This is a genomic window from Lacrimispora xylanisolvens (assembly GCF_002934545.1).
GTDB classification, from domain to species: domain Bacteria; phylum Bacillota; class Clostridia; order Lachnospirales; family Lachnospiraceae; genus Lacrimispora; species Lacrimispora xylanisolvens.
On record NZ_PTJA01000003.1, the window covers coordinates 1 to 115,343 of the forward strand.

The window sequence follows — 115,343 nt, forward strand, 5'->3', positions numbered from 1 at the left end:
GGAGAATCCCCAGAGATGTCCTTACCACTATACTTATAAAAAAGAATAAGTCTGAAAGCAATTTTTCTTGCTTACAAACTTATTATACGAGGAGAGCAGGATATGGAAAGAGTATATAAAACCATGAGAAATGCAGGTGCATTAAATATTGTTGTTGGAATTATAGTGACAGCCATCGGACTTGCTGCCGGTATCATTTCAATCGTAAACGGAGCAATCTTAATGAAAAGAAAATCTGAAATTACATTTTAACCGTTATCACAAGAGCGGAGGCTGTCAGAATCCATAAAATTCTGGCAGCTCTCTCCTTTTGGAATAAAGATGGAGCTGTTATGATTAAAAATGCGACGAAACGGCAGAAATTTGGTTGGGTGATTTTTATAATTTACCTGATCTTTTTGGCGTATTTTCTGTTTTTCTCCGATTATTTTGGAAGAGGCGGCCATATACGGGAGGAATACGCATATAACCTGATTCCGCTGAAGGAAATTAAGAGATTTATTGTTTACCGCCATGTGGTGGGGTTTAAATCTTTCCTTTTAAATGTGGTTGGGAATATAGTCTGTTTCATGCCTTTTGGATTTTTTCTGCCGGTGATCAGCCGCAGGAGCCGCCGCTTTTTCAATACAACACTGCTCAGTTTTTTATTCAGTCTCTGTATCGAAACCACCCAGCTTATTTTCAAGGTGGGAAGTTTTGATGTGGATGATATGATTTTAAACTCCCTGGGAGGAATGATTGGATATATTTTTTATAAAATAGTACAGCACATAAGAGTAAGGAGGATGAGGCGTGTCAAAGCAGAAAAGAGTATCCTACATTAGAAAACCGTATGCTAAAAATAGTTTTCTGGCGTTGGGACTGGCTTTAGGAGCACTGGTTTTAGGGATACTTGGAATATCCAGTGCTGCAATTACTGCAGGACAGGCGCAGTTAAACGTTGCGGCTGTCTGCTTTTGCAGCATGTTAATTTCTATCTTTTCCCTGTTTTATGGTGTTCTTTCTTTCTTTGAAAAGGAAAAAAAATACATACTGTCTAAGATCGGAATTGGCATCAGTGTTTTGCTGATTATTTTTTGGATAGTTCTTCTTATTATTGGAATGAAGGGGTAAAAAAATGGATAGTAGAAAAATGTTTGAACAGGAAAATGAAGGAATTATGGAACGGTTTCAATTGTCTATGGAGCGGATCAGTCAGATCTCTTACGAGAAGACCGTGTCACAGCCGTTTCATGATTATTTTACAAGGACAGCCTCATTTATATGCCTGATGGGGGAATACCTCGACTTTATAGAAGAGGGAAAGCTTAATACTGCTTCCTTAAAAGAACTGAAAGAATGGAACCAGAAATTTTATGAGGACATTCTTCCTGACGCTTATGAAACCAGTTATGCCAATCCAGCTTATGCAGTGGAAAAACTGGGAGACGGATTCGGTCAGCTCCTTTGCTACCTTTATAAAGAAATCAGAGGGGATATTGTTTTTATTCATGAAAACAGACTGACTGATATCACGATTTTAAATGAGGCATTGATAGAAATCTATAACATGTTTGAAGAGGGAGTGCCGGAGGTGGCCTCTGTAAAGGAGGTTATTTACTGGTTTGTCAGTGATTATACGGACCATACAGTGACTTTCCGTGTAAGAGAGGGCTTAGATCCTTCCCTTACCTTTGCAACTGATATTATTCGGGGCAGTGATTTAACGGATCTTCGCTATCTCTACCGCTTTGGGGAATATATTACGGATTCCGAGCTTAAAGTTGCAGATTATCTCAATTCCCTTCCGGAGGAGAAGGTTCGTCTGATGGCGGATACTTATACGGAAGGTTACAGAAAAGGCTTTGAGGTAATGGGCAGAGATTTATCCAAAAAGAAAGCAGTCCAGATCCGCTATGAGCTTGGCTTTGAACGCATGGTAAAATATGCCATAGAGAATTTCGAAAAACTGGGGCTTAAGGTGATTTTATGCCGTGCTGCAGTCTGGGCAGTGAATACCAATGTTGGACGGAAAGCAGGCTATTATAGTACATCACCAAACCGTCAGTATGATTATGATCACCGTTATGATGATGCGATCTATGTCAATAAAGCCTTTAAAGACCGAAAAGCTTCTGTACTGAAAGTTGCATACGAGACATACAAAGATCTGGCTGCCGCATTTGCAGGACCTGCAGTGATTCAGACGTTTGGAAAAGAAGGCTTCCAGCCGGTTAATAAACCGGAAGCCAACCACCTTGATCCCAAACAGGAGAAGCTTTCTGTGGAGATGGCCAGTGAAACAGCCAGAATATTAAATGAGTATGTACCCGGTGATGAGATCAGCTTTACCATCATCGCATTTCCCGTTCCGGAAATCGGTGATAATTTTGAAGATATATTTAATGAGACCATTGCCATCAATACCCTGGATTATGAAAAGTACAAAGGACTGCAGCAAACCATAATCGATGCACTGGATGAAGCAGACTATGTGGAAATTACAGGAAAAGGGAATAATAAAACCCGTCTGACAGTGGCACTCCATCATTTAAAAGACAGGGATAAAGAAACGAATTTTGAAAACTGTGTGGCCGATGTGAATATTCCCCTCGGCGAAGTATTTACTTCACCCAGACTGGCTGGAACAAGCGGTGTATTAGAAGTCAGCACGGTATACATTACTGATTTCCAGTTTAAGGATCTGGTTATGACATTTGAAGACGGCATGATCAAAGACTATTCCTGCAGTAATTTTGAAGATCCAAAGGAAGGGAAGGAACTGATCAGACAGGTGATTTTAAAGAACCATGACACTCTGCCCATGGGTGAGTTTGCCATCGGAACCAATACCACTGCTTATGCTATGGCAAGAAAGTTTGATATTCTTGATAAGCTTCCTATTTTAATTGTGGAGAAGATGGGACCACATTTTGCAGTTGGTGATACGTGCTACAGCTGGGCGGAAGACAGCAAGCTGTATAATCCCAATGGCAAGGAGATTATAGCCAAGGAAAATGAGGTTTCAGCACTGAGAAAAGAAGATGCATCCAAGGCATATTTTAACTGTCATACAGACATCACCATCCCTTACGCGGAACTGGATAAGATTGAAACGGTTTGTGGAGATGGTAAACGAACTTTGATAATTGAAGATGGAAAATTTATATTAAAAGGTACGGAAGAATTGAATCTGCCATTTTCCGGGCTGTAGGCTTTCATAATTGAAAACTTAGAGATTGCCATTAAGATATATTTATAATTGCCGATAATACACTATCGGTGTGAGGACTTTACAAAAGAGATAGTTGGAGGATACCAGATGAAGAATTTAAAGATTGGCAAAAGAATTGCAGTCTCTTTTGGAATTATTTTTATTTTGTTTTTAATTGTATCAGGCACCTCGTTATACAGTCTGATCGTTAATAATTCCAGGTTTGTAGAATTTTACAACAACGGTCATGAGGTATCGATGCTGACGGTTGAGATGAGACGCAATGTTGAGTCAGCAGCGAAGAATGTGGGCTATGCAACCATGATTTCAGATTTAATAAAAAAAGGTAACTATATTGACCAGTCTGAGGCAGATTTTAATGAATTAAAACAAAATCTTCAACAGCTGAAAGACAAATACAAGGGTGACAAAGCCCTGGTTGAAGATATTGAAAAGGCCCTCAGCGAAGCAGAGCCTTCCAAAGAAGAAGTCTTCACCCTGGCAAAAGACAACAGAACCAGGCAGGCAACAGAGGTTTTCTTTGAATCACTGGAACCGCGTTTTGACCAGATTCAGGCTGATCTGATCCAGATCAGTGATTCTGCCAAACAGAGTGCTGACAGTGATTATAAAAGATCCCAGTCTGATATGACCGGTACTGAAGTGATTGTTATCCTGCTTCAGATTATTGGAGCGGCAGCCACCATCATTCTTGCAGCTGCCATGACAAGAAGCATTGTTGCTCCTGTGAAACAGATTGAAAAAGCAGCGGCAGAGATGTCAAAAGGCAGTCTCCATGTTGATTTGAATTATCAGTCAAAGGATGAACTTGGCGGCCTTGGCAACAGTATGCGTTCCACCATATTAAATATTGGCAGTATCATCGATGATATAATCTACATCCTTGGATCCATGGCAGCTGGAGATTTTACAGTTGTTTCAAAGAACCACGAGCAGTATGTTCTGGATTATGAACCAATATTACTGGCAATCAGGAATATCAGGGATAATTTAAGCGATGCCTTTACCCGGATTAATGAATCCGCTGACTTAGTTGCAGGCGGTTCTGAGCAGGTATCATCCGGAGCTCAGGCTCTGTCCCAGGGAGCTACGGAACAGGCCTCATCCATTCAGGAACTGGCAGCAACCATTAATGATATCTCCAATCAGATTAATAAGAATGCCGAGAACGCCAAAGAGGCACGGTTAAAATCAGAAGAAGCCAGTCTTAATGTAACAAAGAGCAATCAGAAGATGATGGAAATGAATCAGGCCATGACTGAGATTAACACCAAATCCAGTGAGATCGGCAAGATCATTAAAACCATTGAGGACATTGCATTCCAGACCAATATTCTGGCATTAAATGCGGCAGTAGAAGCTGCAAGAGCAGGAGAGGCAGGAAAAGGCTTTGCTGTGGTAGCAGACGAAGTCCGCAACCTTGCAAGCAAGTCAGGAGAAGCTGCTAAAAATACTACCATTCTCATTGAAGAAAGTCTGCAGGCAGTGGAGAATGGAAACAGAATCACTGCTGAAACAGCAAAGGCCATGCAGGAGGTTGTTGAAGGAAGCCGCCGCATTAATATGATTATAGAAGAAATAGCAGCCGCTTCGGACAAACAGGCTGCCGCTGTTAATCAGGTTACACTGGGAATCGATCAGATTTCCAGTGTGGTTCAGACCACTTCTGCTACAGCAGAACAGAGTGCGGCTGCCAGTGAAGAATTATCCGGACAGGCACAGATTATGAAAAGCCTGATTCAGCAATTCAAGGTACATGGCAGCACAGCGGAGAAGAGCAGCCTGCCTTTAAACACGGAAAAGAAAGAAGCAGAGGCTGATTTTATTCCGGTTTATCAGGAAGAAGAGCTGGAGCCGGTTGTCATTGACCCGGTATACTTTGAAGACTCCTCTTCATTTAAGAACAGCAAATATTAAATACAGAACAGGTGTGAAAAGCAGGAGGATGTCAGATCCTTCCGGTTTTCACGCCTGTTTTTTTTGTTACCGGGTATACTTAAAATTATAAAGAAAAATATTGACGAGTCAGAGAAAAGCTAGTATTATAATTAATAAGTGCAAATTAATTAATAAGCATATAATATTAGGTAAACTTATTAATAACATTACTCTTAATAATGATTACACACGATTGGAAGAGAAAGAGGAGAAATTACTATGGCAAATGTATCTATTGTTATGGGAAGTGATTCAGATATGCCTGTTATGGCGCAGGCTGCAGAGGTTCTTGAAAAACTGGGAGTAGAATTCGAAATGACTGTTATTTCTGCGCACAGAGAACCGGATATATTTTTTGAATATGCGAAAACAGCAGAAGCCAGAGGCATCAAAGTGATCATCGCCGGAGCAGGTAAAGCAGCTCACCTTCCTGGAATGTGTGCCGCATTATTTCCTATGCCTGTCATTGGTATTCCTATGAAGACTTCAGATCTTGGGGGAGTGGATTCCCTGTATTCCATTGTACAGATGCCTTCCGGCATTCCGGTAGCCACAGTAGCTATTAACGGAGGTACCAATGCTGGAATTCTGGCTGCAAAGATATTAGCTGCAGGAGATGCTAAGCTTTTGGCAAGGCTGAAGGATTATTCTGAGAATCTGAAGAATGATGTAGTGAAAAAAGCAGAGAAACTGGATAAGATCGGATATCAGGAATACTTGTCCCAGATGAAATAAAGGAAGAAAAAGCGGAGGAAAAAGAGATGGATTATAAGAATGCCGGAGTTGATATTGAAGCTGGTTACAAATCGGTTGAATTAATGAAAAAGCATGTACAGGAAACCATGAGACCAGAGGTACTTGGCGGACTTGGCGGATTTTCAGGAGCGTTTTCCATGTCAGCATTCAAAGATATGGAGAAGCCAACCCTGGTGTCCGGAACCGACGGAGTAGGAACTAAGCTGAAGATAGCATTTCTTATGGATCAACATAATACCGTTGGTATTGACTGTGTAGCCATGTGCGTCAATGATATTGCCTGTGCAGGCGGCGAACCTCTGTTTTTTCTTGACTATATTGCCTGCGGAAAGAATTATCCGGAAAAGATAGCTGAGATCGTCAGCGGTGTGGCAGAAGGCTGCAAGCAGGCAGGAGCCGCACTGATTGGAGGAGAAACTGCAGAGATGCCTGGTTTTTATCCTGAGGATGAATATGATCTTGCAGGTTTTGCAGTAGGAGTGGTTGATGAAAAAAATCTGATTACCGGCAAATCCATCGAAGCAGATGATGTGTTAATCGGTATTGCCTCCTCCGGTGTCCACAGCAATGGCTTTTCCCTTGTCCGCAAGGTTTTTGATGTAACAAAAGAGAATTTAAATGTTTATTATGAAGAGCTTGGTAAAACCCTTGGCGAATGCTTAATTGTGCCCACCAAGATTTATGTGAAAGCATTAAAAAGCGTAAAAGAGAGCGGTGTGACCATTAAAGGCTGCAGCCATATTACCGGAGGCGGATTTTACGAGAATATACCCCGTATGCTTCCAGATGGAATCTGTGCTGAAGTGGAAAAAGACAGCTATGAAGTGCCCGCAATCTTTAAGCTTATGGAAGCGAAAGGTGAGATAGCAGAAGAGATCATGTACAATACCTTTAACATGGGAATTGGTATGGTGCTGGCGGTGGATCCTGCTGATCAGGATAAAGCAATGGAGGCAATCAAAGCTGCAGGAGAAACCCCTTATGTAATCGGCTGTACAAAAGCCGGTGAGAAGGGTGTGGTCTTATGCTAAGAGTCGGCGTTCTGGTATCCGGCGGGGGAACCAATCTTCAGGCGGTTCTTAATGCCATTGACAGCGGGGAGATTAAAAACGCGGAAGTCAAAGTAGTCATCAGCAATAACAAAAGTGCCTACGCATTAGAACGTGCAAGGAATCATGGAATCGATGCTCTTTGCATTTCCCCTAAGGAGTTTGAAAACAGAACGCAGTTTCATAATGAACTATTATTGAAAATTGATGAGTATCGTCTTGATTTAATCGTACTAGCCGGTTTTCTGGTTACCATTCCTGAAGCGATGATTCAGAAATACAGAAACCGCATTATCAATATTCATCCTTCCCTGATCCCTTCTTTTTGCGGAACCGGCTATTTTGGGCTGAAGGTTCATGAAGCAGCATTGGCCAGAGGTGTGAAGATTACAGGTGCTACTGTCCATTATGTTGATGAGGGAACGGATACAGGTCCCATACTTCTGCAAAAGGCAGTGGAGGTAAAGGAAGGTGATACGCCGGAAGAACTTCAGAAAAGAGTCATGGAAGAAGCGGAGTGGGTCATTCTTCCCCAGGCGATTGCACTGATTGCAAAGGAACAGGAGGAAAAAGCATGAAGGTTCTGATCATTGGAGGCGGGGGCAGAGAGCATGCCATTGCATGGAAGGTCGCCCAGAGTCCTAAGGTTCAAAAGCTGTACTGCGCTCCGGGAAATGCCGGAATTGCTGAAATTGCAGAATGCGTTGACATCGGAGTGATGGATTTTGACAGTCAGGTGGAATTTGCCAGAAGCAAAGAGATTGACCTGGTAATTGTCGGACCCGATGATCCTCTTGTGGCAGGTGCTGCTGATGCATTTATAAACGCAGGAATCCGGGTATTTGGTCCGGAGAAAAAGGCTGCCTGTCTGGAAGGCTCCAAGTCTTTTTCTAAGGATCTGATGAAAAAATACGGAATCCCCACGGCTGCTTACGAAACCTTTGATTCAGCAGAGGATGCACTTGTTTATCTGGAAACTGCCAAAATGCCGGTTGTTTTAAAGGCAGATGGTCTGGCTCTTGGTAAAGGCGTATTAATCTGCAATTCATTAGAAGAGGCAAAGGACGGTGTCAGAACCCTGATGCTGGATAAGCAGTTCGGTTCTGCCGGTGACCGGATTGTAGTGGAAGAATTCATGGTTGGCCGGGAAGTGTCCGTACTTTCTTTTGTAGATGGCAAAAACATAAAGATAATGACTTCTGCCCAGGATCATAAACGGGCTCAGGACGGAGATCAAGGCCTTAACACAGGCGGAATGGGAACATTTTCTCCCAGTCCCTTCTATACTGAGGAGATAGATGCATTCTGCAAAAAATACATCTATCAGGCAACAGTGGATGCAATGTTGTCTGAGAACAGGGAATTTAAGGGAATTATCTTTTTTGGTTTAATGCTGACAAACCAGGGTCCTAAGGTTTTAGAGTATAATGCAAGATTTGGTGATCCGGAAACGCAGGTCGTACTTCCGAGAATGAAAAATGACATTATAGAGGTGTTTGAGGCCTGCATCGATGGAACACTAAATGACATTGACTTACAATTTGAAGATAATGCAGCGGTCTGTGTGGTTCTGGCTTCTGATGGATATCCGGAGCATTATGAAAAAGGGTTTCCAATCAAAGGGCTGGAGCGTTTTAAAGGACAGAATGGATACTATGCATTCCATGCAGGAAGCAAGTTTGATAAAGAGCAAATTCCCGTTACTAACGGTGGAAGAGTTCTTGGTGTGACAGCTCTTGGAGATAATTTAAAAGAAGCAAGAGCCAACGCTTATGAAGCCGTTAAATGGGTGGATTTTGAAAATAAATTTATGAGACATGATATTGGTAAGGCAATTGATGAAGCGTAGAGCCGCCTGATGTCAGCGGGTTTTCTGCATAAAAAAACGTTGACACGACAGAATTTTCATGATATTGTATCTCTACAGTAGGACTTTGTTCTTTTAAAGTGTTTTTCTACATCACTATCTGATGACGGCATAGGATAAGACTGGATTTACACAGTTTCATAGTACCGGAAGACATATAAAACGGGTTGCATAAAGGTGTAACTGAGCCGATATCCAGGTTACGGGTATCGGCTTTTCCCATAATGCCTGATAAAGGGAGGCTGATCGGCAGGAGTAATAAAAATAAAGTTGATGTTTAAAGGTAGAGGGTATGTCAAAATTTGACAAAATATGCTGGACGAGTAATATGACGAAAAATGTCTAAAATAAACTATGTAATACTAATGTTTGGGGTTTTTAAAAACTACATAGTTTGTACCAGTGCGGTCTTCGGTACAAACTTCAGGTGCATAATTATGCACAGGAATGGAGGAAAATATGCTAGAATGTTTACGTAAATTAAATTTACCGGAGTATGTACAGGATATTTTAAATCAGTCACAAGGTGTGGTCATTCCAAAATCAAGAAATGAACTGTTAACTCTTGCTATGGGCGGCGATGAGAATGTTACATTTGATGTTGATTATGAAGTGGAAGGCAAGGGAAGAGTGTTAGAGGCGACTGCAACCAGATGTAAAAATGGTATTGTAGTGAATTATATGGAAGATTACATGCGCAGACGTGATCCAAATTCCATGCTGATTGCAGATAAGAATCCTACGGATAAGCCAAGATATGAAGATGTTTATCACAAAGATTTCGAAATTCTCAGAATGGATACCTTTGACTGGCTGAAAAATCAGGAACTGATATTTTTCCCATTTAAATCCGGCGGTCTGGAGTATGGTTATGATTCTGTTTTAGTAGCTCCGGCCAACGCAGGATTTTTCGCAGCAGGCCTTGCGGATCTCCAGGGATTTTTAAACATAGACGAAATCACATATGATTTTAAACCGAGAGCTGTTGTTTTTCTCGCACCGCCATTCCGTCATACACATTTTAATGGAAAACAGGTAGTGGTTCATAACCGTCTTCAGGGAATACATGAGGTATATGCCTATAATCTTTATCCAGGTCCAAGTGCCAAAAAAGGTATTTATGGCGTGCTTTTAGACATTGGTGAGGAAGAAGGCTGGGTAACAGCACATGCATCCGCAGTAAAGGTTATCACTCCTTACGACAATGAAATCGTGATTATGCATGAAGGTGCTTCCGGCGGCGGAAAAAGTGAAATGCTGGAAGATATCCATAAAGAGATGGATGGAAGAGTTGTATTAGGAAAAAATACGGTGACAGGAGAAAAGTATTTCTTAAATCTCTCAGAGACCTGCGATTTGATTCCTGTAACAGATGATATGGCACTGTGCCACCCCAAGATGCAGCAGGGCAGTAAGAAACTGGTTGTAAAGGATGCAGAGTCTTCCTGGTTCTTAAGAGTGGATAATATTAAGCGTTACGGAGCTTCTCCCCAGTATGAAAGAATATTCATTCAGCCGGAAGAACCGTTAATCTTTTTAAACCTTCAGGGAGTACCGGAAGCAACCTGTCTGCCATGGGAGCATACCATGGACAGCACTGGAAAACCATGCCCCAATCCTCGGGTAATTCTGCCAAGAAAGCTGGTTCCAAATTCCATTGATGAGCCGGTTGAGGTTGATGTGAGAAGCTTTGGAGTCAGAACACCTGCCTGTACAAAGGCAAATCCGTCATATGGAATTATGGGTATTATGCATATCCTTCCTCCAGCTCTTGCATGGCTGTGGCGTCTGGTAGCACCAAGAGGTTACAACAACCCAAGTATTATTGACTCCCAGGGAATGACCAGCGAAGGAGTGGGCTCCTACTGGCCATTTGCAACAGGTAAGATGGTAACACAGGCAAACCTTCTTCTGGATCAGATATTACAGTCTACCAACACCCGCTATGTTCTGATTCCCAATCAGCATATCGGAGCGTATGAAGTGAGCTTTATGCCTGAGTGGATCTCCAGAGAATATATTGCACGCCGCGGAAGCGCGAAGTTCAAGCCAGAACATCTGGTAGAAGCCCGCTGTCCTCTGTTAGGATTTGGTCTTGATTCATTAAAGATTGATGGACAATATATCAGAAGAGCATTCTTAAGACCGGAGACACAGCAGGAAGTGGGAATCGAAGGCTATGATGCAGGTGCTGAAATCTTAACTGAGTTCTTCAGACAGGAACTGGTTAAATACAATACAGATGACTTAAATCCATTAGGAAAGCAGATTATTGAGATGTTCATGAAGGGTGCAACAGTTCAGGATTATCTTGAAATTATGCCTATGAGATATTAAAAAAGATACGCAGCTCTTAAGATGGGGTTCATCCATAGAGCTGCGTTTTTTGTCATTTATTATTTCTTTCGTACCTGATTCTGCCAGGACACTTTTCCGGATTAATCCGCCACATACAGATTTTGCAGTGAAGACAGGCTCCTGTATCTTTTCCGTTTCTGGCATCATTTGCCCAGTTGGGATTAACCAGAGTCCCCCGTCCGATATCAACCATATCGACGCCGGTTGCAGTTAATATTTCATCGGCCTGCTCTGGGGAAATGATTTCTCCCACGGTGAAAACCGGTACAGAGACCTGTTTCCTGATCTCCTGTGCACCGTAAATTAAGTCCGTGAACGGGTAGCTATCCGGCTTAAATGGGTCTGAAAGCTGCATAAATCCAAAAGAGATGTTGAGAAAATCAATCCCTTCTGCCTGGAAAATCAGGGCATGATCAATCCCGTCTGCCAGTGTTGGCTCGAACGCACCCAGCCGCATTCCCACGACAAAAGAATCGGGTGTTCGTTTTCGGATCTCTCTGATTATTTCCAGAGCAAACAGCGCCGGATTATTCCCATATTCATCATTTCGCACGTTCACCCGGCTGTTTAAGAACTGACTGATTAAATAGTTGTGGCATCCATGAAGCTCCACTCCATCATAACCTGCCTTATATGCCCGTTCTGCAGCATCTGCAAATGAGTTCTGAATCCGGTGCAATTCCAAACCTGTGAGTGCTCTGGATTTTTTCATGGTTCCCTTCACCATACACTGGATGTCACTGGGGCAGACGGTTTCTTCCATAAAGCCGAAGACGCCGCCGTGATGAATCTGTACGAAGATGGGTGTCCCTGTTTCATGAACCGCATTTGTAATTCTTTTAAGTCCTTCGATCTGCCCGTCTTCCCAGATTCCAATCTGTGAATCACAGAGTCTCCCATCCTTTTCCACACAGGTCGCCTCCTGAATGATGAGTCCTGGTCCGCCCTGGGCAATTTTACGGTAATGCTCCACCTGAATATCAGTTACATAGCCTGTGTCATCGGTACGGTTGTAGATTACCATGGGAGGTACGGCGATTCTGTTTTTTACCTCCAGATTACGAATCTTCATTGAATTAAATAATTTGTTCATTGATGATCTCCTTTTTATAATTATGATTATATCCATTGTCAGTCAGAAAGTAAAGAAGGGCAATGAGCGGCATGGCCATTCCTATGAGAGAAGCACCTGACCAGCTTGCATATGCATAAGCCCAGCCGCCCAGAAAAGAGCCAAGCGCTCCTCCGGTGAAGAAAACTGCCATAAATATGCCATTCATTCTTCCACGGGTCTGATCCCCCAGTTCGTAAATTGCCTTTTGGCTCACTACCAGATTTCCCGATACGGCCATATCAAGAAGAAGGGCAGCTGCCAGAAAGACCATAAGGGAGATTCGGGTGGGAGATAAGATCCCGTGGGTGAGCAGGAATGCCGCCGATGCAGTGAAAAAAGCCAGGAGAGTAAGCGGTTTTGTATACCCTTTGTCAGCCAGCTTTCCGGCAACAGGGGATACCGCTGCTCCTCCCACACCAGCCAGAGAAAATAATGCAATCCCGGTCTGGGTCAGGTGATAATGTTCTTCCAGCCACATAGGAGCCACAGTCCAGAAAAGACTGAAAGAGCAAAAGAGGCAGGCCTGATACACCGCCCTGCGCTTTAGTACAGGTGTGTGAATGAATAGCGGTAACAAAGAAGCGATCAGACTGCGGTATGACTGATTCTTTAAGGGACTGCGGGGAGGAAGCAGATACACCAGTAAAACTGCAATGACTGCCATAATACCGGCAGATAAAAGAAATACGCTTCGCCAGCCGGTAAATTGGGCAAGCAGGCTGGAAAAGGGACGTGCTGCCATAATACCAAGTAAAAGTCCACTCATAACATTGCCCACCATACGTCCCTGCTCCTTCGCGGGAACCAGCGAAGCGGAGTAAGGAACTAATATCTGTGCAGATACAGAACCAATACCGGTCAGGCAGGCTGCAAAAAGAAACAGGCCGGCATGGTGCGTGAGAGCACTAATGATCAGACCGCAGGCAGCCGTCATCAGGCCTAAGCCGGTTAAAAGCCGGTTTTCTGCCATATCGCTGAACGGTACGATAAAAAGAAGTCCAATTACGTACCCCAGCTGAGTCATGGTGACAATCAGCCCTGTCATTGATCTGGGCATGGAAAGGGAATTGCCGATCAGTCCGGCAAGAGGCTGAGCGTAATATAAATTTGCGGCAATCAGACCGCAGGAGGCAGCCAGAAGGAATACCAGCCACAGAGGAGATTGATTTTTGTTCATTTTATTTTCTTTCATAAAGAAACCTCATTTCTCTTGAATTATATAAACTGTACGTATCGTTTAGTAATTAAATCTTAATCCTATTCTATACAAATGTCAATCGATTTCCCTTGAAAAAAATAAACGAAAGATATATAATAAACGAAACGTTCATTATATAAAATTGCTAATTGAAAGGACAATAACCCAATATGGCAGGCAAGGGAAGACCGCGCAGTGAATCAACAGAGAAAGCAATCCTTAATTCCGCCCACACGCTGGTGGCAGACCATGGATTTCAGGCTGTTACAATAGAAGGGATCGCTAAGCATGCAGGTGTGAGCAAAGCAACGATTTATAAATGGTGGCCGAATAAGGCGGCTGTAGTGGCAGACAGCTTTTTCAAAACTTTAAAGGAGCAGTATCCTGTACCGGATACCGGTTCGGTAATAGAAGATCTGGTAATACAGATCAGCAACCTTTCTACGTTCCTGGCATCGGATGAAGGAAGGATTATAAGAGAATTGATTGCAGAAGGCCAGTCCGACTCTGATGTAGCAGAGGCTTACCAGTCCAGATATTTTTCTCCTCGCAGAGAAGTTTCCAGAACGATTCTGGAACGTGGAGTTGAGCGGGGGGAGATGAAGAGCGGGCTGAATCTGGAATTGTGTGTGGAAATGATTTATGCCCCGTTGTTTTACCGGCTTTTAATTACCGGAGAGGGGATTGATGAAGCATTTTTAAGAAATGTGGTTTCCTGTGTACTGAAAGGGCTTGGGGCGCTTTGAACTCCTTAACGGAAACATTACCCTATTGGGAAAGGTTTTTGCCTGGGAAATGTGAGGCTGGAGAGACAGAACGATTAAAATGCAGAAAATATGGACATGTGGTTCCCAAGATAATAAGGCATTGACATTGCCCTAGAGGGAAACGCTTATAATTAACTGGTAAAGTTTATATTTGCATGGATCGAGGTGGTATTAAATGGGAAATGAATATGGAGCTTCCTCAGAACAGGGAGAGCAGATCCGTATCGTTCAGGAAACAGTGGCAGGAAGAGAAATTACTCTGGCCCATATTATCGGAGGACCGCTGCCAGTGGTATATCGTAAGCTGGGTTTAAATCCGGAAATTGATTACCGTTCCTCTGCTATCGGAATTATGAATATGACTCCTCCGGAGTCGGCAGTCATAGCATCTGATATTGCGGTAAAGAGCGGAAATATTGATCTTGGATTTGCCGACCGGTTCAGCGGTACACTGATTATAACCGGTGAGATCGCAGAGGTTCAGGCTGCGATTACGGAGATCGTACAGTATTTTCATGATGAACTTGGGTATGTGACCTGTCAGATTACAAAGCGGTGATAAGATGAAAAAATTGTTTTTATGCGGAAGAAGCGAAGCAGGCAAGACTTCTCTGACCCAGGCATTAAAGGGAGAGCCGGTGGTTTATCATAAGACCCAGTACGTCAATCACTGGGATGTTACCATTGATACACCGGGAGAATACGTGGAAAATAAGAATATATCCATGCAGGCTCTCTGCTGTTTTTCCTATGAGTCAGATGTCATTGGCCTGCTGTGCGGGGCAGATGAGCCCTTTAATCTCTTTCCGCCGGGGATTATCAATGCCTGCAACCGGCCTATGATTGGAATCATAACCAAAATAGATGCTCCCGGTGCCAAGGTTGCCATGGTACGGCAGTGGCTGGAGGAAGCTGGTTGTGAACGGATTTTCCCGGTCAGCAGTATCACCGGGGAAGGCATTGCCTTGTTAAAGGAATATTTAGGGGAAGAGAAAAAAGGATAAACCCAGAAAGGGTGTGTTTAAATGACAGAAAAGCGGCCTGATCAGGAGGCATTACAGCAGATTTTAGGAAAAACACACAGACATGGGGGAAATGAGCAGATGCGTGTGGTGAAAGTCTCCGTTTCCGGGAAAGAAATATCAATGGCCCATGTCATCGGAGTTTCCGAACCTTCTGTATATAAGAATCTGGGCCTGGACATAGGTACCCATGCAGGAGAGGACTTTAAGGGAATGTCAATCGGCACCATACATATGTCCCCTCCCGAATCCACAGTTATTGCAGCAGATATCGCGGTTAAAGCCGGGTACGTGGAACTGGGATTTCTGGACCGGTTCAGCGGTACCCTGATTTTGACTGGTCCTTTGGAGGAAGTGAAAACTGCTGTGTTTGAGATTATGAAATATTTTCGTGAAGAGTTACAGTATAAGGCTTGTCCGGTTACAGTGAGATAGTATAAAAGCGGTTCTGCATGGAGTAATGATGCAGAGTCGCTTTTTACTGTTAAAATCACTCCACAAAAACCGCTAGCCCATCCGCCCGGATTAAATCCTTTAATTCTTCCAGATAATTTCGGGCGAATATACTTAAGTGTATCTTTGGATTCTCAATCCAGCCGATTCTCATACATTCCGAGGTAATAAGAGGAACGGCAATAATATTATCTCCATTTAAGTTGCTGTTTAAGATACCACTGCAGATGGTATAGCCATTTAACCCAATTAATAAATTAAATAACGTAGCCCGGTCACTGACGTAGATGATTTTCTTCCTTGGAACAGTACTTAATATTTCCTCAGAAAAATAAAAGGAGTTATTTTCCCCCTGTTCAAAAGCCAGAAATGGATAAGGCATTAAATCCTCCATTGTAACAGATAAACGACTGGAAAGAGGATGGGATGAACTGATAAATACATGAGGAGAAGCTTCAAACAATGGGTGAAAGATCAGTCCGCTGTCTTTGAAAAGCTTTTCAAGCACCTTCTCATTGAAATCATTTAAATAAACAATACCAAGTTCACTTCTGAAATTTTTCACATCTTCAATGATCTCAAACGTTCTTGTTTCCCGTAAAGTAAATTCATATTCGTCGTTGTCCTGCCTTTCCACCAGATTGACAAAGGCATTTACAGCAAATGCATAATGCTGGGTGGATATGGAGCAGATCCGTTTTGCCGGAGTTTTTTTCAAATAATGCTGTTCCAGTAAATCAGCCTGTTCCAGAACCTGCCTTGCATAGGAAAGAAATTCACTACCGTCTAAGGAAAGAGAGATCCCCTTTGGATTTCTGTTAAATATGGAGATGCCGTATTCCTGTTCCAGCTCTTTCACTGCATTGGAAAGGCTGGGCTGGGTAATGAAAAGCTGTTTTGCAGCCTCTGATATAGAGCCGCAGTTTACGATGGTGATGATATAGCGAAGCTGCTGAAGCGTCATGGCAACGGATTCCTCTCTTTTTCGTTCTGTTTTTATTCTAACACAAAGTGATATAGTTTAAAACTATATCACGTCATAAAAATATAGAATTTTACAGATATCCCTTTATCCGTTAGAATAAAGAAAAACAAGACAGGAAAAAAGAGAGGAGAGTAAAATCATGACACAGTTGAAAAAAAGAGCCCCATTTAAATTTGATATAGTAGGAAGTTTTTTGCGTCCGGATTATTTAAAGGAGGCAAGAGAAGGCTGGAAAAACGGAACCGTAACAGAAGAAGAATTAAGAAAAACTGAGGACAGAGCCATCACAGAGCTGATCGAAAAGCAAAAAGAGGCAGGACTTCCTGTCATTACAGACGGAGAATTTCGCAGAAGCTGGTGGCATCTGGATTTCATGTGGGGGCTTCAGGGTGTTAAAAAACTGGAAGTAGAACGTGGCTATGCGTTTCATGACGAAGTTACCAGAGGAGAATCAGCCGGCCTGAGCGGGAGAATCTCCGGGGAAAATCACCCCTTTGTAGAGCATTTTAAATTTGTGAAGTTGTTTGAGGATGATTCAGTTACTGCAAGACAGACCATACCGGCACCGGCCCAGTTTCTGGCGGAGCTGGAGCGGGGAGATAATCTGGAACAGACAAAGTCATACTATCCGGACGAAGAAGAACTGATCCGGGATATTGCATCTGCTTATCGCACCGTACTCCTTGATCTGTATGAGGCTGGATGCAGAAATGTCCAGTTTGACGACTGTACCTGGGGTATGTTCTGTGACACAAACTATTGGGAAGCCAGACAGAAGGGATCAAAATCTGTGACTTCCGAGGCAGAAAAGTATGTAAGGCTGAATAATCTGGCGATGGAGAATCTGCCGGAAGATCTGGTAATCAATACACATGTATGCAGAGGCAATTATCATTCCACCTGGGCTTCCTCCGGCGGATATGCCCCCATTGCCCCCCATTTATTTGGAAAAGAAAATGTTTCTGCTTACTACCTGGAATTTGATGATGAGCGTTCGGGAGATTTCGAACCCCTTCATTATGTGGATGGAGATAAGCAGGTAGTCCTTGGGCTGATTACAACCAAATCTCCGGATTTAGAAGAAAAGTCACGGATCATTGAGCGAATCCGCAAAGCTTCCCGTTATATCCCCCTGGACCGCTTATCCTTAAGCCCCCAATGTGGTTTTGCATCAACGGAAGAGGGAAATAAACTGACAGAAGAAGAACAGTGGGAAAAAATAAAACTGGTAAAAGAAATTTCAGAAGAGGTCTGGTAAAATTATCTTTAAAATGGTATTGTTGTTTGAGACATAAAAACAACAGTACCATTTTTAGTTTGGCAAAGGAGGGCACACCATGAATGTACAGATATTCGGAACCAAAAAGTGTTTTGATACGAAAAAAGCAGAACGTTATTTTAAAGAACGTAAAATTCCGTATCAGTTGATTGATATGAAGGAAAAAGGGATGAGCAAAGGGGAGTATAACAGTGTGAAACAGGCGGTGGGCGGTACGGATGCCATGCTTGATGAGAATTGCCGGAATCAGGATATTCTGGCTCTTATCAGATATATTGCTCCTGAGGATAAAGATGATAAGATTTTAGAAAACCAGGAAGTGTTGAAAACACCCATTGTCAGAAATGGAAAACAGGCAACAATCGGTTATCAGCCTGATACGTGGAAAGACTGGAAATAAAAACAGGCAGGTAGAATACGGCTGCCGGATCATCTTGACATTGTGATTAAAATTACTTAAAATTAAGAAAACTACGAAAAGGAGCGGCATAACATGAAAACGGAAAAAAATCAAAGATGGGTATTCAATCAGGATATTGAAGGGGAGAAAGCAGGAGACGGTGTTGTCAGAAAGGTGCTGGCATACTGTGATGGCATGATGTGTGTGGAGAATCATTTTGAGCAGGGAGCCATTGGTAAGATGCATAATCACCCCCATACACAGATTACATATGTGGCAAGCGGTGCGTTTGAATTTACCATTGGTGATGAAGTAAAGACAGTTAAGGCCGGAGATACTTTATTAAAACAGGATGGTGTGATACATGGCTGTGTATGCCTGGAAAAAGGAATTTTAGTTGATATTTTCACTCCGATGAGAGAAGATTTTGTATCATAAAACGTATATGAAGAGATCTGTATTTTGCCTGAAACCATGGCAGAGACAGATCTTTTTCCTCTTTTCGAATCAAAATGGATTGTCTAAAGTGACATGGTCACGGAAAATCTGGAAAAAATCTGTTAAGATTTAGAAAAAAACATGGAGGAAGCAATGACGTTACAAAAAAACAAGAGGTATGCAGTTGTAGATGAGACCCATTGTGTCGCCTGCGGCAGCTGTATGAAGGTGTGTCCAAAAGGAGCCATTACAATACCACGTGGGATCACAGCAAAAATAGACACGGAAAAATGTGTCGGCTGTGGTTTGTGTGCAAAGGCCTGTCCGGCATCTGTGATTCATATTGAAATACTGAAAAAGGGGGAAGATGGGAATGAATAAGAAAAAAAACTGGTATGATTATCTCTGGCTGGCATCCTTACTCTATCTGATCCTGGGATTCTTTAATATCCTTTTTGCCTGGCTGGGACTCCTTTGTTTCCTGATTCCATTGGGAATCTCTGCAGTTAAGGGAAATAAAACTTATTGCAATCACTACTGCGGCAGAGGCCAGCTTCTGGACCTTCTTGGAAACAAACTGAAATTATCCCGGAAAAAAGATATCCCTGCATTGATAAGAAGCCGTGGATTCCGATATGGATTTCTCATCTTTTTTCTTATCATGTTTGGAAATATGCTGTTTACCACCTATCTGGTTTTTTCAGATGCAGGAAGCTTAAAACAGGCAGTGCAGCTTTTATGGACCTTTAAACTTCCCTGGCATTTTGCTTATCATGGAACCATAGCAGCGGACTGGGTTGCCCAGTTTGCCTTTGGGTTCTACAGCGTCATGCTCACATCCACAGTGCTTGGTATTATCACCATGGTTTTGTATAAACCAAGATCCTGGTGCGTATACTGTCCCATGGGAACCATGACACAGCAGATTTGTAAGTTAAAGGACAAATCATCATAAATCTATTGATAAAAAACATATTATATGCTATAAAAGAAGCACAGAGAAATGTAAGGAGGTGACAGGGATGGCAAAGTATGTTTGTGAACCATGTGGATACGTATATGATCCGGAAATCGGTGATCCTGATTCTGGTATTGAGCCAGGCACTGCATTTGAGGATATTCCGGAGGATTGGGTTTGCCCAGTATGCGGAGTTGGTAAAGATATGTTTGTTGAAGAATAAACCTGCAGTCATCTTTGAACGGCAGACATGCCTTCAAGCCACAGGCGATTTATCGCCTGGCTTGAAGGCTTTTTTTAATTACTGGTGAAACGCTCAAACAGCCGGTTTATATCAACCTGACCGTATCCCCATATATTATTTGGATAGGTGTTTGCCGGATTTCTCACAGCACCGCTTATCATCAGACGGTTCACGTCATTGCCGGTGAGTCTGGGATAATTACCCTTTACAATTCCCCATTCAAATACCATGGCAATGATTCCCGCTGCATGGGCAGCAGCAGCTCCCGTTCCGGTTGCAGTTCCGTAAAGACCTCCTGGCACTGCACAGGTGAGTTCAAAGCCTGGAGCTGCAAGATCGGGTTTTACCTGACCCGTTCTTGTATAGCCTCTTCCTGATTCTGGAAGAATGCTGTCATTTAACTGATTATAGGCAGCAACAGTCAATTGGTGTCTTGCATTCCCTGGCGATGTAATGGTCGTATCCGGACTTGAATTCAGGAAAAAGGTATCATTTGATAAAAGACTGCCGGCGGGAAGCCAGGAATGAAAGGAAAAAGCCTCGTTTTCCGGACTCTGTGCCCGCAGATACCAGATTCCGGGAAGTGGATTACTAAAGCGCAGAAGAATCACCTGTTCCCCTGTCTCCTCTTCAAAAATAATGTTATTCACATAGATTGTAGTCTTATTAAAAATAAAGCTGAACTTTCTGCATTGGTTTAATCCCGGATAAACCGGCTGGGTAGATTCGCGGTTGGGAGAGGAGATATCAATGGAAAGTCTGGCAGGTGCATAAGTCCAGATTTCCATGGCAAATAAAGTATCACTGCTGCCCACTCTCAGCTCGATGTCATTGTAGTAAGGGGCAGCCAAAGTAGAATTGTAGTAGTGACGCTGGCTGTTTCCCTCATTGCCGGCAGCAACGGATATCCCATTGCCTGGAAGAAGGGCCAGATGGTCTAAATAAGCGCTGGCCGCACCTCTTCCGTCATGACCGCCCTGATTGCTCGCGAGAGCAATGCAGATGACAACAGGGCGGTTAACACGGGAAGCAACGGTAACGGCATAGCGGATGCCAAGAATTAAATCAGATTCCTGATAGCAGTTTGCATTTTCTGGAACAAAGGATACTTTTTTCAGAACAGGCTTCGCTTCCTTTAACTTAACAATCACCAGATCAGACTGGGGAACTACGCCGCTGAACCCCTGCTGCTCGTTGGGAGAGCCAGCCAGGATACTGGCAATGGCAGTTCCGTGTCCCAGCACATCTGTCATAGGAATAACGCTTAAGGGGTCTGGGGACTTGAGGGCAGCATTAATCTGTTCCCTGCTGTATTCGGTACCAAAGGTAAATTCGTTGGGGATTGTTCCTGACTGATCGGTCTGATCCCACATGGTAAGAATCCGGGAAGTGCCGTCATTAAAGAGAAATGCCGGATGACGGTAATCAATCCCAGTGTCAATGACCGCTACCAATACCCCTTGCCCGTATAAAGCCAGATAGGGATTTGTCTGTACCGTAGTAACTCCCGATTTTTCCAGGCTTATGGTTGAGGCAAGGTTGTAAAGGGTGGGAAAGCTGCTGTAGGAATGCTTTCCAAGATCACAGGGATCTCCGCTGCCGGCGGGGATATGAAGCAGAGAGTTCTGTCTGTTTAAATAGGTGATATTATCACCGGTATCATAGGTTGGAGCCAGGGCGGTGCTGATCATTAAATCATAATAACTGTTATCCAGAATTTTTGACAAACCTGTGCCTCCCTGCCAGTTTGGGCCGTAATTTATGATATATTTTATGCAGGAAGGCAGGGATTATGAGCTCTTAGTTGACAGGTGGTGCCGAAACAGTAGCGGTAGCCGTTGTAAAAGTAGACTTACCAGCTTTGTTTAAATATTCGATGATACCTTTGGCGTCAGCCTCTCCCAGTTTCTTTAACTGCTCGTCGGTGGAGAGAAATCCGGTTAAGTCGCTGATGTAGTTGATATATCCATGTTCAATGATAAAACCACGGAGACCGTACATCTGGGAATATCGGGGAATTGCATAGTAATCAGCAGTACTTCCATCTGGATATAAGGTTCCGTTTTTGGAATCCTGAAGGATTAATCCTCTGTTGTGAAGTCCAAGGCCCGTAAGCTGGTTTAAAATCGTATTTGCTGCCTCCTGGGACTGAATGGCGACGTCATTGTTAAAACGTCCGGTTCTGGGAGACATGGAACTGGCGCCGTAAGCGTTCCTTGTAGTGCCGTTTCCAGCGATGGAATCCACATGGAGACTGACAAACAAGTCTGCGCGGACGGATGCCGCAAAGGCAGCCCGCTGATCCAGAGGAACTGTGACTTCAGAACTGTCTTTCGTCAGATAAACGGTATAGTTGGAATTTTTCTCCAGATATTCTTTTGTATAATTGGCTATTTTCATTGTAATGATATCTTCATTATAGGTAACTCCGTTGTATTCGAAGTGGCAGCCGGAGTAGTGACCGTCTGTTTTTCCGTGTCCAGGGTCTAAAACAACTACACAGTTGGATTTTAAACTCATTCCAGGACCGATCTCAGGTGCAGCAGTATGGTTAACCGGCGGAGCAAAGGCAGGTCCGGATTCTTCTTCCGCTTTTGCTGTGAAAACAACAGAAGATGAGAACAGGGCTGCAAGCATGATGACACCGGTAGTACGTTTAAAAATCTGATTAAAACGAAACATGATAGATCCTCCTGAGCATTGGCATTTTGCCCAATATTATAGCACTAATTGTCAAAATCTGCAAATGGTATTCTATGAATTTTTCATCTCCTGTGGTAGAATGGGGAGTGTAAAAAAGGAACAGGAGAACTGACTATGAACTATTACTTCGCCCCCATGGAGGGGATTACAGGATATATTTACAGAAATGCACATCGTAAGTTTTTCAAGGATGTAGACGTATACTTCACACCTTTTATTGTACCGACACAGAACCGTGAATTTTCTTCCAGTGAAAAAAATGATATTCTTCCGGAGCATAATGAGGGCGCAAGGACGATTCCACAGATTATGACCAATCATTGGGAGGGCTTCGTCTGGACCGCTATGGAACTAAAAAAATATGGATATGATGAGGTAAATCTAAATCTGGGCTGTCCATCTAAAACGGTTGTATCCAAACAAAGAGGCTCTGGTTTTCTTGCAGTTCCTGATCAGTTAGACCAGTTTCTGGACCGGATTTTTTCCATTGATATGAGCATTTCCATTAAAACCAGAATCGGAAAAGACAGTCCGGAGGAATTTTACCGTCTTATGGAAATCTATAATAAGTATCCGGTTAAGGAACTGATTATCCACCCCAGAATTCAAACAGATTTTTACCGGAACACTCCAAACTGGGACATGTTTCAGATGGCGGTCACCGTTAGTAAAAATCCCGTCTGCTATAATGGAGACATATTTACTCCTGATGCTTATGACCGAATGGTTCAGACATTTCCGTCTGTGGACCGGGTAATGCTTGGCAGGGGACTGATTGCCAATCCCATGCTTGCAGGAGAAATAAAAGGACAGGGACGCTTAGAGAAAGAGCAGCTGCGGGCATTTCATGACGAAATCCTCTCTGGATACCGGGAAACGATTTTTGGCGACCGCAATCTATTGTTTAAAATGAAAGAACTGTGGGCTTATATGCTTCAGTCATTTGAAAACAGCGAAAAGCACGGGAAAAAGATACAAAAATCCCAGAATCTATGGGATTATATGTCTGCTGTAAATGCACTTTTCCAGGATCTGGAGTTAAAATCCTCTCTGGATTTTCTCCCCCGATGATTCTTTTGTAAAGATAAAAAACGAATATTTTGTGATGGGATGGTTGAAATTAACAATATCTTGTGGTATATTCATGAATATAGCTTTGATAACAGTTATTGATATTATTATAACGCAATAGAATGGCAGGAATCAGTATGGATGAATTATACGGTAAAAATGAGATATTGGCATACTTTAAGGAAGTACCTGAATTAAGTCCGGTACTTGATGAGATAGAGCGGGAATGGGATTCGCCGTCATACGGTCTTAACAAGCTTTATATAAAATTTATGACATTTTTTAAAGAGGACATGACTGGCAGAGAGAGACTTTCTGCACTGATTCAGGCAGCAGTTGAACTGACGACCCAGGAAGCCTCCGACTGGGAATACGTAAGTGCCAGAATTTATCTGGTTCAGTTTGGACGAATCCTGAGCGCAGAGCTTAACAGGCATGGCTTAAAAAGCTTCTATGATAAAGTTGCTTATTTAACAGGAGAGAATCTGTATGGGAGCTACATCCTTGAAAATTACAGCGAGGACGAACTTAACCGGTATGAAGCTTATATTGATCATACCAGAGACCGTCTGTTTAATTACTCCGGACTGGAACTGGTGTTAAACCGTTACGTAATTCATAGCAGGGAGAATGTTCCCCTTGAAACACCTCAGGAGATGTTTTTAGGGATTGCCATGCATCTTGCCATGCTGGAAAAGGTGGACCGGGACGGCTGGGTAAAGAAGTTTTATGATATGCTCAGCACATTAAAGGTGACCATGGCAACCCCTACTTTATCCAATGCGAGAAAACCCTACCATCAGCTTTCTTCCTGTTTTATCGATACAGTGCCGGACAGTCTGGACGGAATTTACCGAAGTATAGACAGTTTTGCCAAGATCAGTAAATTTGGCGGGGGCATGGGATTGTATTTTGGAAAAGTCCGGGCGGCTGGAAGTTCCATACGGGGATTTAAAGGAGCGGCGGGAGGTGTGATCCGTTGGATCAAGCTTGCCAATGATACGGCGGTTGCAGTGGATCAGCTGGGCATGCGTCAGGGGGCAGTAGCAGTGTACTTAGACGTATGGCACAAGGATCTTCCAGAATTTTTAATGCTTAAGACCAATAACGGCGATGACCGCATGAAAGCCCACGATGTGTTCCCGGCAGTCTGCTACCCCGATCTTTTCTGGCGGCAGGCGAAGGAAGATATGGAAAGTGACTGGTATCTGATGTGTCCCCACGAGATACTCACTGTAATGGGCTGGGCATTGGAAGACTGTTGGGGAGATTTGTGGGAGGAACGTTATCTTAAGTGTGTAAATGACGAAAGAATTCATAAAAGGGTTGTCCCGATTAAGGATATTATCCGACTTGTTTTAAAGAGTGCGGTAGAAACAGGAACTCCGTTTACATTTAACCGGGATGCAGTCAATAATTCCAATCCAAACAGCCACAAGGGAATCATCTACTGCAGCAATCTCTGTACGGAAATCGCCCAGAATATGAGCGCAGTGGAACAGGTGGAACAGAGCATGAAGACCGTGGGCGGGGAAACGGTTGTTGTTACCGTAACAAAGCCCGGGGATTTTGTTGTCTGTAATCTGGCCAGTTTATCCCTTGGAAAAATAGATGTGAATTCCAAAGAAGAAGTAACCGGACTGGTCCGCAGTGCAGTGCGTGCGCTTGACAATGTCATTGATCTTAACTATTTTCCAGTTCCTTATGCAGAGATCACCAATGAACGGTACCGGCCAATCGGTCTTGGAGTAAGCGGCTATCACCATATGCTTGCCAACAATAAAATCGCCTGGGAATCAGAGGAACATCTGGCTTTCGCAGATCAGGTTTTTGAGACCATAAATTATGCAGCGGTTGAGGCCAGCTGTGATCTTGCAAGAGAAAAAGGAAGCTATTCGTTCTTTGAAGGAAGCGACTGGCAGACAGGTGCTTATTTTAAAAAACGGGGCTATGAATCCCGTGAATGGGTCGAATTAGGTAAAAAAGTAAATGCATGCGGGATGAGAAACGGCTGGTTGATTGCCATAGCCCCCACCAGCAGTACAAGCATGATTGCAGGGACGACGGCAGGACTTGATCCGATTATGAGCCGGTATTATCTGGAAGAGAAAAAGAACGGACTGGTTCCAAGGGTTGCGCCTGGGCTTACTGCGGATACGTTCTGGCTATACAAAAATGCTCATTATATTGACCAGACCTGGTCTGTAAAGGCAGCAGGGGTCAGACAGCGCCATATTGACCAGGCCCAGAGCATGAATTTGTATATTACCAATGATTATACCTTAAGGCAGGTGCTTGGGCTGTACATTCTGGCGTGGGAATCGGGAGTAAAGACCATTTATTACATCCGCTCCAAAAGCCTTGAAGTGGACGACTGTGAGGCATGCTCCAGCTAAGAAGTTAAGAAAATAAGACAATAAAAAGGAGAGTGGAACCAGAACCCATGGAACAGTTAAAGAAAAGACCTCTATTTAATCCGGAAGGATCCGTGGAAGTAAGAGATCGGCGCATGATTAATGGCAATACCACCAATCTCAATGATTTTAACAATATGAAATACGGCTGGGTAAGTGACTGGTATCGTCAGGCTATGAATAATTTCTGGATACCGGAAGAGATAAATCTGTTAAGAGACAGTAAGGATTATCCTCTTTTAAGTCCTGGTGAGCGCAGAGCGTATGATAAGATTTTATCATTTCTGGTGTTTTTAGACAGCATCCAGACAGCCAACTTACCGGCTATCAGCGAATATGTGACAGCCAATGAGATCAATCTCTGCCTTGCAATTCAGACCTTTCAGGAGGCGGTTCACAGTCAGAGCTACAGCTATATGTTAGATACCATCTGCGAACCCCAGACGAGAAATGAGGTTTTGTATCAGTGGAAGAATGATCCTCATCTGCTGGCACGAAACACGTTTATCGGAGATCTGTATAATGAATTTCAGAAAGACAAGAGCAGCCGGGCATTTTTGAAAGCAGTGGTTGCCAACTTTATTCTGGAGGGAATCTATTTTTACAGTGGTTTTATGTTCTTCTACAATCTGGGACGAAATCATAAAATGACAGGTTCCTCTCAGGAGATCCGCTATATTAACCGGGATGAGAATACACACCTGTGGCTGTTTCGCAACATCATTCTGGAGCTGAAAAAGGAAGAACCCCAGTTGTTTACACCGGAATGCATCAGTGAGTACCGAAGTATGATCAAAGAAGGGTGTGAACAGGAAATCGCATGGGGAATCTATGCCATTGGAGATGAGGTTCCCGGATTAACAAAGGAAATGATCACAGATTACATCATGTATCTTGGGAATTTCCGGTGTGAAAGTCTTGGCTGGGAGCGGATTTACGAGGGGCATGAAAGAGAACCGGAGAGTATGTCCTGGGTCAGCCAGTACAGCAACGCAAATTTAATAAAAACTGATTTTTTTGAAGCAAGAAGCACCGCATATGCCAAGAGCAGCGCCCTGATTGACGATCTATAAATGGAACGCAGTGGATGTTGACATTTATTTTTTTTCGTGATACTATGATAATGCTCGCTTGAAGAGTACCAGTTAGGGGCAGTACTGGTTTCGACAGGGGCTATGCAGCTGGTGAAGCTATCCGTATGCGATGCGTTAAATGGCAAACCTAAATATAAACGCTAACAATAATAAATTAGCTTTAGCTGCTTAATGCAGCTTGTCGGCCTTAGAGCACTCACACTTTAAGATCCCGGCATCGACTATGTGAGAAACGACGTATGCAAAGCTTTGAGCATACGGGTGTATGATGAAGCTACTGAAGCAGCCAGGGTGTTAGTTCCCGGACTGTGGAGGGAATGTCAATGAACTAACTATGATAGTAGAAGAACAGGGAATTGGTTTTTGGACACGGGTTCAAATCCCGTCTGCTCCACTCGAAAAAGTCTAGTAAATACTAGGCTTTTTTATTTTTGTGTTTATATCATGTTGCATAAGGAGTGCAGATGTTAAAGTGATTTTTGAAATTTAATCAACATCTGCACGATAGTCTAAAATAATTTTTTATATATCAGAACTGGTAATTCTTTTTCAAATAAAGAAAGTTGTTCAACTAAGGTGATGAAATGTGGCGTCTGAGTATGACGCTGCAAAGCCTCCATATCCTCCCATTCTTCAATTAAGGTTAAGATATTGGGATTATTAAGTTCTTGAAATAATTCATAAGCGATACAGCCAGTTTCTTTTACGGTTTCAGCAACCAGATGCCTATAGATTTCTAATGCGTCAGATAAATGATTTTCTTTTATGACGCTTCTTGCAATTACTTTAATCATATTTTTCTCCTGATATAATTTTTTCTTTAAGCTTAACATAAAAGAATAATTTAATATACTTAATGTTAACTTAATCTGATATTTGGTTAATTTATGGTACACTTTGATGAGGAAGCGAATAAACAAGGTTTCAGAATGGTCAATATATAAGCTTTTAGAAGGGAGATCATTTCTGCAGTATGAGATGGTAGCCAACCCCATCTCTTTCCTTTTCCTGCCCGTAGTGGTATGATGAAGAGGGAGGGGAGAATATGTTATTAGTGATACTTAATATAATTAACATTGTATTAGTTATTTCAATTATTGTTGAAGCAATTGAATATTATAAAAAAAATAAAAGGAAGTAGAGGCACCAAATATTATAAGAAGACTAAAAAGAATGATCAAACCAGCAGAGGCACCCCGGTGTCTCTTTTTTTGTTATAAGAATCAGCCAGCCAGATTTGAAAAGTCGACAAAAGTGATTTGGACGATTTTTTTGCCATTTATCAACAAACGATTAATTATTAAATAAGTAAAAAAATATTGATATAATTTTATCGATGTCATATACTCTTTTATATAATGAAAAGGAGGTATACATAATGAAAGGTTTTGGAATGCACTCTATTGAAAATGCGGGCTGGATTGAAAAAGAACGCCCGAAATGCGGGGCTTTAGACGCAATTATCCGCCCAATCGTACTCGCCCCATGTTCCTCTGATAACCATCTTCTTCATGGTGGCTTCGGAGAACGCAAAGATTTAATTCTTGGACATGAAGCTGTTGGTGAGATAGTAGAAGTGGGCAATCTGGTTAATAATTTTAAAACAGGTGATATGGTCGTTGTACCTTGTACGACTCCCAACTGGCTCGCTGAAAATGTACAGGGAGAATATAATGCACATGATGAAGGACTCATGAAAAGTTTTAAATTCCTGGGTTCCAAAGACGGCACGTTTGCGGAATATTTTCATGTTAATCAGGCAGATGCTAATCTGGTACTTTTGCCAGAAAACGTATTGCCAGAGGCTGCTTTAATGACAGTGGACATGATGTCTACTGGTTTTCATGGTGTAGAAAACGCAAATGTGAGATTTGGTGATAAGGTTGTTGTAATCGGAATAGGTCCTGTTGGACTTATGGCAGTTGCCGGAGCCAAACTGCAGGGGGCTGGTCAGCTGATTGCAATCGGTACTCGTCCGAACTGTGTTAAAATTGCAAAGGAATACGGAGCAACAGACATCGTAAGCTACAAAGATGGCGATATCGTAAAACAGGTAATTGAATTAACCAAAGGCGGCGCTGATTCTGTCATTATTGCAGGAGGAAGCGGCGATATTCTTCGGCAGGCAGTTGAAATGACGGTTCCGGGTGGATATATTTCCAATGTTAATTTCTTTGACGCTCAGGACGTGCTCTCTATGCCAACATCATCATGGGGTCTTGGCATGTCCGATAAAACTATTCGCGGCGGATTCTGTCCTGGTGGCGCCCGTCGAATTAGAAAATTGCTTAATTTGGTTGAATATGGTAGGATAGATACAACAAAACTGATTACACATCGCTATAATGGTTTATCAAAAATTGAAGATGCTTTTTATTTAATGGATCAAAAGCCAAAGGATCTGATTAAACCTGTAGTTTTTATTAATTAATACCCATAAGTTTCACTGGAAAAGTCTGAAGTTATCCAGACTTTTCCAGGTTCAGTGTGTCCGGCGGGCACTCGTTATCAAGAAAGAGAGTAACTATGAAATTGATTGAAGTCAAAGAATTAAATACGGTACTGACAAAGCAACTTTTTGAAGTCTGGGACAAATCAGTTCGAGAAACACATTTGTTTTTATCTGATTCAGAGATTAAAGATATATCCAGGTATATTCCACAGGCCTTGAGCTCAATCGCTCATCTGATTGTTGCATTTAATGATGAAAATAATCCTGTTGCATTTATGGGAATTGAAGATAGAAAATTAGAAATGCTTTTTGTATCCCCCGGGTATCGTGGAAAGGGATTAGGAAAACAGCTGATCCATTATGGGATAGAGAATTATTCCATAAATGAATTAGGAGTGAATGAACAAAACCCACAAGCGAAAGCGTTTTATGAGCACATGGGATTTCAGGTCTATAAAAGAACTGACACGGATGAGCAGGGGAATCCTTATCCGATTTTATATATGCGATTGGTTTAAAATTCAAGGAGGCTATCCGAATGAATTACAGAAAAGGCAATTTAGACGATTGTATAGCAATCCATTCTTTAATATGCGAAATGGAAAACAGGGAACTTTCCTATGACAGATTTTATACAATCTATCAGGATCAGTTAAGTGACTGCCACTATTATTGTCTGGTCTGTGAACAGGAAAGGGCAGTGATTGGTGTTTTGAACTTACGTTTTGAAGCGCAGCTGCATCATACAGAAAATATCGCAGAAATCCTTGAATTTGCAGTTGCAGATACATACAGAAACAAAGGCATTGGAAAAGAAATGTTTTCCCAAAGCTGCCAGATTGCAAAAATTAACGGATGTTCACAAATTGAAGTGGCCTGCAATCAATTGCGGGAAAATACCCATCATTTTTATATGAGAGAGGGTATGAATAACTTCCATTTTAAATTCTCCAAACGTTTATGCGAAGATAGTGCTCAGCAGAATTCTATCGGAACATAATATGGAGGTAATGAAACAGAAAAAAACTGAGATTCATCAGTTTACTGATTTTTTCTATAACGTAATAACAACGTGACTAAGTTGAGCATGATTGTTACTACAAGGAGCAATCCAGTATTTGAGACCACTCCGCCTGAAGTGTCCGTAAGTGCAGACCAGTCTTTTATTTTTACAAGATAATCAGTATACAGGATTTGCATATACAGAGAAATCCCGCATACGCTAATACTTGTTGAGGAAAATATAACCCATTTAAGTTTGCTGGCCTTATTATATTGTACCAGGTTAATAACAGGAAGTGCCCATGCAATGAGCCCCAATATAAGGCTTGCTATATTCAGCCAACTTGCATCTAACATAGTGTTGTTCTCCTTTCAATGTAGAGTTTCAATCATATGGTAGTATTATAACACTGAATTGTCAATCGTTTATAAAGTTGCTTTTAGTTTGACTTCATATTGATAAGTGGTTAATTTAATGGTAGTTTATAAATAGATATATTTCATTTAGACGATATAATAAGGAGGGGTTATGTATGGAAAAGACACTTTATTCGATACTGGCAGTGTTTCCCACACCAGATATCGAAAAGACCGCTAAATTTTATAATGAAGTTATGGGATTTAGGGTGGTTAAATATTTAGAGGTAGAGGAGCCCCATATTTGTCTTTACCGTGATCGTGTGGAGGTGGTTCTGACAAAAGCTAATACCGACAAAGTTTACACGAACAGGGAGTTGTATGGTTACGGGGAAGATTCTTATTTTATTACGGATAATCAGGAAGAATTGCAAAATGAATTTATAAGCAAAGGCGCCAAAATTGTTCGCCCACTAAAGATGACAGATTACAATAATTTGGAATTTGTGTTAGAAGACATTGACGGGCGATGGATTGCTTTTGGTATGAAACAAAAATAGCAGTCGCTAAAACTCAACGTTATTTCTAATTATCATTAAGGTTTCAAGTATTTGCCTTCTTTGTTACGATGGAAGAAATAAAGAGGAGGCAGTATTGAAATGAGCATAAAATTAAAAACAGTAATTTTAGAATGTCGGGATATACCGCAATTAGTGTCTTTCTACACAAGCCTTTTACATTGGCCGGTAGTATATGAAATAGAAACATTTGTAGGAATACACTCCAATGAAGACGAAATGGGAATCGCTTTTCAATATGATGAAAATTATGTTCCCCCCACCTGGCCTGCCAAGCTGGGACAGCAACAGATGATGGCGCATTTGGATTTTGCTGTAGAGGATAAGAGTGCGCTAAAGGAAGCAGTGGAAAATGCCACTATATTAGGTGCAAAAATAGCAGATGAACAGTATGGCGGTGAAGAATGGATTACTATGCTGGACCCCGCCGGACATCCGTTTTGTTTTGTTGTATGGAATCATTAAAAGTAAGTGGTATAGCGTATATTGAGCTTTTTAGAACATAAATAAGGAAATACTGCAGGATTAGAGAATGATAAAAAAGATAGTTATTCTGGCTTTTAGTGTGTCACTTTTTTTGCTGTTAATTTGTATAAACATTTTTAATAATAGAGATGAAGCTTTTCATAGATCTGAAAGTAACGTGATACTAAATGATTTTTGTGATATCACCATGACCGTTGAATCAATAACTGATACGAAAATTACAGTTTGCATTAATTCCTCTTCTGATGTTTCTGTAATATTTGGTGAAGATTATATTATTGAAGTGAAAGATGGACAAAAGTGGTATTCATTACCGGTCAATGACGATATTATGTTTACTTCTATGGGCTATGAACTAAAAAGGGGAAGCAGCTTCCAATGGTCTGTTGATTTTAAAATATTATATGGAAGATTAGCTCCTGGAGAATATCGAATCATTAAAGGGTTTAGAAGTGATCCGCAACAAGACTCGGGTAAAGATTATTTTATTAGTGCAGACTTCTCATTATAAGCAATCATTTCATTGGATCCCTGCATGGAGAAATTACCCTCACAAGTCAACAATGTGAAACTAATAACAAAGGTAACGCACATTTAGTCTTATCCTGTTGATAATCACAGAGATTTAACTGCTTTTTTGTAGGATACATTCAATCACGTGACGGTACAACCCCGTTGAAACTGGTAGAAAACAGTCAAATGGCATGTATTAATTTGCAAAAAACTAAAATTAAACTATGCAATATGTATATAAAACGCATTATGTTAAATAAAAAACAATGCAATACATACAATAAAATTAAAATAATTTAAAATAAATATTGCAATATGCACAAATGTGTGCTATATTGTATATAAGTAAAATCCTAGAGAGAAGAGTGCAGATACGGCAGCAGAAATGCTGATTAGTCGTTATGCACTCTTTTTTTTGAAAGAAAAAATATATTCATATTTACGAAAGCTGGTCAATAGACAAGTAAGGAGTGTTGAAGGTGGACAACAAATTATGGACTGTTATTGAAAACAACCCTATCATTGCTGCAGTAAAAGATATGGCTGGCTTAAAGAAATGTGCAGAATCAGATGTTAAAGTGATTTTCATATTATTTGGAGACGTTTGCAATATCAGTGAGATCGTAGCCGAAGTGAAAAAAGAAGATAACATCATTATGGTACATATGGACTTGCTGGTTGGATTAAGCGGAAAGGAGGCTGCTGTAGATTTTATTAAAACACATACAAAAGCAGATGGAATTATAACCACCAAACAATCTTTGATCCAGCGGGCAAAAGAGATTGGACTTTATACGGTACTGCGATATTTTGTGATTGATTCCATGGCTCTGGTGAATATTGAAAAGCAGAATGTTTCCTGTGGGGTACATCCCGATGTCATTGAGATCTTGCCCGGAGTTATGCCAAAAGTAATAAAGAAGGTCTGTAAAATCAGCAAAGTGCCTGTAATTGCAGGCGGACTGATTTCAGATAAAGAAGATGTGATGTCAGCGTTAGGAAGCGGTGCGCTTTCCATATCAACCTCTGACCAGGCGGTATGGTTTATGTAGTGAAAAAGAAACTGTTTTTAATTGTGAGGAGGTAGTTAAAGATGAAAAAGTTCATGAATGACGTGGATCAGGCAGAGAACGAAATGATTTTGGGACTTGTTAAAGCATATCCAAAGGATTTACGAAAGCTTGACTGCGGAAATGTAGTAGTCCGAAGGAATAAAAAAGAAAATAAGGTTGCACTGATTAGCGGCGGCGGAAGCGGTCACGAGCCTGCCCATGCAGGATATGTAGGAACTGGAATGCTAGATGCTGCAGTGGCAGGGGCAGTATTTACCTCCCCCACTCCTGACCAGATTTATGAAGGGATCAAAGCAATTGCAAATGATGCCGGTGTATTAATGGTGATTAAAAATTACACCGGTGATGTAATGAATTTTGAAATGGCAGCAGAAATGGCAGAGGCCGATGGAATTCTGGTAAAACAGGTAATTGTAAATGATGACGTAGCTGTAAAAGACAGTTTATACACCGTAGGCAGAAGAGGTGTGGCAGGCACAGTATTTGTACATAAAATAGCGGGAGCTGCAGCTGAGAGGGGAGATGACCTGGGTCAGGTTCAGGAAACAGCTAATAAAGTAATCGCTAATGTCCGTACGATGGGTGCTGCAATCCGTCCCTGTACCGTACCCGCCGCAGGTAAGCCGGGATTTGAGCTGGCAGAAGATGAGATGGAGGTTGGGATTGGAATACATGGCGAGCCCGGTACTCACCGGGAGAAAATAAAAACAGCCAATGAAATCGTGGATCTGCTCCTTGATAAGATACTTTCTGATATTGATTATGAGGGAAGCGAAGTGGCGGTTATGGTTAATGGTTCCGGCGCGACTCCTCTGATGGAGCTTTTTATTATTAACAACCGGGTATCAGACGTCTTGAAAGAAAAGGGCATCTCTGTCTATAAGACCTACGTTGGAGAATACATGACCTCCATTGAGATGGAAGGATTTTCTGTTTCCCTGTTGAAATTAGATGCGCAGTTAAAATCGCTGTTAGATGAAAAAGCCGATACACCCGCATGGAAAGCATGATGATAATGGAGTGATGAGATGAACAAAGAAAAAATAATCCTGGTAATTGATCAGATGGCAGTTACTATGGAAAAACAGAAAGAGTTTCTGACTGAGCTTGATAATGTGATTGGTGACGGGGACCACGGCATTAATATGGCAAGAGGCTTCTCTGAAGTAATCAAAAAAAGAGATTCACTGGCGAAGATGGATGCTGGTGATATGATAAAAAACCTTGGAATGATTTTGGTGTCTACGGTCGGAGGTGCCTCAGGTCCATTATATGGCACCGCTTTTATGAAAGCAGGAATGTTTTTAAAAGGGAAAGAAGAAGTTACGTTTCCCGATTTTTTAGAGGCTTTTGCGTGTGCCATTGATGGAGTAATGGCACGGGGAAAGGCTGCAGAGGGTGAAAAGACAATGCTTGATGCCATGCTGCCTGCAAAACGTGCAATGGAACAGGAGTGGACGATTTCCGGTGATGGGAAAAAGTCAATGGAGGAAGGTCTTACTGCTGCAAGAAAAGGAATTGAGTATACAAAGACAATTATTGCAACAAAGGGAAGAGCGGCTTATCTTGGTGAACGCAGCATCGGCCATCAGGACCCCGGCGCAACGTCATTTGTATTCCTTTTGGAAGCAATCGCTTCCCAGATGTGACAGGAGGGAATATATGGTCGGTTTTGTAATTGTTTCCCACAGCCGGATGTTAGCTGAAAGTGTAGCTGATTTTACCAGGCTCATGGCGGAGCGCGTCACAGTTATTCCCGCCGGTGGGCTGGAGGACGGGAGTTTTGGCACCAGTTATCAGCTTATTTCAGAAGCCATAGAAAAGGCAAATAGCGGAGACGGTGTTTTGGTACTTATGGATATGGGAAGTGCCGTGATGACAACAGAAATGGTGTTGGAATCCATGGAGAATCACAAAGTTAAAATGGTTGACTGCCCTCTGGTGGAAGGTGCCGTTGCTGGAACCATTGCAGCAGCAGGGGGTCAGTCTTTGGAATTGATATACCGGAATCTGACTAAATCAGGATATGTTAACAAGTTTTAAAAGGTACGTAAAGTACTTATTAAATGAATAAATCAAAGGAGGGTATTATTGATGGCGAAGTACGTAATGGCTTTGGACTCAGGAACAACCAGCAACAGATGCATTTTATTTAACGAGAAGGGTGAGATGTGCAGTGTGGCTCAAAAAGAGTTTACACAGTATTTCCCCAAACCCGGCTGGGTTGAACACGATGCCAATGAAATCTGGTCTTCCCAGTTAGGAGTAGCGGTTGAAGCAATGTCTAAGATTGGTGCAGTTGCTGAAGATATTGCTGCAATTGGTATTACAAATCAGAGAGAGACAACAATTGTCTGGGACAAAGCGACTGGAGAGCCGGTATATCATGCAATCGTATGGCAGTGCAGACGTACTTCTGAGTATTGTGACTCTTTAAAAGAAAAGGGACTCACCGATTCATTCAGGCAAAAAACAGGTCTGATCATTGATGCTTATTTCTCAGGAACCAAGCTGAAATGGATTTTAGACAATGTGGAGGGCGTCAGAGAACGGGCCGAAGCAGGAGAATTGCTCTTTGGTACAGTGGAAACCTGGCTCATATGGAAGCTGACAAAGGGCAGGGTTCATGTGACGGATTATTCCAATGCATCAAGAACCATGTTATTCAATATACAGGAGCTGAAATGGGATCAGGATATCTTAAAAGAATTAAATATTCCGGAATGTATGCTTCCGGAAGCGAAGCCATCAAGTTTTGTGTACGGAGAATCTGATTCCCAGTTCTTTGGCGGTCCGATCCCCATTGGCGGTGCAGCAGGAGACCAGCAGTCCGCTCTGTTTGGCCAGACCTGTTTTACAGCCGGAGAAGCGAAAAATACATACGGAACCGGATGTTTCCTCCTTATGAATACCGGAGAGAAGCCTGTATATTCGAAAAATGGATTGGTTACAACAATTGCCTGGGGTCTTGACGGAAAGGTTAACTATGCTCTGGAAGGATCCATCTTTGTGGCGGGTGCTGCCATACAATGGCTTCGTGATGAGATGAAGCTGGTTGATTCCTCACAGGATTCTGAGTATATGGCGAAAAAGGTAAAAGATACCAATGGCTGCTACGTAGTCCCTGCATTTACAGGGCTTGGCGCGCCTCAATGGGATCAATATGCCAGAGGAACCATTGTAGGTATCACAAGAGGAGTCAACAAGTACCATATTATCCGGGCGACTCTTGAATCACTGGCTTTCCAGGTAAATGATGTAATAAGCGCTATGCAGGCAGACTCAGGCATTACCCTCAGCACATTAAAAGTGGATGGCGGAGCCAGTGCAAACAACTTCCTGATGCAGTTCCAGTCTGACATTATGGGAGCTCCGGTGCACAGACCGGTGTGTGTAGAGACGACTGCCATGGGAGCTGCATATCTTGCAGGGCTTGCGGTGGGTTACTGGGAGAGTAAGGAAGCGGTTGTAAAGAACTGGCAGATTGACAAAGTATTCCGTCCCGATATGGCCGAAGCTGAGAGAACAGAACTTGTAAATGGCTGGAATAAAGCTGTGAAATGTTCTTATGGCTGGGCAAAGGAATGATATCGTTTCTATCAACCGAGATTTCAGGAGGTAAGGGAGTATGTTGATTTTTATTTCAGAACTGATCGGTACCATGTTGCTGATATTACTTGGTGATGGCGTAGTAGCAAACGTTACGTTAAATAAGTCGGGGATGAAAGGGGCCGGACCGGTCCAGATTACATTTGCATGGGGTCTTGCAGTTATGCTGCCTGCCTTTATTTTCGGAGCCTCTTCTGGAGCACACTTTAATCCTGCATTAACCATCGCCCTGGCGGCAGAGGGATCTGTAAGCTGGAATGTAGTTCCAACATACATCATTGCACAATTACTTGGAGCATTTCTTGGAGCAACCCTTGTTTATGTGTTGTTTAAGGGACAGTTTGATCTTACAGAAGATGCCGCAACAAAGCTGGGCGTGTTTTCCACAGGTCCATCTGTACCCAATACCGGACTGAATCTGTTAAGCGAAGCAGTTGGAACATTCGTGCTTGTTTTTGCAATCAAAGGTATTGGAAATGTGGCAAACTTAGCCCCAGGCGTTGACAAACTGCTTACATTTGGTATCATTGTTTCCGTTGGTATGTCTCTTGGCGGTTTAACTGGATATGCCATTAACCCGGCCCGTGATTTAGGCCCCAGGATTGCCCATGCTTTACTTCCCATTAAGGGAAAAGGTGATTCCAATTGGAAATATTCCTGGATACCGGTAGTTGGTCCTGTGATTGGCGCACTTGTGGCTGTGTTGTTATTCAATGCAATTCCCTGGTAGAATAAAAAATTAATATACAATACCGAAGTGAAATCGTAAGCCGGGTAAACTAGCAGGTCCATGCTGATTTACCTGGCTTATCCTCATATGGGGGCATAGGCAAGCGGCTTCCTTTTTAAAGGACTTCATGGCAGCCGTAATACGCGGCTTTCCAAGGAGCTCCAGTGTCAGACCGGCCAGGGCAAATATCCTAACAGCGGTCATCCCCTTCTTCTCCGATTCAGCAACGGCCTTCTGTTTGAATACGAGCGAATAGGTAAGCTTTGTAGGGCTGACGGATACAATGTTTGGATTTTCTCTGAGGATTTTCATTTCCTCCTCTGTGAATTTTCTGTTCGTGGACATAACGTACCTCCAATAAATTTAATATATCACAGTATTGGCGATCCTAAAACGACTTTGGGCGAACTGTCTGTGCTGACATGGGACCAACCAGAAATTTTAGGTGTGAGACATAAAAAATCGTGTCTACGGAATGGGTCTGCTCAAAAAGTTGGGCATAAAAATAATTTTTCCGTGTCCACTCTATTGGGTACATTATAAGGAATAAAATTGAAGAAACAGGGCATACGTAGGGAAAAGATACTGTCTATGCCGCGCAAGATCATGACGGCGAGGCAGGAATAAAGAGTTGTTTGCTGGTATGCACAAAATAGGGATAGAAAAGTTTGGAAAATCGGAGAAATGAGGCATAGGGCGGAAAAAGAGTTATCTTTGTCCCATTTTATCATTGATTGTTGATGATTCAGTTGATAAAATGAAAATAAAATATAGATTCAAGGGGAAAAAGATGAAAAACCGATGTATCCATACTCAAAAGGTCATGAAGGAATACCATTATGCAGTTATGCTGGATTATTACCGGAAGCTGATAATCCCGTTTTTAATTGTGTACTTATTGATTATTATTAATTTTGTTATGAGATTTATGAAGCACGACATTGGTGTATTGACCATATTTAATGTGGCAGCCCCAGTGTTTCTGGCGGGAGTATTGATTGCGAAGCTGGAAAAAGTGATTCGATTAAATCTGCGGCGTATGCAGGTAATGTACGGGAAGTCTGATTGTGAATGCATGGTTGAGTTTAAGGATCTCATCCTGATTACCACAGAAAATAAAAATCAACGGGAGATTTCGTATCAACATATTTTAAGACAGATAGAGACTAAAAATTTGATTATACTTATTTTAGAAGGGCGAATGTTTATTCCTCTCGATAAAAATGGTTTTATCGAAGGAGATATAGAAAGCTTCAAAAAATTTATAGATGGTAAAATAAAAAAATAAAAGCATAACATAAAAATTGCAGATCTGATGTTTCAGACCTGCAATTTTTATGTTATTTATTTTAGCAAATCCTGATATTCCGGATGCTTTTCAAACCAGGTGATAGCATAGGAGCATGTCAGAACTGCTTTTTTTCCTTCCGAGCGCAGATGATCTGCCGCCGCTTTCATCAGCTGACCTGCGATGCCCTGTCCTCTGAGAGAATCATCCACAAAGGTATGATTGATATTAACCGTGTTGTCATCTACGTCTGGAAATGTAACTTCAGCCAGCAGATTACTGTCTGAATGATAAAGTGCAACCTTATTAGGGGTGTAGGTAAAGTTCATATATAATACCTCCTGTCATGTAATGAAATGATTATATCATTTCATGAAGAAAGGTTCAAGAAGTTCTCTATGTATTATGATTCATAACGAAATGAGGACAAAAAAAGAGCATCGTAGAAATTGGGGAAACGATGCTCCAAAGAAGAGTTATAGTAAGTATAACCTAAAAACATCATTATGTAAAGCTGAAAATATGTGAGAAGTGTGGAAATTTTGTGAATAAAACGTATTATTGTGATATTGGCTTATACATAAAATAAATTATTTTATATGATGTTTTACTGAAATATTTTAATACCTTTTCTTTACAAAACATGACATACAGCTGTCTTTTTTTCTGTGATAAGATGTTTTTATGTTCAATGAATTTTGGGCAGTCTGATACTGGAGGAATGAAGTATGAATGAAAGAAAAAGAATGAATCTTTATTGGAAGTATGTGGCGGAACAAAATGCAGATGAGCTTCTGAAATTTTTTCATGAGAAAGGGGTAATCCGCTGGCATTGTACAAACGAACAGTTCACTGTTCCTGAATTTATAAAAGCCAACTGTGAATATCCGGGGAAATGGAATGGTGCAATGGAACGAATGGAGCAGAATGGTGATCAGATTATTACTGTGGCCCATATCTGGTCTTCTGAGGTATCCTTCCATGTTGTTTCATTTTTTCAAGTGGAACAAGGTAAGATTCTACAGTTGGATGAGTATTGGGGCGATGATAGTGAAATTCCTGAATGGCGCCGGAACATGAGATTAGGCATGCCGATTCTATGAGATGTATTTTAATCCCTACTATTTGCTAATTTAAAGACAGTGAAGGGAATCACATGGAAATGACCGCTCCGGTAACTCTTCTTGACTGCGGGAGGTGTTGGAGTTAATATACTTAAAAAGGGGGGGTTTCTTATGAATGAAGACGTACAAAATTATTTGAATAAATACAGTGACGAATTAAAACAGCTCTTTATGAAACTAAGAGAGCAGATTATGGAAAGCATACCATGTGAAGCAGAGGAGCGGCTGTGGGCTAAATTACCAAGCTATTATGTGGGAGATAAGTTTGTCCGTCTTATCCCGTTTAAGGATCATATCAATGTTGAGGCTTCCGCATTATTGCCCCATAAGACCGAGCTGGAGCAATATAAAATGACGCCCAAAGGAATGCTTAAAATCTATTTGAATCAGGAACCTGTTTCTCTGTTTCAAACAATTTTTCAGGAAACGCTTATGGAGAAATAATCCTGATTCTATGTATTACAGTTTTTTTCTGAAAAATCCCTTTTGAAATAACATACCAAAGACAATTCCCATTGCTAATCCAATTAATAGATTATTAATTACTGAAGCACAGATCAAACCAACGCTGATGCCCAGTACCAGGCCGTTCTGGTCAGAGTTATTTTTGTTAAAATATGAATTTGGCATTATGTATTACCCCTTACGTTTTTTTACTATATTACATCAGTAATTACGTGAAGTACACTGGTATTTTCTGAGAGTAATACATATATAAGGGACATTTGCAAAGAGAGGGAAGAGATGGAAATGATATCATTTACAAAGAGACAGGCCTGCCGCTTTCTGCTTTTAAAGCAGGGACTGCTTGGAGACTACCGGTTTGAGGGAAAACAGGGAATTATGGAATTTATCCGTCAGGCAGGCTGTATCCAGTTTGACCCGGTGGATGTGTGCGGTAAAAATGCTGAGTTGGTTTTGCAGTCACGAATCAAGCGGTTCTCTAAAGAAATGCTTTCTGATCTTTTATATCAGGATCGTGTACTAGTCGATTATTTTGATAAAAACCTGGCAATTTTTCCTGTTGATGACTGGCCGTATTTTGAACGTTACCGGGAGCAGCACCGGCAATGGGAGAGAAGTCATGAGGCAGTTCGCGGGGCTCGGAGTCAGGTGAGAAAACACATTACAGATCACGGTCCGGTGTGTTCCGGGGATCTTGATATGCCGGATAAGGTGGACTGGTACTGGAGCCGCACCAAACTGTCCAGAGCAGTGCTTGAGCATATGTATTTTACCGGTGAGCTGGCTGTTCATCATAAAATAGGATCCATCAAGTACTATGATCTGATTGAAAACTGTATTCCGAGGACAATCTTATCAGCCCCTGAGCCTTACCTGGATGAGCATGACCATCAGACATGGCGTGTTTTACGCAGAATCGGCTCAGTGGGTCTGTTATGGAACAGGGCTTCAGATGCATGGCTGAACATCGGAGGGCTAAAATCAGCGGAGAGAAGCGCCGCCTTTACCCGGCTTCTCAGGGAACAGAAGATAGAAGCCGTTCATGTAGAAGGGATTAAAGAAGAACTTTATATGCGGGTGGAGGACATTCCCTTTGCCAGACAGTGTGTTGATCAGAACAGCTGGAAAAAAAGATGTGAATTCATTGCACCATTAGATAATTTAATGTGGGATCGAAAGTTAATACAGGCACTTTTTGGATTTGATTATAAATGGGAGATTTACACACCGGCAGATAAACGCAGATACGGTCACTATGTGCTGCCAGTCATTTACGGTGATCGTTTTATAGGCAGAATTGAAGCATCTGCTGACACCAAAAAACAGACATTACTGGTAAAAAATATATGGTTAGAACCAGATGTGAAACGGACGAAGAGGATGGATGAGGCCATTGATGCAGCAATCAGGAGATTTTCGTTATTTAATCAATGCAAAGATATTATAATGGTAAAATCAGACCAGAATGGGGAAATATAAAAATGAATATAGAAAAATTATCAAAGCAGTTTATTTGGAACGATGAAGCCGGACTGGTTACCAAATCATTAGGGGATGCAGCCGGAAGCCAGAAACTTTATGTAAATATTGATTACGTTCCACCAGGGGCATTCAGCACGAAATACCATAGCCATTCACAACAGGAGGAGTTTTTTCTGATTTTGTCCGGAAAAGGAACTTTACGGTTAAATGGACAGGAACAGGAAGTAGGAAAAGATGATTTTATTGCAAAACCGGCAGGAAAAAACATCGCTCATACATTCTTTAATTCCGGTAATGAAGCGTTGGTAATTCTTGATGTGGGAACAAAGGAGAATGAGGATACCTGTTATTATCCCGATGAGGATGTTTATATGCAAAAGTCCAATGGTTTAAGACGTGTATTTAAAGGGAACCAGCTAGATGAAACATGGTCATCCGATCCCAATTGTTAAGAGAACTTTTTTTCAAAAAATATGGAAAAAATTACCAATTCCATTTTATGGTAATAATATTGATTTTTACTTCAATAATTGCTAATATATGGTCAGAATACCAGAATCAGCAAGGAGACTTAAATATGGCTAGAGGAGTAAGAAAATCATCACTGGAAAAGCTTCAAAAGGAATTGGCAGACGTACAGGAATCAATTCAGCAGCATAAGAATTCAATTACTGAATTAATAGAAAAAGAAAAGGAAATCCAGGAAAAGATCAGTCTGGAACAGTTTAAGGAAGTATCTTCCATTCTGGATCAGCAGAAGATGACTATCACGGATTTAAAGGAATTCCTGTTATCCAGAACAAAATAAGAAGAATATGATGAGAGGTACCTTTTTGGTATCTCTTATTTTTTGGCCAATGAATCATAATCCAAATTGATTGCCAGCTGGAAAAAATTGGTGTATCCTTAAAGATATGTATTGACTAACCCACTGGAGGAGAGAGTTATGATTCGAATTGCAATCGTGGATGATGATGCAGGGAGTGTATCACAGCTAAAGGAATATTTACTCCGGTATCAGAACGAACGAAATGAGATGTTTAGCATTCTCACTTTTTCTGACGGAGATGAAATCGTTGAAAATTATAAAGCAGAGTACGATATTATTTTACTGGATATAGAGATGAGATTTATGGACGGAATGACGGCAGCACAGCTGATCCGGGAAAAAGATCCGGAGGTGATTCTTATTTTTATCACCAATATGGCACAGTATGCCATTAAGGGTTACACTGTCCGGGCAACCGATTATGTGTTAAAACCGGTTTCCTATTTTTCCTTTTCCCAGAGACTTGATAAGGTAATCGGGCGTATCAACCGGAATGTGAAAAAATATATGGCAGTTAATATAAAGGGAGGTACGGTGAAGCTGTATCTGCCGGATATTTATTATATTGAGAGTCTGGGACACCGGCTTATTTATCATACACTGACAGGGGAATATGTGACCTTTGGGGCGATGAAAGAGGTGGAGGAAAGACTGAAGGGGCTAAATTTCTTCCGCTGCAGTAAGGGATATCTTTTAAACCTGGAACATGTGGAAAGCGTGCAGGAGGGCTGTGTGCTGATGAAGGGAGCCCGGCTGACCATCAGCAGAACCAGGAAAAAGGAATTTATGGAGGAACTGACCAATTATCTGGGAGGGGCTTTATGATGAACCATATTGCGCTGACAGAGATTCCAAGGCTGTACACGGGGATCGCGGAATGGGCTGCATGCACCATCTATGTTTTGAATCTGAAAAGGAAATTGAAAGGACCTTCTCTGGCAGCAGTTATGTGTGCTGCGTGCCTTTTGCAATGCGGGATACAGCTGGCAGCAGGTACATTTCCCAAGTCACTGTGGATTCCCGGAATGCTTCTGGCAATCGGCCTGATGCAGGTATATTTTATGATCACCTGTGAGGTTACGGCTGGCAGTGCAGGGTATTACTGTGTCCGGTCATTTATTCTGGCAGAATTTACGGCATCGTTAGAGTGGCAGCTTTATTATAATGCTGTATTAAGTACCCAGATATCGGAGATGTGGCTTAACATTCTTGTTTTTTTCATCGTCTTCGGAGCTGTATTTGGAGGCGCTTATTTTTTGGAAAGAAAACATATCCGGAAGGAAACGATTACGCTGAAAGAACTGCTGTTTGTGACCGCTACCGGAGTAACTGTATTTTTCGTCAGCAATTTAAGCTTTGTATATTCCAATTCTCCATTCAGCAGCCAGATTACAAAAGAGATTTTTAACATCAGGACTCTGGTGGATCTAAGCGGTCTTGTCATCCTTTTTGCATATCACATATTAAGACAGGAGATGCAGGTAAAATACGATCTGGAGGCTATGCGTAACATCCTGCAGAGCCAGTATTCCCAGTACAGAAAATCCGGGGAGAGCATCGAGATGGTCAACCGGAAATACCATGATTTAAAACATCAGATCGCTGTTCTAAGGGCAGAGCAGGACTCTGAGAAACGCCTGGCATTCTTAGACGAAATGGAAAGCGAGATCCGTACCTATGAAGCCCAGAACAAAACAGGGAATTCCGTGGTGGACACCATACTCACCGGGAAAAGTATGACCTGTCAGAGACATGAGATCGAGCTGACCTCTGTGGTGGATGGAAAGCTGTTAAATTTCATTCATGTGATGGACATTTGCACCATTCTGGGAAATGCGTTGGATAACGCCATTGAATGTGCCATACAAATCGAAGAAAAGGAGAAACGTCTGATTCACGTGGAAGTCCTATCCAAAAAAGACTTTGTTGTCCTGCGGTTTGAGAATTATTTTGAAGGAAATATCCAGTTTGAAAATAATCAGCCGGCAACGACTAAGGCCAACAAGGAGTATCATGGGTATGGCATCAAAAGCATTAAATATACGGTTAAAAAATACAATGGCTGGGTAACCATTGATACCAAGGATAACTGGTTTAAACTAAATGTGGTCATTCCTCTTCCCAGAGAGGATTAAGTAAAAATCTGGCAGTGCCGCCTGTCCACCCGGACAGACGGCACTGCTTTTCATGCAGTAAAACCGACCAGTTGTGCAATCGGCAGTCCGGTCCGCCATAACTGTGCTAAAGTAAGAATACAAAAACAATGTATGGAGGAGGATGAAAGAAATGTTACAGATCAATATTGATGATGTGTTAAAAATCGTCAAGCTGTGTGTACCATATCTCATTGGCTTTGCCGTAGTTTTGGCAGCTGCGGTCATAGTCATGGTGGTATGCCGAAAGAGGAAGGGGTCTACAAGATATCTGATCCGTAAAAACAGTCTTATGGCTATGCTTCTTGCTTTGGTTGTGGTTGTAAACTTAATCTGCTGGGGACCAATGTCCAATCTGATTTCACTGGCAACCGGCAGCGGAACTATTTCACAGGAAACATCTGACGAGGCAACCGCTCTTTGTACCGAGATTGCCAGGGAAGGGATTGTTCTTTTAAAAAATGATGCAGGCCTTCTTCCCCTAAAGAATTCTTCCAATTTAAACGTATTTGGCTGGGCATCCACAAACCCATGCTATGGAGGAACGGGTTCCGGATCTTTATCAAAGGCATATGAGACGGAGTCACTGCTTCAGGGTCTTACGGATGCAGGTTTTAAACTGAATACCAGTCTGACTGATTTCTATACAGCATACCGGACAGACCGCCCAAGCGTTGGTATGTGGGATCAGGACTGGACGCTGCCGGAGCCTGCAGCAGATACCTATGGCGATAAGCTTATGGAAGACGCCAAAGCTTTTTCTGATACGGCTATGGTAGTCATTACCCGCGTTGGCGGAGAGGGGGCAGATCTTCCCACAGATGTAAGCAAGGTTACATACACCGATAACTCCAAGGATTATAAGGATTTTGAACCAGGGGAACACTATCTGCAGTTAAGCAAGACAGAGAAAAATCTGATGGATCTGGTATGTTCAAGCTTTGACAATGTCATTGTGGTATACAACGGTGCCAACGCCATGGAACTTGGCTTTGTCAATGATTACAGCCAGATAAAAGGCGTTCTCTGGTGTCCGGGTACCGGTCAGTCCGGTTTTAAAGGACTGGGTGAGATTATGAGCGGAGCCGTTAATCCATCAGGAAAAACAAGTGACACATTTGCGGCTGATCTGACAAAAGCACCTAATTACAATAACTTTGGAAGTTTCACCTACGATAACATGGATGAATTCAAAGGCAAGGCATTTAAAGGAGCGGATACCTATCCCAGCTTTGTCAACTATACAGAAGGCATTTACACAGGCTATCGTTTCTACGAGACCGCAGCAGCAGAAGGACTGATTGACTATAAAAAAGAGGTCATCTATCCCTTTGGCTATGGATTGTCCTATACGTCCTTTCAGCAGGAAATGGGGCAATTAACAGAACAGGACGGAACAATCTCATTTGATGTGACAGTAACCAACACAGGAAATAATCCGGGTAAGGATGTAGTGGAGGTCTATTACAATCCGCCTTATACCAATAAGGGAATTGAAAAAGCTTCCGCGAATCTGATCGCATTTGATAAAACCGATGTTTTAAAACCAGGGGACTCTCAGACCATTAAGATATCCCTTCAGGCGGAAGATATGGCTTCCTTTGATGAGGCGGTAAATGGCTGCTATGTATTGGAATCCGGAGATTATGGCATATCCATCCGGTCTGATTCCCACAATATCATTGCAGAACAGAAGTATCACGTACCAGAAACCGTGATATATAATGAGTCTGCACCTCGTACTTCAGATAAAGCAGCTGCAGTAAATCAGTTTAAAGATGCAAACGGAGATCTGACCTATCTTTCCCGCGCAGATGGTTTTGCCAACTATGAAAAAGCCACGGCAGCGCCAAAAAATATGAGCATGCCGGAGAAATACAAGAAAACCTTTGTAAACAACAGCAATTACGATCCGGCAGCCCACAACAATGACAGTGATCCCATGCCGGTGACAGGAGCAAAGAACGGGATAAAGCTTGCTGATATGCGGGGACTGTCCTTTGATGACCCCAAGTGGGAGAAGCTGCTTGACCAGCTGACGGTGAGTGATATGGATGCGCTGACTGCAATCGGAGGTTATCAGACCTCAGAGGCAAAAAGTGTGAATAAAGTTGGAACCGTAGACTGTGACGGCCCTGCTTCCATCAATAACAACTTTACCGGAACCGGTTCCATCGGTTTTCCGTCTGCAGTTATGATTGCCAGCACCTGGAATCATGATATTGCAGAGGCTTTTGGAGAGAAGATCGGTAAGATGGCGGATGAAATGAAGGTGTCCGGCTGGTATGCACCGGCCATGAATATCCACCGCTGTGCATTTGCAGGCCGTAACTTCGAGTACTATTCTGAGGACGGTGTACTTTCCGGACAGATGGCAGCCAAAGCAGTGGCTGGAGCCGAAAAGCACGGAGTTTATGCATATATCAAACATTTTGCATTAAACGACCAGGAAACCAACCGTCTTAATATGCTATGTACCTGGTCCAATGAGCAGGCAATCCGTGAGATTTATCTAAAGCCTTTTGAAATCGCGGTAAAAGAAGGTCACGCAAAGGCAGTTATGTCCTCCTTTAATTATATAGGGACCGTGTATTCCGGTGCCAATAATACGCTGCTTAATACGGTTCTGCGTGAGGAATGGGGATTCCAGGGATTTGTTCTTACCGATTATTTTGGAGGTTATGGATTCCAGAATGCAGATCAGGAGATCCGCAACGGCAATGACGCCATGCTGGTTGCCTATGATACGGAAACAAATCATGTAAAAGACAAGACCAGCGCTACCAGCTTAAATGCCATGAGAAAGTCCAGTAAAAATATTATGTATACAGTAGTAAACAGCCGTGCCTATGAAGGAAACAATGCAAATGTGAGCCTGCTGATGTGGCAGATTGCGGCAATTATCATTGATGTTATTCTGGCAGCAGGAATCATTATTTTAGAATTAAGAATTATTAAAAACTACAAAAAGCGGCTGGAAAAGGAAGGAATGACAGAATGAAACATGAGGATATCATCCGAAAAATGACAATGGAGGAAAAGGCGGCTTTCTTAAGCGGAAAAAACGTCTGGCAGTCCAGAAATATCGACCGGCTTGGAATTCCTTCCATATTTTGCGCGGATGGACCCCATGGAGTCCGTAAACAGGCCGGTGCAGGGGATCATTTAGGACTCAATGCCTCCCTGCCGGCGACCTGTTTCCCCACGGCTGCCACCGTGGCAAACAGCTGGGATGAGGATCTTGCAGAGGAAATCGGAAAGGCCCTTGGAGAGGAGGCTTCCAGCCAGGACGTAAATGTTCTGCTGGGGCCGGGGCTGAATATCAAGCGAAGCCCTCTTTGCGGAAGAAATTTTGAATATTTTTCAGAAGATCCTCTTTTGTCAGGTAAGATGGCAGCGGCCTATATCAGGGGAATCCAAAGTGAGGGAGTTTACGCCTGCCCCAAGCATTTTGCAGTCAACAGCCAGGAGCGGCTTCGGATGTCTGTGGATTCTGTTCTTGACGAACGGACACTCAGAGAGATTTATCTGGAAGGCTTTGAAATTGCGGTAAAAGAGGGCGGCGCAAAATCCATCATGACCAGCTACAACGCGGTAAATGGGGTTTATGCCAATGAGAATAAACATCTGCTAAAGGATATTCTGCGCACGGACTGGAAATTTGACGGAATTGTCATCACGGACTGGGGCGGTTCCAACAGCCATGTGGAGGGAGTTTTGGCTGGTTCTAATTTAGAGATGCCGGCACCTGGGCTTGGTTCTGCAAGAGAGCTGTTAGCGGCAGTGGAAAACGGCACACTTACCATGGAGGAACTGGATTCCTGTGTAGATGATTTATTAGATGCTGTTCTGGACCTTACAGCAGCTCCCCAAAATAAAAAGAAATCCTTTGACAAAGAAGCCCATCATGAACTGGCAAGAAAGGCATCGTTGGAAAGCATTGTACTACTTAAAAATGACGATGGTCTGCTTCCGTTAAATTCCGGTTGTAAGGTGGCCGTAATCGGAGATTTTGCATTTATCCCCCGTTATCAGGGGGCAGGATCTTCCATTGTTAATCCTCTGTCTCTGGAGACTATTGAGTCAGTAATAAAGAGTGCCCCCTTAAATCTGGTGGGGTGCTCCAAAGGATATGAACGAAACGGCAGAGAGAATGAAGCGCTGAAAAACCAGGCGCTTGCCCTGGCGGCAAACGCCGATGCAGTTCTTTACTGTTTCGGGCTTGATGAACTCAGTGAATCCGAGGGGCAGGACCGGACCCATCTGGAAATACCAGGCAACCAGATCAGCCTGCTGAACGATCTGGCCAGGGTCAATCCTAACATTGTGGGAGTTCTAAGTGCAGGATCTGTAATAGAATTACCGTGGCAGTCCAGTTGTAAATCCATTCTGCATGGTTACTTAGGCGGTCAGGCAGGTGCCGGAGCCATGATATCTGTCATAACCGGGGAGGTCAATCCCTCCGGCCGGTTGGCAGAAAGCTATCCCATGAACCTTACGGATACTCCCGCATATCGTTATTTTCCGGGGAAGGAACGCTGTGCAGAATACAGGGAAGGGATCTTTGTGGGTTACCGGTATTATAATACGGCAGGGATCCCCGTCCGTTATCCCTTTGGCTTCGGACTGTCCTACACAACATTTGATTATTCCGGTCTGCAGTTATTGGAAGACCGTGTTCGTTTTACCATCAGCAACAAGGGGGACCGGGATGGGAAAGAGGTGGCCCAGCTCTATGTAGGCGGGCCTGAGAAAACAATTTTCCGTCCGGTAAAAGAATTAAAAGGCTTTGTAAAGGTTGATTTAAAAGCAGGGGAGAGCAAGACAGTGGAGATCCTCTTTGACGACAAGACGTTCCGGTACTGGAATGTGGTGACAGAACGCTTTGAAGTGGAAAAAGGAGATTATACCATATCCATTGGAGCCAGCGTGGAAGATTTAAGATTAAGCGGGACGCTCACTCGTTCGGGTACCACTGATATATTGCCATATGCACCGGAAAAAATGAAATCTTATTATTCCGGGCGAATTGCTGATGTGCCCGCAGAAGAATTTGAGACGTTGTTAGGACACCCAATCCCCAACGGGAAATGGAGCGGAGAGCTGGGAATCAATGATGCATTCTGCCAGATGTACTATGCGAAGAGCCGGCTGGCAAGACTCATTTACGCCATTTTGACGGGACTGAAAAATAAAAGTGAAGCAAAGGGTAAACCGGATTTGAACCTCCTTTTTATTTACAGCATGCCGTTTCGGGGAATTGCAAAAATGACAAATGGCGTGGTCAGCATGGAAATGGCAGAGGGAATGGTTCTTGTTGTTAACGGACATTTCCTGAAAGGGATAAAAAAAGTAATCGGAGGCTTTTTCTCCAATGCAAAAGCGAACAAGATTTATGAAAAGAAGCTGTCTGGGAAATAGATTGGAGTGATGGAATGCTGACAGGTTTAAAAAAAGGGTGGAAGTCGTTTGCAGACAGACATCCCGCAATGGCACAATTTATAATATTTTTTATGGTATCCAACGGGGTTACGGTCCTGCAGATGATTTTAATGCCGGTTTTCAGGAATGTATTTGAAATGACCGCTCTTGTAAATACCAGTTTCCAGATCGGCCGCATTGGTTCCAACTTAGATGGCTCTCCTTACTATATTTTTAATTATGGGGCAGGAACTCTTTCCATGGGCGGAGGCGGAGGGCTTGCATATTTTCTGGCAGTGGAAATTACCATGGCAATTGCACAGGTGATTAATTTCTTTCTTCAGAGAAATGTGACATTCAAAGCCAATAACAGTATTTTTAAGGCTGCCGTGTGGTATGTGATCGCCTATGTGATCATTACCATCGGCGCAGCTGCCCTGCAGGGACTTTATAAGGCTCCGGTCTATGATCTTTTTATGAACAGGTTACATTTAGGCAGGAGCGGTGAAACCATGGCGGATGTGATCACAATGCTGATTAATTCAGCTGTTTCATTCTGGGTCTTTTTCCCCATCTTTCGTATTATTTTTAAAAATAAGGAAGCTTAAAGCGGTATTTCCAGGAACCGGCTCCGTTTTTGGGGCAGTTCACATCTTGTCTCTGCATTCCATATAATAAAGTGTACAGCAGATAAATCAAAATACACAAATGGCTAGTGAAACTTTTACGTCGCAGAAAGCTCTTTGCTGTCAGGAACATTTAAATACCTAAGTGTATTAACTTAAAGGTGTGAACGTTGAACTGCTTTTTCGAATCTTGCTGGAATAACTGTAATGGGAACTGCAGCGGCGACGATTGTAGTTAAAATAAGCGGAAGTCAGGTGGTATCGGCTTCCGCTTTTCACTTGAACAAAATAGAAAACAGACACAATTAGAGGGCAGGCTGCATATTCTGAATGGTACTATAAAAATATTAAAGGAAATTCAGAGCGATGCAAAGGGGGAAATACTACCGGGATTGCCTGCCGGTAAGGGAACCATATTACTGCCTGAAAGCAGTCAGGAAAGAAAGAAATGTACTAAAAGCGTGGATAAAAGGCATAATGTGGTATAAACAGGCACTGAAGCAGGAACCGCTTATTACAACGGAAGTAAAACGTGTGGCACAGCAGACTGGTGTGAATATGGTCGGTACCCAGTACCGGATCAAGTCTGTGGGCTCTTATTTAAAAAAATTCTACCGCAAATACAGCCAGACAGGGCAGGCGTGGGAAATTAACGACATACTGCGTTACACCTACACCATTTCTCCGGAAGTGCTTTCAGAAAAAGTATTGAAAATTATTGAGATCTACAAAAATTCTGGTTATAATACGGTTGAAATCGAGAATTACTGGCTTGACAGTCAAAATCCCTATAATGGAATTAATACCATACTGCGGTCACCACAGGGGCAGATGTTTGAGCTTCAGTATCATACACCGGAAAGCTTCGGTATAAAGAGCGGAAAAATCCATGAATTATATGAGAAACAAAGACTGATAAAGGATGTCAGCAGCAGGGAATACATAGAACTGGGTGATCAGATGTTTGAACTTTCTGATTCTATGGAAATTCCCAAGGGCATAAAGGATGTATTCCGATAAAAATACATCCTTTTATTTCCACTATTAATCGAACATACATTCGGTTATCATATACTCAGAGGTGAGTGTATGAATCGTGTTATTTTTCATATTGATGTAAATTCAGCGTTTTTAAGCTGGGAAGCGGTTTATCGTTTAAAGCATCTTTCGGGAAATCTGGATTTGCGGCTGGTGCCCTCCGCAGTGGGCGGAGATGTGACCATGCGCCATGGAATTATTCTGGCTAAAAGCATTCCTGCAAAGAAGTATGGCATCCACACCGGTCAGTCTGTTACGGAGGCACTCCAGAAGTGTCCGGGACTTTTACTGGTTCCGCCCAATTATAATCTGTACCAGCGCTCTTCCCAAAGCTTCATCCGCATTTTAAAGGAGTATTCTCCCACAGTAGAGCAGTATTCCATTGATGAGGCATACATGGATATGACGGGAATGGAAGCCCTGTTTGGAGAACCCGAAAAAGCAGCTTTGGAAATCGGAAGGAGAATCAGAGAAGAACTGGGCTTTACCGTTAATATTGGGATTGCTGATAATAAAGTCCTGGCAAAGATGGCTTCGGATTTTAAAAAGCCGGACCGGGTTCATACGCTGTGGACCGGAGAGATCCAGGAAAAACTCTGGCCATTGCCAGTCAGTGAACTGTTTTTTGTAGGCAGGGCCACGTTTCGCAAGCTTAGCCAGCTGGGAATAAAAACAATCAGAGATCTGGCAGAAACCGACCCTGGACTTATAAAAAGCCATTTTGGCAAGATGGGAGAGGTGATCTGGTGCTTTGCCAATGGACTGGATTTTTCAGCGGTAGAACCAGTTCCGCCGCCCAACAAAGGATATGGCAACAGCACCACCATCGCCTTTGATGTAGCAGATAAGGAACATGCCCATCTGGTACTGTTATCCCTTGCGGAAACCCTGGCTGCAAGACTTCGGTCGGATAACGTCCGGGCTGGAGTGTTGGCTGTGGGAATCAAGGACTGGGATTTTCACTATTACAGCCATCAGACCATTCTTTCTTCCCCTACCAATATAACAGAAGAGATCTTTCAGACAGCCTGCCAGGTATTTGATGAAGCATGGGATGAACAGCCGGTCCGCCACCTCGGAATTCACACAACCCGGATTACGAAGGGGAGTGACAGACAGCTTGGCCTGTTTGACACAGGAGATTATGAAAAGCAGCAGCGTCTTGATGAGACCGTGGATGAAATCAGAAAACGGTTCGGCAATGATTCTATTATAAGAGCCTCTTTTTTAACATCACCACAGAATACGGCAGCACGCTGTCTGGATCATATGGGAGGCGGAATCAGCAGGGAAAAAAGGACTGTGGATTACAGCAGACAGACTATTTTATAAAAACAGGAAGTGAGAAGGATGTCCACGTTTGGAATCGGGATCAATGCAGAGGCGATTGACAGCGGAGAAATAAAAGGTAAAATGTATCATATAGCCTGTAAGGCGTGGTTTACAGCCAGCTGTAATCTGAGACCGTTAAGCTTTAAATTTGAAGGTGATGACGGAGAGATCCAGACGGTAAGGGAAATCACGGTAAAACATAGCGAAAATAAAATTTATTCAGGAATTCCTTCCAAAGAATATGGGTGCGAGGCCATAATCGGAGGAATACGCCATGAATTTAAGCTGATTTTTTACATGGAAGCCTGCAAATGGGTTATGATATTACCAAAATAAAATACAGGGAGGGAGAATGGCATGTGCGGAAGGTATTATGTGGATGATGAGACAGCACGGGAAATTGAACAGCTGGTAAGAGAAATTGACAATAAAATAAACAGAGAGCGCCTTACCGGTGACGTTTATCCCACCAGCCAGGCAATGGTTCTTGTCAGCAGGGACCGTCAGGTGCTGCCTGTCCGGCAGCGCTTCGGATTTGAGAACTTTCAGAAAAAGGGTGTGATTTTTAATGCAAGATCGGAGTCTGTGCTTCAAAAGCCCCTGTTTCGTGAAAGCATTCTCTTACGGAGGGCAGTCATTCCATGCAGCGGATTTTATGAATGGAGTAAAAACAAGGAGAAAGCGGCATTTTACAGGGAACATCACCCCACCATGTTTCTGGCTGGTTTTTATCAGCGGGCAGAGGAAGACCGTTTCGTAATCCTCACAACCAATGCCAATTCTTTTGTGGCACCGGTTCATGACCGGATGCCGCTGATATTGGAAAAAGATGAGATCAGGGACTGGCTTTCGGACAAAGAAGCCTTCCGGGATATGCTGGAGGAGAGGCAGATTCCGCTGAAGCGGCGTCAGGAATATGAGCAGCAGGAGCTGAAGCTTTTCTGATTCTTTATTGAGATTTTATATCAAAAACCAACAAAAAAAAGAGGTTTTGCCGCCTGAATTCCATTAAAAAAAGGATTGTAAAGGGAATCAGGCGGTGTTATAATTTTATATAGTTAATTAGCTAACTATTAACAAGCTAACAAAAGGAGGCGTGAAAATGAAACCAATGTGCCATTTTGGAGCGGAAGGACCAATGGGAATGAGCTCACCGATGCACAACGTTATGACAAAATATATGAAGATCATGAAGATGCACCGGTGTATTTTAGATGAACAGGGAAAGCAGACCGGAGTATACCGAAGCCAGCATCAGATTTTAATGATGCTTTCTGAACATTCCAATGTGTCACAAAAGGAACTTGCAAAACGCCTTTACGTTTCCACTGCCACCATAGCGGTATCAGTAAAGAAACTGGAAAAAGGAGGTTACATTACCCGGATCGTCGACAAAGAGGATAATCGGATGAACCAATTGTGTCTGACAGAGAAAGGGAGGGATATGGTAAGCAAAAGCCGGGAATATTTCCGTAATGTAGAAATGAAGATGTTTCAGGGCTTTTCCGATGAAGATTTAATGAATATGAGTAAGGTTCTGGACCGTATTTATGACAATTTATCCCAAATACCTGTAGAAAAGGACATAATAGAAAGAGACATGGCAGAAAGAGAGGAATAACAACTTGAAACGATACTGGAAATATATTAGACCCTATCTGGGTGCCTTTATTCTGGCTCCAGTTCTGATGCTCACGGAAGTGTTCGGCGAGATACTGCTGCCCAGGCTGACTTCCATGATTATCAATAACGGAGTGTTGGTAAAAGATGAAACATACATTGTAAAAATGGGCATTATCATGGTTCTCATTGCTGTAGCCATGGCAATCGGTGGAATCGGAGCCGCTTATTTCTCAGCAAAGGCTTCCATCAGCTTCAGTACTGATTTAAGAAAAGATGTTTTTCATAAGGTTCAGGAATTTTCTTTTAAAAATATTGATGATTTCAGTACCGGATCACTGGTGACCAGGCTGACCAATGACATTCAGCAGATTCAAAACGTCGTGATGTTAACCCTTCGTATGATGTTTCGGGCTCCCGGCATGCTGATTGGCGGGTTAATCATGGCATATTTAATGAACAGGCAGCTGGTCAGCATTCTTCTTGTGGTGATTCCGGTGCTGGTCATTATAATTGCCATTATACTGATCATAGCATTTCCGCGGTTCGAGGTCATGCAAAAGAAGATCGACCGTTTAAACTCCGGCGTACAGGAGGCATTAACCAATGTCAGGGTAATAAAATCCTTTGTCAGGGAAAGCCATGAGGAAGAAAAGTTTCAGGCCACCAACCGGGACTTAAAAGAAGGCAGCTTAAATGCCATGAAGGTAGTGATCACTTCCATGCCCTTAATGATGCTGATGATGAACATCACCACCATCGCGGTCGTGTGGTATGGAGGGAATTTAATTATCGCAGGCAAAATGCCTGTGGGAGATTTAACTGCATTTACCATATACATTGTTCAGATTCTCATGTCTCTGATGATGCTTTCCATGGTATTTTTACAGGCCTCCCGTGCCATGGCATCTTTAAAGAGGGTAAAAGAGGTTTTAGATACGGAAATTGACTTGACGGATGAACATGCTTCTCAAAAATCAGCACAGATTACTGCCGGAAAAGTGGAGTTTCGCAATGTCTGCTTCCAATACACCCAGGACGATCTTGTTCTGGATCATATCAATTTTACTGCAAATCCCGGTGAGACCATTGGTATTATCGGTGCGACCGGAAGCGGCAAGACCTCCCTGGTTCAGCTCATCCCCCGTCTTTACGATGCAGGGGAAGGTGAAGTGCTGGTAGACGGGATTAATGTAAAAGATTATTCCATCCGGCATTTAAGAGAAAGCGTAGGTATGGTGCTTCAGAAAAATGTTCTTTTTTCCGGAACCATTGAAGAAAATTTACGATGGGGAAATGAAACGGCTGATCTGGAAGAAATAGTCCTGATGTCAGAAAGCGCTCAGGCTCATGGATTTATCTCCAGTTTCAAAGACGGGTATGATACCGATTTGGGGCAGGGCGGCTCCAATGTTTCAGGAGGACAAAAGCAAAGGCTGTGTATTGCCAGAACCCTTTTAAAGAAGCCTAAAATTCTCATTCTTGATGACAGCACCTCTGCAGTGGATACAGCAACCGAAGCAAAGATCAGGCAGAGCTTTAAAACCACACTGAAGGATACCACAAAATTTATCATTGCCCAGAGAATCGGGTCAGTGGAAAATGCGGATAAAATAATTGTTCTTGACGAAGGGAAAATTGCAGGGATTGGAACTCATCAGGAACTGATGGAAACCTGTGAGGCTTATCAGGAAATTTATTATTCACAAAAAGACCGGGAAAAGGAGGCAGGTGCATAATGGAAGAACAAAAGAAGATAGAAAGCTTAAAAAGGCGTTACGGCCGGTCTGCCTCAGCTCAAAAAGGCGGGAGAGGTCCCGGAGGTCCCGGAGGCCCCGGTCATGGCAGACCCATGAAAAAAGGCACTCCCAAGAATGCCAATGCAACTGCCAGACGTCTCCTGTCTTATTTAAGAGAATACAGACCCCAGATGGCAATCGCATTCGTGTGTGTAGTGATAGGAACCCTTTCTAATTTAGGCGGCTCTTATATGCTGCGGCCCATTATGAATCAGTTTATTGCACCTTTAGACGGAAGCAGAGGAGATGTGGCAGGTCTTGCAAAAGGTCTTGCAGTTATGGCGGCGGTTTTCCTGGTGGGAGTAGCGGCCAACTATGCCCAGTCAAGAATCATGATATCGGTTGCCCAGAATGCCCTTGAAAAAATAAGAGATGATTTATTTAAAAAGATGCAGACCCTACCGATACGGTTTTATGATACCAACAATACCGGAGATTTAATGAGCCGTTTCAGCAATGATGTGGATACCATCGGTCAGATGTTAAGCAATACCTTAATCCAGCTCTTCTCAGGAGCATTAAGTATTGTGGGAACGCTGTTTCTTATGATCTATACCAATATCTGGCTGACACTGGTGACACTGGTGCTGATACCGCTTATGATAAAGGCAGCAGGAATGATCGGTGCGAGAAGCCAGAAGTATTTCAGCGCTCAGCAAAGCTCTCTGGGTGCAGTAAATGGATATATTGAGGAGACAATCAGCGGACAGAAAGTGGTAAAAGTATTCTGCCATGAAGATGAGGCAGAAGAGGAATTTGGAATTCTCAATGATGATTTGAAGAATAACATGATAAAAGCCCAGTTTTTCGGCGGTGTCATGATGCCTATCATGTTTAACTTAAGTCAGTTAAATTATATATTAACTGCCTGCATTGGAGCACTTTTATGTGTAATAAAAGGATTTGACGTTGGCGGACTGACAGTATTTTTAAACTTTTCCAGACAGTTCAGCCGGCCAATTAATGAAATTTCCATGCAGATCAGCAACGTTTTCTCTGCTCTTGCAGGAGCGGAGCGGGTATTTGCAATTATGGATGAAAGCCCCGAGCCTGCAGACGGGGAAGATGCAAAAGTGATGGATCCAATGAATGGGTTTGTGGAATTGAAGAACGTAACCTTTGGCTATAATCCGGATAAAGTCATTTTAAAAGACATCAGCCTATATGCAAAGCCAGGTCAGAAGATTGCCTTTGTAGGTTCAACTGGAGCGGGTAAGACAACGATTACCAATTTGTTAAACCGTTTTTACGATATACAGGGCGGAGAAATTAACATTGACGGAGTGAATATCAGAAATATAAAAAGAGAAAATCTCCGGGAGAACATCGCCATGGTGCTCCAGGACACCCATTTGTTTACAGGAACCGTAATGGAGAATATTCGTTATGGAAGACTGGATGCCACCGATGAAGAAGTGATTGAAGCGGCAAAAACAGCTTCTGCCTATTCCTTTATCATGAGGCTGCATGACGGATTTCAAACGGTGTTAGAAGGAGATGGAGCTAATTTAAGCCAGGGTCAGAGACAGCTTCTTAACATAGCAAGAGCTGCTATCTCCAAAGCCCCCATTTTAATCCTTGACGAGGCAACAAGTTCCGTAGATACAAGAACAGAAAAGCATATTGAACGAGGGATGGATCGCCTTATGGCCAACCGGACCACCTTTGTAATCGCTCACCGGCTGTCCACAGTAAGAAATGCCAATGCCATAATGGTACTGGAAAATGGTGAGATCATCGAACGAGGGGATCACGAAGAGCTTTTAACTCATAAAGGACGGTATTATCAGCTTTACACCGGAGCAGCAGAACTGGATTAATCCATGGTTTTTAACAGATGATTTAGTGAGGGAGCATTGGGCAAAGCTATGAATAGAAAGGGATTTCTATTCATAGCATACTCAATGTTCCTTTTTTGTTATTATTTATTTTAATAAATAAAAGGGTTTATTAATGAAAAATATTTATGAATAATGAAGTTGATTTTTCAGAAAAAAGAAAAAATTAACAAAAATTTAACAAAGAAATATGTATAAAAATAAAAATATGAATTGGAAAATTTAATTATTTTGTTTTTTTATGTGTACAAGCAGAGCTGATTGTTTTTTTTTGTATACAAAGGCAATGGTTACAATGTTTAATTGTTTAACATTTAACAATAAATTCTGACATTAGTAGAAGCAATACCTCCTTCCAATGGTAAGAATTACAATTGGAACACAGTATACAATATGTAATTTCGGATTGTTTCAACTAACAGATTGTGTTATACTTATTCCGGTGACAAAATGAGAAAATTTTGTCGGGAGAGATAAAGAATTGTAAAGAAAGAGGGTTAGTCTAATGGGTTTGGCTACATTTAAAGGCGGCATTCACACCTATGAGGGGAAAGAATTGTCGGAAAATAAACCTGTGCAGGTACTGCAGCCAAAAGGCGAGATGGTGTTCCCGCTGTCCCAGCATATCGGTGCGCCTGCAAAGCCTCTGGTGGCAGCAGGAGATCAGGTACTGGTTGGTCAGAAGATCGGGGAGGCAGGCGGTTTTATTTCAGCCTGTGTGATCAGTTCTGTTTCAGGAACAGTAAAAACCATTGAGCCAAGAATGGTTGCCAACGGCTCCATGGTAATGTCAATTATAGTTGAGAATGACGGCAAATATCAGGAGGCGGAAGGCTTTGGTAAACAGCGGGATCCGAAATCCCTGTCAAAGGAAGAGATTCGTGATATCGTAAAAGAGGCCGGTATTGTAGGTCTTGGCGGTGCAGGATTTCCCACACATGTAAAGCTTACACCGAAGGATGAGACAAAGATTGATACGATTATCGTAAACGGAGCAGAATGCGAACCATATCTGACCTCCGATTATCGGATGATGATGGAAGAGCCGGAAAGTATTATAAAAGGCTTGAATATTATCCTGCAGCTGTTTGATAATGCCAAAGGTGTAATTGGAATTGAAAACAATAAACCGGAAGCAATCAAAGTGATGACGGAGCTGGTAAAAGATGAGCCCAGAATCACGGTTTGCCCCTTAAAGACAAAATATCCACAGGGTGGAGAGCGCGCTCTGATTTATGCGGTAACAGGAAGAAAAATCAACTCTTCCATGCTTCCTGCTGATGCAGGCTGCATCGTGGATAACGTGGATACGGTTATATCCATTTACAATGCAGTTGCAAACTCCACTCCTTTAATCAGAAGAATTATAACGGTTACCGGCGATGCGATTGCAAACCCACAGAACTATAATGTGAGAACAGGAACAAATTATGCCGAGCTGTTAGAGGCTTCCGGCGGATTTAAAACAGAACCGGAAAAAGTGATTTCCGGAGGACCGATGATGGGACAGGCGCTGTTTAACATGAATATCCCTGTTACCAAGACTTCCTCTGCGCTTACCTGTATGTCAAAGGATGAGGTTGCACTGAGTGCGCCTACTGCCTGTATCCGCTGCGGCAGATGTGTCAATGTATGTCCAAGCCGCGTGGTTCCACAGATGATGATGCAGGCAGCCATGAGATCTGACGTAGATACATTTGTAAAATTAGACGGTATGGAATGCTGCGAATGCGGCTGCTGTGCATATGCCTGTCCGGCAAAACTGCCATTAACCCAGGCATTTAAAGAGATGCGCAAAACAGTTATCGCAAGCAGAAAAAAAGCGTAGGAGAGTGAAGTATGAGTAAATTATTAAACGTATCATCATCACCTCATGTCAGGGACCAGGTAACATCACAGAATCTTATGCTGGATGTTGCAATTGCCATGATCCCGGCTACTGCGTATGGTGTATATCAGTTTGGAGTAAAAGCTGCACTGGTGTTGCTTGTCAGCATTTTATCCTGTGTATTAAGTGAATATGTTTTTGAAACCCTGATGGGGAAACCAGTAACTGTCAGTGACGGCAGTGCACTTGTAACCGGAATGATTCTTGGACTTAACATGCCTCCGGCAATTCCGTTATGGATGCCATTTTTAGGCGGTGTGTTTGCGATTATTGTTGTAAAACAGCTTTACGGCGGTCTGGGACAGAACTTTATGAACCCTGCCCTTGCGGCAAGATGTTTTCTTCTGATCTCTTTTGCAGGTCCTATGACCACGTTTACATACAATGACGCGGTTGTAAGTCCCACTCCTCTTGCAGCGTTTAAAGCTGGTCAGTCAGTTGATGTGGCTGCCATGTTTATCGGAAAAATTCCTGGAACAATCGGAGAAGTTTCTGTTATTGCCCTTCTGATTGGTGCAGCGTATTTAATCGCAAGAAAAGTAATATCAATCCGTATTCCGGCTGCCTATTTAATTACATTTTCTCTGTTTGTATTTGTGTTCGGACAGCATGACCTGATGTACGTCCTGACTCACTTATGCGGCGGCGGTATCATATTTGGTGCATTCTTTATGGCAACCGATTATGTAACAAGTCCTGTTACAACAAAGGGGCAGATCTATTTCGGAATTCTTTTAGGTGTGCTTACCGGTCTGTTCCGTCTTTTCGGAGGTTCTGCAGAGGGAGTTTCTTATGCAATCATCATCAGCAATATTCTGGTTCCGCTGATTGAGAAGATTTCACTTCCAAAAGCATTTGGAAAGGAGGGCAAATAAGATGAAGAGTGGCGGATATATGAAAGACGCGTTGATTTTATTTGTCATTACTCCGGTTTCCTGTTAGGCGGTGCTTATCAGATTACCAAAGCTCCTATCGAGAAGGCAACTCTGGCTGCCAACATTGTGGCATACAAAGCAGTATTTCCGGAAGCGGATGATTTTAAATCTGATGATAAGATGAAAGCTGCCATTGAAACCTGCAACGCAGATCTTACCACACAGGACTTCGGTAAGGTCGGTGTGAACAATGCACTTCAGGCGGTAGACGCAAGCGGTACACTGCTTGGTTATGTCATCACTTCCCATTCCGATGACAGCTATGGCGGTACAATCGAACTGTCTGTTGGAATTAAAGCCGATGGAAGCATAAGCGGAATTGAATTTCTGGCAATCAGCGATACTCCGGGCTTAGGTCTGAAAGCAAAAGATCCTGCATTTAAAGACCAGTATACAGGGAAAAATGCGGAGTCACTTACTGTTACCAAGTCAGGTAATGCAGGTGACGCTGAAATCAATGCCATCAGCGGTGCTACCATTACATCAAGCGCTACTACCAATGCGGTTAATGCAGCATTGTATTATGTGCATCACTATATGAATCAGTAGGAGGTGGGAAGATGAACAACAAATGTACAGAACGTTTATTTAACGGTATCGTAAAAGAGAACCCGACCTTCGTGCTGATGCTCGGTATGTGTCCGACTCTGGCTGTTACCACATCTGCAGTAAACGGAGCAGGTATGGGACTTTCCACGACTGTGGTACTGTTATTTTCCAATATGATTATTTCTGCTATGCGTAAGATTATTCCGGACCGTGTCAGAATTCCGGCTTACATTGTTATTGTAGCAACTCTTGTTACTATTGTGCAGCTGCTTTTACAGGCTTATGTGCCCAGCCTTTATTCCGCTCTTGGAATCTACATTCCTCTGATCGTAGTGAACTGTATTATCTTAGGCCGTGCAGAATCCTATGCTTCCAAGAACGACGTGGTGGCATCCACATTTGACGGAATCGGTATGGGACTTGGTTTCACCGTAGCATTAACCTGTATCGGTCTTATTCGTGAAATTCTGGGTTCCGGTGCCGTATTCGGACACACCATCATTCCGGAGAATTACCACATTGCTATTTTCGTTCTGGCTCCTGGTGCATTCTTTGTGCTTTCTATTTTAACTGCTCTGCAGAATAAGTTTAAAGCCCCGTCTGCAACCAATGGCTCTGTTCCGCAGTCTAAGTTAGCCTGTGGAGGTAACTGTATGTCCTGTACTGGTTCTTCCTGTATGTCAAATCATGAAGTATTGGAAACCAGAAAAAAACAGGCAGAGGAAGAAGCGCTTGCGGCTAAAAAAGCAGAAGCTGCCAGAAAAGAAGCAGAATCAGCATCTGCAACTTCCAAGAAAGACGAATAGGAGAGTGGATCGATGAAAGAATTATTATTAATTGCCATTGGCTCCGCACTGGTCAACAACGTTGTGCTTAGCCAGTTCCTCGGCCTTTGTCCATTCCTTGGAGTTTCCAAAAACGTGAAAACTTCTGCCGGCATGGGCGCGGCTGTTATCTTTGTTATTACCATTGCATCATTTGCTACCAGTGTTATATATAAGAGCATATTGGTTGGACTTCATCTGGAATTTTTGCAGACCATTGTGTTTATTCTTGTAATTGCTGCACTGGTGCAGTTTGTAGAGATGTTTTTAAAAAAATCCATGCCCGCTCTTTATGAGGCACTTGGAGTCTATCTTCCCCTGATCACAACCAACTGCGCAGTGTTAGGTGTGGCTCTGACCAATGTTCAGAAAGATTATAACATTCTGGAGAGTGTGATCAATGGTGTGGGTATATCCGTTGGTTTCACCATTGCCATTATAATGCTGGCTGGTGTCCGTGAAAGAATCGAATATAATGACGTTCCTCATTCCTTTAAGGGATCACCGATTGTTCTGATTACCTCTGGCCTGATGGCGATCGCATTTTTCGGATTTTCCGGATTAATTTAGAAGGGGGAGACGAAAGAATATGATAACAGGAATTATTTATGCGGCGGCCGTTGTGGGCATTATCGGTATTCTGATTGGCGTATTCCTCGGCATTGCAAGTGAGAAATTCAAAGTCGAAGTTGACGAAAAAGAAATTCTTGTCAGAGATGAGCTGCCAGGAAACAACTGCGGCGGCTGTGGATATGCAGGCTGTGATGCTCTTGCAAAAGCCATTGCTGCAGGTCAGGCTGACGTTGGTGCCTGCCCCGTAGGCGGCGCTGCCGTAGCAGAAAAGATTGGCGAAATCATGGGCGTTTCCGCAGGTGTTACTGATAAAAAAGTTGCTTTTGTAAAATGTAAAGGCAGCTGTGACAAAACGAAAGTACAGTATAATTATTATGGCATTGATGACTGCCGTAAGATCTCGGTTGTGCCGGGTTCTGGTGAGAAGTCATGTGTGTATGGCTGTATGGGATACGGATCCTGTGTGAAAGCATGTGAATTTGATGCGATCCATGTTGTGGATGGTATTGCGGTAGTTGATAAGGAGAAGTGCGTTGCCTGCGGCAAATGTGTGGCTTCCTGTCCCAATGCATTAATTGATATGGTTCCATATAAAGCAGAGTATTTAGTTCAGTGTAACTCCCATGATAAGGGGAAAGATGTTAAGGCGAAATGTGAAGTGGGCTGTATTGGCTGTACCATGTGTATCAAACAGTGTGAATTTGATGCCATCCATATGGACAATAATGTTGCAATCATTGATTATGACAAATGCACCAATTGCGGTAAATGTGCCGCCAAGTGCCCGGTTAAGGTAATTATATAAAAATGCGATAGGTATCAGAGTGCTGTAATACAGGCTTGTTTCATAACAGTCTTGTGTTACAGCATTTTTATTGTTAATTTTCTGGCAATTTAACAGAAAATGTTAAAAAAATGATTTATAATTTAGATTAATTCTTGATAAAAAGTAAATATACTGATATAATAGCAAATACAAAAAAGATACAAAGGAGATGGTTCTATGAAAAAAAACATGATAATTTATGTTCTTTCATTCTTGATTATATTCCTGCTTGCTGGCTGTGCCAGTTCAAAAGTTCAGGACAACACCACTGAATCCTCCGAAAAACTGGAACTTACATTGGATGAACTTTCAAAGTATAATGGTAAAGACGGAAATCCCGCTTATATCGCGGTTGACGGCGTGATCTATGATGTTACTGAAAGTAAGATGTGGAAGGACGGAGAACATAACGGCTATACGGCAGGTAAGGATCTGACAGAAGAGATTAAGAAAGTATCTCCTCACGGAACTTCAGTTTTAAAGAAGATGAAAGAAGTAGGAAAAATTGTGGAATAAACCGGAGGCGATGAGATGTATGAGGTATTAGGTATTACAAGCGCAGTTTTGTTTGCAATTGTTATGATGCCGTTTTTGCTGAGGCATATAAACCGGTTATTCTACAAAGGGAAGAATCGTATGATTACCAGTTGGAGAATGAGGTTTAGAAAGATTCATAAACCTGCCGGGTTTGGTCTGGCAGTGATTTCTCTGATTCATGGATACCTGGCGCTTGGTTCAATCCGGCTTCATACAGGTACCCTTGCCTGGATGGTCAGTATTGCAGCAGTGATTCTTGGAGTACTCTTTTCCATAAAGAAAAAAGCTGTAATCTTAGTATGGCACAGGAGAATGGCATTGCTGGCGATTCTTTTTATAGCTTTGCATCTGCTGGTACCAGGAGCGCTTTATTACATTGGATTTTAAAAGAAAAGTATTACATTATATGAGATTGAAGAGACCCACACAGGTAGAATAAATATCTAACCTTTGTGGGTCTCTTCATTTTAGTGGAACATAAAACCAGTATTTTATTACACATAAACTGCTATTTTCAACATGGTCCCGTATTTTGTAGATTTTTGTAGTATATTGGAATGACAGGCCGAGGGGGAGGTGAGTGCCATTTCGTATTAAGTATTGCATCAGGCCGCCGGATATCCGGTAATTGAATCAAAAGAATCTGGTAACAAAAGAAAATGGAGGGTAATTATTATGAAAAAGCTACTTTTAATGGTTCTGACTTTAACAATGGCGTTGTCAGCCAACAGCATTTCCTTTGCAGCACAGGAGAATTCCACAAAAGAATTTATAGAAGCGAAAACAGTTTCTGTAAACGGAGAGAGCAGCCCTGTAAATGGGGATTCCCTGAAAGCTCCCCAAGGCGCCCGAACTGCAAGACCGCAGGATAAATCAGGCGTTAAGAAGGATGATTTACTGAATCAGAGCCTGTCACGCCAGGCAGCCACTTCCTGGAAGTACTTAAACGGATATACCGTATACAGCCAGATCACAAACTATAATTGCGGCCCGGCAACTGTTCAGGCTGCATTAAATTATCTGGGCGTTGCCCGCAACCAGTCGGACATTGCAAGAGGATGCCGAACTACCACCAATGGCTCTTATCTTGCTGATATGATAAACTATATTAACGGACAGCAGACGAGAAACAGATACGTAGGAAGATACAATGAATCCTCCTCTGAGATGTGCAGACTCTTATACAACGGTGTTTCCTCATCAAAAGCAGCACCGATTATTGGACTGACCTTTTCAACCAGTGATGGCTGGCTCTATTCAACAAACGGTCATTTTATGTCGGTGTATGGAGCGAAAAGTGATAAGTCCGCGTTTGCCCTGGGTGATCCATGGATTGGGTACTCTGGTTCAGGATTGGTCGGAGAATCCTGGACATATACGAAGTCTGCTTCTACTTTATATAAAGCATACAGCCGGGTAAATATTGGATTTATGTATTAGATTTATCAAATGTCAGATTTCTTAAAAAGACTGAGGGGATATATTCCCTTTGGTCTTTTTAAGGCATCAAGAGGGAGTTGCTGAATATATGAATAAGAAAATAAAAGGCTTTATCCTGCCGCTGATCATGATAAGCATCATATTCCTGTCCGGATGCCATATTCAGCCGGATCATGGCAATGCCGGTGAATACTCATCAAATGAAATCCAGGCTTACAATGTGACCTTTGATGATTCTGCTCTGAGAACCTATATAGATATTTATGAGACTCAATTATTATATATGGAGATGAGCGAGTCGGATGCCACTTTTTATATTTACAATTTTAAGGATGGAAGTAATCAAAAGATTCTAACCGTGGATAATTTTGCTTTGAAAGGGAAGAGCAACGCATTGATCGATGATACGCTTTATTTCTATCTAAGTCTTTATAATGGATCAGAACTGGAAAATGACTTATATGCTGTAAATTTTTCAGAAGATAAGATGTATGCGGTATCTAAAAATATGTATTCCCAGAAGCTTATTCCATTAACAGTCTTAGGGGGCAGCCTGATATCTCTACAAGGTAATAATACCGAGAATGGAGACTTTTATTCTTTTGTGGAAACAATGAACAGTAACCAGAACATGGAGCAGGTGGAGCTGGATACAAAATCCGGTACCCCGATTTCAGGTAAAGTAAACGTACCCCGCCAGATTATATATTTAACCAGTGATGGGAGCTATCTATATGCTTTAGAAAAAAGCAAGTCTGATTCCAGTTTCAATTGCTTTATTACAAAGTATAATTCTGATTTCTCTTTTATTAGTGAAACAAATATAACCGATCTGCTAAAAACCTACGAATTAACCAGTGGGATAGGCTCTTTCAGCGTATTCAATCACTATTTTACGATTACGGATTATTCTAATAATACCATTGTCAGTGATTTTGAAAAAGGCGATAATCAGGCTCTTTTATATGAAAATGATGTTGAGTATGTCCGTGATTTTTCCGGTCTTACTGCGAATAAATACTTATATAAAAGAAATACGAATCAGATTTACAGAATAAAAGAGGATACGGGAAAAATTGAACTTCAAAATTTTGATTTAGAAAACGATTCATCAAATATTCGTGTCATGCTGTCTTATGGGGATAATCTCTTAATTGTCAAACAGCCGGATTCCGATCATGACGGCAGTGAAACGGTATATCTGATTCCCCAAAATAACGATAAATCATGAAGTGAAAAGAAAAGATGCCGTCAAGCAGCTGAAATCAGCCATGCTTTGCGGCACCCTGTTCTTATTCTGATGATTTAGAATCCAAAATAGTTCATGGCATTGTTATAAGAAATGCCTTCAATAATTTCTTTTAACGCTTTCTGGTCGTCCGGATATTCTCCGTTATCTACCCAGCCGCCTACCAGTTCACAAAGAATTCTGCGGAAATATTCGTGTCTGGTATAAGATAAGAAGCTTCTGGAGTCGGTAAGCATACCAATGAAGTTTCCAAGGCATCCTAAGTTGGCAAGAGAAGTCATCTGGTCTGTCATGCCGGTTTTGTGATCATTAAACCACCAGGCAGAACCCTGCTGGATCTTTCCTGGGTACTGACTCTGGAAGCAGCCAAGGATGGTTCCGATGGATGCGTTATCATTGGGGTTTAAGGAGTAGATAATTGTCTTCGGAATCTCATCAGTAGCGCTTAAGGCGTTAAGATAATCAGCCATCTGTGCGGAAGGAGCGTAATTGTTAATACAGTCAAATCCTGTATCAGGTCCTAACTGCTCAAACATATACGCATTGTTATCTCTCTTGCAGCCATAATGAAGCTGCATGATCCATCCCATGCGATTGTATTCTTTTGCTACAAATAACATAAATGCAGTTTTATATTTCAGCTCTTCTTCTTTCGTAACAGCTTTTCCGGAAACGCTCTTTGCAAAGATAGCATCAAGCTCTGCATCATCTGCAGGCACATACATTACGTACTCAAGTGCGTGGTCGGAAACACAGCAGCCCTGGCTTGCAAAGAATTCCATACGGTTCTTTAAAGCAGCCTTTAAAGAAGCAAAGTCTTTGATTTCCATATTGCTTGCTGCAGACAGTTTTTCAATATAAACAGCAAAATCAGGCTTTTCAACATTCATGGCTTTGTCTGGTCTCCATGCTGGAAGAACCTTTACCTCAAATGTAGAATCTGCAGCAATTTTCTGGTGCCATTCCAGTGTATCAGCAGGATCATCTGTAGTACAGATAACGGTTACATTGGACTGTCTGATTAAATTACGCACACTCATGGAATCCTGATGAAGCTTTTCGTTGCATAAATTCCAGACTTCTTCTGCCGTATCTCCGTTTAAGTAGCCGGTGTAACCAAAATATCTCTGAAGTTCCAAATGGCTCCAGTGATAAAGAGGGTTCCCAATGAGCTTTGGCATGGTTTCTGCCCATTTCTGGAATTTTTCTCTGTCAGTGGCATCTCCTGTAATGTATTTTTCCTCTACACCGTTGGAACGCATCTGACGCCATTTATAATGATCGCCGCCCAGCCATACCTGTGTAATGGTATCAAATTTGCGGTCTTCATAGATTTCCTGTGGATTGATGTGGCAATGATAGTCTACGATAGGCATCTTAGCCGCATAATTGTGATAAAGATCTTTTGCAGACTGGGTAGACAGTAAAAAGTCCTTGTCCATAAACTGTTTCATGTTGGTGAGTCCTCCTTAAAAATATATGTGATTAGAAATTAGTAGTACCTCGCTTTATCAGCTCTGGAGTAATGGTGGTCTTTGCAGGCACATTCCCTCCTTCTAACACCTTCATCAAAGTATTGACGGTAGTGGTGCAGAGAGCTTCAACCTTGTTGTCAACGGAAGTGATTTCGGGCGTTGTACAGCGGGACAATATGGAATTATTGTATCCGATGATGCTTAAGCCCTCAGGGATGGAAATTCCGGTCTGATTCGCATATTTTACCGCACCAACGGCCAAAATATCCTCAGCAGCTAAAATGGAATCAAACTTTATTCCGGAATCAGACAGTTCCTTAATCTGTTCCATGGCAAGATCCGGGTCTTTGGAGCAGAGAACCATAAGCTCGTCCCGTACCGGCAAACTGGCTGCAGCAGTGGCCTGACGATAGCCGGCGAGCTTCCGTAGATTGCTGTAAGAAGTACCGGAATAAAGATATAACAGAGCCGACCGGCCTGATTGGTAAAGCTTTGCAGCAGCAGAATAGACAGCGGCCTGATCGTCACAGACAGTGCTGTAGATCTGTCCGCCCTCCAGACAGCCATTGACCAGCATAATGGGGATGTCCTTTGCCGCTTCCAAAAGATAGGCATTGTCCTTTTCTTTTGCTTCCACGTAATGGGAGCCGGCAAGGATTATGGCATCCACGCGCTTGGAACGCAGCAGTTCCAGATACTTCTTTTTGGTTTCGGGAAGATAGCCGCTGCAGCATAAGATGGAATCGTATCCGCTGCTTCTCAGTTGCTTTTCCAGAAAATAGACAGCTTCTGCAAGCCATGGGTCAGAGGAATCCGCACACATGATTCCAATGGTCTTCATGGTGTTAAGCCCCAGACTTCTGGCGAACACATTCGGTGTATAACCAAGCTCGTCCATGACAGCGAGAACCCGCTTTCTGGTCTTCTCACTGACATTGGGATTCCCGTTAATCACACGGGAAACGGTGGCGATTGAAACATGAGCATGTTCGGAAACATCATAAATATTCAAAAGCATCCCTCCGTAATTGTAAGTATTTACATTCCTAAGTTATTATACATAATTATGATGTATATTACAATCCCTCATTTATTAATTTTGTAAAATAATCCATAAAATCAGTATAATCCTGTAAACACTTACAAATACTTCGTATATGCGAAAATAATCTTGCTTTTTTGTAGATCCCGGGAGTATACTAGAGCCTAGAAACGGAGGCTATACCATGAAACTTAACAGAACCACACAACGTACAGTAGAAATCCTGAAGCTTATTTCGAAAACACCGGAAGGCGCAACGTTAGATGATATCTGTCAGAAACTGGATTTACCAAAGACCAGTGCCTATGATATTGTCACCACTCTGGGAGAGATGGGCATGGTCAATGTGACACGGGGGCAGAAACAGAATTATACCATTGGCTTAATGGCATACAGAATCGGAGTTAATTATACCAATAATCTGAATTTCATCGGAATTATTGAGCCGGTACTGAAGGCATTTTCCAAAGAAGTAGGAAAAACTGTTTTCTTTGGAATTCCGTCGGATCATCATGTTGTATACATATGTAAGTTCGAACCGGAGAATCCTATCATTACAACCGCTACGGTGGGATCGAAAAATCCGATGTACTGCACTTCCCTGGGGAAAGTGATTCTTGCATACAGTGATGAGGAAAACAGAGATCAGATCATCAGCCGTATCCGATTTACCCGGTATACAGAACGAACCATTGAAAACAGAGAAGGCCTCCTTGCTGAACTGGAACAGGTCAGAGAAAGAGGATACGCCTTTGATGCAAGAGAGATGGAAGAGCATATGCAGTGCGTGGGAGCTCCGGTTTTTGACCGGGATGGCAACGTACTGGGAGCGATCAGCATTTCCAGCTTATATAAGCCGGCGGAAGATTATGAGGCTCTTGGAACGCTGGTTTCCAGAAAGGGTATGGAGGTTTCCAGGTTATTAGGCTTTCTTGGAAAAATATGAGGAATACTTATTGACAAAATGCCTGGAAGCGATTAATATTTCAAGTATAAGAATCGTAAATATGAAGTTGATTCGTATATGCGAATTTAAAAAAGGAGAGAAGAACAATCATGAAAAAAGAACAAGTTTTATCAAAGATGAAAAAAGACTGTCTGGTTGCTGTTGTTCGTGCAAAAAGCCTGGAACAGGGTGAGAAAGTCGTTGATGCAATCATTGCAGGCGGAATTAATTTTATTGAAATTACTATGACTATGGATGAAGGAAACCCAATTGAATTCATCGCTAAAATGTCTGAAAAATATAGCACCAATGAAGATGTTGTAATCGGTGCAGGTACAGTACTTGATCCAGAAACTGCAAGAGCAGCAATCCTTGCAGGTGCAAACTATGTGGTAAGCCCAGGCTTAAACGTAGAGACAATCAAGCTTTGCAACCGTTACAGAGTACCGATGCTCCCAGGTGTTATGACACCAACTGAAGCTATCACTGCACTGGAATGCGGCTGTGACATCATCAAGATCTTCCCAGGCAACATCATGGGACCAGCAGCGATCAGCTCCTTTAAAGGCCCCCTTCCTCAGGGTGATTTCATGCCATCCGGCGGTGTTGACGTTGATAACGTTGATAAGTGGATCAAGGCAGGTGCATATGCAGTTGGTACAGGCAGCAGCCTGACAAAGGGCGCTAACACAGGCGATTTTGCAGCAGTTACAGCAAAAGCAAAAGAATTTGTTGAAGCAGTAGCAGCAGCTCGCAAATAATAGAAAACAACTTGAGAATTAAGGAGAATACAAAATGGCAAAGATCGTAACCATGGGCGAGATCATGTTAAGATTATCTACCCCGAACAATGAAAAGTTTATTCAGGCAGATGAGTTTGATGTAAATTACGGCGGCGGCGAAGCAAACGTTGCTGTTTCTCTTGCAAATTACGGACATGAAGCAGAATTCGTTTCTGCAGTTCCGAAGAATCCAATCGGTGATTGCGCAGTTGCAGCATTAAGAAAATACAATGTTGGAACAAAGCACATTGCAAAGACCGGTGAAAGACTTGGTATCTACTTCTTAGAGACAGGCTCTGCTATGAGAGCCTCTACTGTTGTATATGACAGAGCACATTCCTCTATCTCTACTGCAACAGCAGCAGACTTTAACTTCGATGAGATCTTCGAGGGTGCAGACTGGTTCCACTTTACAGGAATCACTCCTGCTGTCAGCGACAGCGCAGCAGAACTGACTGAGGCAGCTTTAAAGGCAGCTAAGGCACATGGCGTAACTGTATCCGTTGACTTAAACTTCCGTAAGAAATTGTGGTCTTCTGAAAAAGCTCAGAAGGTTATGACTAACTTAATGCAGTATGTTGACGTATGTATCGGTAACGAAGAAGATGCAGAGAAAGTACTTGGCTTTAAGCCAGGCAACACAGATGTAACTTCCGGAGAACTGGAATTACAGGGATATGTTGATATCTTCAATCAGATGGTTGACAAGTTCAACTTCAAATATGTAATCAGCTCTTTACGTGAAAGCCATTCCGCTTCCGATAACGGCTGGTCTGCATGTATTATGGACGGAGCTACCCGTGAATTCTATCATTCCAGAAAGTATCACGTTACACCAATCGTAGACCGTGTAGGCGGCGGAGATTCCTTCGCAGCAGGCGTAATCTGCGGTATGGCTGATAAGAAAGATTTCAAGGCTGCTCTGGAATTTGCAGTAGCTGCTTCCGCATTAAAGCACACCATTCCTGGCGACTTTAACCTTGTATCCAGAGAAGATGTTGACAGCCTTGCTGGCGGTGACGGATCAGGACGTGTTCAGAGATAATCAGACAGATACATCGGGGGTCATTATGCATGACCCCCTTTTTTAAAATCTATGGAGGAACGATCAAGATGAGTGACAGACCATTTGATTTATTAAGCCTGGGAGAATTGCTTTTACGTCTGTCTCCGGACGGAGTGGAAAGACTGGTCCGGGGAGATTCCTTTCAGAAACAGGTTGGTGGAGCAGAGTTAAACGTTGCGGTAGGTGCGGCTCTTTTAGGACTTCATACCGGTGTAGTAACCCAGCTTCCTGCCAATGATATGGGAAATTTTGTAAAGAACAAAGTGCGTTCTTATGGAATCAGTGATGATTATTTTGTTTATGATAACAGCTCCAATGCCAGACTTGGACTTTATTATTATGAATATGGTGCATATCCGAGGAAACCCAAGGTAATTTACGACAGAAAGAACAGCTCTTTCTATAATATCAGTGAAGCCTCTTTTCCAGAGGACATGTACAAAGCAACTACCTGCTTTCATACCACCGGCATCACCCTTGCTCTGTGTGAGAATACGAGAAAGACTGCCATTGATATGATACGCAAATTCAAAGAGAGCGGCACCATCATTTCTTTTGATGTAAATTTCCGCGGTAATTTATGGACAGGAGAGGAAGCAAGAGCCTGCATCGAGCAGATCCTTCCCTTTGTGGACATTTTCTTCTGCTCGGAAGATACAGCAAGGCTGACCTTCAAAAAAGAAGGAACAGCCAAAGAGATGATGAAGAGCTTTACAAAAGATTATCCCATTTCCATCGTGGCTTCTACGCAGAGAATCGTACATAGTCCGAAGAGCCATACGTTCGGTTCCATTATTTACGATGCTGCAAGAAACGAGTATTATGAGGAAGAGCCATACCATAATATTGATGTTGTTGACCGGATTGGAAGCGGAGATGCTTATATAGCAGGTGCTCTTTATGGCCTTTTAAGCACTGGCGGTGACTGCATGAAGGCAGTTCAGTACGGCAATGCCACTGCAGCTTTAAAGAACACCATACCAGGTGATCTTCCAACCTCTGATTTGAGTGAAGTGAATACTGTAATTCGGGAACATAATGATAAGGGACCTCAAAGCGAGATGAGCAGGTAGGTAAATAAGATCCATTGACAGGCGGAACAGGATAATGAAATCCTGCTCCGCCTGATTTGATATCAGAAGCTTCATTCTGTAATAGGTTTAAACCTTTAAATAAAATATTATAATACATATCATATAAAAATAAATATATAATGCATAATTGACAAAATATAAATTATATTATATAGTTAGATTAGTTAATGTGTGTAATAAAATTTCTATAATTAATAATTTAAACGTTTAAATAACATTTACGCTGAAAGATTTTATATCATCTTTTAGCTATTCTTAAACATGCTGGTTTAAACGATTAAATAAAAAATAATCTGGAGGGAAAATTTTATGAGAAGGAAGAAATTATGGGGACTACTTTTTCTGACAGCGGCTGCAGTGGGAATGCTGGCCGGTTGCAGCACAAAAGGGGGAGAGACAGCCGGGGGCACAAAAAAAGACGGAGGACAGAAGGTTACCATCGCTGTATGGAATGAACCCAATCAGGATGAGGCACTGAATATGTATGCTCAGGCAGAAAAGGCAACCGGGATTAAAGTGGAAGTAACGGTGATTCCGGAAAGCGACTATTCTTCCAAGCTAAATCAGATGGTTTCCACAGGGGATAATTCTGCTGACATCTATGTGATCTGGGAAAATGATATCGCCAATTTTGCCAAGGCAAAAGGTATTATTCCCATGGATGATTACCTGAAAAATTCAACCGTCAAAACAGGAGATTTTATTGACGCAGTCTCCGCACTGTCCGCAGGGCTTGGAGGTACATATGGTCTGCCGTGGTGTGCTGCTACAGAGCTTCTTTTCTATAATAAAGATATGTTTGACGCTGCCGGGATTTCTTATCCGGACAACAACTGGTCTTATGAGGACTATAAGTCCGCTGCAGAAAAGCTGACTCAAAAAGCGGCTGACGGTACAACGAAACAGTATGGCTGTACACTTCCCAATACCCAGACCTGGTGGGCAGGAATTGGCGGGGCAGGCGATCAGGTATACGATCCTTCCAAGGGACAGATGGTCATTGGCGACGGTGCAATATCCTTTGTTTCAGATGTAGCTGCCATGGCAAAAAGCGGGGTAATGCCGGAACCATCTTCCGATACGGCAGATTTATTTGCTTCTGGCAAGGCGGCTATGAGCTGGCAGGGAAGCTGGAATATCGGAACTTATGGAAGCAGCCTTCCTTTTCAGTGGGATATTGCTACCATCCCCACGGATAAAGTAAAATACAATACACTTCATACCGGCTTTTACAGCATTAATGCAAAAAGTAAAAACCAGGATGCCGCATTTAAGTTAATCGAATATCTGATGGGAGAAGAGGGGCAGACCATTAATTCAAAGTCCAGCGGCAATCCATCTGCCATCAAATCCATTGCTGAAAAAGGTGCATGGAAGGTGGAAAGTGCCACTACCATCAAAAACTGGGATGCAATGACCGATTCCTTAAAGGCCGGTGTATTTGGATATACCTGTCTTCCATCCGGAGTTACCAACAATGCCATCAGCGAATTTAACGCGGCAGTACTTGGTCAGAAGACACCCGAAGAAGCTGTAAAAAAAGCTGATGCCTATGCCCGGGAAACCATCGGTTATTAGGCGGTAAGCTGGAAGGAAAGTGAATAATAATGGAAAAAGAAAGCAGTAAGACGGCGAAGAAGAAAAAGCTTATGAATCATCTGACAGCCTATGCCTTTTGTGCTCCGTGGATGATAGGATTTGTATGCTTCACCCTGTTTCCCATTGCCTTTTTATTTGCTGTCAGCCTGACAAACAGGAAACTAAATGGTGTTTCCCAGTTCATAGGTCTGGCTAATTATATAAACATGTTTCAAAGTGCCACGTTCTGGAATTCCATTCGTGTTACCTTGTTTTTCACAATTGTTATGATGATTGTAACTACAATATGGGCAGTAGTTATGGCATTGCTGCTAAATTACAGGCAAAGGCTCAATGGTCTCTTTCAGTTTTGTTATTTTCTACCGTCGGTTATTCCGACGGTAGCACTTGCCTATACATTCCGAACTATATTCGGAAAGGAAGCAGGGCTTTTAAATGGGATTATTTCTGCTTTAACCGGTAAAAATGTGATGGTTAACTGGCTGTACGACAGCCGCACCGTCTATCTGGCGCTATTTTTTATCACCCTGTTTACGTACAATACAGGACAAATGATGCTCATATTCCGATCCGGTTTAAATGATGTGCCCAGAGAGCTTTATGAGGCATGTGAAATTGACGGAGCCAGTCCATTGAAAAAATTCTTTGGGATCACCCTTCCCATGATATCACCCATTATCCTGTTTAATGCGGTTATGGGATGTATCAGTGCATTGAATGGCTCATTTGCCCTTTTATATCCACTGACTGGAGAGAATGGTGATCCTAACGGAATGTCACAGGTGCTCAGCCTTCTGATCTATAAAGAAGCGTTCAGCAATATGAAGGTAGGCTATGCCTGTGCCATGTCTGTCATACTGTTTCTGATTGCGTGCTGTTTTGGAATTGGAATATTTGCAATCTCAAAAAAGATTGTTTACTATGAAAATTAAAGGGGGAGAGACATGAAATCAGCTAAAACGAAAAAAAGAACCAGCCGGATTCTGGTTTTTATGATGAAAATTCTGGTAGGGATAATCATGTTTTCTCCGATTATATGGGTCCTCACCGGATCTTTTAAGACCTTAACAGAGTTTACTTCATCATCTGGTATTTTCCCTCAAAAAGAGACCTTAGAAAACTATCAGTATATTTTTTATCATTCCAACTATGTGCTTTATGTCAGAAACACAGTTCTTCTAATGGCGGGAACCACGGCGGGAACTTTAATTTCCTCCTCACTGGTTGCCTATCCCCTGGCCAGAATGGAGTTTCCGGGGAAAAATATGATTTTTTCCCTGATCGTGGGAACAATGATGATTCCAAATATTGCACTCATTGTTCCCCAGTATATTATGTTTGGAAAAGTTGGCTGGCTGGATTCCCTGCTTCCCATGATTGTACCTGCATTTTTTGCCTATCCCTATAACGTATTTCTGTTCCGTCAGTTTTTTCGTTCTATCCCGAAGGAACTGGATGAGGCGGCTACCATGGATGGCTGCAGCAGAATCGGTATCTTTTTCCGCGTGCTGATTCCTTTATCAAAGTCAACCTTTACCACAATTGGCGTGTTATCCTGCGTCTTCTGGTGGAATGAACTGACCCAGCCGGTTTTTTACATAAACAGTGATAAATGGAGGACTCTGACCATTGCACTTATGACTACATTTATGTATACTTCAGGTAATGCGTTTGTAATTAACTGGCCTTCCATAATGGCTGCCTCCACGCTCATGATTCTGCCTCCCATGCTGCTTTATCTGTTCGGATCCAGATTTTTGGTGGAAGGAATTAAAACGTCCGGGCTGAAGGGCTAAACAGGGAAAAGGAAAGAGAGAGTAGAGAATACATGACACTAAAGGAAATTGCATCAATGGCAGGAGTTTCCGTGGCAACGGTATCGTATGTTTTAAATAATACGGCACAGGTCAGTGATGAAACCAGAAAAAAGGTAGAAAAGATTATCAAGGAAACCGGTTATCGGTCCAATATCCTGGCAAAGAGCTTAAGAAGGAATGAATCCTTTCTGGTAGGGGTGATTGTAGAGGATGTAACAGTATGGCATACGGCTTATATTATTGACGGGATCAATGAGATTGCAGAAGCAAGAGGCTATAACACCATACTGAGCAATTTAAGGCTGTTAAATAAAATTGAATCCCAGTTCGATCACATTTCCAACTATCAGAAGGACATTGATAAGGCACTGGATGTGATGATCGGAATGCAGGTGGACGGCATTATTTATGTAGGCATGCATGACCGGAAAATCAGTCATATCCTGGGCAATATTAAAAAACCGGTGGTTTACTGCTACTGTTACACAGACGGAGAAGGATCATCGGTTCGCTATAGCAATGAAAAGACAGTTTATCATATGACAAAAATGCTCATTGAAAACGGACATAGAGAGTTTGGGGTTATTAACGGATTAAAGGAGTCAGAGCCCGCCGCATTAAGATACAATGGTTTCTTAAAAGCGTTAAACGAGGCCGGCATTACCATGAAAGAGGAGAATATAACCTGTGGGAACTGGAAGTACCGGGAAGGAAAAGAAGCTGCTAAGAAATTGTTGAATAAAAGTGATCACCCCACAGCCATTGTAGCGATGAATGATGACATGGCAGTGGGTGTCTATGATGCAGCAAGAGAGCTGGGACTGAAGGTGCCTGATGATGTTTCTGTCACAGGCTTTGATAATTCTGATATTATTCAATACGTAACGCCAAGGATTACAACCGTGGAACGGCCATTGCAGGAGATGGGCTACCGCGCTATGGAGCTGCTGCTTGAAAATGTAAGCGGAGTCAGCGTTGGAGATGTGAGCATCACACTTCCCTGTACTCTGATTGAAGGGGAGTCGGTAAAAAAACTGAATCAGGAAAATAGATAGCAGAGCGAGGAAAAGGTATGGTGGGAAATAAACTGACGGGTGCAGATTTAAAACATGTTACAATACAGGATACATTCTGGGGGAAATATATAGATCTGGTGGATGAGGTAATTCTGCCATTTCAATGGGACCTGATTAATGACCGGGTGGAGGGAGCGGAAAAAAGCTACTGCATCAGGAATTTCCGTATTGCAGCAGGGCAGGAGACAGGAGAGCATAAGGGCATGGTGTTTCAGGATACCGATGCAGCAAAGTGGCTGGAGGCAGTTGCCTGTTCCCTCAATAAAAACAGAAATGAGAGTCTTGAAAAAGCGGCGGATGAGGCCATTGATCTGATTGCTGCAGCCCAGTGCGAGGACGGATACCTAAACACTTATTATACAATTACCGGAAACAAAAGATGGTCAGACTTATTTGAGGGACATGAACTTTATACAGCTGGTCATATGATCGAGGCAGCTGTGGCGTATTTCGAGGCCACTGGAAAAAGAAAATTTCTCGATGTAATGTGTAAATTTGCAGATCATCTATGTCTTGTTTTTGGACCGGAGGAAGGTAAAATTCATGGCTATCCGGGGCATCCGGAAGTTGAGCTGGCACTGGTGAAATTATACCGGGTGACGGAAAACAGAAATTATCTCTGGCTTGCGGATTATTTTGTAAGGACAAGGGGAGAGAGACCCTGCTATTTCTTAAATGAGGATTGTATCAGGAACGGGAACTATATTTTTCCTGAATTTAAAGATTTTGATCTGGATTATAATCAGTCTCATATGCCATTGAAGGAGCAGGAGACAGCAGAAGGTCATTGTGTCCGGGCTGTTTATCTTTACAGTGCAATGGCAGACCTGGCTTATGAATATCAGGACGGAGCTCTTACCCGCCAGTGTGAAACGCTGTGGGAAAATATTGTAAACAGGCGGATGTATATAACCGGAAGTATTGGATCAGCCGCCTATGGGGAACGGTTTACAGCAGACTATGACCTGCCCAATGATACCAATTATTCAGAATCCTGTGCCACGGTAGGTCTCGCCATGTTCTCCAACCGGATGTTTCATCTCACCAGAGATGGAAAATACATGGACATCGTGGAGAAAGCCCTGTATAATACCCTTCTTGCAGGAATTGCCATGGATGGAACACATTTCTTCTACGTAAATCCCCTGGAGGTAGTGCCTGAGGTGGTGAAAAAAAATCCCACATACCGGCATATAAAAACAACCAGACAGCTATGGTTCGGAGTGGCCTGCTGTCCGCCCAATATTGCCAGAACCCTTGCTTCCCTTGGTAATTACATATACGCTTCAGATGAAAGTACAATCTACGTCAATCTTTTTATACGAAGCAGAATGGAGTGTCAGCTCTCAGGAGTCGGTATCTGTGTAAGTCAGGAATGCAATTTTCCTGAGAATGGAACGGTTACTCTTTCCATAAGTCCGGAAAAACCTGGAAGTCAGTTTACCCTTGCTGTGCGCATTCCTTCTTATTGCAAGGGAGCAGTACTTAAAATCAATGGAAAAGAAGAGGCTGGAACTCTGGAAAAAGGGTATCTTTATTTAAACAGAATCTGGGAAATGGATGATACTGTTGTTATGGAACTGAATGTTCCGTTCCGATACGTCAGATCCAACCCCAGAGTGCGCCATAATATAGGAAAAGTAAGCCTGATGAAGGGACCGGTGGTCTATTGCCTGGAAGAGGCGGATAATGGAAAATATTTATCCGGTGCGGTGATCGATACCAGCGTAGAGCCACAGGAAGAATATGACCATCAGCTTTTAAGAGGCACCCTGTGCGCCAGATTACAGGGAAGCCGTATTGATTATGAAAAGGCAGGGGATTCTCTATATGGAGAAGAGAGGCCGGTTTATGAAAAAACAGAATTGAAAGCAATTCCTTACTTTTGCTGGAACAATCGGGGAGAGGGAGAGATGACTGTCTGGATGAGAGAAAAGGAATAGAAGAAAGCCTGGATCACTTTAGCTGACTGATCCAGGCTTTCTTCATTTTAATTTCCGCATTCCACGCTGATTTCATTAAACTTCTCAAGTATAAAGTTAATATCCAGGCCATTTTTTTCTTCATCTGCGCAGTCCACAACTGCATTGCCCTGATGCATCATCAGAAGTCTGTTTCCGTAATCCACTGCGTAGCGCAGGTTATGGGTTACCATGATGGTGGTCAGCTGTTTCTCTTTCACGATCTTATCTGTCAGCTGCATGATAATCTCAGCCGTTTTCGGGTCGAGTGCTGCGGTGTGTTCATCAAGAATCAAAAACTCGATGGGAGTCATGGTTGACATCAAAAGTGCCATGGCCTGTCGCTGACCTCCGGATAAAACTCCAACCTTTACGTGAAGTTTGTCTTCCAGTCCAAGACCTAATGTATGAAGCTGTTCTTTGTAATAGCCAATCCGCTGCTTATTGGTTCCGGGAAGTAGATTAAAGGGTTTTCCTTTCGTATCAGCCAGTGCCATATTTTCCAGTATGGTCATATTGGGGCAGGTTCCCATGGCGGGGTTCTGATAAACTCTTCCAATGCGCCGCTGGCGGCGGTATTCAGGCATGTTGGTAATATCGGTGCCGTTAATGAGTATGGATCCGCTGTCCAGAGGAATGCTGCCGCAGATCAGATTTAAAAGAGAAGTCTTTCCAGATCCGTTGCTTCCCACAACAGAAACAAACTGCTGATCCTTTATGGTCAATCCAAAATTGTGGAACAGGCACATTTCGTTGACAGTCCCGTGGTTGTAATATTTATTTATGTTTTTCAGTTCAATCATGCTTTCACCTTCTTTTCCCTGCCGTTGCTCAATACCAGAATGGCCAGGAATAAAACTGATGTGATCAGTTTTAAGTCTGAAGCTTCCATTCCTAAGAAAATTGCAAAAGATACGCAGGCTTTGTAAATGATAGAGCCTATAATGACAGCAGTGGTTGATTTTACAAATCCGATCCGCTTAAAAAGCTTTGTACCGATAATGACATTGGCAAGCCCGATGACAATGGTTCCGGTTCCCATGCTGATTTCAAAGAAGCCTTTTTGCTGACAGTAGACAGAACCTGCAAGAGCGGCCAGACCGTTTGCAATGGCCAGACCCACTATTTTAACCATCCCTCTGTCTTTCGCAAGGGAAGTGACAAGTGTTTCGTTATCACCAACTGCCCTTAACAGATATCCGGAGCGGGTTTTTAAATACTGGTCTAAAATAAATTTAACAACGAAAACGATGACTGCCAGAATCACAACCACAGTAACACCGCTTAGTGACGCCGGAAACAGCCTGTTAACCAGGCTGTTTTCAAAAATGGTGCTCACATTGAAAAATGGAACATTGGCTTTTCCAGCAACTCTTAAATTAACGGAGTACAAAGCAGTCATGACAATAATACCAGACAAAAGATCCCGCACTTTTAATTTTACATGGATAAAACCTGTGATGCACCCTGCCAGAGCTCCAATGGCAAATGCGATAAACAGGGTTGCCAGAGGATTTATACCGGCTAATATAAGTGTAACGGTAACAGCGCCTCCAAGGGGAAACGTGCCATCAACGGAAAGATCCGGAAAATCCAGAATCTTATATGTGATGTATACGCCCAGCGCCATAATGGCATAAACCAGACCTTCTTCCAAAACGCCAAGTATAATTGACATGATTTCACTTCCTCCACTCAGTTTCTTCTTATTTTGTTCCTTTTGAAATATCAGTAAACATCTTGGCAGCAGAATCGGTCAGTTCCTTTGGTAAGGTAATGCCAAGTGTATCAGCAACTTTGGAATTTCCGTAAAATGCCGCATCTTTGATTACTTCAAAATTTAATTCGCTTGCTTTGGCTTCCCCTTTTAATACCTTAGCAGCCATAACACCGGTCTGTTTTCCCAAATCCACATAATCAAGACCCATTGCTGCAAGGCAGCCGATTTTTACCTGTTCCACTTCACTGCCAAATACCGGTATGTTTTTCTTGCCTGCTTTGTCAAGGATAAGTGGAAGAGAGCTGACTACGGTGTTATCCGTTAAATTGTTAAGGCAGTCAACCTTTTCTAAAAGGCTGTCAGTTGCCAGGGAAATATCAGCAGTAGAGGTAACTGCGCCTTCCACGATTTCAAACCCATAATTTGCAGCAGCAGCTTTGTATTCTTTGATGGCTGTCTCTGAGTTTACTTCGCTTGTGCTGTATAAAATTCCGATTTTCTTTGCATCGGGAAGAATCTTGCGGATCATCTCCAACTGTTTTTCAACAGGAAGCTTGTCACTGGTGCCGGTTATTTCCCCTACCGGAGTTCCGTCTTCTTTGGCAAGAGCAGCTGCCACCGGATCAGTTACGGCTGTGAATATAACAGGAACGTTGACTTTTTTAGCTCCGCCGTAGGCAGCCTGTGCCATGGGAGTTGCAATGGCGCAGATCAGATCGGTCTTCTTTGCAAGAAAGTTGTTTACGATCTGGCTAGCAGTACCACCGTCAGCCTGTGCATTTTCATAAAGGACAGTTAAGTTCTTTCCTTCCTCAATTCCCTCTGCGGCAAGGCCCTGTAAAAACCCTTCCCGGCAGTTGTCGAGAGAGCCGTGCTCTGCAAACTGGGCAACTCCGATGGTATAAGTTCCTGCTTCGCTTTTTGCAGATGCTGCTAACGTGGTTTCCTGTGTCTTTTCCGGAGCCTTGCCAGAGGCACAACCGGTGAGAGAAGCAGCGAGTGCTGCCAGTAACATAATTTTTAAAGATTTTTTCATAATAATTCCTCCTAGAATTTATTTTTATTGATAGAATCCCTTTTGTTGCATAAAAAAAGTCCCAAGTATGTTATACACATACTTGAGACGAATCATACAATCCGCGGTGCCACTCAAATTGGCTTACTATAAGCCCTCTTTTCATATACTAACATATATGCCACATCATATAACGGTTGTGGATTCCGTCAGCCCCTACTTCCATTCGGTTCAAGGCTGCCCTCAAAAGTCCATTCAGCTATCTGCACTATACCGCACTCACACCACCGGCGGCTCTCTGAAATACTGCTGGGAAAGCTTACTCTTCTTTTTCAACGGTTTCTTTTATTAATCAATATATTAATGCGTGAAAGGAATTTTGTCAACAGGTAATTAAAAAAACTTTATTTATTTTCCGGGATCTGTGATAGAATAAAAAAAAGACATGCGATGGAAGGAGAATTTATGAACAGACTGTTAGTTGTGGTGGACATGCAGAAGGATTTTATAGACGGTTCATTGGGAACCATAGAGGCCCAGGCAATCGTTGCCAGGGTAAAAAAGAAAATCGAAGCATATCAGGCGGCAGGAGACGATGTGATCTTTACTCTTGATACCCATGAACATAATTATATGGATACCCAGGAAGGAAAGAACCTTCCAGTCCTGCACTGCGTGAAGGGGACTGCCGGCTGGGAACTGGCTGATGCTTTAAAAGAGATTCCGGGCAGACGTTTTGAGAAAAACACCTTTGCCAGTACGGCTGTGGGGGAATATGCAGCATCAGGCAATTATGAATCCATAGAGCTCATCGGCCTGTGTACCGATATCTGTGTAATTTCCAATGCCCTTTTAATCAAGGCTTTTCTTCCGGAGACTCCGATACTTGTGGATTCTTCCTGCTGTGCGGGAGTAACACCAGAAAGTCATGAAAATGCGCTGAATTCCATGAAGATGTGCCAGGTTACCATTTTATAAGTAAGACAAAAAACAGCAAAAAAACAGGCCATCCGGCTGTTTTTTTGCTGTTTTTTTGTAATTATCTGCCCAGGCGTTCTAAGTCCTGATAGAAGCCGGGGTAGGAGATGTTTACGCATTCTGCTCCCTTAATTTCGGTTTCCCCTTCTGCACATAATCCGGCAACAGCGAAGGTCATGGCAATTCTATGATCCAGCTTACTGTCAATCACGGCTCCATGAAGGGGTCTGCCTCCACGGATGATCATTCCATCCTCAGTCTCTGTGACATCGGCGCCCATGGCAGAGAGATTGCGTACCATTACTTCAATCCGGTTGGATTCCTTAACCTTTAATTCTCCAGCATCTCTTATTACGGTTTCCCCCTCCGCAAAGCATGCCATGGCAGCTATGACGGGAAGTTCATCAATTAACGTGGGGATGATGGAACCACCTATTTCCGTTCCGTGAAGAGTACTGGATTTTACAAGAATATCGGCAGTCGGTTCCCCGGAATCGGTATTTTTGTTAAGCAGTGTGATGTCTGCACCCATATCCCTGCATACGGAAAGAATTCCGTCTCTGGTAGGATTGATTCCCACATGCTTTAGAAGTATTTCAGAGCCAGGTACTAAAAGACCTGCTGCAATGAAAAAGGCGGCAGAGGAGATATCTCCAGGAACCACAATTCTGTTTCCGTACAATTCCTTCGCAGGCCGTATGGAAGCAGTTGTACCTTCTGTGGATACATCGGCACCAAAGTATTTCAGCATGATTTCAGAATGGTTTCTTGATACATAAGGCTCCGTTACCTTTGTCTCGCCCTCTGCATAAAGACCTGCCAGAAGTATGGCAGATTTCACCTGGGCAGAGGCTACCTTACTGGTATAATGAATGCCGTAAAGCTTCTTTCCGGTAATGGCAAGAGGCGCACAGCCGTTGCCCTCCAGGCTTCTTATGTCTGCGCCCATGTGTGAGAGCGGATCCATGATCCGTTTCATCGGCCGCTTTTTAATGGAATCATCGCCGGTAAGAGTGACGTCAAAGTCCTGGGCAGCCAGAATACCAGATATGAGGCGGGTGGTGGTTCCGCTGTTTCCGCAGTCCAGTATTGTATCCGGTTTTTTCAGCCCAATGAGACCGTTTCCATGAACGATCACAGAGTCCCCGTTATTTTCAATCCCGATTCCCATTTTTTCAAAGCAGGCAATGGTGGACAGACAGTCAGCGCCCTGTAGAAAATTGGTGATCTCAGTGGTTCCCTTTGCCAGAGAACCGAACATAATACTGCGGTGGGAAATGGATTTATCGCCAGGTATGGATAGTTCTCCCCTGAGAGGGGAGGTTTTTGTAAATTTCATAGGATACCTCTCTTAATTGGATATTAATTCATAATGATAGCGTTCCAGCTGCTTCCAGGCCTGATCCATGGTTTCCTTGTCGTAAAATGCAATGCGCAGAGTTCCTTCTCCGTGCTCCCGGTTATGATTGATTCCGATATTCCGGATACTGATCCCTTTGGCAGCCAGGATAACAGAAAGGGTGGAAATGGCACCAACTTCATCTGCCATATCAACGGTAAAGGAATATTCAGGTGCAATGGGACCGGTTGCTTTTTCTGAAAAAGAATTCCGGTAATCCCTGGAGGTTTCAAACAGCTGGTTAATGTAACTGCCATTTTTTTTATTTAATTCACCCAGAATCAGATTTAAGGAAGCGATGTAGCGCTCCAGAATCAGAGAAAGATTTTTATGGTTTGTCATACAGATCTGTTCCCACATTTCCGGTGAAGAGGAGGCAATTCGGGTAATATCCTTAAATCCTCCGGCAGCAAGCCGTTTCATAAGCCCCTGCTGGTTGTCAGAGTCTTTTACCAGGTTTACCAGACTTGAGGCAACGATATGGGGCAGATGGCTGATGGCAGCCGTCACAAAATCGTGCTCATGATAATCTAAAACGATGGGAATGGAGCCGATTATTTCTGCAATATGAACGAGACGATTGGTCTGTTCCTTCGTTGTCTGCGCAGTGGGAGTAATGATATAGTAAGCATTTTCCAGCAAATGATCCGTAGAATTTTCATAGCCTGTTTTTTCTGAGCCAGCCATTGGGTGACCGCCCACAAACCAGGATTCCATGCCAAGGCGGATCACGGCTTCATGGATGTCGGTTTTGGTGCTTCCCACATCGGTGACGATGGCTCCCGGTTTTAAAAAAGGCTGGATTTTGCTTAGATATTCTGCATTGTATTCCACTGGGGTACAAAGGAATATAAAGTCACATTCCGAAAGCTCTTTTCCAATACCGTCGAGAATGACATCCACGATGCCGTCTTCTCTGGCTTTGTCAAGTCTGGAACGTGTCCGCATATAAGCCATAATTTTCGTATCTGGTGCTTCACGCTTGATCCGCCGGGCAATAGACCCACCGATCAGACCAAGCCCGATAAAGGCTATGACTTCATCATTCATTGAAAACCCTCCCTGAAAGTTTTGCGTATGGCTGTAACTCCTCTGTCAACTGTTCAAACTGCTCAAAGGTGAGAGACTGAGGACCATCAGATAATGCACAGGCAGGACAGGGATGAACTTCCACAATCAGACCGTCTGCACCCACTGCAAGGGCTGCCTTGGAGATGGGCTCAATGTAAGCACGTACACCAGTGGCATGACTGGGATCCACAATAATTGGAAGATGGCTCTTAGACCGGATAACCGGAATTGCGCTGATATCCAGGGTGTTTCTGGTTGCAGTTTCATATGTGCGGATTCCTCTTTCACAAAGAACAATGTTGGGATTGCCTTCGGAAGCGATGTACTCTGCTGCATTTAACCACTCGTCAATGGTAGCGCATAGACCTCTTTTTAAGAGAACAGGAATTCCTGCTTTTCCTGCTTCTTTTAAAAGCTCAAAATTCTGCATGTTTCTTGCGCCGATCTGGATCATATCAACGTATTTTACTGCAGTTTCCAGTGCTCTGAGACTGGTCACCTCACAGACTACATTCAGTCCTGTGGCCTCTCTGGCTTCTTTCATGTATTGTAACCCTTCTTCTTCCAGACCCTGAAATGCGTAGGGGGAAGTTCTTGGCTTGTAAGCGCCTCCTCGTAAGAACTGTGCTCCGGCTTTTTTTACTGCATAGGCTGTTTCTAAAAGCATGTCATGGTTTTCAATGGCACAGGGACCCGCCATCATGGTAAGGTGGCCCGGGCCGATTTTGGCATTGCCCACTGTAATAACAGAATCTTCCGGATGGAACTTCTTGTTTACTACCTTGTAGCTTTCTGTTACCGCAACGATTTTATCAACGCCATCCATCATCTCAATGTTAGCACCCTGAAGTTTCGTTTTATCCCCTACAACACCTACTATGGTTACTTCCGTTCCCTCCGATAAATGAGCGGTCAGGCCGTTGGATTCAATCAAGTGCTTTACTTTACTTACAGCCTCTGCAGAAGCGTTTGGTTTCATAATAATAATCATATCTCTTTTTCCTCTTTTCTTACAAATGATTAATCCCCATTGTAATGGATAGCAGGGAAGTTGTCAACGCTTTTATACGTTAAAGTTTAACACTTTAAAGTAAATTATTAATTTGAAAATTATTATTAAAAATATTGCACAGTGAACAAAGGAAGAATCCTGAATTATTATGATAAATATGCCAACAGATTATTAGAAACAGGAAAATGTTAAAAAAAGTTACATCAAACGTGGAAAATGCCATGTGATTTTTTGAAAAAATCATTTAATATAGACATAAAACAGATCAAAAATATATTTATTTATGCACCAAATGGGGCAGTAAAGGGATAAGACAATGGAAAAATTACAATTGAACAGAACCGGCTTTCTTACGAATTACCTGATATCCGGTCCAAAAGAAACGGATTTTATCAATCATGAATCAGATGACAACCAGCTGCGTTATGAACAGCATTTAAGATCCCTTGTGGCGGACTTAAATAAATCCTGCCCCAAAGGCCCGGTTATTCTTGGAGAGAACAGCAGACTTCAGATGCCATGGAAGTATTATTATCATTATGGAAACTGGTTTGTAGATGAAAGCACATTCTATTCCACATTGCAGAAAGTAGAACTGGATGCAGTGACGGGAATCGAGGTAAAAGAAGACATCACAGTGAATGCCGTTATCTGGTCCTATGCGGCAGTAGATGTGTGGTGCAATGGAGAACTGGTGTGCCGCATGGATACGCCGGTTTATAAGCCCATTAAAAAGAAACAGATGGAGCTTCGGCTGAAAAAGGGAATCAATGAAATTTATATCAGTCTGCAGACACTTGGTGTCAGGGATACGAGAACGTTATTCGGCATTCAGATTATGGATCATATGGAAGAGATCTGTGTTGTACTGCCTGATGAGAAACATACCGATGAACTGATACGGATGGAAAACTGGCTTGGTTCCATCTCCATTAAAGATTCCATTATGACTTTTAAGGAAAGCGCTCCCCAAGGTGCCTCTTTGGCCTATGACAGCCAAAGTCCTGATTTTGCACAGGTGAAAAGCCGGAAGGAATGGCAGGAGATCAGCGGGAAAAATCAGGTGAAACTTGAGGCCGGGAAGCCAGGTGTTATTTTTGTAAGTGTAAAAAATGACCACGGAGTACTCACCAGAAAAGTGGAGAATATTCTGGCTCAGAAACCGGAATATGGGAAAGACAAAGGCTTTGAGGAGAATAAAAAGGCTATTTTTCATAGAATTGCAGAAGCAGAAAGTTTGTCCAGAGGGGATAAATTTGGATTTTCCATTTCCAATATCCTTGCGAGAAAAGCCCTTGGAATGGACAACACGCGGGATATCCAACTTCTTTATGAGACGCTTAATCAGATTGAAAGCAGATACGACTGCTCTGATTTTCTGGTGTGCGGCATGGTCCGTTATCTAAAGAATTATCCGGTCAGTGAGGATCTGGCGCAACGTGCAAAAGAGGTTCTTTTAAACTGGCGTTACTGGATGGATCAAAAAGGATCTGACGCCATGTGCTTCTGGAGTGAAAACCATTCTCTTATGTTTTATACCTGTGCCATGAATGCTGGAGAGATGTACCCGGATGAGTATTTCCCGCGGGCAGACATGACCGGCAGAGAGCTTTTTAAAATTGGAAGAGCCAAAGTAGAAGCATGGCTGACTGATGTGGAGGAACATGGATTTGAAGAATTCTTAAGCACGGTTTATATGTGCGTTACCTTTGCAGCACTGTTAAATGTAATTGATTTTTCAGAGGAAGCCATTTCAAAAAGGGCTGTTAAGATTACGGATAAACTTCTTGAAATGCTGTGCCTCCATACCTATGACGGTGTTGTAATCGCCCCTATGGGACGCGTATACAGAGAAGTGATCCATCCCTTTGAACAGGGAGCCCAGGCACTGATGAATTTAATTAATCCAGAGGTCCCTTATTCCTATGGAGAAGGCTGGCTGGGCTTTTATTCATGCAGCAGCTATAAACTTCCAGAAGGACTAAAAGAACTTATGGAGCGCCCGGCGGATATGGATTATTCCACTGGAAATGCTTTAATAAGGCTGAAGAAAACATCGGAGTACTGTATGACCTCCGTTCAGTCTCCAAGACCGGACCCGGAATTTAAACGCTGGAAAAACCTGACTCTGGATCCGGATTCCGATACCACAACCTGTGAATACACCAAATCGCTGAACGAACGGTTCCATGGAACCACCTGCTTTGAGCCTGGTGTATATGGCTATCAGCAGCACATGTGGTATGCTGCCCTTGATATGGAGACAGATATCTTTACAAACCATCCGGGAGGAACCTGTGATTCCTGTTCCATGAGGCCGGGATACTGGTTCGGTAATGGTGTAATGCCTGCACTGGTTCAGGAAGGAAATTTGCTGGGAGCTGTTTATCATATACCGGAGGAGCATCCCATTCATTTCACCCATGCTTATTTTCCTTCACCGAAGTTTTCCGAGACCATGATCTCCGGCAATTGGCTCTTCGGCAGTAAGGCAGGGGGCTTTGTGGCCCTTTGGTGCAGCAGTACGTTGGAACCCGTGGATGACCAGCTGTTTGAATGTGAATACCGTACCTATGGGGATGATATTGCCTACTTCTGTGTATGCGGAGGAAATCAGGAATTTAAATCTCTTGCTCAGTTTTCAGCCTATGCAGAAAATCTCCAGCCGGTATTTGATAAAAAGCAACGTATTTTAACAGCGGGACCGTTGAAAGTGGGATTTACAGATAACAATGACAAAACTCAGTATATTTAGTGAAGATACTCAGGCAGCGGTGGCTTTTTTCGCCGCTGCCTATGAGAGTAATGAATATTTTATAAGAAATTACAGCAGATGCCGGGAACTTCTGCTGGTGGAAAAAGATCCTGAGGGAGCAGCAGAAGCCGTGATGTTTGGAATCAGGCATGCCAGACTCCTTCATTTGGATGACTTTTTGCTTCCGGTTATTTACATTGACTGGATGCTGCAGGAACTGGTACAGGAATTAGAAAAGCAGGGCATACCGGAAGCTGTTATCCGGGATTCTTTCAAAGATGTTGAAATATGGATCCAGTCATTTCGTAAATATCATAAGGGACAGGTGGGGCTTGACCGGATTGAGTGGGTATTCCGTTCCCTTACTGGAAAAGTACGAAGATTTTGCAGCCTGCAATTTGAGGAAGTGACTTATGAATTCCCGTTTCTGATTTTTGAGAACAGACAATCCGGTGAGTTTCAGGCAGTAGCATGTCCGGATCTGATGATTGACCAGAACGGATATATCTCAGGTACAAATGGAAGAAGTGTGATATGTGAAACAAAAACTTTTCTGGACTTTGGAGACAGGGCTTTAACTGGATATAGGGTGGATTTAGAATCAGGAACTGTAAAGATGGATACCCCTGTCGTGTTAAATCGAAAGGAGTGGGAGCTTAAGCTTGCACCGGGAGAGAAAGCAATTGCCGTTCATATTCCGGAAGGTTCTGATTTATCTCCTGACAGCATTGATTCTTCATTTCATAGGGCAAAGAATTATTATGAAAATCAGATTCTTGTCTGCGACAGCTGGCTTCTGGACCCCCATCTTAAGCATATTCTGCCGGAGACCAGCAAAATCATAAGCTTTATGAATCGATTTCATAAAATGCCTGTACTGACCGGACAGCCACAGATACTGGAGCGGGTTATGGGGTTTGATTTTACCATGGAAGCACTTGAACATTTTTCCTGCACTACTTCGCTGCAGGCCTCATTAAAAAAGTATCTTTTGGAAGGAAATGAGATGTTTACCACAGCAGGTTTTATGCGATGGAGATAACAAGCGGGAGGAGTGTTGGGTTATGACAGGATTTTTTGCCGGACTGGACGTGGGAGGGACCAACGGACGCCTGAAGGTCTGCGATCTTGCAGGTAACGTATTGGGGGAATTTACAGCACCTGGCTGCAGCCTCAATACAGATGGAACTGAAAAAAGCAGGCTGCGTTACCGGGAGCTGGTAATTCCAGCTTTAAAAAAGCTGAATCTGAATCCTGGCAGCTGCCAGGGAATCTGTGTGGCAGCAAGCGGAATTGATTTTCCAACCCACGAACGTGATTGCAGATCCTTTTTTGAAGAAATGGGATTTTTGCCTGACAAACTGAAGGTAATCAATGACTGCGAAGTATTTCTTTATCTGACGGAATTGCCGGCTCTTGTAATCATATCCGGCACCGGTTCCGTTTGCTTTGGAAGAGATAAGAACGGGATCATACACAGAACAGGAGGCTATAATCACATTGTAAGCGATGAAGGCAGCGGTTTTGATCTGGGGCTGAAGGTTTTAAGAGCGGTGGGCAATGATTTATCCGGGCGGGGCAGGAATCCCATTCTTACGCCTCTTTTTATCAACTCGACCGGAATTGATACATTGGGAAAAATAGATGATTATATCAATGCCAATCTTATGGAGAAATCCCAGATCGCCAGGTTTTCCCTGCTTGCCTTTCAGGCGGCAGCATTGGGAGACGAGACTGCCATAGAGATTCACCGGGAGTGTGCAGACGCCTTATGGGGGCTGATCCGTGATACTGCAGCTAAAATGGATGCAGATGGATTTGATCTCTGGTACTGGGGAAGCCTTCTTGTGAAAAATGATATTCTGCGGGAGATGGTGGATGAAAAAGTAAACAAAGGGCTGCCAGGGGTGAGGACTTCCATACCACGAATTACAGCACTTGATGGGGCACTCCAGGCAGCTGTGAAATTTCATCACTTACCCTGAAAAATCGGATTTTGTTATAAATACAATATTAATAGATAAATTTAGGAAAAGAAGAGGGCGGCACCCTCTTTTCTTTTATCAAAATATAGAAAAATGTCGAAAAATATTTGTGCAAATTGTACCTTTTACTTGCAATTATAAGACATTTTTAGTAAAATATTGTTATAGACTTAAATACCGAACAGGAGGAATGCTTATGAACGTGTATGGAACCAAACAAATCCGTAACGTCGCCTTACTTGGGCACGGGGGCGCCGGTAAAACTACCCTTGCTGAAGCAATGGCGTTAGTGACCGGAGCCATCAGCAGAATGGGAAAAGTTACCGATGGCAATACCATCAGCGATTATGACAAAGAAGAGATTAAGAGACAGTTCTCCATCTCCACTTCCCTGATTCCATTGGAATATGAAGGAGAGGATGGACCGATCAAGATTAATTTACTTGATACTCCCGGTTATTTTGATTTTGTTGGTGAGGTTGAAGAAGCAATCAGCGTAGCTGATGCTGCTGTTATCGTAGTTAACTGCAAGGCAGGAATTGAAGTTGGTACGTTAAAGGCATGGGAGCTCTGTGAAAAGTACAAGCTTCCCAGACTGTTTTTTGTAACCAATATGGATGACGATCAGGCCAGCTTTCGTGAGCTTCTTTTAAAGCTGGAGAAAGAATTCGGAAGAAAGATAGCTCCGTTCCACCTTCCTATCAGAGAGAACGAAAAGTTCGTAGGATTTGTGAATGTGGTGAAAATGGCTGGGCGGCGCTTCACCGTTAACAGTGATTATGAGGAATGTGAGATTCCTGAGTATAGCCAGAAGAATTTAGGAATTGCCAGAGAAGCTTTGATGGAAGCAGTTGCAGAAATCAGTGAGGAATATATGGAACGGTATTTCTCAGGCGACGAGTTTACCCTGGAAGAGATTTCTTCTGCACTTCGGGAACATGTAATACAGGGAAATATCGTTCCGGTCATGCTTGGTTCCGGAATTAATGCCCAGGGTGTAAAGATGGTGTTACAGGCAATTGACAAGTATTTTCCATCACCGGAGCGTTATGAATGCATCGGTGTGGATGTTTCCACCGGAGAACGTTTTACTGCCAGATACAATGATAATGTGTCTTTGTCAGCCCGGGTATTTAAGACAATCTTAGACCCGTTTATCGGCAAGTATTCTTTGATGAAGATCTGTACAGGAACATTGAAAGCAGATTCAGCCATCTATAATGTAAATAAAGATACGGAAGAGAAAATCGGAAAACTCTATCTGTTAAGAGGAAAAGATGCCATCGAAGTTCCGGAATTAAAAGCGGGAGATATTGGAGCCGTATCCAAATTGAACGTGACACAGACTGGCGATACCATAGCCCTTCGCTCCGCACCCATTGTCTATCACAAGCCTGAGATTTCCACCCCTTATACGTATATGCGTTATAAGACGAAAACAAAGGGTGACGATGATAAGGTTTCCAATGCACTGGCTAAATTAACGGAGGAGGACTGGACCTTAAAGGCAGTGAATGATACGGAGAACCGTCAGTCTCTTCTGTATGCAATCGGCGATCAGCAGCTGGAGGTAGTGGTCAGCAAGCTGCTAAACCGCTATAAGGTGGAGATTGAATTAAGCAAACCTAAATTTGCATTCCGTGAGACCATCCGCAAGAAAGTGGAGGTTCAGGGAAGATACAAGAAGCAGTCAGGCGGTCATGGCCAGTTTGGTGATGTAAAGATGACCTTTGAGCCTTCCGGTGATTTGGAGACTCCCTATATCTTTGAAGAATCTGTATTTGGCGGAGCGGTTCCCAAGAATTATTTTCCTGCAGTGGAAAAGGGAATTGCAGAATGCGTCTTAAAAGGACCATTAGCTGCCTATCCCGTAGTAGGAATCAAGGCAACGCTTACCGACGGATCCTATCATCCGGTGGATTCCTCTGAGCTTGCATTTAAGATGGCGGCGACCATGGCCTTTAAAAAAGGCTTTATGGATGCCAATCCGGTACTGCTGGAACCCATCGCTTCCTTAAAAGTAACAGTGCCTGATAAATTTACCGGTGATGTTATGGGAGATCTTAACCGGAGAAGAGGACGTGTTCTTGGAATGAACTCCAATCATCATGGAAAACAGGTCATTGAGGCGGATATTCCCATGTCCGAGCTGTTTGGCTATAATACAGACCTTCGCTCCATGACAGGTGGTATTGGTACCTTTGAATATGAGTTCAGCCGGTATGAGCTGGCTCCCGGAGATGTTCAGAAGAAAGAAGTGGAGGAACGGGCAGCCAAGGTTGACCGTACGGAAATATAAAATAGTAACCAGGGCGGATCCAATGCATGATTGGATCCGCCTTTTTGCAGTATCTGGATTCCGGATCCAATGTAAGCAATCGGGAGAATTGCGTATTTGCCCATTCTGTGTTAAACTGGTATGAGTTCAGCAGGAGGTAAGATTTTTGGTGGAAGAGACAAAGGGCGCAAAAAAAGTATTTGGCAGAATCGGACTTGGATATACGGGGTTTCTCAGTGCATCAATTGTACTGCAGATTGTGTTAAGGATTGTGATTCAGGTGGTCGGTCAGAAAGAAATTTTTAATTTGTCCAGGGGATGGTACTTATTTTCCGTTTCCCTGGCTAATTATGCAGCGGGAGGGCTGGTTTTATTTCTGATTATAAAGAATTTACCTGTTACCCATAAGCCGGTAAGCAGGAAACCGGAGAAAATGCTGCTGATTTATTCTTTTTTTATCTGTATCAGTGCATTGGTTGCAGGTAACCTGGCGGGACAGCTGCTTATGAGTCTCATCAGTGCTCTGGAAGGAAAACCAATGATGAATCCCGTTGCAGAAGTGCTTAAGGGACTGAATACAGGAACGATCTTTGCAATTATGGTAGTCATGGCGCCGGTCTGCGAAGAGGTTCTCTTTCGAAAACTGATCATTGACCGTATCCGCAGATATGGGGATAAGGCGGCTATATTGGTATCCGCTATTATTTTTGGATTGTGTCATGGGAATTTCTATCAATTTTTCTATGCATTTGGGATCGGTCTTGTATTTGGCTATATTTATACGAGAACAGGAAGAATCCGCTATACCATTGGGTTCCATATGATCATTAATTTCCTTGGATCCGTTGCAGCTATTTATATTCAGAATTCCATTCCCCTTGCAGCTGTCTACGCCCTGTTTTTGTATGGGTCGATGATCGCCGGTATCGTATTGTTTTTTGTCACGAGGGATAAATGGATTTTCTGGCAGGGTGAGGAATCGGTATGGGGCAGTGGGGCAGGTAAAATTCTGTTTTTGAACGTTGGTATGATTTTATTTTTTGTATTGTCTGCCATTTCCTTTGTTGTCGCAGAGTTTTCATAAAATCGGGTTGACACATCCGGGCAATTATGTTACATTTACACTTAGCAAAAATACTGTGATAAGGAGTAGTAAGCAGTCTGAATCATTCAGAGAGCCGGCGGCTGGTGAGAGCCGGTTGGGAAAGATTGCTGAACTGGCCTTTGAGTAGCATACTGAAGAAAGCCATGGCTTTTGTGTAGGTATAGCCGGAATCCCGACCGTTACAGCGGGCGGACAGGAGAGTCTGTCCGGTTGAGCGCATACGTTCTGTATGAAATAGAGTGGTACCACGCGGTAGATACTGCGTCTCTATAGCCGTTTTATTACGGGTGGAGACGCTTTTTTTATGCAATGAGAATTAAATTTACCGTTACTGTCTAATAAGGAGGAATTTTGTTATGGCATCATCTTATAACCACAGTGCCATTGAGAAAAAATGGCGGGAGAATTGGGAAAAGAACCCCATCAATGTTGACGATGGAAAGAAACCAAAATATTATTGTCTGGATATGTTCCCATATCCGTCTGGCAGCGGCCTTCATGTTGGCCATTGGAGAGGTTACGTGATCTCTGACGTCTGGAGCCGTTATCAGATTTTAAAGGGACATTATGTGATTCACCCCATGGGTTGGGATGCATTTGGCCTGCCTGCAGAGAATTATGCCATTAAGATGGGCGTTCATCCGGCAAAATCAACGGCTGAGAACGTAAGTAATATTAAACGGCAGATCAATGAGATCGCGGCTGTTTACGACTGGGATATGGAAGTAAATACCACAGATCCTGGATTTTATAAGTGGACCCAGTGGATTTTTGTCCAGATGTTTAAGAAGGGTCTTGCCTATGAAAAGGAATTCCCCATTAACTGGTGTCCTTCCTGTAAAACCGGTCTTGCCAATGAGGAAGTGGTAAACGGCTGCTGCGAGCGCTGCGGTACTACAGTTACAAAGAAGAATTTAAGACAGTGGATGTTAAAAATCACTGCCTATGCAGATCGCCTTTTAAATGATCTGGATAAGCTTGACTGGCCGGAAAAGGTTAAAAAGATGCAGACTGACTGGATCGGAAAATCTTACGGTGCAGAAGTTGACTTTAAAGTAGAGGGGAAAGAAGAAGCCATTACGGTTTATACCACAAGACCTGATACCTTATACGGAGCAACCTTTATGGTGCTTGCACCGGAGCATGCACTTGCTGCTTCTCTTGCAACAGAGGAAACCAAATCAGAAGTGGACCAGTATATCTATGACGCTTCCATGAAATCCAATGTTGACCGTCTCCAGGATAAGGAAAAGACAGGAGTATTTACCGGAAGCTATGCAATCAATCCTTTAAGCGGAGCAAAAGTTCCCATCTGGATATCCGATTATGTACTGGGTGACTACGGAACTGGCGCAATCATGTGTGTTCCGGCTCACGATGACAGAGACTTTGAATTTGCAACTAAATTTAATATTCCCATTATTCAGGTAATTGCAAAAGACGGAAAAGAAATTGAGAATATGACAGAGGCCTATACAGAGGCCAGCGGAACCATGATCAATTCCGGCGAATGGAATGGCATGGAATCAGCTGTTCTCAAAAAAGAAGCGCCTGCCATGATCGAAGCAAGAGGTCTTGGTAAGAAAACGGTAAACTTCAAACTTCGTGACTGGGTATTTTCCAGACAGCGTTACTGGGGTGAGCCGATTCCGATTATTCACTGCCCTCACTGCGGCAATGTTCCCGTGCCGGAAGATCAGCTTCCTCTTACACTTCCGGAAGTGGAAAGCTACCAGCCGACTGGTACAGGAGAATCCCCTCTGGCAGATATTGACGAATGGGTTAATACTACCTGCCCGGTATGCGGTGCGGCTGCAAAGAGAGAGACCAATACCATGCCTCAGTGGGCAGGATCTTCCTGGTATTTCCTGCGTTATGTAGACAGCCACAATGATCAGGAACTGGTATCCAGAGAAAAGGCAGACAAATATCTTCCTGTTGATATGTATATCGGCGGCGTAGAGCATGCAGTTCTTCATCTTCTGTATTCCCGTTTCTACACCAAGTTCTTAAATGATATCGGTGTGGTAGATTTTGACGAGCCATTCACCAAACTGTTTAACCAGGGAATGATTACTGGTAAAAACGGAATTAAGATGAGTAAATCAAAGGGTAATGTGGTTTCACCTGATGAGCTTGTTCAGGATTATGGATGCGATTCCCTTCGTATGTATGAACTTTTTGTAGGACCGCCAGAGTTAGATGCAGAGTGGGATGACAGAGGAATTGAAGGCGTCAGCCGTTTCTTAAACCGTTTCTATAATCTGGTATCAGATAACTGTGAAAAGAATGTGGAAGCCACCAAAGAGATGATCCGTCTCCGCAACAAACTGGTATTTGACATTGAACAGCGTTTCAACCAGTTTAACTTAAACACCGTAATTTCCGGTTTTATGGAATATAACAACAAGCTGATCGAGCTTGCAAAGACAGCAGGAGGCATTGACAAAGAGACATTAAAGACCTTTGTAATTCTTCTTGCACCATTTGCTCCTCATATTGGAGAAGAACTGTGGCAGCAGCTTGGCGGCACAGACTCTGTATTCCACGCTACATGGCCGGAGTGGAGTGAGGAAGCCATGAAGGAAGATGAAATAGAAGTGGCTGTTCAGGTAAATGGTAAAACAAGAGCAGTTGTAAAACTTCCGGCGGATGTTTCAAAGGAAGATGCAATTGAGGCTGGTAAGGCAATGATTCCGGATAAGATTACCGGAACCATTGTGAAGGAAATTTATGTTCCTGGAAGAATTGTAAATATCGTTTGCAAATAGATCATTTGTAACATAGAAGAAGGACATTACAGGCAGCCCCGTCAGGAGTTGTCTATAATGTCCTTTCTTTTATTATTTCTTTCCATTTCGTTTCATCATATTTTTCGAAAGCATGCGGACGGTTTGGATCCGCTGCCGTTCAGCTGGACTCATATTATCGCCCAGTATAGAAATAAGAAGATCTGTCTCATCATCGTTAAAATGGATCCCCTTCTGATTGGCTTCCGCGGTCAGACTCATGAGCGTGGGAAAAAGCTGGTCCTTTGGAGCAGCCTCAGCGCGTTTTGCAAATTCGGTCAGCATGGAAAGCTTCTGGGGATTCATATTTTTTAACCGTGGGTCCTGTTTCCAGTTGGAATTCATAAGTTGTTGTCCTTCCTTTCCTGTGAATATGTATGGAGTAAGATGGTGACAGTTGTATTTTAGTTCATCTGCTGCATGGCGGACATCATCATCTGCATGGTTTCCAGCCGTGACTGCTGTTCCGGAGGCATGAAGTTCTTTAACTGCTCAAAGGGCATTCTGCCAAATGGATTGCTGTTTTGGCGATGTGAGTTATTGGTACGGTTTTGTCCGTCTGACTGAGCCTGATTACGGGGTTGTGATTGTGCCTGCGCCTGAAGCGGGATCGTAGAACTTGGAACGGATTCTGAATAGGCATTTGCCATATTAAATCCCTGGAAGATGTTGATAAATAAGTCAATTAAGTCCTGCTCAGAAGGATTGGCATAGGGTTTAATGGTGTTTAACATCTCAAGGGGTGAGTTAGACCGTTCCTTTTCGCCTGCAGAACAGATTCCCATAGCAGCCACTTCTCCATCTTCAAATAAGTTTATGGTGCGCTGCAGTTCGTTGAATTTAACAAAGGTGGAGATCATACGTTGCTGGGGAACATTCATATAAGGCAGGGCGGCTTTCATCATATCAAGATGATTATCCCCGATACGGGAGTCTAATTCATTTGCGTGGACATTTTGTTCATTATTCATTTCATGGGATCCTTACTTTTCTTGTTGACAATATATGCGGCCGCATATATTAGTATTACAGGAGAGTGATTTATATGAGAAACCGATTAATCATAGATGGAAATGCGGTTTACGAAATTGATGATGAATGCATGAAACAAAAGCAAAACAGAAACAACCAGGAAGGAACAGGTAACCAGTCTGCTTTTACAAGGCCGGGACAGGAAAAAGGTCAGAGCCGCAGTTAAACGGAAACAGGACCCGAACCAAAGATGGTTCGGGTCCTGCTTTATGTTTTGTTTAGCAGCAGAAGTTACCGCCACCAAATCCGTTGCCGCCGCAGCAGAACAGAAGAATGATGATCCAAATCCAACTGCCACAACCATCATTTCCGCAACCGCCACAACCGTTGCCGCATCCGCCACCGCAGCTGTTATTGCCGCCACAGCAGAACAGAAGAAGGATAATAATCCAGATAAAACCACAACCGTTGTTATTACCACATCCTCCGTTGTTGCAATCGCATCCGCATCCACAGTTAGTTGCTGCCAGATCACTCATATTGGTTCCTCCAAAATAATTTGTTTACACTGTAAGTGTATGAATGTCAGCTTGCCACTGTTTCCATTTTTTCTGAAAAATTTTAGAATTGATATGATTGAACTTAAAGAAATGTTGTGTATAATTAGTAACAGCAGGATTAAAAGGAGCAAAAGATGGAAAAATTATATTATGAGAGACCTTATGTGAAACAGTTTGAAGCAGAGGTGACTGGGTGTATACCGGATAAAGACGTTAAATATCTGGTTCGTTTAAGCAGGACAGCCTTTTACCCTGAGGGGGGAGGGCAGCCCGCTGATACAGGCACATTGGGAGACGCCCTTGTCTTGGATGTCAGAGAGCGTCCGGAGGGAATCGTTCATATTACAGACAGGCCTCTTCCTGAAAATTCGCTGGTAACTGGAATTTTAGATTGGGAGAGAAGATTCAGTCATATGCAGAATCATTCCGGAGAACATTTATTTTCAGGCGTGGTACATAAGTATTACGGTTACGACAATGTAGGGTTTCACATGGGGAAAGATGAGGTCACCGTTGATTTCAACGGGATATTGACTCTGGAACAGGCAGAAGAAGTGGAAGCTGAAGTGAATGAACTGATCTGGCAGAATATACCGGTTTTAGAGACTTATCCGTCAAAGGAAGAACTGAATGCATTAAATTACAGAAGCAAGAAGGAATTAAGCGGTCAGGTGCGGATTATTGAATTCCCAGGGGCAGATATATGTGCCTGCTGCGGAACCCATGTGATGACTGCAGGAGAGATTGGAATTTTAAAAGTCACCGGTCTGATGCGATATAAAGGCGGCGTAAGAATATCCCTGCTGTGCGGCAGAGAGGCATTTCATGATTACCGCAGAAAATTAAAAGCTGTCCAGGGAATATCCGTGTTATTATCAGCGAAACCCGACAGTGTACTGGAGACAGTCACAAAACTAAAAGAGGACGGTGCGAAAAAGGATGGTGATCTTAGCCGGCTCACCAGAGAACTGCTTATATATAAAACGGCACAATATCCTGTTAGCGGCGATCCCCTGCTGGTGTTTGAAGAGCATCTTTTGCCAGCACAGCTCAGACAGTTTACCACCATGCTTTATGAGGAGAAGAAGGGGAGCGTTGTATTGGTATGTTCCGGAGAAGATGGCCTGTATCAGTATGCAGCAGGCAGCAGTGATATGGATATGCGGGAATTCAGCCGCCAGTTAAATGAAAAATTAAATGGCCGTGGCGGAGGGAATGCCCTGCTGGCACAGGGAACTTTTCAGACATCGTTTCAGGAAATTCAAAAAGTGTTTCAGGAAGAGATCCAGAGGAGGATTTAATGGAATTAAATGACAGCACAATAAAAAAATTACGATGGTTAATTATATTTACTGTGATTGCCGTAGTAGCCGGTATTAATTATAGAAGTTTATTTGCTCTGATTGTAAGGATAGTGGGGATTTTAACTCCTTTCTTATTAGGCGGAGTTATGGCATTTGTATTAAATGTTCCCATGCGGGCGATTGAACGCATACTGCCGGTGAAAAAAGAAAGTCAGTTTCGCCGCCCTTTCAGCCTGGTTCTTACTTTTGTGTTTGTAATCGGAATATTGCTTGTGGTTACGTTTGTAGTCATGCCCCAGCTGTTTGATACAGTTTTAAGTCTGCAGTACAGCTTACCTGTTTTTTTCAATGATGTAAAGCAGGGAGCAGAGAAGCTGTTTGCCCAATATCCGGAAATTTCAGATTATATTAACAATATACAGATTGACTGGAAATCCTATCTTGAAAATATTGTGCAGTTTTTAACCGTTGGTGCCGGAACCGTGTTGTCTTCTACTTTAGCCGCAGCTTTAAATTTTATAAGCGGAGTGACTACCTTTGTAATTGGTGTGGTATTTGCAGTTTACATTCTTTTGCAGAAGGAAAATTTATCAAGACAGATAAAGAAATTTATGAAAGCGTTTCTGCCGGATCATGTATCTAACAGAATTTTAGAGATATTAACTCTCACCAGCCGTACATTTTCCAATTTTCTGACTGGACAGTGTGTGGAGGCAGTAATACTGGGAAGCATGTTTTTTCTCACATTATCCATATTACGCCTTCCATATGCACTTCTTATTGGAGTCCTGATCGCGTTTACTGCTTTGATTCCTATGTTTGGGGCATTAATCGGCTGTGCAATCGGAGCCTTCTTAATGCTGATGGTGAAGCCCTTTGACGCAGCATTGTTTCTCATCATCTTCTTTGTTCTTCAACAGATCGAAGGAAATTTAATTTATCCCCACGTGGTTGGCAATTCAGTGGGACTTCCGGCTATCTGGGTTCTGGTAGCGGTGACCATTGGCGGCAGTGCCATGGGAATTGTAGGTATGCTGATATTTATCCCGCTTTGTTCCGTTCTCTATGCGATTTTAAGAGAAACTGTGAATAAAAGAATCTGGGCGAAAGAACGGGTAAAACGTAAAAAAACAGTAAAACAATAAAAAAAGGATTCCCTGAATGAACACATCGGGGAATCCTTTTCTCTGGTTTAATCAAGATCTGCGTGATAAACCGTACCGGAGCTGTGAATGTCAATTGCACTTAAGTTAAACTGATCTTCAAAGATCTGAATCTTGTACTCAAAAAACAGTTCATCTGTTTTTTTAGACATGAATACATAAGCTCCCGGTTCCTTGTCTTCAATCTCATCACAGATCTCATCGTAGATGTCCTGTCCGTTTATCGGACCTTCATATCCGGTATTACGAATGGCATCTTCGATCGCCTGATAAAATTCTTCCATAATAAAATACCTCATTTCTGGTTCGTATTGTACATCTGCTATTATAAGCAATCTTTTCCAATGCCGCAAGAATTACTTGAATCTTATTTGAGAGGGTGTATAATAGGACAGGAATAAAGGGAGGTAATGGAAATGGATTTATTATATAGACCCAGAAGACTTAGAACATCTGAGACTTTAAGAACAATGGTGCGGGAGACCAGAGTATCCAGAGAGGCTCTTGTTTATCCCCTGTTCGCCGTGGATGGAGAAGGCATTGTAGAAGAAATTCCTTCTATGGAGGGACAATATCGATATAGTGTAGACCGGCTTTGTGTAATTCTTGATAAACTGACTGCCGCCGGAATTAATAAGGTAATTCTGTTTGGCATACCAGCACAAAAAGACAGCTGCGGAAGCCAGGCTTTCGATGAGAATGGAATTGTGCAGCGCGCGGTCCGCTATATCAGGGAATTTTATCCGGCAGTATATATCATAACGGATGTATGTATGTGTGAATATACTTCTCATGGTCATTGCGGGATATTAGATGGAGAATATGTGGATAATGATCAGACTCTGGAGTACTTAAACCGCATTGCAGTTTCCCATGTAAAAGCAGGCGCTCATATGGTTGCCCCTTCTGATATGATGGATGGAAGGATTCATTCCATGAGGCTGGCACTTGATGAAGCCGGATTTTTAAATGTGCCCATTATGGCTTATTCTGCAAAATATGCGTCTGCCTTTTACGGTCCGTTTCGGGAGGCTGCCGGATCTGCACCTGCCTTTGGAGACCGTAAGAGCTATCAGATGGATTACCATAACAGGAAAGAAGCATTAAAGGAAGTAGAGCTTGACGTAGAAGAAGGTGCAGATATTGTTATGGTAAAACCTGCGCTTTCCTATCTGGATATTATACGTGAGGTGTCAGACAGCACGAAAGTGCCTGTGGCAGCCTACAGTGTAAGCGGAGAGTATTCCATGATTAAGGCTGCAGCAAAAGCCGGCTTTATGGATGAGGAAAAAACTGTTTGTGAAACAGCCGTCAGTATCTTTCGTGCTGGAGCAGATATTCTGATCACATATTTTGCCATGGATCTAGCCCGCTATATGGACGAAGGAAAAATCGGATAGTATGTGATTCTGGCAGGAGAGGTTACAGCCCCTTTTCCTGCCGTATTCTTTTAATATCATCGAGAAGCAGGGCTGAGATTCGAAGACCGCCTCTTCCTGAGCCTAAATCAATATCGGGCTTATTGGTTCCGTGAAAATCTGAGCCGCCGGTAGGAAAGAGCTGGTATTTTTTTGCAAGCTTTTTTAATTTTCCGCTTTCATATTGATTATTGGAAGAGTGATAGACTTCAAGACCATGAAGTCCCATCTCCTTTAAATAGGAAACAAGCTCTTCTGTTTTTTTGTCCCCCAGGTGATACTGGTATGGATGGGCGAGGACGGGGGAGGCGTTGCAGTCTCGAAGTATTTTCATGGCATGCTCCGGAGTAATCTTTTCTTTTCTCGGGCAGTACGGTCCGCTGTAGCTTAAATATTTCTTAAATGCCTGATCCATATTTGTGACATAGCCCTTTTCTAACAGAACCCGGGCAAAATGGGCTCGGGTAATAACCGTATCTGGATTACCGGCCTGTACCTCGGAAAGTGTGATGTCAATACCGGCATTTTGAAAACGGCGAATCATCTCCGTATTCCTTTTCATGCGGATGTCTTTTAACGTGTCAGTTTCAGTGATAAAATTTTTATCAGCCAGATCGACATAAAGCCCTAAAATGTGAATTTCTTCACCCAGATAAACACAGGAGAGTTCAATGCCGGGAATCACTTCCAAAGGCAGACTTTTTGCTGCCTCCAAAGCTTCGGGAATGCCTTCGATTGTATCGTGGTCTGTAAGCGCAATTGCCGAAAGCCCTTTTTGCGCCGCCAGTTCTACAACACTGGCAGGTGATAAGGTGCCGTCAGAAGCGTTTGAATGAACGTGAAGATCAATAAAATTCATAGGTACCTCCGAAATGAAATAGTTTATTAATACTATAGTAACATGTTTTTTTAGTTCTGTAAAATGTAGAATTTACGCGAAAAATAATTAAGAAAATTCATAAAAACGTAATAGCATTTCCCACAAAGTATGGTATACTACTCAGTGTAATGCTACATAATCATGTAAAAAGGTGAAGTAAATGAGTCAGGATGATAACAGACAAAGAAGCGGTGGAAGAACCTATTCCTCCCAGAACGGAAGCAAAAGAAATACGCCTAATTCAGGCAGAAGGACAAGCCAGTCTTACAGAGGAGGAAACTCCTATCAGCAAAGGCGCGGTAAGAAGAGAAGAAGAGGACCGCAGTACGGAATTACGAAGATTTTACTGGCTGCTGTTTTCGCTGTTGCCTCCGTTATCAGTGTTATGGCTGCTGTTAAGTATATTGGGGGTCATAAGACAAAAGAGACCGATGTGAACTCTACGAAAGTCTCTGAGACCCAGTTAAAAAAAGAGGTGCATGTAGACGGAGTTTCCATAACGGGTCTGTCAAAGACGGAAGCTAAAAAAGCAATTGACCAGTCCATAGGCTGGGGAATGAAAGTTACTTATGAGAATGAAACATACGAACTGAAGAATTTTTTAGATGACAGGATTGATACCCTGTTAGATGAAATTTACAGTAAGGATTCAAAAGAGGAATATACCATTGATACAGATGGTTTGGATGAGGAAGTAAAAACTGAGGTGAAAGCCATTGCTGGAAAGTGGGATGTACCCGCCAAGAATGGCTCTATCTCCGGATTTGACAAAGCCACTGGAAAGTTTGTTTATGCTGGCGAAAAAAAGGGAATTGCAATTGACCAGGACAAGCTGACTGCCGATATTCTGGCACAGATTAAAGCAAAGAATTATAAGGGCTCCATTGCTGCACAGGCCACTGAGACAGCTCCTAAGATTACGGAAGAGCAGGCGAAGGCGCTGTATAAAGTAATTGGAACTTACACGACAACAACAACGACTAACAGCGATAGGAATAAGAATATTGAGCTTGCTTCCACGGCACTCAATGGAATGATTCTGCAGCCAGGTGAGGAATTTTCCTTTAATAAGACAACCGGCGAGCGTTCCTCTGCAAAGGGATACCGTCCGGCAGGAGCTTATTTAAATGGAGTATTGATTGAAGAGCCGGGTGGCGGTGTATGCCAGGTTTCTTCTACCCTGTATAATGCAGTTGTTTTTGCAGGACTGACAACTACGGAGCGTCATGCCCACAGTTACGAACCCAGTTATGTGACTCCGGGTGAGGATGCGATGGTAAGCTTTGGGGGACCGGACATGAAGTTTGTTAATAATTCTTCCAGTGCCATCGCCATCAGAACCAGTTTTGCTGATCGCAAGCTTAAAATTTCTATCATAGGTATCCCTATACTGGAAGACGGTGTTACATTGTCAATGACTTCCAGCAAGACAGCAGAGTTAGATGCTCCGGCACCAATTTATGAAGAGGATCAGACCATGCAGCCAGGGGAAGAGAAAGTGATTAAGCAGGAAACAAAGGGAAGCCGTTGGGTAACCAATCTGGTTACTAAGAAGGACGGTGCTGTGGTAAGCGATGAGTTCTTCCATAACAGCACCTACCGCGGCAAGCCGGCTACAATAAAACGGAATACTACCGGCGTTGTGGTACCTGCCACAGATCCTTCCCAGACTGTACCGGAGACCCACCAGGGGAATGCTCCGACTCAGTCTGTACCGGGCAACGGACCGGGAACGAATGCAGCTGAGACGGCGCCCTCCACAGCGGCGGAAACCCAGAACACTCCTGCAACCCAGGCTGAAACGGAAGGGACAACAGCGGAAAATACACAGAGTATCATACAGCCAAATCCCATGAGTCAGTAATAAAATAATCCAAAAAGACAGCATCAGACACATATTTAAGGTCTGGTACTGTCTTTTTTTAAATTGTTTTGAAAATAATACTTTAATTTCCAGTTTTAATATTTGCTTTTTGTTGAATAATTGTTATAATAATGTCAGGTCACTTTCCCCTAAGGGGAACCAAATTATACAAATATTCACATTTGCAGGAGGAAATCAAGAATGGCAAGAAAAATGAAAACCATGGATGGAAACCATGCAGCAGCTCATGCATCCTATGCATTTACTGATGTAGCGGCAATCTATCCTATTACACCGTCTTCACCTATGGCAGAAGCTACAGATGAATGGTCTACAGACGGAAGAACTAATATTTTTGGCCAGACAGTGCACATTACAGAGATGCAGTCTGAGGCAGGTGCCGCAGGTGCGGTTCACGGTTCCTTGGCAGCAGGTGCTCTGACCACCACCTATACAGCTTCCCAGGGTCTGTTACTCATGATCCCTAATCTTTATAAAATTGCCGGCGAGCAGTTACCTGGTGTAATCAACGTATCTGCACGTGCTATCGCAAGCCATGCCTTATCAATCTTTGGTGACCACTCTGATGTTTATGCCTGTCGTCAGACCGGTTGTGCAATGTTATGTGAATCCAGCGTACAGGAAGTTATGGACTTAACTCCGGTTGCTCATATGGCAGCTCTTGAAGGTAAAGTACCATTTATTAACTTCTTCGATGGTTTCCGTACTTCTCATGAGATCCAGAAGATCGAAACATGGGATTATGAAGATTTAAAAGAGATGGTGAATATGGATTCCGTTGATGAGTTCCGCCGTCACGCATTAAATCCGAATCACCCATGTCTGAGAGGCTCTGCTCAGAACCCTGATATTTTCTTCCAGGCAAGAGAAGCATGCAACCCATATTATGATGCACTGCCTGCAATTGTTCAGAAATATATGGATAAGGTAAATGCAAAGATTGGTACAGATTACAAACTCTTCAATTACTACGGAGCTGCTGATGCAGATCATGTAATTGTTTCCATGGGTTCTGTTAATGATACCATTGAAGAGACTCTTGACTATTTAGTTGCAGCTGGCCATAAGGTTGGTGTGATTAAAGTTCGTCTTTACAGACCATTCAGCGCACAGGCTCTGATTGATGCGATTCCTGATACTGTTAAGACTATTTCTGTTTTAGACAGAACCAAAGAACCAGGCTCCTTAGGCGAACCATTATACTTAGATGTTGTTGCAGCTTTAAAGGGAACAAAGTTTGATCAGGTTAAGATTCTTACCGGACGTTATGGCCTTGGTTCCAAAGACACTACTCCAACTCAGATCGTAGCTGTTTACGAGAACAAGACAAAAACTCCATTTACAATCGGTATCGTGGATGATGTAACTCACCTTTCTCTTGAGACAGGAGATGATATCATCACAACTCCGGAAGGAACTTCTAACTGTAAGTTCTGGGGTCTTGGTGCTGACGGTACTGTAGGTGCCAATAAGAACTCCATTAAGATTATCGGTGATAATACAGATATGTATGCTCAGGCTTACTTCGACTATGATTCCAAGAAGTCCGGCGGTATCACGATGTCTCATTTACGTTTTGGCCATAAGCCGATTAAATCCACATATTTAATCCGCAAAGCTAATTTCGTAGCATGCCACAATCCTTCCTATATCCGTAAGTACAACATGGTACAGGAACTGGTTGACGGCGGTGTATTCTTATTAAACTGCCCATGGGATCAGGAAGGTCTTGAAAAGCACTTACCAGGACAGGTTAAGAAGTATATTGCTGATCATAACATTAAGTTCTATACCATCGACGGTGTGAAGATCGGTATCGAAACTGGTATGGGCGCAACCCGTATCAATACAATTCTTCAGTCTGCATTCTTTGAACTGACAGGAATCATTCCTGCAGAAAAAGCAAACGAGCTTATGAAAGCTGCTGCTAAAGCAACTTACGGCCGTAAGGGTGAAGAGATCGTTCAGAAGAACTGGGCAGCGATTGATGCCGGTGCAAAGGGCGTTGTTAAAGTTGAAGTTCCGGAAAGCTGGAAAAACGGCGAAGACGAAGGACTTGATTATAAGAAGATCAAAGAAGGAAGACAGGATGTTGTTGATTTCGTTAACAACGTTCAGACAAAAGTTAACGCTCAGGACGGTAACTCCTTACCAGTATCTGCATTCGTTGATTACGTTGATGGTTCTACACCTTCCGGATCTGCTGCTTACGAGAAACGTGGTATTGCAGTAACCATTCCTCAGTGGAATCCAGACAACTGTATTCAGTGTAACTTCTGTTCTTATGTTTGTCCTCATGCTGTTATCCGTCCTGTTGCTTTAACAGAGGAAGAAGCAGCTAAGAGACCAGAGAACATGAAAGTTCTTCCTATGACCGGAATGCCAGGATATCAGTTCGCAATCACTGTATCTGCATTTGACTGTACCGGCTGCGGATCCTGTGCAAATGTTTGTCCTGGAAAGAAGGGCGAAAAAGCTCTTACTATGGTAAACATGGAAGCTAACTGCGACGTAACACAGGAAAGATTTGAATATGGTCAGTCTCTGCCAATTAAGCAGGAAGTTATTGATAAATTCAAAGAAGCAACCGTTAAGGGAAGCCAGTTTAAACAGCCTCTTCTTGAGTACTCAGGAGCATGTGCAGGCTGCGGCGAGACACCTTATGCAAAATTAATCACTCAGTTATTCGGTGACAGAATGTACATTGCCAATGCAACTGGATGTTCTTCCATCTGGGGTAACTCCTCACCTTCTACACCATACACCGTAAATGCAAAGGGACAGGGTCCTGCATGGGCAAACTCCTTATTTGAGGATAATGCTGAGTTCGGTTACGGTATGCTTTTAGCTCAGAATGCAATCAGAGAAGGCTTAAAGAGCAAAGTAGAAGAAATCGCTAATTCCGATAAAGCATCTGATGAAGTAAAAGCAGCATGCAAAGAGTATTTAGATACCTTCAGCATCGGCGTTACCAACGGTTCTGCATCTGATAAACTGGTTGCAGCATTAGATGGTGTTGATTGCGATTTAGCAAAGGCTGTAGTAAAAAATAAAGATTTCCTTGGCAAGAAGTCTCAGTGGATCTTTGGTGGTGACGGCTGGGCATACGATATCGGTTTCGGCGGTGTTGACCACGTTCTTGCAAGCGGTAAGGACATCAACATCATGGTATTCGATACTGAGATCTATTCCAATACAGGCGGACAGTCTTCCAAGGCTACCAAGACTGGTGCAGTTGCACAGTTCGCAGCTGGCGGAAAAGATACAAAGAAGAAAGATCTTGCAAGCATTGCTATGAGCTATGGTTATGTATACGTTGCTCAGATTGCTATGGGTGCTGATTACAATCAGACTGTTAAAGCAATTGCAGAGGCAGAAGCTTATCCAGGTCCATCCTTAATTATCGCATACGCTCCATGTATCAGCCATGGTATCAAGAAGGGTATGTCAAAGGCACAGACAGAAGAGAAGCTTGCTGTAGAGTGCGGATACTGGAATAACTTCCGTTTCAATCCTGCTGCTGAGAAGAAATTCTCCTTAGACAGCAAGGCTCCTGCACTGGAAGGATATCAGGAATTCTTAAAGGGTGAAGTTCGTTATGCATCCTTAGCAATGAAGAATCCGGAAAGAGCAGCTGAATTATTCGGTAAGAATGAGGAAGATGCAAAAGCGAGATATGAATATCTTCAGAAGCTGGTTACTTTATACGGCAATGAATAATTAGAATATTGATAGAAAGAGGTGCACCTGATCAAAAGACCGGGTGCACCTCTTTTCCTTTTTCTGCCCATACTGCATATAATCCATAAAATTTGATATTCTGATAACAAATACGGGATGATTCCTGTCTGACAGGCACTGAGGATTGTTCGTGGAATAAACTTACTATATAACGATAATAAAGAGGGATTTTATGGGTATTATTTATTATATGCAAAATGACACTAATCAAAATCAACCCCCTGACTCCAATCAGGAAGCCAACCCATCTAATGTACCCGCTCCGGACCTTAGTGAGGATTGGCCATTAAAACAAAATCCCAGTGAAAATTCGGATACAGACGAGCATTGGACTTCCGTAATCACTGTGTTTCCCAAGCCAATTATACCATGCTATTTTTGTAATACCAGTGAATACGGACTGGTAAGATTTTTAAATGCTGCTGCGGGCTACGAACCATTTCAGATCTATATTAACAAACAGCTTGCGGTAAATGGGTTGGATAACGGGGACATGAGTCAATACGGAAGAGTTTCAGCCAAGAAGCAGACTGTGACTGTTCAAGGGGAGAATGGATACGTATATTTAGAGAAACAGATTGATGTCCTACTGGGGCAGGCAATGACGGTGGCAGTGTTTAACTCAGACACCGGTCTTGAAATAATGGAGATCATGGATATGTACTGCAACGGTGGAATTAACACCGGGTGCTTTCGGGTCTGCAATTTATCCATTACAAATCGAAAAGTGAACGTATTTTTAAATGGAGGAGTACTTACATTTAAGGAGGTAGACTATAAAGAGGTAACCGCCTTTAAATACCAAAAGATTGGTTTCTACCTGGTTTCGGTAATGAGCAGCAATGCCCATACTGATAATATCCTGCTTTCTTCTAATCTTTACATCAGAGGAAATGCTTCTTATACATTATATGTATTTAACTGGAGCAATACTATGAATGCGATTCGGATCCTGATTGTTGAAGACAGAAGAAATTATTAAATAACACTGCCTCCGGTTGACAGATCGGAGGCGATCTGCTATATTAAGTGTATTAAATGTATTGGTACAGTTAAGAAAGAGGTGAATTATGATTCTGCTTGATTATAAAGATCGCAGACCTATCTATGAACAGATAGTGGAAAAATTAAAAGACCTTATGATTTGCGGAGTGTTGGAACAGGATAGCCAGCTGCCTTCTGTCAGAAGTCTGGCCACAGATTTATCCATCAATCCCAATACCATACAGAGAGCTTATATGGAGCTTGAGAGGAGAGGTTTTATTTATTCCGTAAAAGGAAGAGGCAGTTTTGTTGCAGATACCAGCTCCATCCGTGCTCTCAAAACCAGTGAATTAAAGAACAAACTGGGGGACTGGATCGAAGAGGCAAAGAGGGCTGGGATAAAAGAGGATAAAGCCCATTCGTGGCTGGCAGAGGAATGGATATATGAAGAAACCGGATCAGGGGGAGGAGTGAAGGAATGATTAAGGCAGAAAATTTAACAAAACAATTTGACAATATCATGGCACTGGACCATGTAAGTGCTGAGATAAAGGACGGGAATGTATTTGGTCTCATCGGTACCAATGGAGCTGGCAAGAGCACATTTTTAAGGCTGCTAAGTGGAATTTTAAAACCAGATGAGGGAACTGTGACCATAGATGGAGAGTCTGTCTTTGAAAATGAGAATGTGAAGAAGAGATTTTTCTATATTTCAGATGATCAGTATTATTTTAATAATGCAACTCCCCGGGATATGATGGAATTTTACAGTAAAGTTTATCCGGAATTTGATCGGAAGCGCTTTGAAAGTCTGATCGGTAATTTTGGGCTGGAAATGAGAAGAAAGGTACATACCTTTTCAAAAGGTATGAAGAAGCAGCTGTCTGTAGCCTGCGGCATCAGTGCCAATACAGATTATTTATTCTGTGATGAGACATTTGACGGTCTGGATCCGGTTATGCGCCAGGCAGTAAAAAGTATTTTTGCCAATGATATGGCGGAAAGAAATTTAACTCCCATTATCGCCTCTCACAACTTAAGGGAGCTGGAAGATATATGTGACCATGTAGGACTGCTCCATAGAGGAGGCATACTGCTTTCAAAGGATTTAGATGATTTAAAGCTGAATATTCATAAGGTTCAGTGTGTGTTAAAAGATGGTATGACAGAGGCCGACCTGGTATCCTTAGACAGGATTAAGACGGAGACGAGAGGAAAGCTTTATACCATGACAGTGCGGGGAACCAGGGAAGAGGTTGTTGGAATGATGGAATCCTTCCAGCCTGTCTTCTATGAGATTATTCCCTTATCACTGGAAGAAATATTTATAAGTGAAACGGAGGTGGCAGGATATGACATCAAAAAGCTTATTTTTTAAATTGATACAGGAAGATGGTAAGCGCAGACTTTGGGCGGTGACTCTTGCTTTTCTGATGTTTTTCTTCTCACTCCCGGTTACCATCGCTATGGTAATTGGAGAATCTTTGAAACAGGAGGAAACCATAGCCAGTATTCATTCTCAACTAAGGCATTTAATGGGATTTCAGAATGGCTTTATCACCTTTTTGCTGATTGCTTTATCCATTGTGATGGGAGTTACAAGTTTTTCCTATCTTCACTCCAGACAAAAGGTTGACTTCTATCATGGAATTCCGGTAAACAGAAAACACTTATTCTGGGCCAATTATCTCAATGGTATATTCATTGTGGCAGTTGTATATGGGGTTAATTTAATTCTTACCCTGGGTGTTACTACGGCTTATGGTATATCACCTTCTGCACTTATGGGTTCCGTTATTTCAGGATATCTGCTTTTTATGCTTCATTATGCCATGATCTACGCTGTTACAGTACTGGCTATGATTATGACAGGAAGCGTGATTGTAGGTATATTTGGTACAGCAGTGTTCGAAGGTTATTTTACAATATTACTGTTTATTTTACAGGGATGTTATGGATACTTTTTTCATACCAGCTATAGAAGCGGAGAAGAACTGTTCCGCCCGTTTCTGGTAAAATCTTCTCCATATGCAATATTTATTTATAATGTTGCACTTGATAATGGCGGGAGACTGGGGGCTGAATTGGTTTCTCAGATTATAATTGTAGCTCTCTTGTTTGTTATATTCACCTTCCTTTGTCTGTTTTTGTATAAAAAAAGAGGTTCTGAGTCTGCAAAAAAGGCGATGGCATTTAAAATCAGTATGCCAATTATCCGGATTCCCATTGTTGTTTTATCTTCCCTTTCCGGATGCTTTGTTTTCTGGACCATACGTTCTGATATGGGGTGGGCGGTATTTGGTTTGCTTTGCGGCATGTTTCTGTCTCATTGTGTCATTGAAATCATTTACCACTTTGACTTTAGAAAATTATTTTCAAACTGGAAGCAGATGATTGCCTCAGCTCTTGTAGCGGCAGTGATATTTGGTGGCTTCCAAATGGATTTGTTTGGATATGACAGTTATATACCTTCGGAAAATTCCATAGATTCCATGGCGATATCCTTGAATAATGATAACAATTGGGTTTCATATGGAGAAGCAGTATGGGATACCGTAGATGATTATCGCTGGGTGTATCAAAGTGGAGATGATTATATTTTCAGCCATATGAAGCTGGAAAATAAAGCACCGGCGCTGTCTATGGTGAAAAAGGCGGTTGAATACAACCGGGGCAAAAATTGGGACCGATTACCTGATAACGATTGGGATCAATCAGACAGAAGCTGTAATTTCTCTGTAAAATATACCCTTAAGAACGGAAAAAATGTATATCGCAGCTATTCCCTGAAAAATTCAGAGGTAAAAGAGGAACTGTCCCAGCTATACGAAGACCAGGACTTCATTCAGGCAGTATATCCTATTTTCAGTCAGACAGCTGAGAATACATCTGCAGTGAGAGTCAGCAGGGGATCACAGTCAAATATTATAAGCCGTGACAAAAATGGCACAGATAAGGCTATGACGGAAAAACTCCTTCTTGCATATCAGAAAGATTTAAGTCAGTTGAAAGTTGAGACTATGAGCAAAGAAAATCCGGTAGCATCCATTCAGTTTATGACAAAGATTCAGGCTGAAGCAGACAGTAAGAGAGAGCTAAACCGGAATTCCTGGCAGTATAGTGATCTGACATCCAGAGGGTATTACCCGATCTATCCTTCCTTTACAAATACTCTGAATTTATTAAGGGAATGTCAGCTGGATGTAGACAGCTGGAATTCTTATGAAGAAATTAAAGAAATCACCTTTGATTTAAGCCAGTTATCCAAGTATGATAAGGATAATTATGAAAACAGCAGTTCTCTATACTATACAGTTTCGGATCCCCAGCTGATTGCTCAGATTATGAGTCAGGCCGCCATTGATGAATATGCAGGCATGAACCCATTTGGTATCTGGAATACAGAGTGTATCAGTTTTTCTGCTGTCAGCAGTGCATTGGGCAATCGCAGTGAGATTCAGTATATTGTACCTCTAAAGCAGCTTCCCGATTCCGTAAGAGAAGCTCTAAAGC

The 115,343-nt window shown here is 42.7% G+C and carries 111 protein-coding genes, 1 other RNA gene, 1 pseudogene and 2 other annotated features (1 of these 115 running past the window's edge); of the genes and pseudogenes, 90 read left to right on the top strand and 23 right to left on the bottom strand.

Annotated elements, in window-relative coordinates; all coding sequences use genetic code 11:
* Positions 1-102: 102 nt before the first annotated feature.
* The 10 genes from BXY41_RS26615 (at position 103) to BXY41_RS05740 (ending at position 11,161) form a co-directional block, all read left to right on the top strand.
* The gene (locus tag BXY41_RS26615; protein ID WP_170072231.1) at positions 103-252 is read left to right on the top strand and encodes a hypothetical protein; all 150 of its coding nucleotides are present in this window, start codon (positions 103-105) and stop codon (positions 250-252) included.
* Between the two features lie 80 nt (positions 253-332).
* A complete protein-coding gene (locus BXY41_RS05700; RefSeq protein WP_104435682.1) occupies positions 333-824 on the top strand; it encodes a VanZ family protein in 492 nt (163 codons plus the stop codon).
* Positions 793-1,113, top strand: a complete 321-nt coding sequence (locus BXY41_RS05705) for a DUF6142 family protein (RefSeq protein WP_104435684.1) — start codon at positions 793-795, stop codon at positions 1,111-1,113. Before BXY41_RS05700 ends, BXY41_RS05705 begins: the two co-directional genes overlap by 32 nt.
* 4 nt (positions 1,114-1,117) lie before the next feature.
* Entirely contained in the window at positions 1,118-3,193 is a 2,076-nt protein-coding gene (locus tag BXY41_RS05710) for an aminopeptidase (RefSeq protein WP_104435686.1), read from the top strand.
* Between the two features lie 108 nt (positions 3,194-3,301).
* Entirely contained in the window at positions 3,302-5,131 is a 1,830-nt protein-coding gene (locus tag BXY41_RS05715; protein WP_104435689.1) for a methyl-accepting chemotaxis protein, read from the top strand.
* Positions 5,132-5,371: 240 nt separating this feature from the next.
* Complete coding sequence (gene purE / locus BXY41_RS05720; protein WP_104435691.1) at positions 5,372-5,887, top strand: 5-(carboxyamino)imidazole ribonucleotide mutase; 516 nt, start codon at positions 5,372-5,374, stop codon at positions 5,885-5,887.
* 26 nt (positions 5,888-5,913) lie between these two features.
* Complete coding sequence (gene purM, locus BXY41_RS05725) at positions 5,914-6,939, top strand: phosphoribosylformylglycinamidine cyclo-ligase (RefSeq protein WP_104435693.1); 1,026 nt, start codon at positions 5,914-5,916, stop codon at positions 6,937-6,939.
* On the top strand, positions 6,933-7,535 hold the full coding sequence (purN, locus tag BXY41_RS05730; RefSeq protein ID WP_104435696.1) for a phosphoribosylglycinamide formyltransferase: 603 nt from the start codon (positions 6,933-6,935) through the stop codon (positions 7,533-7,535). Before purM ends, purN begins: the two co-directional genes overlap by 7 nt.
* Entirely contained in the window at positions 7,532-8,806 is a 1,275-nt protein-coding gene (gene purD, locus BXY41_RS05735; protein ID WP_104435698.1) for a phosphoribosylamine--glycine ligase, read from the top strand. Before purN ends, purD begins: the two co-directional genes overlap by 4 nt.
* Positions 8,807-9,283: 477 nt before the next feature.
* Positions 9,284-11,161: a DUF4914 family protein gene (locus tag BXY41_RS05740; RefSeq protein WP_104435701.1), complete on the top strand. Its 1,878-nt coding sequence runs from the start codon at positions 9,284-9,286 to the stop codon at positions 11,159-11,161.
* A 52-nt stretch (positions 11,162-11,213) separates the two neighbouring features.
* Here BXY41_RS05740 and BXY41_RS05745 read toward each other — a convergent pair whose 3' ends face one another.
* Together BXY41_RS05745 and BXY41_RS05750 are read right to left on the bottom strand one after the other, a co-directional pair.
* On the bottom strand, positions 11,214-12,275 hold the full coding sequence (locus BXY41_RS05745; RefSeq protein WP_104435703.1) for an NADH:flavin oxidoreductase: 1,062 nt from the start codon (positions 12,273-12,275) through the stop codon (positions 11,214-11,216).
* Positions 12,259-13,488, bottom strand: coding sequence for an MFS transporter (locus BXY41_RS05750; RefSeq protein ID WP_104435705.1), 1,230 nt, complete (start codon positions 13,486-13,488; stop codon positions 12,259-12,261). Before BXY41_RS05750 ends, BXY41_RS05745 begins: the two co-directional genes overlap by 17 nt.
* Before the next feature lie 176 nt (positions 13,489-13,664).
* Here BXY41_RS05750 and BXY41_RS05755 point away from each other — a divergent pair, with 176 nt between their 5' ends.
* The 4 genes from BXY41_RS05755 (at position 13,665) to BXY41_RS05770 (ending at position 15,718) form a co-directional block, all read left to right on the top strand.
* Complete coding sequence (locus tag BXY41_RS05755) at positions 13,665-14,240, top strand: TetR/AcrR family transcriptional regulator (protein ID WP_104435707.1); 576 nt, start codon at positions 13,665-13,667, stop codon at positions 14,238-14,240.
* A gap of 196 nt (positions 14,241-14,436) precedes the next feature.
* A complete protein-coding gene (locus BXY41_RS05760; RefSeq protein WP_104435709.1) occupies positions 14,437-14,820 on the top strand; it encodes a BMC domain-containing protein in 384 nt (127 codons plus the stop codon).
* A 4-nt stretch (positions 14,821-14,824) separates the two neighbouring features.
* Positions 14,825-15,265, top strand: coding sequence for a EutP/PduV family microcompartment system protein (locus BXY41_RS05765; RefSeq protein ID WP_104435711.1), 441 nt, complete (start codon positions 14,825-14,827; stop codon positions 15,263-15,265).
* A gap of 21 nt (positions 15,266-15,286) precedes the next feature.
* Positions 15,287-15,718 carry a BMC domain-containing protein gene (locus tag BXY41_RS05770; protein WP_104435712.1) on the top strand — a complete coding sequence of 144 codons (432 nt, stop codon included), beginning with the start codon at positions 15,287-15,289 and terminating at the stop codon, positions 15,716-15,718.
* Positions 15,719-15,773: 55 nt separating this feature from the next.
* On the opposite strand, the gene BXY41_RS05775 is transcribed toward BXY41_RS05770, so the two are convergent.
* Positions 15,774-16,700 carry a LysR family transcriptional regulator gene (locus BXY41_RS05775; protein ID WP_104435714.1) on the bottom strand — a complete coding sequence of 309 codons (927 nt, stop codon included), beginning with the start codon at positions 16,698-16,700 and terminating at the stop codon, positions 15,774-15,776.
* 160 nt (positions 16,701-16,860) lie between these two features.
* Here BXY41_RS05775 and BXY41_RS05780 point away from each other — a divergent pair, with 160 nt between their 5' ends.
* From BXY41_RS05780 to rd, 6 genes are all read left to right on the top strand, one after another.
* Positions 16,861-17,979 (top strand): 5-methyltetrahydropteroyltriglutamate--homocysteine S-methyltransferase, encoded by a 1,119-nt coding sequence (locus tag BXY41_RS05780; RefSeq protein ID WP_104435717.1) that lies wholly within the window; start codon positions 16,861-16,863, stop codon positions 17,977-17,979.
* A 79-nt stretch (positions 17,980-18,058) separates the two neighbouring features.
* Positions 18,059-18,400 (top strand): arsenate reductase family protein, encoded by a 342-nt coding sequence (locus BXY41_RS05785; RefSeq protein WP_104435719.1) that lies wholly within the window; start codon positions 18,059-18,061, stop codon positions 18,398-18,400.
* Positions 18,401-18,493: 93 nt separating this feature from the next.
* Positions 18,494-18,838: a cupin domain-containing protein gene (locus tag BXY41_RS05790; protein WP_104435722.1), complete on the top strand. Its 345-nt coding sequence runs from the start codon at positions 18,494-18,496 to the stop codon at positions 18,836-18,838.
* Between the two features lie 153 nt (positions 18,839-18,991).
* A complete protein-coding gene (locus tag BXY41_RS05795) occupies positions 18,992-19,219 on the top strand; it encodes a 4Fe-4S binding protein (RefSeq protein WP_104435724.1) in 228 nt (75 codons plus the stop codon).
* Positions 19,212-19,793 (top strand): 4Fe-4S binding protein, encoded by a 582-nt coding sequence (locus BXY41_RS05800; RefSeq protein ID WP_104435726.1) that lies wholly within the window; start codon positions 19,212-19,214, stop codon positions 19,791-19,793. The genes BXY41_RS05795 and BXY41_RS05800 overlap by 8 nt, the downstream gene beginning before the upstream one ends.
* A 67-nt stretch (positions 19,794-19,860) precedes the next feature.
* Positions 19,861-20,019 carry a rubredoxin gene (gene rd, locus BXY41_RS05805; RefSeq protein WP_104435728.1) on the top strand — a complete coding sequence of 53 codons (159 nt, stop codon included), beginning with the start codon at positions 19,861-19,863 and terminating at the stop codon, positions 20,017-20,019.
* A gap of 74 nt (positions 20,020-20,093) precedes the next feature.
* Here the strand turns inward: rd and BXY41_RS05810 are convergent, their stop codons facing one another.
* Positions 20,094-21,767 carry a S8 family peptidase gene (locus tag BXY41_RS05810; RefSeq protein ID WP_185140343.1) on the bottom strand — a complete coding sequence of 558 codons (1,674 nt, stop codon included), beginning with the start codon at positions 21,765-21,767 and terminating at the stop codon, positions 20,094-20,096.
* A 73-nt stretch (positions 21,768-21,840) separates the two neighbouring features.
* A complete protein-coding gene (locus tag BXY41_RS05815; RefSeq protein ID WP_104435730.1) occupies positions 21,841-22,722 on the bottom strand; it encodes an N-acetylmuramoyl-L-alanine amidase family protein in 882 nt (293 codons plus the stop codon).
* 135 nt (positions 22,723-22,857) lie between these two features.
* Here BXY41_RS05815 and BXY41_RS05820 point away from each other — a divergent pair, with 135 nt between their 5' ends.
* From BXY41_RS05820 to ssrA, 4 genes are all read left to right on the top strand, one after another.
* Positions 22,858-23,814 carry a tRNA dihydrouridine synthase gene (locus BXY41_RS05820; RefSeq protein WP_104435732.1) on the top strand — a complete coding sequence of 319 codons (957 nt, stop codon included), beginning with the start codon at positions 22,858-22,860 and terminating at the stop codon, positions 23,812-23,814.
* A gap of 137 nt (positions 23,815-23,951) precedes the next feature.
* Positions 23,952-26,210 (top strand): ribonucleoside-diphosphate reductase subunit alpha, encoded by a 2,259-nt coding sequence (locus BXY41_RS05825; RefSeq protein WP_104435735.1) that lies wholly within the window; start codon positions 23,952-23,954, stop codon positions 26,208-26,210.
* Between the two features lie 47 nt (positions 26,211-26,257).
* Positions 26,258-27,301 (top strand): ribonucleotide-diphosphate reductase subunit beta, encoded by a 1,044-nt coding sequence (locus BXY41_RS05830; protein WP_104435737.1) that lies wholly within the window; start codon positions 26,258-26,260, stop codon positions 27,299-27,301.
* A 75-nt stretch (positions 27,302-27,376) separates the two neighbouring features.
* Positions 27,377-27,719, top strand: a transfer-messenger RNA (tmRNA) gene (gene ssrA / locus BXY41_RS05835).
* Between the two features lie 112 nt (positions 27,720-27,831).
* On the opposite strand, the gene BXY41_RS26620 is transcribed toward ssrA, so the two are convergent.
* Complete coding sequence (locus BXY41_RS26620) at positions 27,832-28,116, bottom strand: putative quinol monooxygenase (protein WP_170072235.1); 285 nt, start codon at positions 28,114-28,116, stop codon at positions 27,832-27,834.
* 584 nt (positions 28,117-28,700) lie between these two features.
* Here BXY41_RS26620 and BXY41_RS05845 point away from each other — a divergent pair.
* The 3 genes from BXY41_RS05845 to BXY41_RS05855 all read left to right on the top strand — a co-directional run bounded on the left by BXY41_RS05845 (position 28,701) and on the right by BXY41_RS05855 (position 30,774).
* On the top strand, positions 28,701-29,753 hold the full coding sequence (locus BXY41_RS05845; protein ID WP_104435742.1) for an NAD(P)-dependent alcohol dehydrogenase: 1,053 nt from the start codon (positions 28,701-28,703) through the stop codon (positions 29,751-29,753).
* 95 nt (positions 29,754-29,848) lie between these two features.
* Complete coding sequence (locus BXY41_RS05850) at positions 29,849-30,292, top strand: GNAT family N-acetyltransferase (RefSeq protein WP_104435744.1); 444 nt, start codon at positions 29,849-29,851, stop codon at positions 30,290-30,292.
* Between the two features lie 20 nt (positions 30,293-30,312).
* Positions 30,313-30,774 carry a GNAT family N-acetyltransferase gene (locus BXY41_RS05855; protein WP_104435746.1) on the top strand — a complete coding sequence of 154 codons (462 nt, stop codon included), beginning with the start codon at positions 30,313-30,315 and terminating at the stop codon, positions 30,772-30,774.
* Positions 30,775-30,815: 41 nt separating this feature from the next.
* Here BXY41_RS05855 and BXY41_RS05860 read toward each other — a convergent pair whose 3' ends face one another.
* Positions 30,816-31,133: a hypothetical protein gene (locus tag BXY41_RS05860; RefSeq protein ID WP_104435748.1), complete on the bottom strand. Its 318-nt coding sequence runs from the start codon at positions 31,131-31,133 to the stop codon at positions 30,816-30,818.
* A 176-nt stretch (positions 31,134-31,309) separates the two neighbouring features.
* On the opposite strand from BXY41_RS05860, the gene BXY41_RS05865 reads away from it, so the two are divergent.
* The 9 genes from BXY41_RS05865 to BXY41_RS05905 all read left to right on the top strand — a co-directional run bounded on the left by BXY41_RS05865 (position 31,310) and on the right by BXY41_RS05905 (position 38,122).
* A complete protein-coding gene (locus tag BXY41_RS05865) occupies positions 31,310-31,693 on the top strand; it encodes a VOC family protein (protein ID WP_104435750.1) in 384 nt (127 codons plus the stop codon).
* Between the two features lie 99 nt (positions 31,694-31,792).
* A complete protein-coding gene (locus tag BXY41_RS05870; RefSeq protein ID WP_104435752.1) occupies positions 31,793-32,176 on the top strand; it encodes a VOC family protein in 384 nt (127 codons plus the stop codon).
* Positions 32,177-32,243: 67 nt separating this feature from the next.
* Entirely contained in the window at positions 32,244-32,708 is a 465-nt protein-coding gene (locus tag BXY41_RS05875; protein WP_104435754.1) for an immunoglobulin-like domain-containing protein, read from the top strand.
* 481 nt (positions 32,709-33,189) lie between these two features.
* The gene (locus BXY41_RS05880; protein WP_104435756.1) at positions 33,190-33,762 is read left to right on the top strand and encodes a glycerol-3-phosphate responsive antiterminator; all 573 of its coding nucleotides are present in this window, start codon (positions 33,190-33,192) and stop codon (positions 33,760-33,762) included.
* 41 nt (positions 33,763-33,803) lie between these two features.
* Positions 33,804-34,793 (top strand): dihydroxyacetone kinase subunit DhaK, encoded by a 990-nt coding sequence (gene dhaK / locus BXY41_RS05885; protein WP_104435758.1) that lies wholly within the window; start codon positions 33,804-33,806, stop codon positions 34,791-34,793.
* 18 nt (positions 34,794-34,811) lie between these two features.
* Positions 34,812-35,432 carry a dihydroxyacetone kinase subunit DhaL gene (dhaL, locus tag BXY41_RS05890; protein WP_104435761.1) on the top strand — a complete coding sequence of 207 codons (621 nt, stop codon included), beginning with the start codon at positions 34,812-34,814 and terminating at the stop codon, positions 35,430-35,432.
* Between the two features lie 13 nt (positions 35,433-35,445).
* On the top strand, positions 35,446-35,826 hold the full coding sequence (dhaM, locus tag BXY41_RS05895; RefSeq protein ID WP_104435764.1) for a dihydroxyacetone kinase phosphoryl donor subunit DhaM: 381 nt from the start codon (positions 35,446-35,448) through the stop codon (positions 35,824-35,826).
* Between the two features lie 51 nt (positions 35,827-35,877).
* Positions 35,878-37,371 (top strand): glycerol kinase GlpK, encoded by a 1,494-nt coding sequence (glpK, locus tag BXY41_RS05900; RefSeq protein WP_104435766.1) that lies wholly within the window; start codon positions 35,878-35,880, stop codon positions 37,369-37,371.
* 40 nt (positions 37,372-37,411) lie between these two features.
* Positions 37,412-38,122 carry an MIP/aquaporin family protein gene (locus tag BXY41_RS05905; RefSeq protein ID WP_104435768.1) on the top strand — a complete coding sequence of 237 codons (711 nt, stop codon included), beginning with the start codon at positions 37,412-37,414 and terminating at the stop codon, positions 38,120-38,122.
* A 9-nt stretch (positions 38,123-38,131) separates the two neighbouring features.
* On the opposite strand, the gene BXY41_RS05910 is transcribed toward BXY41_RS05905, so the two are convergent.
* The gene (locus BXY41_RS05910) at positions 38,132-38,467 is read right to left on the bottom strand and encodes an HTH domain-containing protein (RefSeq protein WP_104435770.1); all 336 of its coding nucleotides are present in this window, start codon (positions 38,465-38,467) and stop codon (positions 38,132-38,134) included.
* Positions 38,468-38,912: 445 nt separating this feature from the next.
* Between BXY41_RS05910 and BXY41_RS05915 the strand changes: the two genes are divergently transcribed.
* Positions 38,913-39,410 carry a YcxB family protein gene (locus BXY41_RS05915; RefSeq protein WP_170072237.1) on the top strand — a complete coding sequence of 166 codons (498 nt, stop codon included), beginning with the start codon at positions 38,913-38,915 and terminating at the stop codon, positions 39,408-39,410.
* Positions 39,411-39,466: 56 nt separating this feature from the next.
* On the opposite strand, the gene BXY41_RS05920 is transcribed toward BXY41_RS05915, so the two are convergent.
* The gene (locus tag BXY41_RS05920) at positions 39,467-39,739 is read right to left on the bottom strand and encodes a GNAT family N-acetyltransferase (protein WP_104435774.1); all 273 of its coding nucleotides are present in this window, start codon (positions 39,737-39,739) and stop codon (positions 39,467-39,469) included.
* 399 nt (positions 39,740-40,138) lie between these two features.
* Here BXY41_RS05920 and BXY41_RS05925 point away from each other — a divergent pair, with 399 nt between their 5' ends.
* On the top strand, positions 40,139-40,513 hold the full coding sequence (locus tag BXY41_RS05925; protein ID WP_104435776.1) for a nuclear transport factor 2-like protein: 375 nt from the start codon (positions 40,139-40,141) through the stop codon (positions 40,511-40,513).
* 132 nt (positions 40,514-40,645) lie between these two features.
* Positions 40,646-40,978, top strand: coding sequence for a DUF5655 domain-containing protein (locus BXY41_RS05930; protein WP_104435778.1), 333 nt, complete (start codon positions 40,646-40,648; stop codon positions 40,976-40,978).
* Positions 40,979-40,993: 15 nt separating this feature from the next.
* Here the strand turns inward: BXY41_RS05930 and BXY41_RS26625 are convergent, their stop codons facing one another.
* Positions 40,994-41,164 (bottom strand): hypothetical protein, encoded by a 171-nt coding sequence (locus tag BXY41_RS26625; protein WP_170072239.1) that lies wholly within the window; start codon positions 41,162-41,164, stop codon positions 40,994-40,996.
* Positions 41,165-41,278: 114 nt separating this feature from the next.
* Between BXY41_RS26625 and BXY41_RS05935 the strand changes: the two genes are divergently transcribed.
* The 25 genes and pseudogenes from BXY41_RS05935 (at position 41,279) to BXY41_RS06055 (ending at position 67,940) form a co-directional block, all read left to right on the top strand.
* The gene (locus tag BXY41_RS05935; RefSeq protein WP_242980055.1) at positions 41,279-42,478 is read left to right on the top strand and encodes a winged helix-turn-helix domain-containing protein; all 1,200 of its coding nucleotides are present in this window, start codon (positions 41,279-41,281) and stop codon (positions 42,476-42,478) included.
* A gap of 2 nt (positions 42,479-42,480) precedes the next feature.
* Positions 42,481-42,933, top strand: a complete 453-nt coding sequence (locus BXY41_RS05940) for a cupin domain-containing protein (protein WP_242980064.1) — start codon at positions 42,481-42,483, stop codon at positions 42,931-42,933.
* A gap of 125 nt (positions 42,934-43,058) precedes the next feature.
* Positions 43,059-43,289 carry a hypothetical protein gene (locus BXY41_RS05945; RefSeq protein ID WP_104435782.1) on the top strand — a complete coding sequence of 77 codons (231 nt, stop codon included), beginning with the start codon at positions 43,059-43,061 and terminating at the stop codon, positions 43,287-43,289.
* A 138-nt stretch (positions 43,290-43,427) separates the two neighbouring features.
* Complete coding sequence (locus tag BXY41_RS05950) at positions 43,428-44,135, top strand: LytR/AlgR family response regulator transcription factor (RefSeq protein WP_104435784.1); 708 nt, start codon at positions 43,428-43,430, stop codon at positions 44,133-44,135.
* On the top strand, positions 44,132-45,445 hold the full coding sequence (locus BXY41_RS05955; protein ID WP_104435786.1) for an ATP-binding protein: 1,314 nt from the start codon (positions 44,132-44,134) through the stop codon (positions 45,443-45,445). The genes BXY41_RS05950 and BXY41_RS05955 overlap by 4 nt, the downstream gene beginning before the upstream one ends.
* 151 nt (positions 45,446-45,596) lie before the next feature.
* Positions 45,597-48,464: a glycoside hydrolase family 3 protein gene (locus tag BXY41_RS05960; RefSeq protein ID WP_104435788.1), complete on the top strand. Its 2,868-nt coding sequence runs from the start codon at positions 45,597-45,599 to the stop codon at positions 48,462-48,464.
* Positions 48,461-50,884: a beta-glucosidase gene (locus BXY41_RS05965; RefSeq protein ID WP_104435789.1), complete on the top strand. Its 2,424-nt coding sequence runs from the start codon at positions 48,461-48,463 to the stop codon at positions 50,882-50,884. The genes BXY41_RS05960 and BXY41_RS05965 overlap by 4 nt, the downstream gene beginning before the upstream one ends.
* A gap of 14 nt (positions 50,885-50,898) precedes the next feature.
* Complete coding sequence (locus tag BXY41_RS05970) at positions 50,899-51,492, top strand: hypothetical protein (protein ID WP_104435791.1); 594 nt, start codon at positions 50,899-50,901, stop codon at positions 51,490-51,492.
* A 384-nt stretch (positions 51,493-51,876) separates the two neighbouring features.
* Entirely contained in the window at positions 51,877-52,530 is a 654-nt protein-coding gene (locus BXY41_RS05975; protein WP_104435793.1) for a hypothetical protein, read from the top strand.
* A gap of 69 nt (positions 52,531-52,599) precedes the next feature.
* Positions 52,600-53,880, top strand: coding sequence for a DNA polymerase Y family protein (locus BXY41_RS05980; RefSeq protein WP_104435795.1), 1,281 nt, complete (start codon positions 52,600-52,602; stop codon positions 53,878-53,880).
* Between the two features lie 18 nt (positions 53,881-53,898).
* Positions 53,899-54,216, top strand: a complete 318-nt coding sequence (locus BXY41_RS05985) for a hypothetical protein (RefSeq protein ID WP_104435797.1) — start codon at positions 53,899-53,901, stop codon at positions 54,214-54,216.
* A gap of 21 nt (positions 54,217-54,237) precedes the next feature.
* The gene (locus BXY41_RS05990) at positions 54,238-54,825 is read left to right on the top strand and encodes an SOS response-associated peptidase (RefSeq protein WP_104435799.1); all 588 of its coding nucleotides are present in this window, start codon (positions 54,238-54,240) and stop codon (positions 54,823-54,825) included.
* A 157-nt stretch (positions 54,826-54,982) separates the two neighbouring features.
* On the top strand, positions 54,983-55,501 hold the full coding sequence (locus BXY41_RS05995; RefSeq protein WP_104435801.1) for a MarR family winged helix-turn-helix transcriptional regulator: 519 nt from the start codon (positions 54,983-54,985) through the stop codon (positions 55,499-55,501).
* A 4-nt stretch (positions 55,502-55,505) separates the two neighbouring features.
* Positions 55,506-57,239 (top strand): ABC transporter ATP-binding protein, encoded by a 1,734-nt coding sequence (locus tag BXY41_RS06000; protein ID WP_104435803.1) that lies wholly within the window; start codon positions 55,506-55,508, stop codon positions 57,237-57,239.
* The gene (locus BXY41_RS06005) at positions 57,239-59,119 is read left to right on the top strand and encodes an ABC transporter ATP-binding protein (RefSeq protein ID WP_104435806.1); all 1,881 of its coding nucleotides are present in this window, start codon (positions 57,239-57,241) and stop codon (positions 59,117-59,119) included. Before BXY41_RS06000 ends, BXY41_RS06005 begins: the two co-directional genes overlap by 1 nt.
* A gap of 523 nt (positions 59,120-59,642) precedes the next feature.
* Positions 59,643-60,965: an electron transport complex subunit RsxC gene (rsxC, locus tag BXY41_RS06010; protein WP_104435808.1), complete on the top strand. Its 1,323-nt coding sequence runs from the start codon at positions 59,643-59,645 to the stop codon at positions 60,963-60,965.
* 11 nt (positions 60,966-60,976) lie between these two features.
* Positions 60,977-61,900 carry an RnfABCDGE type electron transport complex subunit D gene (locus tag BXY41_RS06015; protein ID WP_104435810.1) on the top strand — a complete coding sequence of 308 codons (924 nt, stop codon included), beginning with the start codon at positions 60,977-60,979 and terminating at the stop codon, positions 61,898-61,900.
* Position 61,901: 1 nt separating this feature from the next.
* A pseudogene (locus BXY41_RS06020) lies at positions 61,902-62,509 on the top strand (RnfABCDGE type electron transport complex subunit G).
* Positions 62,510-62,520: 11 nt separating this feature from the next.
* The gene (gene rsxE, locus BXY41_RS06025; RefSeq protein WP_104435812.1) at positions 62,521-63,315 is read left to right on the top strand and encodes an electron transport complex subunit RsxE; all 795 of its coding nucleotides are present in this window, start codon (positions 62,521-62,523) and stop codon (positions 63,313-63,315) included.
* 12 nt (positions 63,316-63,327) lie between these two features.
* Positions 63,328-63,903: an electron transport complex subunit RsxA gene (gene rsxA / locus BXY41_RS06030; RefSeq protein ID WP_104435815.1), complete on the top strand. Its 576-nt coding sequence runs from the start codon at positions 63,328-63,330 to the stop codon at positions 63,901-63,903.
* Between the two features lie 19 nt (positions 63,904-63,922).
* Positions 63,923-64,711 (top strand): RnfABCDGE type electron transport complex subunit B, encoded by a 789-nt coding sequence (locus BXY41_RS06035; protein WP_104435817.1) that lies wholly within the window; start codon positions 63,923-63,925, stop codon positions 64,709-64,711.
* 198 nt (positions 64,712-64,909) lie between these two features.
* Entirely contained in the window at positions 64,910-65,248 is a 339-nt protein-coding gene (locus BXY41_RS06040; protein ID WP_104435819.1) for a cytochrome b5 domain-containing protein, read from the top strand.
* A 15-nt stretch (positions 65,249-65,263) separates the two neighbouring features.
* Positions 65,264-65,656, top strand: a complete 393-nt coding sequence (locus tag BXY41_RS06045) for a hypothetical protein (protein WP_104435821.1) — start codon at positions 65,264-65,266, stop codon at positions 65,654-65,656.
* Between the two features lie 288 nt (positions 65,657-65,944).
* Positions 65,945-66,709 (top strand): C39 family peptidase, encoded by a 765-nt coding sequence (locus tag BXY41_RS06050; RefSeq protein WP_146088556.1) that lies wholly within the window; start codon positions 65,945-65,947, stop codon positions 66,707-66,709.
* Positions 66,710-66,797: 88 nt separating this feature from the next.
* Positions 66,798-67,940, top strand: a complete 1,143-nt coding sequence (locus BXY41_RS06055) for a hypothetical protein (protein ID WP_104435825.1) — start codon at positions 66,798-66,800, stop codon at positions 67,938-67,940.
* Positions 67,941-68,014: 74 nt separating this feature from the next.
* On the opposite strand, the gene uxaC is transcribed toward BXY41_RS06055, so the two are convergent.
* The gene (gene uxaC / locus BXY41_RS06060) at positions 68,015-69,412 is read right to left on the bottom strand and encodes a glucuronate isomerase (protein WP_104435827.1); all 1,398 of its coding nucleotides are present in this window, start codon (positions 69,410-69,412) and stop codon (positions 68,015-68,017) included.
* Between the two features lie 31 nt (positions 69,413-69,443).
* Complete coding sequence (locus BXY41_RS06065; protein WP_104435830.1) at positions 69,444-70,445, bottom strand: LacI family DNA-binding transcriptional regulator; 1,002 nt, start codon at positions 70,443-70,445, stop codon at positions 69,444-69,446.
* Between the two features lie 214 nt (positions 70,446-70,659).
* Between BXY41_RS06065 and BXY41_RS06070 the strand changes: the two genes are divergently transcribed.
* From BXY41_RS06070 to BXY41_RS06110, 9 genes are all read left to right on the top strand, one after another.
* On the top strand, positions 70,660-71,421 hold the full coding sequence (locus BXY41_RS06070) for an IclR family transcriptional regulator (protein WP_104435833.1): 762 nt from the start codon (positions 70,660-70,662) through the stop codon (positions 71,419-71,421).
* Positions 71,422-71,531: 110 nt separating this feature from the next.
* On the top strand, positions 71,532-72,182 hold the full coding sequence (locus BXY41_RS06075) for a bifunctional 2-keto-4-hydroxyglutarate aldolase/2-keto-3-deoxy-6-phosphogluconate aldolase (protein ID WP_104435835.1): 651 nt from the start codon (positions 71,532-71,534) through the stop codon (positions 72,180-72,182).
* A gap of 34 nt (positions 72,183-72,216) precedes the next feature.
* Positions 72,217-73,248 (top strand): sugar kinase, encoded by a 1,032-nt coding sequence (locus BXY41_RS06080; RefSeq protein ID WP_104435838.1) that lies wholly within the window; start codon positions 72,217-72,219, stop codon positions 73,246-73,248.
* Between the two features lie 68 nt (positions 73,249-73,316).
* The gene (locus tag BXY41_RS06085) at positions 73,317-74,342 is read left to right on the top strand and encodes a sugar kinase (protein WP_104436299.1); all 1,026 of its coding nucleotides are present in this window, start codon (positions 73,317-73,319) and stop codon (positions 74,340-74,342) included.
* Between the two features lie 330 nt (positions 74,343-74,672).
* Positions 74,673-75,941 (top strand): ABC transporter substrate-binding protein, encoded by a 1,269-nt coding sequence (locus tag BXY41_RS06090; protein WP_104435841.1) that lies wholly within the window; start codon positions 74,673-74,675, stop codon positions 75,939-75,941.
* Positions 75,942-75,970: 29 nt separating this feature from the next.
* Positions 75,971-76,894, top strand: a complete 924-nt coding sequence (locus BXY41_RS06095; protein ID WP_104435844.1) for a carbohydrate ABC transporter permease — start codon at positions 75,971-75,973, stop codon at positions 76,892-76,894.
* Between the two features lie 12 nt (positions 76,895-76,906).
* Positions 76,907-77,758, top strand: a complete 852-nt coding sequence (locus BXY41_RS06100; protein WP_104435847.1) for a carbohydrate ABC transporter permease — start codon at positions 76,907-76,909, stop codon at positions 77,756-77,758.
* A gap of 32 nt (positions 77,759-77,790) precedes the next feature.
* Positions 77,791-78,834, top strand: coding sequence for a LacI family DNA-binding transcriptional regulator (locus BXY41_RS06105; protein WP_104435850.1), 1,044 nt, complete (start codon positions 77,791-77,793; stop codon positions 78,832-78,834).
* A 17-nt stretch (positions 78,835-78,851) separates the two neighbouring features.
* Positions 78,852-80,798, top strand: coding sequence for a glycoside hydrolase family 127 protein (locus tag BXY41_RS06110; RefSeq protein ID WP_104435853.1), 1,947 nt, complete (start codon positions 78,852-78,854; stop codon positions 80,796-80,798).
* A gap of 47 nt (positions 80,799-80,845) precedes the next feature.
* Here the strand turns inward: BXY41_RS06110 and BXY41_RS06115 are convergent, their stop codons facing one another.
* From BXY41_RS06115 to BXY41_RS06125, 3 genes are read right to left on the bottom strand one after another with little or no spacing between them, the layout of a single operon-like run.
* Positions 80,846-81,619 carry an ABC transporter ATP-binding protein gene (locus BXY41_RS06115; RefSeq protein ID WP_104435856.1) on the bottom strand — a complete coding sequence of 258 codons (774 nt, stop codon included), beginning with the start codon at positions 81,617-81,619 and terminating at the stop codon, positions 80,846-80,848.
* Positions 81,616-82,494 carry an ABC transporter permease gene (locus tag BXY41_RS06120; protein ID WP_104435859.1) on the bottom strand — a complete coding sequence of 293 codons (879 nt, stop codon included), beginning with the start codon at positions 82,492-82,494 and terminating at the stop codon, positions 81,616-81,618. Before BXY41_RS06120 ends, BXY41_RS06115 begins: the two co-directional genes overlap by 4 nt.
* 28 nt (positions 82,495-82,522) lie before the next feature.
* On the bottom strand, positions 82,523-83,572 hold the full coding sequence (locus tag BXY41_RS06125) for an ABC transporter substrate-binding protein (RefSeq protein WP_104435861.1): 1,050 nt from the start codon (positions 83,570-83,572) through the stop codon (positions 82,523-82,525).
* Between the two features lie 80 nt (positions 83,573-83,652).
* Positions 83,653-83,896, bottom strand: a binding site (T-box leader).
* A 120-nt stretch (positions 83,897-84,016) separates the two neighbouring features.
* Between BXY41_RS06125 and BXY41_RS06130 the strand changes: the two genes are divergently transcribed.
* The gene (locus BXY41_RS06130) at positions 84,017-84,529 is read left to right on the top strand and encodes a cysteine hydrolase family protein (RefSeq protein ID WP_104435864.1); all 513 of its coding nucleotides are present in this window, start codon (positions 84,017-84,019) and stop codon (positions 84,527-84,529) included.
* Positions 84,530-84,590: 61 nt separating this feature from the next.
* Here BXY41_RS06130 and aroA read toward each other — a convergent pair whose 3' ends face one another.
* The 3 genes from aroA to aroF are packed head-to-tail and all read right to left on the bottom strand — an operon-like array spanning position 84,591 to position 87,990.
* Positions 84,591-85,868: a 3-phosphoshikimate 1-carboxyvinyltransferase gene (aroA, locus tag BXY41_RS06135; RefSeq protein WP_104435866.1), complete on the bottom strand. Its 1,278-nt coding sequence runs from the start codon at positions 85,866-85,868 to the stop codon at positions 84,591-84,593.
* 12 nt (positions 85,869-85,880) lie between these two features.
* On the bottom strand, positions 85,881-86,978 hold the full coding sequence (locus tag BXY41_RS06140; RefSeq protein WP_104435869.1) for a prephenate dehydrogenase: 1,098 nt from the start codon (positions 86,976-86,978) through the stop codon (positions 85,881-85,883).
* Positions 86,971-87,990, bottom strand: coding sequence for a 3-deoxy-7-phosphoheptulonate synthase (gene aroF / locus BXY41_RS06145; protein ID WP_104435871.1), 1,020 nt, complete (start codon positions 87,988-87,990; stop codon positions 86,971-86,973). Before aroF ends, BXY41_RS06140 begins: the two co-directional genes overlap by 8 nt.
* A gap of 337 nt (positions 87,991-88,327) precedes the next feature.
* Here aroF and BXY41_RS06150 point away from each other — a divergent pair, with 337 nt between their 5' ends.
* The 6 genes from BXY41_RS06150 (at position 88,328) to leuS (ending at position 98,905) form a co-directional block, all read left to right on the top strand.
* Positions 88,328-90,766, top strand: coding sequence for a hypothetical protein (locus BXY41_RS06150; protein WP_104435873.1), 2,439 nt, complete (start codon positions 88,328-88,330; stop codon positions 90,764-90,766).
* Positions 90,744-91,808, top strand: a complete 1,065-nt coding sequence (locus BXY41_RS06155) for an acyltransferase domain-containing protein (protein WP_104435876.1) — start codon at positions 90,744-90,746, stop codon at positions 91,806-91,808. The genes BXY41_RS06150 and BXY41_RS06155 overlap by 23 nt, the downstream gene beginning before the upstream one ends.
* A gap of 22 nt (positions 91,809-91,830) precedes the next feature.
* On the top strand, positions 91,831-92,751 hold the full coding sequence (locus BXY41_RS06160) for a BadF/BadG/BcrA/BcrD ATPase family protein (RefSeq protein WP_104435878.1): 921 nt from the start codon (positions 91,831-91,833) through the stop codon (positions 92,749-92,751).
* 196 nt (positions 92,752-92,947) lie between these two features.
* The gene (locus tag BXY41_RS06165) at positions 92,948-95,050 is read left to right on the top strand and encodes an elongation factor G (protein WP_104435881.1); all 2,103 of its coding nucleotides are present in this window, start codon (positions 92,948-92,950) and stop codon (positions 95,048-95,050) included.
* 148 nt (positions 95,051-95,198) lie between these two features.
* The gene (locus tag BXY41_RS06170; protein WP_242980100.1) at positions 95,199-96,113 is read left to right on the top strand and encodes a CPBP family intramembrane glutamic endopeptidase; all 915 of its coding nucleotides are present in this window, start codon (positions 95,199-95,201) and stop codon (positions 96,111-96,113) included.
* Between the two features lie 46 nt (positions 96,114-96,159).
* Positions 96,160-96,406 (top strand) — a binding site (T-box leader).
* A gap of 84 nt (positions 96,407-96,490) precedes the next feature.
* Positions 96,491-98,905 carry a leucine--tRNA ligase gene (gene leuS / locus BXY41_RS06175; RefSeq protein ID WP_104435887.1) on the top strand — a complete coding sequence of 805 codons (2,415 nt, stop codon included), beginning with the start codon at positions 96,491-96,493 and terminating at the stop codon, positions 98,903-98,905.
* Between the two features lie 72 nt (positions 98,906-98,977).
* Here leuS and BXY41_RS06180 read toward each other — a convergent pair whose 3' ends face one another.
* Both BXY41_RS06180 and BXY41_RS06185 read right to left on the bottom strand, forming a co-directional pair.
* On the bottom strand, positions 98,978-99,268 hold the full coding sequence (locus tag BXY41_RS06180) for a hypothetical protein (protein ID WP_104435889.1): 291 nt from the start codon (positions 99,266-99,268) through the stop codon (positions 98,978-98,980).
* Positions 99,269-99,327: 59 nt separating this feature from the next.
* The gene (locus BXY41_RS06185; RefSeq protein WP_104435892.1) at positions 99,328-99,894 is read right to left on the bottom strand and encodes a hypothetical protein; all 567 of its coding nucleotides are present in this window, start codon (positions 99,892-99,894) and stop codon (positions 99,328-99,330) included.
* Positions 99,895-99,968: 74 nt separating this feature from the next.
* Between BXY41_RS06185 and BXY41_RS26630 the strand changes: the two genes are divergently transcribed.
* Positions 99,969-100,121, top strand: coding sequence for a hypothetical protein (locus BXY41_RS26630; RefSeq protein WP_170072241.1), 153 nt, complete (start codon positions 99,969-99,971; stop codon positions 100,119-100,121).
* A gap of 52 nt (positions 100,122-100,173) precedes the next feature.
* Here BXY41_RS26630 and BXY41_RS06190 read toward each other — a convergent pair whose 3' ends face one another.
* The gene (locus BXY41_RS06190) at positions 100,174-100,434 is read right to left on the bottom strand and encodes a hypothetical protein (protein WP_104435894.1); all 261 of its coding nucleotides are present in this window, start codon (positions 100,432-100,434) and stop codon (positions 100,174-100,176) included.
* 155 nt (positions 100,435-100,589) lie between these two features.
* Here BXY41_RS06190 and BXY41_RS06195 point away from each other — a divergent pair, with 155 nt between their 5' ends.
* Together BXY41_RS06195 and BXY41_RS06200 are read left to right on the top strand one after the other, a co-directional pair.
* Positions 100,590-101,756 carry an alanyl-tRNA editing protein gene (locus BXY41_RS06195; RefSeq protein WP_104435897.1) on the top strand — a complete coding sequence of 389 codons (1,167 nt, stop codon included), beginning with the start codon at positions 100,590-100,592 and terminating at the stop codon, positions 101,754-101,756.
* Positions 101,756-102,904, top strand: coding sequence for an AI-2E family transporter (locus tag BXY41_RS06200; RefSeq protein WP_104435900.1), 1,149 nt, complete (start codon positions 101,756-101,758; stop codon positions 102,902-102,904). The genes BXY41_RS06195 and BXY41_RS06200 overlap by 1 nt, the downstream gene beginning before the upstream one ends.
* Positions 102,905-102,951: 47 nt before the next feature.
* Here BXY41_RS06200 and BXY41_RS06205 read toward each other — a convergent pair whose 3' ends face one another.
* Positions 102,952-103,206, bottom strand: coding sequence for a hypothetical protein (locus BXY41_RS06205; RefSeq protein ID WP_104435903.1), 255 nt, complete (start codon positions 103,204-103,206; stop codon positions 102,952-102,954).
* A 132-nt stretch (positions 103,207-103,338) separates the two neighbouring features.
* Between BXY41_RS06205 and hemB the strand changes: the two genes are divergently transcribed.
* A complete protein-coding gene (gene hemB, locus BXY41_RS06210; RefSeq protein WP_104435906.1) occupies positions 103,339-104,322 on the top strand; it encodes a porphobilinogen synthase in 984 nt (327 codons plus the stop codon).
* A gap of 22 nt (positions 104,323-104,344) precedes the next feature.
* On the opposite strand, the gene BXY41_RS06215 is transcribed toward hemB, so the two are convergent.
* Positions 104,345-105,199 carry a PHP domain-containing protein gene (locus tag BXY41_RS06215; protein WP_104435909.1) on the bottom strand — a complete coding sequence of 285 codons (855 nt, stop codon included), beginning with the start codon at positions 105,197-105,199 and terminating at the stop codon, positions 104,345-104,347.
* Positions 105,200-105,380: 181 nt separating this feature from the next.
* On the opposite strand from BXY41_RS06215, the gene BXY41_RS06220 reads away from it, so the two are divergent.
* The 6 genes from BXY41_RS06220 to BXY41_RS06245 all read left to right on the top strand — a co-directional run.
* Positions 105,381-107,084, top strand: a complete 1,704-nt coding sequence (locus BXY41_RS06220) for a VanW family protein (RefSeq protein WP_104435912.1) — start codon at positions 105,381-105,383, stop codon at positions 107,082-107,084.
* A 201-nt stretch (positions 107,085-107,285) separates the two neighbouring features.
* Positions 107,286-110,825, top strand: a complete 3,540-nt coding sequence (nifJ, locus tag BXY41_RS06225) for a pyruvate:ferredoxin (flavodoxin) oxidoreductase (protein WP_104435915.1) — start codon at positions 107,286-107,288, stop codon at positions 110,823-110,825.
* Between the two features lie 193 nt (positions 110,826-111,018).
* Complete coding sequence (locus BXY41_RS06230; RefSeq protein WP_104435917.1) at positions 111,019-111,828, top strand: DUF4397 domain-containing protein; 810 nt, start codon at positions 111,019-111,021, stop codon at positions 111,826-111,828.
* An 88-nt stretch (positions 111,829-111,916) separates the two neighbouring features.
* Positions 111,917-112,312, top strand: coding sequence for a GntR family transcriptional regulator (locus BXY41_RS06235; RefSeq protein ID WP_104435920.1), 396 nt, complete (start codon positions 111,917-111,919; stop codon positions 112,310-112,312).
* Positions 112,309-113,208 (top strand): ABC transporter ATP-binding protein, encoded by a 900-nt coding sequence (locus tag BXY41_RS06240; RefSeq protein WP_104435923.1) that lies wholly within the window; start codon positions 112,309-112,311, stop codon positions 113,206-113,208. The genes BXY41_RS06235 and BXY41_RS06240 overlap by 4 nt, the downstream gene beginning before the upstream one ends.
* Positions 113,183-115,343: the 5' portion of a DUF6449 domain-containing protein gene (locus BXY41_RS06245; RefSeq protein WP_104435926.1), read on the top strand. The gene runs 5 nt beyond the window's last position; only the first 2,161 of its 2,166 coding nucleotides appear in the window; the start codon lies at positions 113,183-113,185; the stop codon falls past the right edge of the window. Before BXY41_RS06240 ends, BXY41_RS06245 begins: the two co-directional genes overlap by 26 nt.

Coding starts and splice junctions, on each gene's coding strand:
- hemB (WP_104435906.1), top strand. CDS start 103,339: ATGGATTTATTATATAGACCCAGAAGACTTAGAACATCTGAGACTTTA.
- BXY41_RS05980 (WP_104435795.1), top strand. CDS start 52,600: ATGAATCGTGTTATTTTTCATATTGATGTAAATTCAGCGTTTTTAAGC.
- BXY41_RS05930 (WP_104435778.1), top strand. CDS start 40,646: ATGAATGAAGACGTACAAAATTATTTGAATAAATACAGTGACGAATTA.
- BXY41_RS06150 (WP_104435873.1), top strand. CDS start 88,328: ATGGAAAAATTACAATTGAACAGAACCGGCTTTCTTACGAATTACCTG.
- BXY41_RS05755 (WP_104435707.1), top strand. CDS start 13,665: ATGGCAGGCAAGGGAAGACCGCGCAGTGAATCAACAGAGAAAGCAATC.
- BXY41_RS05975 (WP_104435793.1), top strand. CDS start 51,877: ATGCAAAGGGGGAAATACTACCGGGATTGCCTGCCGGTAAGGGAACCA.
- BXY41_RS06235 (WP_104435920.1), top strand. CDS start 111,917: ATGATTCTGCTTGATTATAAAGATCGCAGACCTATCTATGAACAGATA.
- BXY41_RS06155 (WP_104435876.1), top strand. CDS start 90,744: ATGACAAAACTCAGTATATTTAGTGAAGATACTCAGGCAGCGGTGGCT.
- BXY41_RS06190 (WP_104435894.1), bottom strand. CDS start 100,434: ATGAGTGATCTGGCAGCAACTAACTGTGGATGCGGATGCGATTGCAAC.
- BXY41_RS05875 (WP_104435754.1), top strand. CDS start 32,244: ATGATAAAAAAGATAGTTATTCTGGCTTTTAGTGTGTCACTTTTTTTG.
- BXY41_RS05825 (WP_104435735.1), top strand. CDS start 23,952: ATGGATGAATTATACGGTAAAAATGAGATATTGGCATACTTTAAGGAA.
- BXY41_RS06105 (WP_104435850.1), top strand. CDS start 77,791: ATGACACTAAAGGAAATTGCATCAATGGCAGGAGTTTCCGTGGCAACG.
- BXY41_RS05920 (WP_104435774.1), bottom strand. CDS start 39,739: ATGAACTTTACCTACACCCCTAATAAGGTTGCACTTTATCATTCAGAC.
- BXY41_RS06050 (WP_146088556.1), top strand. CDS start 65,945: ATGAAAAAGCTACTTTTAATGGTTCTGACTTTAACAATGGCGTTGTCA.
- BXY41_RS05910 (WP_104435770.1), bottom strand. CDS start 38,467: ATGTCCACGAACAGAAAATTCACAGAGGAGGAAATGAAAATCCTCAGA.
- BXY41_RS06040 (WP_104435819.1), top strand. CDS start 64,910: ATGAAAAAAAACATGATAATTTATGTTCTTTCATTCTTGATTATATTC.
- BXY41_RS06200 (WP_104435900.1), top strand. CDS start 101,756: ATGGAATTAAATGACAGCACAATAAAAAAATTACGATGGTTAATTATA.
- BXY41_RS06015 (WP_104435810.1), top strand. CDS start 60,977: ATGAGTAAATTATTAAACGTATCATCATCACCTCATGTCAGGGACCAG.
- BXY41_RS05995 (WP_104435801.1), top strand. CDS start 54,983: ATGAAACCAATGTGCCATTTTGGAGCGGAAGGACCAATGGGAATGAGC.
- BXY41_RS05785 (WP_104435719.1), top strand. CDS start 18,059: ATGAATGTACAGATATTCGGAACCAAAAAGTGTTTTGATACGAAAAAA.
- BXY41_RS05815 (WP_104435730.1), bottom strand. CDS start 22,722: ATGTTTCGTTTTAATCAGATTTTTAAACGTACTACCGGTGTCATCATG.
- BXY41_RS05800 (WP_104435726.1), top strand. CDS start 19,212: ATGAATAAGAAAAAAAACTGGTATGATTATCTCTGGCTGGCATCCTTA.
- BXY41_RS05905 (WP_104435768.1), top strand. CDS start 37,412: ATGTTGATTTTTATTTCAGAACTGATCGGTACCATGTTGCTGATATTA.
- BXY41_RS05970 (WP_104435791.1), top strand. CDS start 50,899: ATGCTGACAGGTTTAAAAAAAGGGTGGAAGTCGTTTGCAGACAGACAT.
- BXY41_RS06140 (WP_104435869.1), bottom strand. CDS start 86,978: ATGAATGATGAAGTCATAGCCTTTATCGGGCTTGGTCTGATCGGTGGG.
- BXY41_RS05780 (WP_104435717.1), top strand. CDS start 16,861: ATGACACAGTTGAAAAAAAGAGCCCCATTTAAATTTGATATAGTAGGA.
- dhaK (WP_104435758.1), top strand. CDS start 33,804: ATGAAAAAGTTCATGAATGACGTGGATCAGGCAGAGAACGAAATGATT.
- glpK (WP_104435766.1), top strand. CDS start 35,878: ATGGCGAAGTACGTAATGGCTTTGGACTCAGGAACAACCAGCAACAGA.
- BXY41_RS26625 (WP_170072239.1), bottom strand. CDS start 41,164: ATGCCAAATTCATATTTTAACAAAAATAACTCTGACCAGAACGGCCTG.
- BXY41_RS05740 (WP_104435701.1), top strand. CDS start 9,284: ATGCTAGAATGTTTACGTAAATTAAATTTACCGGAGTATGTACAGGAT.
- purD (WP_104435698.1), top strand. CDS start 7,532: ATGAAGGTTCTGATCATTGGAGGCGGGGGCAGAGAGCATGCCATTGCA.
- BXY41_RS06180 (WP_104435889.1), bottom strand. CDS start 99,268: ATGAATTCCAACTGGAAACAGGACCCACGGTTAAAAAATATGAATCCC.
- dhaM (WP_104435764.1), top strand. CDS start 35,446: ATGGTCGGTTTTGTAATTGTTTCCCACAGCCGGATGTTAGCTGAAAGT.
- BXY41_RS06110 (WP_104435853.1), top strand. CDS start 78,852: ATGGTGGGAAATAAACTGACGGGTGCAGATTTAAAACATGTTACAATA.
- BXY41_RS06075 (WP_104435835.1), top strand. CDS start 71,532: ATGAAAAAAGAACAAGTTTTATCAAAGATGAAAAAAGACTGTCTGGTT.
- BXY41_RS05940 (WP_242980064.1), top strand. CDS start 42,481: ATGAATATAGAAAAATTATCAAAGCAGTTTATTTGGAACGATGAAGCC.
- BXY41_RS05795 (WP_104435724.1), top strand. CDS start 18,992: ATGACGTTACAAAAAAACAAGAGGTATGCAGTTGTAGATGAGACCCAT.
- BXY41_RS05870 (WP_104435752.1), top strand. CDS start 31,793: ATGAGCATAAAATTAAAAACAGTAATTTTAGAATGTCGGGATATACCG.
- BXY41_RS06080 (WP_104435838.1), top strand. CDS start 72,217: ATGGCAAAGATCGTAACCATGGGCGAGATCATGTTAAGATTATCTACC.
- BXY41_RS06120 (WP_104435859.1), bottom strand. CDS start 82,494: ATGTCAATTATACTTGGCGTTTTGGAAGAAGGTCTGGTTTATGCCATT.
- BXY41_RS05990 (WP_104435799.1), top strand. CDS start 54,238: ATGTGCGGAAGGTATTATGTGGATGATGAGACAGCACGGGAAATTGAA.
- BXY41_RS06215 (WP_104435909.1), bottom strand. CDS start 105,199: ATGAATTTTATTGATCTTCACGTTCATTCAAACGCTTCTGACGGCACC.
- BXY41_RS05845 (WP_104435742.1), top strand. CDS start 28,701: ATGAAAGGTTTTGGAATGCACTCTATTGAAAATGCGGGCTGGATTGAA.
- BXY41_RS26630 (WP_170072241.1), top strand. CDS start 99,969: ATGAGAAACCGATTAATCATAGATGGAAATGCGGTTTACGAAATTGAT.
- BXY41_RS05855 (WP_104435746.1), top strand. CDS start 30,313: ATGAATTACAGAAAAGGCAATTTAGACGATTGTATAGCAATCCATTCT.
- BXY41_RS06070 (WP_104435833.1), top strand. CDS start 70,660: ATGAAACTTAACAGAACCACACAACGTACAGTAGAAATCCTGAAGCTT.
- BXY41_RS06195 (WP_104435897.1), top strand. CDS start 100,590: ATGGAAAAATTATATTATGAGAGACCTTATGTGAAACAGTTTGAAGCA.
- BXY41_RS05830 (WP_104435737.1), top strand. CDS start 26,258: ATGGAACAGTTAAAGAAAAGACCTCTATTTAATCCGGAAGGATCCGTG.
- BXY41_RS06230 (WP_104435917.1), top strand. CDS start 111,019: ATGGGTATTATTTATTATATGCAAAATGACACTAATCAAAATCAACCC.
- BXY41_RS26615 (WP_170072231.1), top strand. CDS start 103: ATGGAAAGAGTATATAAAACCATGAGAAATGCAGGTGCATTAAATATT.
- BXY41_RS05820 (WP_104435732.1), top strand. CDS start 22,858: ATGAACTATTACTTCGCCCCCATGGAGGGGATTACAGGATATATTTAC.
- BXY41_RS06240 (WP_104435923.1), top strand. CDS start 112,309: ATGATTAAGGCAGAAAATTTAACAAAACAATTTGACAATATCATGGCA.
- BXY41_RS05950 (WP_104435784.1), top strand. CDS start 43,428: ATGATTCGAATTGCAATCGTGGATGATGATGCAGGGAGTGTATCACAG.
- BXY41_RS05965 (WP_104435789.1), top strand. CDS start 48,461: ATGAAACATGAGGATATCATCCGAAAAATGACAATGGAGGAAAAGGCG.
- aroF (WP_104435871.1), bottom strand. CDS start 87,990: ATGATTATTATTATGAAACCAAACGCTTCTGCAGAGGCTGTAAGTAAA.
- BXY41_RS06045 (WP_104435821.1), top strand. CDS start 65,264: ATGTATGAGGTATTAGGTATTACAAGCGCAGTTTTGTTTGCAATTGTT.
- BXY41_RS06125 (WP_104435861.1), bottom strand. CDS start 83,572: ATGAAAAAATCTTTAAAAATTATGTTACTGGCAGCACTCGCTGCTTCT.
- rsxC (WP_104435808.1), top strand. CDS start 59,643: ATGGGTTTGGCTACATTTAAAGGCGGCATTCACACCTATGAGGGGAAA.
- BXY41_RS05775 (WP_104435714.1), bottom strand. CDS start 16,700: ATGACGCTTCAGCAGCTTCGCTATATCATCACCATCGTAAACTGCGGC.
- BXY41_RS05760 (WP_104435709.1), top strand. CDS start 14,437: ATGGGAAATGAATATGGAGCTTCCTCAGAACAGGGAGAGCAGATCCGT.
- nifJ (WP_104435915.1), top strand. CDS start 107,286: ATGGCAAGAAAAATGAAAACCATGGATGGAAACCATGCAGCAGCTCAT.
- BXY41_RS06035 (WP_104435817.1), top strand. CDS start 63,923: ATGATAACAGGAATTATTTATGCGGCGGCCGTTGTGGGCATTATCGGT.
- BXY41_RS06100 (WP_104435847.1), top strand. CDS start 76,907: ATGAAATCAGCTAAAACGAAAAAAAGAACCAGCCGGATTCTGGTTTTT.
- rsxA (WP_104435815.1), top strand. CDS start 63,328: ATGAAAGAATTATTATTAATTGCCATTGGCTCCGCACTGGTCAACAAC.
- BXY41_RS05860 (WP_104435748.1), bottom strand. CDS start 31,133: ATGTTAGATGCAAGTTGGCTGAATATAGCAAGCCTTATATTGGGGCTC.
- BXY41_RS06090 (WP_104435841.1), top strand. CDS start 74,673: ATGAGAAGGAAGAAATTATGGGGACTACTTTTTCTGACAGCGGCTGCA.
- BXY41_RS05960 (WP_104435788.1), top strand. CDS start 45,597: ATGTTACAGATCAATATTGATGATGTGTTAAAAATCGTCAAGCTGTGT.
- BXY41_RS05765 (WP_104435711.1), top strand. CDS start 14,825: ATGAAAAAATTGTTTTTATGCGGAAGAAGCGAAGCAGGCAAGACTTCT.
- BXY41_RS05985 (WP_104435797.1), top strand. CDS start 53,899: ATGTCCACGTTTGGAATCGGGATCAATGCAGAGGCGATTGACAGCGGA.
- BXY41_RS06185 (WP_104435892.1), bottom strand. CDS start 99,894: ATGAATAATGAACAAAATGTCCACGCAAATGAATTAGACTCCCGTATC.
- BXY41_RS05700 (WP_104435682.1), top strand. CDS start 333: ATGATTAAAAATGCGACGAAACGGCAGAAATTTGGTTGGGTGATTTTT.
- purM (WP_104435693.1), top strand. CDS start 5,914: ATGGATTATAAGAATGCCGGAGTTGATATTGAAGCTGGTTACAAATCG.
- BXY41_RS06055 (WP_104435825.1), top strand. CDS start 66,798: ATGAATAAGAAAATAAAAGGCTTTATCCTGCCGCTGATCATGATAAGC.
- purN (WP_104435696.1), top strand. CDS start 6,933: ATGCTAAGAGTCGGCGTTCTGGTATCCGGCGGGGGAACCAATCTTCAG.
- BXY41_RS06130 (WP_104435864.1), top strand. CDS start 84,017: ATGAACAGACTGTTAGTTGTGGTGGACATGCAGAAGGATTTTATAGAC.
- BXY41_RS05865 (WP_104435750.1), top strand. CDS start 31,310: ATGGAAAAGACACTTTATTCGATACTGGCAGTGTTTCCCACACCAGAT.
- purE (WP_104435691.1), top strand. CDS start 5,372: ATGGCAAATGTATCTATTGTTATGGGAAGTGATTCAGATATGCCTGTT.
- BXY41_RS05850 (WP_104435744.1), top strand. CDS start 29,849: ATGAAATTGATTGAAGTCAAAGAATTAAATACGGTACTGACAAAGCAA.
- rsxE (WP_104435812.1), top strand. CDS start 62,521: ATGAACAACAAATGTACAGAACGTTTATTTAACGGTATCGTAAAAGAG.
- BXY41_RS05715 (WP_104435689.1), top strand. CDS start 3,302: ATGAAGAATTTAAAGATTGGCAAAAGAATTGCAGTCTCTTTTGGAATT.
- BXY41_RS05790 (WP_104435722.1), top strand. CDS start 18,494: ATGAAAACGGAAAAAAATCAAAGATGGGTATTCAATCAGGATATTGAA.
- BXY41_RS06005 (WP_104435806.1), top strand. CDS start 57,239: ATGGAAGAACAAAAGAAGATAGAAAGCTTAAAAAGGCGTTACGGCCGG.
- BXY41_RS06205 (WP_104435903.1), bottom strand. CDS start 103,206: ATGGAAGAATTTTATCAGGCGATCGAAGATGCCATTCGTAATACCGGA.
- aroA (WP_104435866.1), bottom strand. CDS start 85,868: ATGAAATTTACAAAAACCTCCCCTCTCAGGGGAGAACTATCCATACCT.
- leuS (WP_104435887.1), top strand. CDS start 96,491: ATGGCATCATCTTATAACCACAGTGCCATTGAGAAAAAATGGCGGGAG.
- BXY41_RS05945 (WP_104435782.1), top strand. CDS start 43,059: ATGGCTAGAGGAGTAAGAAAATCATCACTGGAAAAGCTTCAAAAGGAA.
- BXY41_RS05750 (WP_104435705.1), bottom strand. CDS start 13,488: ATGAAAGAAAATAAAATGAACAAAAATCAATCTCCTCTGTGGCTGGTA.
- BXY41_RS26620 (WP_170072235.1), bottom strand. CDS start 28,116: ATGATTAAAGTAATTGCAAGAAGCGTCATAAAAGAAAATCATTTATCT.
- BXY41_RS06160 (WP_104435878.1), top strand. CDS start 91,831: ATGACAGGATTTTTTGCCGGACTGGACGTGGGAGGGACCAACGGACGC.
- BXY41_RS05955 (WP_104435786.1), top strand. CDS start 44,132: ATGATGAACCATATTGCGCTGACAGAGATTCCAAGGCTGTACACGGGG.
- BXY41_RS05770 (WP_104435712.1), top strand. CDS start 15,287: ATGACAGAAAAGCGGCCTGATCAGGAGGCATTACAGCAGATTTTAGGA.
- BXY41_RS06165 (WP_104435881.1), top strand. CDS start 92,948: ATGAACGTGTATGGAACCAAACAAATCCGTAACGTCGCCTTACTTGGG.
- rd (WP_104435728.1), top strand. CDS start 19,861: ATGGCAAAGTATGTTTGTGAACCATGTGGATACGTATATGATCCGGAA.
- BXY41_RS06115 (WP_104435856.1), bottom strand. CDS start 81,619: ATGATTGAACTGAAAAACATAAATAAATATTACAACCACGGGACTGTC.
- BXY41_RS05745 (WP_104435703.1), bottom strand. CDS start 12,275: ATGAACAAATTATTTAATTCAATGAAGATTCGTAATCTGGAGGTAAAA.
- BXY41_RS06220 (WP_104435912.1), top strand. CDS start 105,381: ATGAGTCAGGATGATAACAGACAAAGAAGCGGTGGAAGAACCTATTCC.
- BXY41_RS05925 (WP_104435776.1), top strand. CDS start 40,139: ATGAATGAAAGAAAAAGAATGAATCTTTATTGGAAGTATGTGGCGGAA.
- BXY41_RS05915 (WP_170072237.1), top strand. CDS start 38,913: ATGAAAAACCGATGTATCCATACTCAAAAGGTCATGAAGGAATACCAT.
- BXY41_RS06085 (WP_104436299.1), top strand. CDS start 73,317: ATGAGTGACAGACCATTTGATTTATTAAGCCTGGGAGAATTGCTTTTA.
- uxaC (WP_104435827.1), bottom strand. CDS start 69,412: ATGAAACAGTTTATGGACAAGGACTTTTTACTGTCTACCCAGTCTGCA.
- BXY41_RS06095 (WP_104435844.1), top strand. CDS start 75,971: ATGGAAAAAGAAAGCAGTAAGACGGCGAAGAAGAAAAAGCTTATGAAT.
- BXY41_RS05935 (WP_242980055.1), top strand. CDS start 41,279: ATGGAAATGATATCATTTACAAAGAGACAGGCCTGCCGCTTTCTGCTT.
- dhaL (WP_104435761.1), top strand. CDS start 34,812: ATGAACAAAGAAAAAATAATCCTGGTAATTGATCAGATGGCAGTTACT.
- BXY41_RS05710 (WP_104435686.1), top strand. CDS start 1,118: ATGGATAGTAGAAAAATGTTTGAACAGGAAAATGAAGGAATTATGGAA.